The sequence below is a fragment of the Pseudomonas sp. TE21435 genome, from assembly GCF_056279265.1.
The window spans coordinates 1,867,998-1,977,843 of record NZ_JBWBQZ010000001.1 but is presented as its reverse complement, the minus strand read 5'-3'; the positions used below and the strand labels follow the sequence as shown (position 1 = coordinate 1,977,843).

Sequence of the window (109,846 nt, the reverse complement as noted above, 5' to 3'; positions counted from 1 at the left end):
CATATCCGTGCAGGTTGGTTATATATAATTGTTATTTACCGGCATTTTCGGAGATGGCCTCTGCGTTGTAAAACGCCTGGATCTATGACCTACTATTAGCTTCACTCATGCTCGGAAGGCGCCATGTCGGAACGGATTCAAGCCTTGCACGCCCTGCGGGCCTTCGAAGTGGCCTCGCGCTATGGCTCTTTCACCCGCGCAGCCCAGGAACTGGCCCTTACCCAAGGCGCGGTCAGCCATCACATCAAGACGCTTGAGGCCCTGTTTGGCTGCGACCTGTTCGAGCGTCGCGGGCCCAAGCTGCGCCTGACCGAGCACGGCCGTCTGCTGGCCCAGGAGCTCAAGGTCGGCTTCAAGATCATCGAGAATGCCTGTGCGCTGTTGCGCCAGGACCGCTATGGCGTGCGGCTCAAGGCGCCGTCCACGCTCACCGTGCGCTGGCTGCTGAGGGCCCTGGACGGCTTCAAGAAGGTCGACAACAGCTGTTCGGTGCAATTGTCGAGCGTGTGGATGGACATCGATGCGGTGGATTTCTATTCCGAGCCCTATGACTGCGCCATCCTGTTGGGTAACGGGCGCTTTGCCGCGGATGTGGAGAGCCTCAAGCTGTTCGATGAATGGCTGATCCCGGTATGCCACCCGAACTACCTCGAGCAGGCGCGGCCGGAACTCTCGGTGCTCTCCAGTTGCGAATTCCTCCACCCGTCGCCGGACCGCCGCGATTGGCGGCGCTGGCTGGCGCGCATGGACGCGCTGGACATCAGCATCGACCAGGGCCAGGTGTTCGACACTCTCGACCAAGGTATTTCAGCCGCCCAGCAGGGGCTGGGCATCTCGGTGGTCGACCTGGTGCTGGCCAGCGCCGACCTCGCCGCCGGTAACCTGGCCACGCCGTTTCCCCAGGCTGTGGCCACCGGCGACGGCTATTACATGACCTGGCTCAAGTCCAGCCCCAAGGCCCACCAGATGCACAAGTTGCGCGACTATCTGGTGGCGCAGGTGCCGCCGCTGTCGCACAAGGACATCAGCTACCTGTACGGCTGAGGTCGGTGGCTGGCAGCACTCGCTCGAGCATGAAGTCGATGAACACCCGCAGCTTGGGCGGCATCTGCCGGCCGGATGGCCACAGCAAATAGAAGCTGCCGCGCCGCTCCATGAAGGGGTCGAGCACGCTGACCAGGCTGCCGGCCGCCAGCTCCCGGCGCACGCTGAAGTCCGGCAGGCAGGTGATGCCACGGTGGTTGAGGGCGAAGCAGATGCGCGTCTCTACATGGTTGCAGACCATCGAGATGGGAATGGCGTAGTCCTGTTCGGGGTGCTCCCGGCGCAGCGGCCAGGTTTCCAGCTTGCCGCTGCTGGGGAAGCGGTAATGCAGGCAGCTGTGCCCGCCAAGCTCGCGGGGGTGCTGCGGCGTGCCGCGTTCGCGCAGGTACTCGGGGGACGCCACCAGGCGGTGCTGGAAGTGCCCGAGGAACTTGGCGTTCAGCCGTGAATCCAGCGGCTGGCCGCCGCGCATCACCACGTCGAAGCCTTCGCCGACGATATCCACCATGCGGTCGCTGAAGTCCAGGTCCAGTTCGATCTCCGGGTAGCGCGCCATGAACTCGGCCAGCGCCGGCATCACCAGCCCGGTCACCTGCGGCAGGCTCACCCGCAGGCGTCCGCGCGGCGCGCCGCTGGCCTGGGACAGCGCCTGCTCGGTGGCCTCGATCTCGGCCAGGATGCGCCGGCTGCGTTCAAGGAACAGCGTGCCCTCGGCGGTCAACGTTATGCTGCGCGTGCTGCGATGGAACAGACGCACTCCCAGTCGCTCCTCCAGCCGGGCCACACGCTTGCCCACGGCTGACGCACTGATCCCCAGCGATTGGCCGGCGGCGACGAAGCTGCGGGCTTCGGCGACCCGGATGAAGACCATGAAGCCACTGAGGCTGTCCATGCTGCACTCCGATTGCGGACCTTGGTGTCCTTACTGCGCGGAATTGTACCCGGCTTTTTCCGCAATACCCCAGCGGCGCAAGATGCCTGCCTGTTCGACAAACCGGAGACAATCATGCATTCACCTTCCCCGGCGGCGTGCGCCAGCGCATCTCCCGTCAGCGCCACGCGTCTGCCCCTGAGCGGCTTGCTGGCCCTAGCCCTGACCGGCTTCATCGCCATCCTCAGCGAAACCCTGCCGGCCGGCCTGCTCGACCAGATCGCCGACGGCATGCAGATCAGCCAGGCCATGGCCGGGCAATGGGTCACGGCCTACGCCTTGGGGTCTTTGCTTACGGCCGTCCCGTTGGTGACCCTGACCCAAGGCTGGTGGCGTCGCCGGGCACTGCTGCTGGCCATTGGCGGATTCATCCTGTTCAACGGGTTGACCGCGGTGTCGTCGGACAACACGCTCACCTTGCTCCTGCGTTTTTGCACCGGTGCCGCCGCCGGCCTGGCCTGGGGCCTGATCGCCGGTCATGCGCGGCGCATGGTGGCGCCGGCCCAGCAGGGCAAGGCCATGGCGGTGGCGATGCTGGGGCAGCCCATTGCCTTGTCGCTGGGCTTGCCCATCGGTACCTGGCTGGGGGCATTGATGGGATGGCGGGCCACCTTCGTGATGGTGACCCTGACCGCATTGCTGCTGGCCGCTTGGGTGGTGCGGGCGGTGCCGGACTTTCCCGGCCAGGCCACCGGCAAGCGCCCCGCGGCCCTGGCGGTGCTGCGCACCCCGGGCGTGGCGCGGGTGCTGCTGGTGATCCTGGCGTGGATCCTCGGGCATAACATTCTCTACACCTATGTCGTGCCGCTGCTGGCCGCAGCGGGCATGGCTGACGCGGTGGGTCAGGTGCTGATGACCTTCGGCCTGGCCTCGCTGGCCGGCATCGTCCTGGTCGGCCTGGGGGTCGATCGGCATCTGCGTGTGCTGGTGCTGTTGTGCCTGGCCGGCTTCGCCCTGGCGACCCTGGCCCTGGGGCAGGTGCAAGGCACACCCTGGCTGGTGCATGCCAGCGTGGCACTGTGGGGGCTGACCTACGGCGGCGCGCCGACGCTGCTGCAAACGGCCTGTGCCGATGCGGCAGGCGAGGGCGGCGACGTGGCGCAGTCGATGCTGGTGACCGTGTGGAATAGCGCCATCGCCCTGGGTGGCATCATCGGCGGTCTGTTGCTGGTGGGCGCCGGGGTAGGGGCGTTTGGCGCGGTGGTGCTGACACTGGTGGTGCTGGCATGGTTGCTGGTGCTGGGCGGACGCCGAGCCGGGTTCGCCGCCGGCGCCCGCTAGCCCGACGTCTGTATCCGCGAAGCAGCATTTCTGACGACAGGACAGTTACAATCAGCAGGTGCGAACAAAGCAGCGATTCGAGGTTCTCCCGCAGTGCAATTGCAACAAGGCTTCGTCCTGACCCGCCACTGGCATGACACGCCCGAAGGCACCTGCGTGGAGTTCTGGCTGGCCACCGACCAGGGGCCCCGGCGCGTGCGCCTGGCCCCGCAGCCCTCGGTGGCTTTCCTGCCCGCCGCCCAGGCCGAACACGCCCGCTTGCTGCTGGCAGATGAGCAGGGCGTCGAACTCAAGCCGTTGCAACTGCGCGACTTCGACCTGCGCCCGGTCATGGGCCTGTACTGCCGCCAGCACCGCCAGCTGATCGCCCTGGAAAAGCGCCTGCGCGGTGCCGGCATCGAGGTGTTCGAAGCTGATATCCGCCCGCCGGAGCGCTACCTGATGGAGCGCTTCATCACCGCGTCGGTGCGTTTCAATGGCCGCGCCGACGGCCAGGGCACCCTGCTCGATGCCCAGCTCAAGCCCGACCCCGGCTATCGCCCAGCCTTGCGCCTGGTGTCGCTGGATATCGAGACCAGCGAGCGTGGCGAGCTGTACAGCATCGCCCTGGAAGGCTGTGGCCAACGCCAGGTCTACATGCTGGGCCCGGCCAACGGCGACGCCGGCGAGGTGAATTTCGACCTGCATTACTGCCGCGACGGCGCCGAAATGATCACCTGCCTCAACCAGTGGCTGGCCCGCCACGACCCCGATGCGATCATCGGCTGGAATCTGGTGCAGTTCGACCTGCGCCTGCTGCACGAGCATGCCCAGCGCCTGAACGTGCCGCTGTGCCTGGGCCGTGACGGCGCACCGATGCACCTGCGCGAGCATGGCAGCCGCAGCCATTTTTTTGCCGAGGCGCCGGGTCGGTTGTTGATCGACGGTATCGAGGCCTTGCGTTCGGCGACCTGGAGCTTCCCCTCGTTCAGCCTGGAAAGCGTCGCGCAACAGTTGCTGGGCGAGGGCAAGGCAATCGACACGCCCTACCAGCGGATGGACGAGATCAACCGCCGCTTCGCCGAGGACAAGCCGGCCCTGGCCCGCTACAACCTCAAGGATTGCGAACTGGTCACGCGGATCTTCGCCCATACCCGGCTGCTGGAGTTTCTGCTCGAACGCTCATCGATCACCGGCCTTGCCGTGGACCGTAGTGGCGGTTCGGTGGCCGCGTTCTGCCACCTGTACATCCCGCACATGCACCGCCTTGGTTATGTCGCGCCCAACCTGGGCAGTGTCGAGGGCGAGGCCAGCCCGGGTGGCTTCGTCATGGATTCGCGGCCAGGCCTGTACGATTCGGTGCTGGTGCTCGACTACAAGAGCCTTTACCCCTCGATCATCCGCACCTTCCTCATCGACCCGGTGGGCCTGGTCGAAGGCCTGCGCCAGCCGGACGACACCTGCTCGGTGGAAGGTTTTCGCGGTGGGCGTTTCTCGCGCAGCCAGCATTGTCTGCCGGCGATCGTCGAACGTGTGTGGCAGGGCCGCGAGGCGGCCAAGCGTGATGGCAACGCGCCGCTATCGCAGGCCCTGAAGATCATCATGAACGCCTTCTACGGTGTGCTCGGCTCAAGCGGCTGTCGCTTCTTCGATCCGCGTCTGGCCTCGTCGATCACCCTGCGCGGGCACCAGATCATGCGCCAGACCCGGGCGCTGGTCGAGGCCCGTGGTTTCGATGTGATCTACGGGGATACCGATTCTACCTTCGTCTGGCTCAAGCACGCCCATGACGAACAGTCCGCAGCGCGCATCGGCCGGGAGCTGGTGGCCGAGGTCAACCAGTGGTGGCGCCAGCACCTGAGCGAAACGATGGGGTTGGAAAGCGCCTTGGAACTGCAGTTCGAAACCCATTACCGGCGTTTTTTGATGCCGACCATCCGCGGCACGGAAGAAGGCAGCAAGAAGCGTTATGCCGGCTTGGTGCAGCACGCCGACGGTGGTGACGAGATGGTGTTCAAGGGCCTGGAGTCGGTGCGTACCGATTGGTCGCCCCTGGCCCGGCAATTTCAGCAGGAGCTCTATGGGCGGGTGTTTCGCGGCCAGCCCTATCGCGACTACATACGCGATTATGTGTGGCGAACCCTGGCCGGCGAGCAAGATGAGCTGTTGATCTACCGCAAGCGCCTGCGTCGCCCCCTGGCCGACTACCAGCGCAATGTGCCGCCGCATGTGCGCGCGGCACGATTGGCTGACGAGTACAACACCCGGATGGGGCGACCACGTCAGTATCAGCGCGGCGGCTGGATCAGCTACGTGATCACCACAGCGGGCCCGCAGCCACTGGAGAATCTGCAGGCGCAGATCGACTACCAGCACTACCTCAGCCGTCAACTTCAGCCGGTTGCGGATGCCATCTTGCCGTTCGTCAACGATAATTTCAGGGGCTTGACCGACCGCCAGTTGCCATTGTTCTGAGCGGGTGTCAGATATCTAGGCATCGACGGTGCCTGGCGTTGGCTAGTTTGATGCCTCCACGCATTCTGGAGGCAATCATGAAGGAAAGTCCCCGTCAGCAGCCGAACGCTATCGACTCCATTGCCGTCGCGCAGGCATACCAGGACCAGGTAATCGCAAAGCGTCTGCCATCTTGGGTAATACGCTTGAGCGAGCTGGAGTTCGCCTTGCTGGGCGATGCCCTGCGCCAGCTTCTGAAGTGCAACCGGCGCTTGTCGAGCGCGTTTGCGAGGATTCGCAACATCGATGCCTTCGCCAGGCCTTTGTTGCAGCTGGCGCTCCAGCCTTATGGCCGCCCGGATGTCGGAGCCCTGTATTTTCGCCGCTGGTATGTCTACGACGCACATACTGTCAGCGTCTTTACCGGGCGTGTACCCGTTCCCGCCAGCGACTACTACGACGTGCCATTGCTTGAGGCGGCACTGCGCAATTTCACCGAGGAGGAGCGGTATCAGCAGCCGCGACGCAATGCCGTAGTCGACGGCAAGGGTATGGTTCAGACCGGATTGTCGGCGTTGTCCTTCGCTGCGGTGTGTCGCACGCTGGACCTGGGGCGCCAGTATCAGCAACACCTGGACTCGATTCTACTTGCCGACGCAGGGGGGCAAGGCATCAGGGCGTCGCTGGCGCAGTTCCTGCGCAGCAGCATGCTGGCCGATGCTCTGCGGGCCAAGGCGCAGGGAGTGCTCAGCGAGGTCGAGCTGCAATGGGTGATCGGGCTGTGTCGCGACAACCAGCCCGGCAGGCTTCAAGGCGCCCCGGTCCATGTTCGGCAACTCAAGGTCTTTGGTTGCCCCGTGCAGCGTATCGTCGTGCTGGATGTCATCGACGAGGGATTGATCTACAACTCGAGCAAACGGGTGCTGGTGTATATGCCGGGCGACCCCCAAGGGCCGTGGAGTGCCAATGACGATCTGGAGGACTATTCCCGCCGCGTGCTGGGCAAGCGGTTGCGCAAGAATGACTACCGCCGCTTCTTCAGTCGTTTTGTGCGCCGACGCGACAGCCGTCGTGTGTTCACTGCGATCAGCGAGCGCCTTGACGATGTGCCGGACTGGGCGACCCGCGATCTCGATGAGCAGACCACGGGCTATCCGCCGGCGCTGTTCGAGCATCTTGCCGATGCCTGGATTGCGCAGATCAAGGACGATGCGGCGATGATCGCGCCTCCCGTGGCCCAGCTGGATCGCGAGGTCCAGGCCGAGCACGACAAGTGTCTACGCGCCGAGGGCTGGGGGTTGCTTGCCGTGGCCGGGTTGTTCGTGCCGGTGCTGGGCGCCTTGTTGGCCGCGGTGATGGTCTATGAACTGCTCCAGGAAGCGTTCCAGGCCATCGGCGATTGGCGTGACGACGAGCGTGATGCCGCCTTGGAACACTGGTTGAATGTCGGCAAGCGCTCGCTGGCCGTGGCTGCGACCGCGGCCACCGTCGGCGTGGTACGCCGCGCCTGGTCCGAAGTGGATGCCTTGGTCACCGCGCGGCTGGACGACGGCAGTGAAAAATTGTGGAACGGCGATCTTCAGCCTTACCGCAGCGAGGTCCCGCCGGGCAGCGAGGTGATGGATGGGCAGGGCATCCGTCGACAGGGTGGGCGTTGCTGGATCGAGATGCAAGGGCATTGGTATCGAGTCACCCAGGAACACGCCGACGAACCGTTCCGGCTGCTGCCCTACCAGGGATATGGCCCGCAGTTGCGTCACAACGACGCGGGGGCGTGGCGGCTCTGGCACGAGCAACCGGCCGAGTGGAACGATTCGCACATGATGGTTCGCCGGCTGGGCAAACCTTTCAGCGACCTCGACGGGCATCAGATCGATCAGCTCATGACTATTCATGGTCTACAAGAGGACCATCTGCGGGAATGGCATGTCTATGGGAGGCGCGCCAACGCATTGGTAACCGACACGGCCAAGCGGATCCTGTTGGCGGGTCGCATCCAGGACCTGAGCGACCAACTGCGCGGTGGACTGCCGATCACCGACATGGCGCTGTTGCAGAGGGCGCAGGCCTTGCCCGGCGCTCAGGGCAAGGCTGGCCAGGCCATTGCCGAACGGGTTTTGGCTCAGCGTCGCGACCTGTTGCAGCAGATGTACGAAGCGGCCTTTCCCGATACTGACGCCAGCTCGATCCTGCGCCGGGATTTTGCCGGCCTGCACCGCCTGGCAGCGGATGAGGTCTGGCACACGGCCAGTGACGATGATCGTGCAGCCCTGCTGGATACGCGGCGGGTACCGCTATGCATGGCCGAGGCGGCCAGGGACCAGGTTCTGAGCATTCGCACGGTGCGCGTGCACGAGGCGCTGACATTCGATACGCCGCAAACGCTGGATCTTGCGCAGGTCGTCCTGAATCTGCTGGCGCGCTTGCCGGGGGCATCCTCCGGCCCGGCTTGGCGTTTGTTCGACGGCGATGCCAGCCAGCCGTTGCTGGCCACGCAGGGTGATGGAGCAGTTCTGGACCTGGTCCATCGCGACGGTGTATTCAGCCGTCGTGCACTCGAGGCGGCGCCTGCGGGTTCGGGCGAATTGTTCGACGTACTGAGCAGGGCCTTCAACGACGAGCAGCGTGCCGCGCTCGGCCTGGACGAGCCTTTGGCCCTGACCTTGCGGGCGAGACTCGCGACGCAGGCCATCGACCAGCGGAGCATGATTCTCGACTGGCTGGGCCGGGGCCGGCAAAGCGGCGCCTTCCTGGCCCCGCATCGGCTCGCGGATGGCCGGATCGGCTATCCCTTGAGCGGTGGCAGGTTCTGGGCCACGTTGGGTGTGCGTGCGCCGCGGGCTCTCGGGGCACGGCTGCGGGACCTGTATCCTGCGTTCAGCGACGAACAGGTGGGGCGTTGGCTTGAGGCAGCGGACGCGCAGGTGCGTCTGGATGCGCTGGAAGAGCAGTACAACGTGCTGCGCAACAACATGGACCGGTGGGTGCGGGGTGCATTCCCCTCGCTGGAATTGCTGGCCCGGCGTGCCTTTCGCAAGGACCTGATCGACTGTTGGCGTTGCCTGGTACCCGAGCTGGTCGGTGGCCTGCCGCAGATGGGTCGTTATATGCTGATTTTTGCTCATAGTCGTCTTCGGCATCTGCCGCGCATCCCTCCGTCCATCAGCTTTCCCCATATCTCGGTCCTCGAGCTGCGCAACATGCGCCTGGAAACGGTTGCGGATGACTTCCTTGGGGCGTTTCCCAATTTGCGCAGCCTGGAGATCACCAATTGTCGGCTCAGGCGTCTCCCCTTGCCGGAAACGCTCAGTGCGCATCTGCAGGTGCTCGACTTGTCAGGCAACCAGATTGCCCTGGATGAAGGCCAGGCTTTGGTCCTGGCCAGTTGTCGTTCGTTGGTGTACCTCAACCTTTCAGGTAACCCATTGCGCAGGAGCTTTTCGGTCTTTGGCATGCCGAGGCTCAATGCGCTGCACCTTCGAGGCTGTCAACTGGACAGCTTCCCCTATGGCATCATGGATAGCACGGAGCTGAACACGCTGGATCTCGCAGACAATGCCCTGCACGGGGTGCCCGAGGACTTTCACAGGTCGCAGGTGTGGAGGGGAGGGCGGGTAGACCTGCGTGGCAACCTGTTAGAGGCGTCATCGCAGTCGCTGAGTAGCTGGCATTGGCTGGAGGATAGCCGGGTCCCGTATCGCCTGCGTTGGATGGATGTCGCGCCAGATGACAGGCGTGAAGAGATGTCCGCCTTTTGGACGCGATTTGTAACGGATGAGGACGCCAAGGACTTGTTCGATACCCTGTCGTTACTGACAACCTCGGGCAATTTCAAGTCTGCGCCGCTGGCCAGGGATTTCGCGATCCGCCTGCTGGACATGTTCGAGCACATGGCCAAGGACCCAGTGCTCAAGCGCGAACTGTTCGATACCGCGGCCGTCACCGATTGCCAGGACAATGCAACCATTCGGTTTTCCGACCTTGAGCTGCGTGTACTGGTGTGGCGTGCACGGCACGGCGAGCTGGCGCGTCACCCTGAACGCGCCCTGCTGCATCTGGGCGGGCAGCTATGGCGGTTGAATGTACTGGACCAGGTGGCAGCGGAGCATGCCATCAGGCTAGGGGCAGGCAATGAGTCGATCGAGTTCGCCCTGGCCTATCGCATTGCGCTGCGCGGCGAGCTCGACCTGCCCATCCAGCAGGATGACATGCTGCATTTCGGGATTCCCGACCTCAGGCCTCAGGACATCCTACGGGCTAGGCATACGGTGCTTGCCGCGCAGTCAGCGACCAGCCTGGCCCAGTACCTGGCCAGACAACCGTTCTGGCAGGACTACCTGAGGGCAAATTACGCCCACCGGCTGAAGGTACCCCGAGAGATGCATGAAGCATTGCAACAGCTCATGGATCTGGGTGGCAGGGAGTCGGAAATCGAGCATCTGCATATCACCTATCAGCAGCGCGAGCATGAGCTGATGCTGCAATTGACCCGTGAGGCCATGGGCAGGGCGCGGACGATCACGCTGGACACCCCCTGAACCCTCGCGGCTTTGGGCTATGCTCTAACTGGGCTGCGATGTATCGGAAAATTTCGCAGCTCGGCCATGGTAATCGGAGGTTACCTTTGCACCGAGCACGGCTGGGGCAACTCGTTTAGGCTCCCGCGTCGGATCTTTCTCCCTGATCCATAGTCTTTAGGTTTATCGAGAAAACAAGGAGATGCGCATGCTCGTTCGGTCACTGACCCTCGCCACCTTGCTCGCCGTAGCCGGCCCTTTGTACGCCGCCGACAGCGATGCCCCGCTGGCCAAGGAACTGGGCAAGGCCAGGCCGTTGGTGGTCATTGCCCCGAGTTCAGCCGACCCGACCCTGCGTGGCCTGGAAGAGGCGCTGAAAGAGCCTGCGACCCAGGCCGGATTCAAGGAGCGTGGCCTGGTGCTGTACAGCGTCGCCAACATGATGGGCAAGCGTGAGGACAAGAACCTCGAGCAGCAGACCACCATGGCGTTGATCCGAGAGCTCAAGCTGGGGGCCAGCAAGGGCACCAAGGTGATCCTGGTTGGCAAGGACGGTGAGCGGCATGTGCTCAAGGACGACGACAGTGGCGATAAGCTCGACCCGCAGGTGATCTTCAAGGCGGTCGATGCGCTGCCGGCCAGCGAGCAGGCGGTGACCGCGCCGGAGCCCGTGGCGGCGGCGCCAGCCGAGCCCAAGGCCAAGGACAGCAAGGCCAAGCCGAGCAAGCCCGCCAAACCTGCCGCGCCGCCCAAGCCGCTGGAAGACTGACGCCTCTGCCACGGCCTTCTGCGAGGCAGAAGGCCGTCCGTGTATCTCTGTGTATCTGCGCCTCGCCCCGACCCACTGCCATACAAAACCCCGCCCGCACCGATACATCGGCGACACACCGCTGCGGCTCAATGGCTCCACTTTCCAACCACAGTGGAGCGACACCATGAAAACGACCCGTCAAACCCTCGGCCTGCTCGGCGCCACCCTGCTCGGCGGCATGGTCCTGGGCAACAGCGCTTTCGCAGTAGAACCGTTGGCCCAGGGCTATCAGCTGGCCGCTGCCAAGACCCCTGGCGAAGGCAAGTGCGGCGAGGGCAAATGCGGTGCCAGCGGCAAGGTCACGCAAAGCGAAGGCAAATGTGGCGAGGGCAAGTGTGGCGCCAGCGCCAAGGCCGGTGCCGAGGGCAAGTGCGGTGAGGGCAAGTGCGGCGACGCCTCGTTCGCCCGCACCGACAGCAACCATGATGGCAAGGTCTCGCGCGAGGAGTTCCTGGCCGTGGCCAAGGACCGGGCGGCCGACTTCGACAAGATCGACCGCAACCACGATGGCTTCATCTCCGAGCAGGAGGCCCACGATCACCTGGCGGCGATCTACAAGGCCAATGGCAAGGCGATGCCCGACGGGCTGTTCAGCCACCTGACCGGCGAGTCCTGACGCCTGTCGCGGGGCCAGTCCGCTGCCACCGGAATCTGCCCTGTGGGGGCGGGCGGCCCCGCGATGCCGATCCCTGCAATACGGAACCCTCCGATCATGCCCCAACACACCTTGCACACCGGTCTCGGCCTGCGCCGCGGCCTGCTGCCCGACCTTTTGACCATGGAGGCGGGTGCGGTGGACTTCCTCGAATGCGCCCCGGAGAACTGGATCGGTGTCGGCGGCGCCTTCGGGCAGGGCCTGGCGCGCCTGGCCGAACGCTTTGCCATCGCCTGCCACGGTCTGTCGTTGTCACTGGGCGGCACCGCGCCGTTGGACCTCGGCTTCCTCCAGCGCACCCGGCAGTTCCTCGACCACCACCAGGTGCGGATGTACAGCGAGCACCTGAGCTATTGCTGCGATGACGGTCACCTCTACGACCTGATGCCGATTCCGTTCACCGACGAGGCCGTCCACCATGTGGCCGCCCGCATCCGCCAGGCCCAGGACATCCTTGGCCGGCGTATCGCCGTGGAGAACATCAGCTACTACGCCGCGCCGTACCAGGCGATGGCCGAGCTGGATTTCGTCCGCGCCGTGCTCGACGAGGCCGACTGCGACCTGCTGCTGGACGTCAACAACGTCTTCGTCAACGCCTGCAACCACCGTTACGACGCCCGGGCCTTCCTCGCCGGCCTTCCCCGCGAGCGGGTGGTGGGCATGCATGTGGCCGGTCACTATGACGAAGCGCCGGACCTGAAGGTCGACACCCACGGCGCGCCGGTCAAGGAGGATGTCTGGGCCTTGTTCGCCGACGCCTGCGAGCGCTTCGGCGCGCAACCCACCGTGCTCGAGCGCGACTTCAACTACCCGCCGCTGGCCGACTTGCTGGCCGAGACGGCACGCATTCGCGATGTGCAGCGCGCCCATGGAGCGTAAGACCATGACCGAAACCCTGCGCAACCAGCAGTTCACCCTGGCCCGCCACCTGCGCGACCCGGTCGGCAACCCGCCGCCGCCCGGTATCGAGGCGCGGCGCCTGAAGGTCTACCGCGAATTGTTCTATGGCGCCATCGAAGGGCTGTTGGCCGGCAGTTTTCCGGTGATGCGCCGGACCCTAGGCGATGAGCACTGGCATGCGCGGGTGCGTGACTTCTACGCCCATTACCGTAGCCAGACGCCGCTGTTTACCGAAGTAGCCGAAGCCTTCATCGACTACCTGCAGGGCGTCGCGCCGGACGCTCCCTGGCAGCTGGAGCTGGCGCACTACGAATGGATCGAAGCGCAGCTGTACCTGAGCGACGCCGAGGATCCGCCGCACGACCCGGACGGCGACCTGCTGGCCGGCGAGCCGCTGCTGTCGTGCGTGGCCCGGGTGCTGGCCTACCGCTGGCCGGTGGAGCGCATCGGTCCCGAGTATCAACCCGACGAGGCGCCGGAGCAGCCCACCTTGTTGCTGGTGTACCGCGACGCCGACCTGCAGGTACGCTTCGCCCGGTTGGCGCCTTTGGCCTGGCAGCTGCTGGTGGGCTTGCCCGGTACCGGGCGCGAGCGCTTGCGGGCGCTGGGGGATCAGCACCTGCAGCAGGGGCTGCAGATGCTGCGACAGTTGCGTGAGCAGGGCATCATCGTCGGTATTCGAGATGCCCTGTAGGCGCGCGCAGATGTACCGTCAGGCCACCGGGATCAACGGATCGGCGGCCGCCAGCGCTGCCGCGCGGTCCGCTGCCGGCGGATAGATCCATACCGAATTGATCTGCTGCTTGAGCTGCTTGGCCTCGGCCTTGTCCGTCGGCGGCGAGACGGTGCGCTCCCAGCCTTCGGTGTACACCGCGCCCCAGGCGCCGAGGTCCAGGCAGGTGACGTATTTGGGCTGGCTGTAGGTCATCGGTGCCACGCCGATCAGCTCGGCGGCGGCATTGTTGCCGGCGTAGCGACCCAGCGGAATGGCATGCTGACAGGACATCACTGCGAAGTTGCCAACCTCGTCGCAGGCGGCGTAGGCCACATCGCCCGCGGCATACACCGACGAGTTACCGATGACCTTGAGGTGGCCGTCCACATGCAGGCGACCTTGTCGGTCGCGTTCACCGCTGATCTGCTCGGTCAGCGTGTTGGCCTTGAAGCCCACGGTCCAGATCACCGTGTTGGCGGCAATGCGTTCGCCGTTGTCGAGCAGCACGCCGTCGCCATCCACCGACGCCACCGTGGCGCCACAGACCCACTCGATCCCCAGCGCCGCCGATGCCTGTTCGATGGCCGGGCGGATGCCGTCGCCCAAGGCGGCGCCGATCTTCGCGCCGCGGTCGACCACGACGATGCGCGGCTTGACCTTGTCGCCAAGGATCGCCCGCAGCCGGCTGGGCAGCTCGGTGGCGGTCTCGATGCCGGTGAAGCCGCCACCGGCCACCACCACGGTGTTGCGCGCCGGGCTGTCTGGGCGGGCGGCCAGGGACTTGAGGTGTTCCTCCAGGCGGGTGGCCGAGTCGATCTTGTCGACATCGAAGGCGTGCTGGTCGAAGCCTGCCAGCGCCGGGCGGTTGAGCAGGCTGCCGCAGGCCATGATCAGGCGGTCGTAACCCAGCTTGGCCTCGATACCACCCGCTTGACGATAGGCCACCTCCTGGCTGGCCTGGTCGATGTGGTAGGCCGTGCCTTTGACGAAGCGCACGTTGACCGCGTCGAACACCGCCTGCAAGGGGGCGGCCATGGTGTGCACGTCCGGCTCGTAGAAGCGCGGGCGGATGTGTAGTTCAGCCTGGGGGGCGAGCACGGTGATCAGCACGTCGTCGCGTTTGTGCAGGTCGAGCAGGCGGGCGGCGCCGAGGGCGCTCCACAGCCCGGCGAAGCCTGCGCCAATGATCAGGATCTGTTTCATGAGGGGCTCCTGGATGCCGCGATTATCGATGTTGTCGCTGCGGCAGTGGAAAAAGGGTACGCCTTGTGGGTGAGCCTGGATTGCGGCCCGACAAGCGTGGTGCAGATGCTAAGCGCCCCCTCGGTTTGCCCCTAGGCCAAAGAACCCTGGATTTCGGCCAGCGGCACGCTGCGGGCGAAGCGCGCCCGATAGTCCCGCGGGGTCACCGCCAGGTGACGCTGGAACGCCAGGCGCATGCGCTCCTCGCTGCCGAACCCGCACTGGCGGGCGACCTGCTCGATATGCTGGTCGGAGTTTTCCAGCAAGCGGCGCGCCGCCTCCAGGCGGAACACCTCGATGGCCTTGGCCGGGGTGCGCCCGGTCTTGTGCTTGTACACCCGAGTGAAGTTGCGCAGGCTCATGCGCGCCTGTTCGGCCAGCCGCTCGACCGTCAGGCGCGGGTCGCCCAGGTGCTCGCTGAGCCATAGGTGCAGGGTCTCGAAGGCGTCGCTGTCCTCGCCCTGGGCCTTGAGCAGTTCGCTGAACTGCGCCTGGCCGCCGGGGCGCTTGAGGAATACCACCAATTCACGGGCCACCTGCATGGCCACCTCGCGGCCGCAGTCGGCCTCGACCAGGGCCAGCGCCAGGTCGATGCCGGCGCTGACGCCAGCCGAAGTCCACACCTGATCCTGCTGCACGAAGATCGATTCGGCATCCACCTCGATGGCCGGGAAGCGTCGGTGCAGGGCATCGCACATCGCCCAGTGGGTGGCGGCCCGGCGGCCATCGAGCAGGCCGGCGGCGGCCAGCAGGAAGGTGCCGCTGCATACCGAAGCGGTACGTCGGGCGCGTTGGGCGGCCTTGGCCAGCCAAGCGACCAGTTCGGCGTGATCAGGGAGGGTGCGGACGATCTCCGGGGCTCCGGGCACGACCAGCGTGTCGAAGGGCTCGTGCAGCCAGGGCGCCAGTGGCTCGGTGGCGACGGCCAGGCCTTCAGCGGTGGGGACCAGGCCCCCTTCGAGGCTGGCGGTGACCACCCGGTAGCCGGGTAGGCCGCGCGCAGCACGGGCCTTGGTCGCGGCCCAGAACACCGTCTGCGCGCCGCTGAGGTCGAGCAGGCCCATCTGCGGGTAGGCGAGGAACAGCAAGGTGCGCGGCTGGTCAAGCGCGTGCACGGGCGCTGCGGGAATCTGCGGGATGTCGGTCATGGCGCGCTGCTTGTGGACGGGGCGTAGGCCCTAGTCGAGCAGTTGGCGCGATGATGTTCAAGCACGACGCGATGGCCGTCAGACCTGGGCTCTTGTGGGAGCGGGGCAAGCCCGCTCTCACGCTGTTACCTGGCCGATCTAGAAGCTGTAGTCCACCGTGGCGAAATACGAGCGCGGCGCGCCCAGCAGCCACTGTTCGCCGCTGTAGCTCGACTGGGCGTACTCGCGATCGAACAGGTTGTTCACCTGCAGGCCCAGGCGCACGTCGGGCAGCACCTGCCAGCCGATGTTGGCATCGACCACGGTGTAGCCCGGCACGCGTTGGTCATTGGCGGCGCTGGTATAGCGGGCGTCTACGTAGCGCAGGCCAATACCGGTGTCGACGCTTTGCCCGAAGCCTTTGCTCAGCCACAGGTTGGCGGTTCGACGTGGGACGTCCTGCGGGTGGTTGCCAGACCGGTCGTAGGAAACGCCTCGGCTGAGTTGAGTGAAATCATCGTACTTGGCGCGCACCAAGGCTGCGTTGCCCGACAGTTGCCATTGATTGCCCAGAGCCAGCTCCAGGCTTGCCTCCAGGCCATCGGAGGTCTGTTGGCCTGCCTGCTGGCTGCGCTTGGAGACCACGTCGTACACCGGCAGCTTCTTCTTGACGATGTGGTAGGCCGCCAACGTCCATTCGCCGCGTCCGTCCCAGAACCGTTGCTTGAGGCCGAATTCGGTCTGCTTGGCTTCGGTCAGTTCAAGGCGTTGCTCCGGGCGCAGGGTCAGCAGGTCACCGACACCATCCTCGCTGGTGGAGTACTGGCCGTACACCGACAGATCGTCAGTCAGCGCGTACACCAGGCCGGCGCGCCAGTTGCCGCCACGCAGGCTCTGGTCTTCGCGAGTGTCCTTCACCAGGTCGTTGCGGTCGATGTGGTTCTGGTCGCGGCGTATGCCGGTGACCAGCGACAGGCGCTCGGTCAGTTGCGTGCGGTTTTCGGCGAACAGCGAGAAGGTGCTGGTTTTCGACAGCGTCTGCGGGCGCGTCGGATCGGCACTGTGGAACCCGCCGGGTGCCGGCCGCCAAGGGTCGAGCGAGTCGGTGTAGCCATCTTCGTAGGGCGAGTTGCTGTCAATGTTGAAGCGGATCTTGTTGTACTCGGCGCCCACCACGGTCTTGCTGGCCAGGCCGAACAGCGAGTGATCGAAGGTGAAGCTCTGGCGGTCGCCGATCTGCTCCTGGTTGTGCTTGATCTCCAGGAAACTGCCGCGCTGGATCACACCGGCATCCCAGGCGTATTCCTCGGCATTGCGCCAGTGGCGACGGCTCTTGATGTAGTACAGCTGGTTGCTGGCGCTGATGCTGTCGCTGATGTTCCAGTCGCTGGTCAGCCGTGTCCACTCATCGTGGTAGCGCTGTTCGTCATTGCTGACGTTGTAGTTCTTGTTGCGCACGCTGCTGCGCAGATGGCCGTCGATCAGCGACGTGCCGTAGTAGTTGGCAGGTTGCGCGTCGCCGCGTTCGTGGGACAAGGTGAAACTCAGGTCGTCACTGGCATCGAAGCGCAGCGCGCCGGAAAACGCCAGGCTGCGCGAATCGGTGCGGTCGACCCAGCCGTTGCCCGCCTGCTGGTTCAGGGTGGCGCGGTAGCTCAGGCGCTCGCTCAGGCTGCCGCCGCTGTCCAGCCCCAGTTGCTGGCGGTCCCAGGAGCCATAGCCCAGGCGCAGGTGGTTGCGGATATCACCGCTGAAGGGCTTTTTCGGAATCACGTTGACCGTTGCCCCGGTGGCGCCTTCGCCATACAGCACCGAGGCAGGCCCACGGATCACATCGATACGCTCGACCATCCAGGGATCGACCGGGTAGGTGAGGGTGCCGGCACCGGCGTACAGGCGCGACCCGTCGAACAGGGTCATCACCGAACTCTGGCCCGTGAAACCGCGCGCCGACAAGCCGGTGCCGCCATCGCCAGGGGTACCGATGAAGGTGATGCCCGGCGAGCGGGTCACGGCATCCTGCACCGTGGTGTTGTTGCGCTGCTGAATCTGCGCGGCGGTGATGCTGCTGGTGCTCGCCGGGGTTTCCAGGGCACTGAGGTTCAGGCGTGAACCGGCCTGGGTGGGGGTGGCCAGGTCGACGGTCTGCGGGTCGCGGCTGTCGGTGATCGCCGTGGAGGGCAGGGTGAGCGCAGGGCTGGGCTGCTCGTCGGCCAGCGCCGGCAGGGACACGGCCAGGCAGGCCGCCAGGGTGTGAAGCTTGTTGATACGGGACATGTCGTTCCACTGCTGCAGGAAAGAATGGATCCCGGTGGAAAACACGCAACGGCGAAGCGCGCGCAGGCGCGCACGCGAATACCGGCCTGCGCCCGCCCACCGCGGGTTGCCAAGTGAAGCCTCAGGCCGGTCTCCGGGCTTGCGAGGGGCATGAAACCTTCACCTTCCCATGCGTGTGCACAGTGGTCTGTCGAAGGGTTCGCTCGCTTACCGTTGCGGGGGCAGCGCCGGACTTGTCGTGGTATCGACTCACCGGCTTCCCGTTTCACCTTGCGCGCGGCGGCGCAGGGCACCTGAAACTGGCGCGCATCTGACCACCGAACGGGCAGGGAGTCAATCGTCTGGATGGGTGGGCTGAGTGTGGCTGAATCGCGGTTCAGAGCGGTTACCGTCAGGCCAGCGTTGTCTGCGGGCAGGCCTCGTGCATTGGCGCAGGCCGCGCAGGGCGCTACCATCGGTAGCCAGCCTCCTTATCCAACACCAACAAGCCAAGGACGCGTATGACCGAGCAAGCCCTGTCCCTGCAACAACTCGCCGCCCCCGAAGGCATCTGCTACGGCTGCGGCTGTTCCCACCCCAGCGGCCTGCATGTGCAGAGCCACTGGGACGCCGACGGCATCCACCTGTGGTGCCGGCATACCCCCGACCCGACCTTCACCGGCTGGCCCGGCCTGGTCTACGGTGGCCTGCTGGCCATGCTGGTCGACTGCCACTCCAACTGGACCGCCATGGCCTGTCACTACCGTGCCGAAGGCCGCGAACCTGGCAGCCTGCCGCGTATCGACTGCGTCACCGGCCAGCTTGGCCTGACCTACCTCAAGCCCACGCCCATGGGCGTCGAACTGCTGCTCAAGGCCCGGGTCGAGGGTGAGCTGGGGCGCAAGACCCGGGTGATCTGCGAGGTCTGGGCCAGGGATGTACTGACGGTCACCGCCGATTCGGTATTTGTGCGGGTCGACACCGAGAAGCTCAAGCGCCAGGCGCACCAGCAAGGTTGATCAGGTATGGGCTGCGACATCGAAGTCCCAGCTTTCGATGTCGAAACCAGCATTATCCAGTTCTACGGGGAACTCGAACCGGCCGGTCAACGAACGTTTTTCATAGTCAATCGTATGAAGTTCGAATGTTCCGGCCTCGATTGCCTTGATCGTATGGCCGAAGTAGCCAAACTCGATGAGGATGTGAGGCTTTTCATCCTGATCTTCATTACTGAGAAGATAGTCGCCAGGTTGGGGGCACCAGTAGCCGGTCAGCTTCAGCCAAAGTTGCGCTTGGTCTGGTTTTACGTCGCTGACTGCTTCGATAGCAAAACCAAATCCTTCATCGAACCAATCTTGTCGATACACTTTCAGAGCGTTGGCCGAGGTGCTGTTCTGGCCATAGATTGTGATGCCGATTTCCTGAGCTGCTTCGGTGGTCATGTTCATACTCCAATAGGGTGCGAGAGTGACAACTGAAGATGGAATTCCAGCGCAGGAGTGTCTACTGGCAAAAATGCCAGTTCAGGGCCAAGCGGTTTCACTTTTGAGGCTGATGGACAGGGGAGGGTAAGGCTGGCATTGTCAAACGTGACCCGGCTGCCCGACAGGATGTTGCCATGCCCTACCAGATTCGCCCGGCCCGTGACGAAGACTGCGTGGCCCTGAGCCTTGTCGGCCAGGCGACCTTCGCCCTGGCCAGCCCGCCCGATAGCGCGGTCAGCGCCCAGCAACACTACATCGCCTACCATCTCCAGCCCGAACATTTCCAGGCGCACCTGGAGCACCCGCACAAGCGGTTGCTGGTGGTCGAACGGGATGGCCAGGTGCTGGGCTACAGCATGCTCGACCTGGCGCCCGGCAAGCTGGGTATTGCCGAGGCCGATCAACTGGCGGAAATCTCCCGTTGCTATGTACTACCCTGCGCCCATGGCACCGGCGCCGCGCAATTGTTGCTCGCCACCACCCTGGCCCAGGTCGATGGCCAGGCGCGTCTGACAGTCAATGAGCTGAACGCTCGGGCGATCGGTTTCTATCAGCGCAACGGCTTTCGCAAGGTGGGCGAGGCGATCTTCCCTTGCGGCGACGAGCGGCACCGCGACTGGGTGATGGTCAGGATGGCCGAAGATCATCTAGATTGAAGGCTCCCAACGCGAAGGCACCCCCATGACCGAACTTTCCGCATTCCCCATCACCGGCAAATGGCCGGCGCGACACCCCGAGCGTCTGCAACTGTACTCGCTGGCCACGCCCAACGGGGTCAAGGTCTCGATCATGCTCGAGGAAATCGGCCTGCCCTACGAGGTGCACAAGGTCAGCTTCGAAACCGAGGATCAGTTGAGCCCCGCGTTCATCTCCCTGAGCGCCAACAACAAGATCCCGGCGATTCTTGACCCCGATGGGCCGGGGGGCCAACCGTTGCCCTTGTTCGAGTCGGGGGCGATCCTGCAGTACCTGGCCGAGAAGAGCGGCCAGTTGCTGAGCCAGGACCCGGCCCAGCGCTACCAGACCCTGCAGTGGCTGATGTTCCAGATGGGCGGCATCGGGCCGATGTTCGGCCAGGTGGGGTTCTTCCATTTCTTCGCGGGCAAGGAGTACGAGGACAAGCGTCCGCGAGACCGCTACGTCAATGAGTCCAAGCGCCTGCTGGCGGTGCTCGACCGCCACCTGCAAGGGCGGGAGTGGATGGTCGATGCATACAGCATCGCCGATATCGCCATCTTCCCCTGGGTGCGCAACCTGGTGGAGCGCTACAACGCGCGGGAGTTGGTGGAGTTCGACAGGTTCAAGGACGTGCAGCGGGTGCTGGCGCGGTTCCTCGAGCGCCCGGCCGTGCAGCGTGGCCTGAAAATTCCCGCTTGATCGCGCCTCACCTCTGTAGGAGCGGCTTTAGCCGCGATGCAGGCAACGCGGAGTCTGGCACCCGCTTTGCGGGTGATCGCGGCTGAAGCCGCTCCTACAGGATCAGAAGAGCTGGTTGAGTAGCCAGTACAGACACCCCGCCAGCACCATCGCCGCCGGCAATGTCAGCACCCAGGCCATCAGCAGGTTGACCAGCGTCTTGCGTTGAATCCCCGAGCCGTTGGCCACCATGGTCCCGGCCACCCCCGAGCTCAGCACATGGGTGGTCGATACCGGCAGGCCGAACATATCCGCCGCGCCGATGGTGCACATCGCCACCACTTCGGCCGAGGCGCCCTGGGCATAGCTCAGGTGGGTCTTGCCGATCTTCTCGCCCACTGTCACCACGATGCGCCGCCAGCCGACCATGGTGCCCAGGCCCAGGGCGATGGCCACCGCCACCTTGACCCACAGCGGGATATAGCGGGTGGCGTCGTCCAGCTGGCGCTTGAACAGTTGCACATGGCGGGCGGTGTCGGCGTCGTAGCGGGCCAGCTGGTGCTTGTCGATCTGGCGGATGGCTTCGCTGGCCAGGTACATGTCGTTGCGCACGTTGGCCATGGCCTCGGCCGGCACGCGCTTGAGCGAGCCATAGCCCTTGACCTCCTCGCCGATCATGCCGCTCAGCGCGGCCAGCGCCGGCAGCAGCTCGGGGCTGGCCGCAGGGGTGGCGACGAACGCGGTTAGCACCTGGCGCGGATCGGCCGGGGCGGGCGCGGGGGCGGCCCGTACCAGCGCCTGGCGGGTGACCTCGGCGACGGCCGAGAACTGCAGGGCCTGCTCGTTGGGCATGGTCTTGTTCAGGGCATAGGCCATTGGCAGGGTGCCGACCAGGATCAGCATGATCAGGCCCATGCCTTTCTGCCCGTCATTGGAGCCGTGGGCGAAGGATACGCCGGTACAGGTGAGGATCAGCACGCCGCGGATCCACCAGGGAGGCGGCGTCTGGCTTTCTGGTGCCTGGTACAGCTCGCGGCGCTTGACCAGCGCACGCAGGGCGAGCAGCAACAAGGCGGCGCAGGCGAAGCCGATCAAGGGCGAGAAAAGCAGGGCGTAGCCAACCTTGCTGGCCTGGGCCCAGTCAACGCCGCTGGTGCCATCGCGCCCGTGCATCAGCGCGTTGGCCACCCCCACGCCGATGATCGAGCCGATCAGGGTATGCGAGGACGAGGCCGGCAGCCCCAGCCACCAGGTGCCGAGGTTCCAGATGATCGCCGCCAGCAGCAGGGCGAAGACCATGGCGAAACCGGCCGACGAGCCGACCTGCAGGATCAGCTCCACCGGCAGCAGGGCGATGATGCCGAAGGCCACCGCGCCGCTGGACAGCAGCACCCCGAGGAAATTGCACAACCCAGACCACACCACCGCAACCGGTGCCGGCAGCGAATGGGTGTAGATCACCGTGGCCACGGCGTTGGCGGTGTCGTGGAAGCCATTGACGAACTCGAAGCCCAGGGCGATCAGCAGGGCCAGGCCCAGCAACAGGAAAGGGGTGATGGTGGTGACGACGGTGCCGCTGGCGCTGACGTCCTGCTTGAGGCTCCAGAAGGTGTAGGCCAGGCCCGCCAGCAGCAGGCCGAAGAACAAGGTGAGGGTGGCGCGTCCGGGTTTGTGGGCAAGGGGTGGGCCTGGGGTGCGCAGGCTCAGGTCGGGCTGGCTGGCCAGTGACGGGGTTGCCATGAGGGCTCCGGTTGGCGTCGGGCGGTGGTGCCGAAGGTATACAGTATAGAAACAATTCGTTACCGGGCCGTGACCTCGATCAATGAAGGCCCTAGGCTGGTAGGGGAATGATGTCGCAGGAGTACCTGATGATCCGCTGCAAACGCGTCTATGAAAGCGTCGAGGTGCAGGATGGCCAGCGCGTGCTGGTCGATCGCCTGTGGCCCCGCAATAAGCGCAAGGAAGACCTGCATGGGCAGTGGTTGCGCGAAGTCGCGCCCTCCGATGCACTGCGCAAGGCATTTCACGCCGGTGAATTGGACTTTGCAGCCTTTGTCCAGCGCTATCAGCAGGAACTGGCCGCCCACCCCGAGCACTGGTATCCGTTGCTGGACCTGGCCGGTAAAGGCGATTTGACCTTGCTCTACGCTGGCAAGGATACCGAGCACAACAATGCCCAGGTCCTGGCCCGGTGGCTGGAGGATGAGCTGGAGCGCCGTGGCCCGGCCAGTTCACCGGTGTGCTATGCCCCTTGAACTGATTCCCGCCAGCGATGACTACCTGACGTTTGCCCGCGACCTTACCCGCCGCGCCATGCTGCCGTACTACCGCGAGTTCGACCTGCTGTGGATCGAGGAAGCCTTCGACGAGGCCTGGGGCTGGCGCGAACAGTGGTTGGTGGTCGAGGACGATCAGGTACTGGGGTTCTGCAGCCTCAGTCAGGATCGCCAGGCGTTGTTCATTCGCGAGTTGCACCTGTTGCCCGAATATCGAGGCCGCGGCGTGGGCGGCTGGGTGCTGGAGGAACTGGCCGCCTGGGCGGCGCAACGCCGGCTGCCATGGCTGCGGCTGATGGTGTTCGCCAGCAACCCGGCGCGGCGCCTGTACCAGCGCCGGGGCTTCGTTGAAGTGGGCATGGACGAGTGTTTCGTGCGGATGCAGCGCCCGGTCGCCTGAGCTACTACTGACGCAGCCGCACCATCCGCCCCTGGACCAGCGTCGCCTCCAGCACTTGTCCCTGCAGCGCCAGCAGGTCACCGGCCAGCAGGTTCTGCAGCAGCGCCTTGCCGTCGAAGGTATTGTTCCCCAACTCGACCTCCCGCAGTCCCTCGACCCGCACCACCGCCTTGCCCACCTGTCCCAGGCGATTGCCACTGAGCAGCAGCGGGCCCGGCAGGGGCGTGGCATTGCGCAGGCTGACGGCGTACTCCGGGGTGTTGCCGATGCGATTGCCGACCAGGGCCAGGGCCGCCACCTCGCTGGCGTCCAGCGCGCTGCCCTGGCTGCTGGCCAGCAGGTTGTCGTCGATCAGCAGCGGCGCCTCGGGCGTGGGCGCCAGGTTGCGCAGCTGGATGCCGTTGCCCCGGCTGTCGCCGATACGGTTGCCCGCCAGCCACACGGCGCCGCGCTGGTCGCTGATTTCGATGGCGGCCTTGGCGGCGCCAAGGATCAGATTGCCCTCGACCAGCGCCCGGGTCTGGCCGCGCAAGCGCACGCCGCTGTTGTTGTCGATGCCCCGCACCTGATTGTCATGCAGGTGCAACTGGCTGTCGCGGGCGTCGATGGCGTATTGCTGCGAGCCTTCGAAGCGGCTGCCGGCGATGGTCGCCTGGCTGTGTTGCAGCTCCACCGCGCTGGACAATTCGCTGAACTGACTGCTTTCGACCAGCAGCGTGGCGGGGCGCGTACCGGCGGGTTGCTGGGTACTCAGCGCGGTGCTCAGGCCCCGGGACAGGTTGGCGTTGTAGCCCAGGCGCCGGAGCGTCGAGCCGATCACCTGGGTGTGGCTGCCGGCCCAGGCCACCACGAAGGGGCGCCAGGCGCGATCGGTGTTGCCCGGTTTGTCGCCGGCCACGCTCTCCAGTGTCGAACGCTCCAGCCCCAACCAGCCCTGGTTGATCAGCGCGGTGCCGGAAAAACTGTACAGGTAGAGATGGGCGCCCTCGAGCAGCAGCCCGGCATCGGCGCCGATCATCAGCGGGTAGCTGAGCAGGTAGCCATCCTTGTAGGGCCTGAGCACCCGCGGATCGCGCAGCGCGTCATGCAGCTGCGCCAGGGTGATGCTGCCACCGCGCAGTATCACGGCCTGCGGGTGGTGCGCCTGGTAGCCGGCGATGGCGCGGAACAGGCCATTGTTGACGAATGGCTCGAACGGCCAGCTGCCGGCCTGGGACGAGAACATCGGTTGCAGGCTCACGCTGGCGCGGCCTGCGGGAGGCGCTCGACGGGCCTGTTCGAAGCTTACGGCCTGGCGGACCTGGCGGCGCAGTTGGTCCAGCTGTTGCTGGTGCTGCGCCTGGGGCAGGGTGTCCATTACCGGCGCGGCCTGGGCGGTCGTCGCCAGCAGCAGGGCGGCCAGGCAGGAGAGGGAAAAACGGCTGAACGGTGCCATGGAAACGTCCTTGATCAAGGCAGGGTGGGATAGGCCGGCTTGAGCAGGCCACCGATCTGGCTGTAGTTGTCCACCTCGCCGTCCTCGCTGTCGTACAGCTGGCGGGCGAGGGCGTGCCCGGGCCGGCGGGCGAGGAACGGGATCAGCCAGGCCAGCTTGTACGGCGCGACTTCGGTCTGGCGCTGCCCTTTGAGCTCGGGCAGGGTGTCCGGGGCGAGCACGCTGCTTGCGGCGAAACTGGCCAGTTGGTCGAGGGTGCGCTGGTCGTCGTCGCTCCAGGCCAGGCCATTGGCGCGCGCCGATTCGCTCAGCAGCACCAGCGGCACCAGGGCGTACTGGCTGTAGTTGGCAGCCAGCCTGCTGCGCGCCACCTCCAGCGGCAGGTAGGCCTGGTCGCCCCTGCGCACGGCCTGGGCCAGGCCCCGGCGCAGGTTGCCGTCGGCCCAGCGGATGAAGTCGTCGCGGCCCACCAGCATGCCGGCGGCGGCCACCGCCCAGGCGGCCCAGTAGTCGTGGTTGTTGAAGTACACGGTGGTGGACTGGCGGCGCGGGCTGTACTCGCGCATCACCTGTTCGCCAAGCTGGCTGAACCAACGGTGCTGCACGGGAGTGAGGCGGACCTTGCCGTCGGCCGCCGCCTGGGTCAGCAGCACCGCGCCGGCCATGGCCGCCAGCGCCCACTTGCGCGCCGCCATGCCGGTGTTGCTGGCATCCGGATCGAGCAGGGCACCGGCTTGCGCCCAATGCTCCAGCCACTGCTCCTGGCAGGCCAGGGCCATGTTGGCCTCCTGGGGCTTCTTCGCCTTCTGGAAGCGCTTGCCGGCCTGGATCACGCCTGCGATGAACTGTTTGACCTGCCGGGCAATGCGCTCGCTGTCGGCGTCGGGCGCGGCGCGCAAGGTCGACTTGCTGGCGTCGCGTTGATCGTACTTGCTCTGCAGGTGCAGGCTGCCGGTATAGGGTGGTGGCGGTTGCTTGCTGCAGGTCAGGCTGTGGTAGTCCGCGATCAGGGCCGACTGCTCGGTGGCGCGGGCGGGCCAGATGGTTTGCGCAGCATGGCCGGGGAGGGGCAGCAGGACGATTGCAAGTAGCAGGAGCAACCCTGGGGCCGCTTTGCGGCCCATCGCCGGCAAGCCGGCTCCCACAAGTGCCGCGCATTCCCCTGTGGGAGCCGGCTTGCCGGCGATGGGCTGCGCAGCAGCCCCTATTATCGATTTCACAGGCACAGGCGCGTCTCCACATCGGTGGCGGCGGTGCCGGCCTTGGTTGGCTCGAGGAATACCGAGAGCAGGTTGGCGCCGGCGAACTCGGGCGCCCGGCTCAGCTCCAGGTAGTACTGGCCGCCACCGACCGCCGCCTCGCGACGGAACCACACCTTGTCGCGGGCGCCATTGTCGTAATAGACGATGATGTAGAAGTCCTTGACGTTCCTGTCGCTCAGGCGGATGTCGAGAAAGCCCTTGGACACCGCCTGCCGGGCACTTCCGGCATTGCTCAGCAGTTCGATGCGCTCGCCGACCTGCAGTGCCGGACGCTGCAGTTTCGTGCCCAGTAGCTCTTTGGACGTCTTGCAGCCACCGTGTATCGCGGGCACCAACTGGCGATACATCAAGGGCGAGTCCAGCCGGTAGTTGGCCGGCAGTTCCCAGACGATCAACTTGGGCGGCGCCTCGGGCTTGTAGTCGGCGGACAGCAGATATTCCAGGAGCGAGCCGTCCTCGCCCACGCCGGGCAGTGCATAGTTGAGCACATCCGTCTGCAGGTACTGTTTCAGGTAGCCGTCGAAGTTGAACTGCTTGCTCTCGTCCTCACGAGCCGCGGCATTGCTGTCGCCGACCAGGATCACCTCGGGGTCGGGCGCTTCGTCGAACAGGGCATCGCTGCTATCGGCCACAGGCACGGTCTGGTAGCCGCGTACGTACTGGAACCCGTAGTTGTTGCCGCAGATGTAGCTCAGGGCCAGGTTCAGCGTGCCGTCCTTGGGTACCATTACGCCGGGCTCGGTGCTGTAGCGTTTCTTGCTCAAGCCACTGTAGAACGGCTGGCGGCGGATCTCCTCGGCCATCAACCTGGCCGTGGCCTCGGCGCCGGCCGGCGTCCAGTGGTGGTCGCGGCGGAAGAAGTATTCGCCCTGAGGCGGCTGGCGCACCAGCTGCATCATCGGCGCCACCACCGCGCCGCCCTGGCGCAGTTGCCCCAGGTAGGTGTCGAGGTTGCGGCTGGCGCGTTCGAAGTCGAAGCCATGCAACTGGTCGGCGTAGAGCTTGTCGCGGTGCATCAGGCCGCGGGTCGGCTGGACCGCCATGGCCACCTGGATACCCTGGCGGTGGAATGCGTCCATCAGCCGGGCGAACTCCGGGCGCATGGGCGCGGGAATGCCGAAGTCGTTGGTCAGGTCGACCATCGAGCGGAACAGCCAGCGCTCCTTGCCGGGGACGATCTGGCGCATCAGCTTCATGCGCCCTTCGGCATAGTGCTGCGGTTCGGCCAGGGCTGGGCAGACCATGCACTGCAGGTTCTCGCAGCCGGGCCGGGCGGGCTCGGCGGCCTGGCCGGGCAGGGCCGTCAGCGCCAGGGTGGCCGCCAGGCCAAGGGGGAGGAAGGTGTTCATGGGCCAGTCATCCTTGCGGCGGTGTGTCACTCGGTCGGGTCGATGCTGTTGGCCAGGCTCAGGCTGCGATTGCCAGGCAGCAGCACGTAGCTGTAGGAGCGGCCTTTCTTGAGAAACAACTCGTCGAAGCTGGCCACTTCCTGACCGCCGACATAGGCGGCGAAGTCGATCTTGATTTCGTTGACCATGCGCGCGCCAGTCTGGCCCTTGCTCAGGGCCTTGACCACCTCGTGCTTGCCGTCGGCGGTGCGCAGCGTGGCCTGGGCCGGGGTCAGGTTGTAGAAGGCCACCTGGGCCTTCTTCGGCTCGTTCACATACTGGTCGGCAATGAGCTGCAGTTGCTTGCCGTCGTACACCACGGTGCTGGCGGCGTTGGCCGCCAGGGTCGGCTCGATGGCCGTGGCGCCGATGCCGATCCGGTGTACCCCGGCCGGCACGAAACGGTAGCCGCTGAGCTGCCCCGGGGCGACCTTCTGCGCATTGAGCTTGCCGCTAAGGGCCACGTCGATGCTGTTATCGGACAGGTTGAGCACGCGCACGAAGGCCGAGTCGGCCGGGGCCACGGCGTCGTACAGGTCGGCATTGCCTTCGGCGGCCAGGGCGATGTGGCTGGCGGCGCTCAGGGCCAGGGCGGTGAACAGGGGCGAAAGCTTCATCAGGTTCTCCTTGGGACGTCAGAAATGCGCGGGCTGGGCGTCGCGGGCAAGCGCGCCTGGGCGATGGGCAAGCAGGGTGCGCAGGGGAAACTCCCAGATCACGGTGTCGATCTGCGGGTTGTGCAACTGGTCGCTGGTGAGGAACTGGTTCATCGCCTCGAACGGCCCACGGGCCTCTACGGCGACGGACAACAGGTCACGGTTGAGCGCTTCCTTGAGGAAGCCGACGAAGTTCCAATCGTCGATCTTGCTGTAGCTGGTGCCCACCAGCAGCAGGCTCTGCGCCTGTTCGGCGAACAGCTCGTCACTGCCCTGTGCGGCCTTGAGGGTTTCGTACAGTTCGATCGGATTGCCGCCGAACTGTGGCGCCAGGCGGGCATGGTCGAACTGCAGGTAGTTCATCAGGTCGCCCTTGACCGTCTTGTCGCCGGCCTTGTGCGAGACATACACCTGGTCACCGAGCAGGCGCGGGCGCTGGCGTGCCAGTTCATAGGCTGACAGCCGCGCGCCGTCCGGGCTCCAGTGGGTGTCGGACTTGAGGAACAGGCGCGGACCGGCCAGGTTGCGCAGGTAGGCGTCACGCAGCGGCACCACATCCAGGCGGCGCAGTTGCAGGTCGGCGACGAAGCGGTCGTAGAGGCTGGCCACCCGTGGGTCGAAGGCGCGCTCGGCATGGCTGGCATAGATATCCAGCTTCATCGGCAAGGGCAGCAGCACCAGGTGCTTGCCGTGCTCGGCCAGTTGCTGCTCGACCTTGGCGATCTGCGCCAGCTGGCTCGCCAGGTTGGCGTCCAGGTCGTTGGGCACGCGGTACTCCTGGCTGGTGTAGAGCCAACCGTCCTTGCCCAGCACCACGCCCTGGGTGCCCTCGCCGAACAGCTGGAAGCGTGCGTCGGCCCACAGCTGCACCGAGGGTTCGCGCAGGAAGAATCGCTTGTCGTAGACCTGCTCGAACTTGCGCAACAGCTTGCCGTCGACGAACAGGTTCCAGCTGTCGGTCTGGGCGCGGGCGAAGCTCAGCACTGGCGGCAGCGAGTAGACGAACATCGCCGCCAACGCCATGGCGAAGGTCACACCGTTGGCCTTGCTGGCCGTCTTCATCACCGGATACACGGCACTCTCCTAGAACTGGAAATACAGAAACGGCGAAAACGAACTGGCCGCCAGGCTGCTCAGCGCCAGCAGAAAGCCCGCCCACAGCAGCAGGCTGTGCAGCACCCCGACATGACGCATGAAGTAGCCGTCCTGGTTGCCGGCGTAGAAGCGCACGTTGTTGATCCCGGCCAGGATCAGCCAGGCGACTGCCACCAGGGCGAAGGCCATGGCCATCTTCGAGGCGCCGAGCACGTACAGCTCCAGCGAGCCGAAGCCGTTCAGGCCCAGCAGCGCCCGGTAGATGTCGAGGCTGTGGCGCAGGTCCATGGTGAAGAACAGCGGCATGCTCAGGATGATCAGCAGCGCGGTGCGCAGGTTGCGGCCCAGGCGGTACGGCGTGCTGACCTTGGTGGCCAGGCCGAACTTGCGCTCCAGCACCATGCCGATGCCGAAGAACAGCCCCCAGCAGATGAAGGCGAAGCTCGCCCCGTGCCACAGGCCCGACAGCAGCATGGTCCACACCAGCGCCGGCAGGGCGCCGGCCACGCGCTTGCGCACCAGGGGCATGTAGACGTAGTCGCGCAGGAAATGCGCCAGGGTCATGTGCCAGCGCGACCAGAACTCGGTGATGCTTTGCGACACATAAGGCTGGTTGAAGTTTTCCGGGAAGCGGAACCCCATCATCAGCGCGAGGCCCAGGGCCATATGGCTGTAGCCGGCGAAGTCGAAATACAGCTGCAGCGTCGACACCACCAGGCCGAACCAGGCATCGCTGAACTGCAGGCTGCCTTCGCCGATGAACAGCACGTTGATCGGCGCCAGGCGGTCGGCAACCAGCACCTTCATGATGAAACCGAGCATGAACCGGCACACGCCCAGCGAGAACAGCTCCAGCGAGTGGCTGCGCTGGCGCAACTGCGGGGCCAGCTGGCTGTAGCGCAGGATCGGTCCCGCCACCAGGTGTGGGAACAGCGCGACGAAGGCGGCGAAGTCAATGAAGCTGCGGGTCGGCGTGGCGTCCTTGCGGTAGATGTCGACGATGTAGCTTAGGGCATGGAACACATAGAACGAGATGCCCAGCGGCAGGAAGATGTTCTCCAGGGTCCAGGTGTCGATGCCCAGCGGCGCCAGCAGCAGGGCCAGCATCTCGGCGCCGAAGTTGGCGTACTTGAAGTAGCCCAGCGTCGCCAGGTTGCCGGCCACGCCCAACCACAGCAGGCGCAGGGCCCAAGGCTTGTCCGCGGCGTCCAGGCGTGCCTTGATGCCCAGGCCGAACGCGTAGTTCCAGGCGGTGATGGCGACGAACAGCAGCAGGAAGTCCGGGCGCCACCAGGCGTAGAACACGTAGCTGGCGGCAACGATCACCAGCGAGCGCCACCGCGGCCGGGCCAGGTAGTAGATAGCCAGGAACAGCGGCAGGTAGAGGAACAGGAATACGTTGGAGGCGAAGATCATGCTGGCCCGTCCTTAGTAGCTGATCACCACGCCGACACTCAGCTGGTAGTCGTCACCGCTGTCCAGCGCGCTGCCTGCGTTGAGGTAGCTGGCGCTGACCAGGGTGTTGACGTCCAGGTGCTTGCCGTCGAGGGCTACCGGGAACATCTTCCAGTAGTAGTTGAGGTCGATCATCTGGCCGACGTTGTCGCCCTTGCCGTGCAGCCCGGCGTTCAGTTCGTTCTGGCGCCGGGCGCGGGCATCGGCGGCCATGCGGATCGGCAGCGCGCCGCCCTCGTCGCGCAGGTTGAGCTGGGTCACCCGCAGGTCCAGGGCGCTGCGCGCGGTGGGGCGGGTCTCCAGGGCGAAGCCGTAGTAACTCAGGTTGCGCAGGTCGAGGGCGACGAACGCACTGGTCAGGCGCGTGCTGTACGAGCCCTGGCGGGTGATGCGGTCGGACTGGATCGGGTTGAGCCGGAAGCCGTCGTTGTCGTCGTCCGGCTTGTCGGTCAGGCCGCCGCGCAACGCCAGGCGCGGGGTCCAGGGCAGCGTCTCGAAGCGCTTGCCGACCTCGCCCAGCGCCGCCCAGCCTTTGCTGGTGTGGCCGGTGCGGGTGACGCCGTTGCCGGCGGTGTTGTCCATCTTGCCGTCCAGGGCCGCCAGTTCCAGGTGGTAGTCGGTGGCCAGGGGCAGGTTGTCGCCCTTGAAGAACAGTCCGTAGCGCCAGCCCTTGAAGTCGTAGCGATCGTCGACGTCGTGGTCGCTGCGGTCGTTCTCCTGCATCAGGCGCACCCCGACCTGGTTGTTCGGGCTCCAGCGATAGGCGTACTGGCCCATCAGGTACAGCGTGCGCTCTTCGCTCGCGGCCAGCGAATTGACGTCGGTGTTGTAGTTGTGGAATTTCTGCCCGAGCGCGACGAATGCGTCGGAGAAGGTGTCCTGATAGTCGAAGCGCACCGACTCCAGGCTGTCGTCCCACCAGATGCCGTAGTCGTCGGCGAAACGTTGGCGGCCGAACGACAGCGAGAAGCGCGGGTCGTCGCCGATCAGGTTGCGCTTGACGTACAGCTCGCGCAGTTCGGCGTACCAGCCCTCGGGTTGTTCGCGGGCATTGTTGTTGGTCGACTCGTTGGCCAGGTTGCTCGACTGGCTGGAGTCGTAGTTCAGCCACAAGCGGCCATAGACCATCCACCTGGCCCAGCGCTTTTCCGGCGAGTACCAGGCGAACGACGGCTCGTAGCGCAGGCTGTAGAAACTCTCGCGGTCGCGGCCGACCTGGGAGTCCTGCGGCCCGTAGCCGGTCTGCAGGGTGAGCTTGTTGAAGAACTCCGAGGTGATCACCGGCTCGCTGCCGTCAACGGTCGCGACGCGTATCGGCGCGCTGCTGTCGGCCTCGGGGCCGGTGACTTCCTCGGCTGCCAGCACCGTCAGCGGCGCCAGGGCGAGCAGGGCGCCGAGCAGGGGTGGGTGCGCTTTCACAGGGTGGGCTCCTTCAACAGATCGTTGCGCACGGCCAGGGCGCGCTCGATGTCATCCTTGGGCAAGGTCTTGTCCAGCCGTTTGATCAGGCCACGGGCGCGGGTCTCGCCGAGGTCGAGGGCGATGCGGGCGTAGGTGTAGGCCTTGACCGGGTCGTGGCAGATCGCCCGGCCGCGCAGGTGCACGGTGGCCATGCGGTACCAGGCGGCGGTCGAACCCTGCTCTGCCTGTTGCCGCCAGATGGCCAGGGCGCGCTCCTGGTCGGGCTGGTCGAGGCCGCCCTTGCTGTAAAGGTCACCCAGGAGCAGGTGGGCGTCCGGGTAGTGGGCGACGATCAGCTCGTTGATCAGTACATGGGCCTTGTACGGGTCCAGGGTCAGCCAGTTATTGACCATGTAGAACTGGGCATCCAATGCCTTGGCGCGGGTCGGGTCCTTGGCCCTTACCTGGGTGATCAGCGCCTGGGCCTGCTCGGCGTTGTGCTCGGTGGGGTTGGAGATCATGAAGTTGGCCTTGGCCACCAGCGCCGGCAGGTAGCCACGGGCGACGGCGTTGTCCAGCCAGCGCTGGGCCTCGGCGATGCCGTCGGCGCGCAGCTGGTCGTCGGCCTTGTCGCGGGCCAGTTGCTCGGCCGTCGGCTCGATCTTGGCGCCCATGGCGCGGCCCTGGCGCTGTTCGCGTTCGGCGTCCAGTTCGGCGCGGGTGGTGCCATGGATGCTGTCCAGCAGCGCGCCGATGCGCTGCACCACCTCCACCGGCAGGCTGGCCATCTCCGGCTCCAGGCTGCGGGCGAAGGCGAGGAAGGCCGGGTCCTGGCGCTCGCCGAGGAAGCGGTAGTAGCGCTCGATGCCGCGCGGGTCAATGCGTGCCGCCTGCTGGTACCAGCGCTCGGCCGCGGCGCGGTCGCCCCGGCGCTCGGCGACCACGGCGTGGTACAGCTCCGGGCGGCAGTTGAGCAGGCAGCTCTGTTCGTACAGCGCCAGCAATTCGGCGGCGCGCTCGCCGGGGAACAGCTGCGGATAGACCAGGAACACCTCCAGGCTGGTGCTGGTGCTGCGTGGGTCACGGTCGTTGGGGTAGCGGGCCAGGGCCTGGCGTACCCATCCTTCGTGACTGCGTTGCAGGCGCGGCGTGCGGTCGAGCAGGCGCGCCAGCGAGGCCAGCGCCGGGATCTGACCGTGACCGTCGGCGAAGGCCTCCTGGTACAGGCTCACGATGTCCTGGCGGTTGGCACTGTCGCTGTTGGCCAGCACATCGCCGAGCAACTGCTTGGAGGCCAGGTCGCCACGCTCGGCGAGGGCGCGCAGGTCGCTCGTGACGTCGGCGCCCGGGTCCTTGTACAGCGCGTAGCGGATCTGCTCCAGGCTCTGCCCGGCCCAGCCGCTGCCGGCGCAGACCAGGCCGAGGCCGGCCAGCAACAGGCGCGGGGCATTCTTGGCGTTCATGACCGGCCCTCAGTTGGCGCTGCCGAACGGCAGGCCCAGGTACAGGTCGACCGCCACGGCCTTCTGGTAGGCCGCCGCCGGCAGCGGGCTGTCCGGCTGGATGGTCAGCGCCAGGTTGTGGTTCAGCTCGTCGGAGCGGGCGTCCACCACCTTGCCGCTGAAGTGCTGGTCGAGGCCGAACACCTGCATGTCCACCGAGCGCACGCGGCTGACATCGGCGAGCTTGTCGAACGGCACGTTGGCGCGCACGAACATGGCCTCGCCCTTGGGCAGCAGGTGCATCATCGGCGCGGCCTTGTAGCCGTAACCATCCAGCGGTTGCGATGGGTACCAGACCTGGCAGTCGCACGGGCTGTTGATCACCGTCTCGACGCTGGCGCGGCCCAACAACGCCTGCAGGTCGCCCGGGGCGAGGTCGGCCAGGGCTTTCATGTCCGCCGGGCTGGTGAAGCTGGTGGCCAGCTGGGTGGAGATGTTCGCCAGTGGCTGGCCGGCCTGCACTTCGCTCGCACCGGCGGGCAGCAGGTACTTCACGTAGCCGTTGTCCGGCATGCTGATGACCTGGGCGTTGCTCGCCACCGTGGCCTGCAGTGCCGGGATGCGGAAGAACAGCAGGTAGCCCTTGTAGCCGACGAAGCCCAGCGCGGCCAGGCCGGCGGCGGTGTACAGCGCGGTGCCGGCGATGGCCTTGAGGCGCTCGCCCGGCGTGCGCGCGCGGGCTTGCTGGTGCTTGCGCGCCTTGATGTAGTTTTCCCGCTGCATCACGTTGAACAGGCCGTTGATGTCGGCAACCTCGCCCGACAGGTAGGCGCTGATCAGGTAGCGCAGGATGTCGCGCTTTTGTGCGTCGAGGTCGACGAATTGCGCGCCGACCTCCTTGCCGCGCTGGGAGACGATGCGCACCTTGCCTTCGATCGCCAGGTCGACCTGGTTCAGACGCAGCTGGATCGACGCGTCGTACAGCGCGCCGATGGTCAACGGCGTTTCGTGCAGCAGGCCGATGCCGCCGAGCGAGATGTCGGCAAGGTCCGCTTCGAATGGCTCGCCCACGGCGCCGCGCAGGCGTACACGGGCGTTCATGCGGGTGCGCACGTACTGACGCTCGTCGATGGCTTCGTGGACAATGTTGGCCGGGGCCGCGGGGGTATTGGAAGTACTCATGTGCAGGCGCCTTTCCTTAACGTTGCGTGAGTTCTAGAAGCACGGTGATGACCCCGAAGAAGATGGCGATCGAGGAGCACAGCATCGCCTTCGAGGACCAGCGGTTGAGGCTGGCGTCGAAGTCGACGCTGCCGGTGGCCAGGGTGGTCTTCTGCCGCGTCCAGCGTTGCTGGTCCATGTGGAACATCGCGTAGACCTTCATCAGCGAGCCGACGATCTGGTTGTAATAGAGAACGAAGGGGTACATCGGGCTGACCGGGTGCCCGGCGAAGATGAACAGCACGGTCACCAGGCTGCGCGAGAGCAGCACCCAGAACAGGTACACCAGCAGGTACTGGATACCGAACACCAGGCCCGCCACCACCGAGGCGGTCAGGCCCATCAGGCAGGTCCACATCGACACCCGCTGGTCGAGCAGCACGTACAGCGTGAACAGCCCCAGGCGCGCGCGGCCGAGCAGGGCAGTGGCGCGGAAGTTCTGCCGCAGCGAGTTGCCGTACCAGCGGAACATCAACTGGCGGGTGGCGACCCAGAAGCTGTCACTGGGTGGGTGCTCGACGGTCAGGGTGTGGCTGTCGGGTACGTAGAAGGTGTCCCAACCGGCGCGCATCAGGCTCAGCCAGCTGGACTTGTCGTCGCCGGTGAGGAACTGGAAGCGTCCCAGGCGCCAGTGCTCGAGAAAGTCCGCCTCGACGTCGCGGATGAAGGCCGGGTCGGTCATCACCCCGGCGCGGAAGAACGACAGCCGCCCGGTCAGGGTCAGCACCCGGTGCGACAGGGCCATCGAGCACATGTTGATGTGCCGCTGCACGAAACGCATCGAATGCCACTGGCGCATCCAGCGGCTGCCCTCGACTTCGCAAAACTCGTTGGTGGTCAGGCCGCCCACCTCGGGCAGCACGGCGAACAGCTTGACCGCCCGCTCGACGCAGCCGGGCAGCATCATGGTGTCGCCGTCGACCACGCCGACTACCGCATCTTCCAGCGGCATCTGCCGCGACAGGGCACGGAAGGCGTGGGCCAGGCCATCGCGCTTGCCGGTGCCGCGGGCGCGGACGATGACCAGGCGGATGTCGTCGCGGCCCTGCACCTCGTCGCGCATCATGTCCTTGATGAACTGCTCGTCACCTTTCTCGACGATCGAGGCGATCACCGTGCACGGCACCTTGAGTCGTTGCACCTCCTGGAACACCGACTGGTACACCTTGAAGGTGGTGTGGGTGGGGATGCGAAAGCTCGTTACCACCATGAACATGTGCGCTGGCAATGCCGCGTCGCCCAGGCGCTCGACCTGGCGGCGCAGGCGCGGGAAGCGCCAGTGCAGGAAATACATGCCGCGCAGGTAATGAACGATGGCGTTGCCGTAGCGCCACATGCCCAAGGTGCCGATGATGAAGATGAACTGGTGGTGGCCAGGGTCCAGGTACTGCGGCGCGACCATCTGTGCGGCCAGTGTGATCAGTCCGGCGAGCAGCGCCCAGGCGCAGAAGGCGGCGGCCGCGCGCAGGTAGCCCGGGGCCGCGTAGGGCCGCTGTTGCTGTCGTTCCATGGCGCTGTAGCTCCTTGGGGTCGGGGCCCGCCGCGACGGCGGGCGTCGGCGTGCCTTACCAGCAGATGCCGTGGTGTCGGGCGTCGCTGCCGCCGGCCATGAAGCCGACCAGGTCGATCACCGGCTTGCCGGCGTCGAGCGCCTGCACGAAGCGCTCGTCGTTGTTGCCCAGCACGATCAACTCGGCTTCGTCGATCACCTGTTGCAGGTCGCTGCGCAGCAGGGCGCTAACGTGGGGGATCTGCTGTTCGATGTACTGGCGGTTGGCGCCGAACTGCCGGGCATGGTCGACGTTGGCGTCGAAGATGCGCAGGTCATAGCCCTTTCCGATCAGTTGCTCGGCCAATGTCACCAGCGGGCTTTCGCGCAGGTCGTCGCTGTTGGCTTTGAACGCGAGCCCCAGCAGGGCGATGCGGCGCTTGCCGGCCCGGGTCACCAGGTCGAAGGCGTGTCGCACCTGGCTGCGGTTGCTGGCCATGATCGAGCCGAGTAGCGGGTGCGCCACGTCAAGCTGGCTGGCGCGGTAGGTGAGGGCGCGCACGTCCTTGGGCAGGCACGAACCGCCAAAGGCGAAGCCCGGGCGCAGGTAGTAGCGCGACAGGTTGAGCTTGTAGTCCTGGCAGACCACGTCCATCACTTCGCGGCCATCGACCCCGGAGGCCTTGGCGATGTTGCCGATCTCGTTGGCGAAGCTGACCTTGGTGGCGTGCCAGACGTTGCAGGTGTACTTGATCAGTTCGGCGACCTCGATCGGCTTGCGGATCACCGGGGCGTCCAGGCCCTGGTACAGCGAGGCGAGCAGGTCGCCGGAACGGCTGTCGAGTTCGCCGATCACGGTCATGGCCGGGAAGTCGTAGTCCTGGATCGCCGTGCTCTCGCGTAGGAACTCCGGGTTGACCGCCACGCCGAAGTCGCGGCCGGCCTGCTTGCCCGAGGCCTGCTCGAGCAGCGGGATGACCACGTTCTTCACCGTGCCCGGCAGTACCGTGCTGCGCACCACCACGGTGTGGCGGCTGGCCTTGTCGCGCAGGGCCGCGCCGATCTCGCGGCACACCGCCTCCATGTACACCAGGTCGAGGTCGCCATTGGCCTTGCTCGGGGTACCGACGCATAGCAGCGACAGCTCGGTGGCCAGGATCGCCGCCTGCACATCGGTGGTGCCGCGCAGGCGCCCCTGGCGCACACCGTCGAGCAGCAGTTGCTCCAGGCCCGGCTCGACGATGGGCGAGCGACCCTGGTTGATCATGTCGATCTTTGCCTGGGCGACGTCCACCCCCAGCACCTGGTGTCCGCGTGCCGACAGGCAACCGGCGCAAACCGCCCCCACATAGCCAAGTCCGAAGATACTGATGTTCATAGATCCCTCTCCCCAGGCGCGGCGCAAGGCCGGCCGAGATACTCAGTTCAAGAAGTTACGCAAATGCCAGACGCGCAGAATCAAGCCGCGCTAGATAGGTAGCGGTACAGGCTGTTTCGTGGTGGTCTTTTTACATCCTAAGGAGTTTTCTGAAAGTTCGGCAAGCTTTATTACTTCCTGTGTTGTTTTTAGTAATTTTTCTTTGAGTGAAAGTTAAAAATTACTTTTAAATCAATAAGTTAAAGTTTGATATAAGTTGGGCGTCAAAAAATTTACACCCCTGTTTGTGTCGATAAAATGACGCCAAAATGGTGATTTTCGTCATGTTGAACTGATCTGAAAGGTTTTCTCGCAGGTGCTTGTTCGACTCTTTGTTCATCTGCTCGATAGTTAAATATGGCTTGGTTTTCCTTTGCGCCATCGTGGGCAACCCTGCTCTACGACGTATTTACGCGTCACGTTGCGAGCCCGGGGTTGTCCCCCCTCAATCCGGCCCATGGCGCAATGATGGCTTGCAACGATTGGATCCAATTGGCATAGTGCCGGTCGATTGTGCAGACATTCACTCGGGTGCGGGATGCACCTTTCTTCCATTCATGCAAAGGAGGCAAGCAGATGAACGGATTTGGTCCGCGACTCAGAGAAGAGCGCGAACGCCTGGGGCTGACCCAGCGCATATTTGGCGATATCGGCGGTGTCGAGCCCAACGCCCAGGGCAAGTACGAAAGCGGCGAACGCACGCCGCGCATGGACTACCTCGCGGCGGTGGCCAGCCGGGGGGTGGATGCGCTGTATGTGCTGAGCGGCGTGCACACCCCTGCGCCCCTGGACAGCCTCACCTCGGATGAGAACCGCCTGCTAGGCGCCTTTCGCCGCCTGCCGTCGGCCGACCAGGCTGCGGTGTGGCACCTGCTCAACCGCCTCGCGGGTGAAGAAGGTGGCCATGAAGGGCTGCGCATGCGCCGGCCTGACCGGCAGGCATATTTCCATGACGCTTTGCGCTAGGTTCGTTGTGAAAAATTTTGTTAAGGTGGCGGGATCCAATCGCCCCACTGACGAGGTGTCTGCTTGATTAGGGTCCTGGTGGTCGACGATCACGATCTGGTGCGTACCGGCATCACACGCATGTTGGCCGACATCGACGGGCTGCAGGTGGTGGGGGAGGCGGACTCTGGTGAGTCCGCCCTCAAACTGGCCCGCGAGCTCAAGCCGGACGTGGTGCTGATGGACGTGAAGATGCCAGGGATCGGTGGCCTGGAGGCAACGCGCAAACTGCTGCGCAGTCATCCGGACACCAAAGTGGTCGCGGTGACCGTGTGCGAGGAAGATCCGTTTCCCACCCGCCTGTTGCAGGCGGGTGCCGCGGGCTACCTGACCAAGGGCGCCGGGCTCGATGAAATGGTCCAGGCCATCCGCCTGGCCTTCGCCGGCCAGCGCTACATCAGCCCGCAGATTGCCCAGCAGCTGGCACTCAAGTCATTTCAGCCCCAGGGGTCGCCGTTCGATGCGTTGTCCGAACGGGAAATACAGATTGCGCTGATGATCGTCGGTTGTCAGAAGGTGCAGATCATCTCTGACAAGTTGTGTCTGTCACCCAAGACCGTCAATACTTACCGTTATCGAATCTTCGAAAAACTCTCGGTCACCAGTGACGTCGAACTGACGTTGCTGGCCGTCCGCCACGGTATGGTCGACGCAAGTCTGTAAAGCACACCTCATGTCACAAACCTTTGATGCAAGCGCGTTCCTGGCGACCTGCAGTGGTCGCCCGGGCGTGTACCGGATGTTCGACGGCGACGCACGCCTGCTGTACGTGGGCAAGGCCAAGAACCTCAAGAAACGCCTGGCCAGCTATTTCCGCAAGACGGGGCTGGCGCCGAAGACGGCTGCCCTGGTGGGGCGCATCGCCCAGGTCGAGACCACCATCACCGCCAACGAAACCGAGGCGCTGCTGCTCGAGCAGACGCTGATCAAGGAGTGGCGGCCGCCCTACAACATTCTGCTGCGCGACGATAAGTCCTACCCCTACGTGTTCTTGTCCGACGGGGAGTTCCCACGCCTGGGTATCCACCGCGGCGCGAAGAAAGCCAAAGGCCGCTACTTCGGTCCGTACCCCAGCGCCGGCGCCATCCGCGAGAGCCTGAGCCTGCTGCAAAAGGCGTTCTCGGTTCGCCAGTGCGAGGACAGCTACTACGCCAACCGCACCCGCCCGTGCCTGCAATACCAGATCAAGCGCTGCAAGGGGCCGTGCGTGGGGCTGGTCTTGCCCGAAACGTACGCCGAGGACGTGCGCCACTCGGTGATGTTCCTCGAGGGCCGCAGCCAGCAGCTGGGCAATGAGCTCAACGCCGAGATGGAAAAGGCCGCCATGGCCCTGAATTTCGAGAAGGCCGCCGAGCTGCGCGACCAGATCGCCCTGTTGCGCCGGGTCCAGGACCAGCAGTACATGGAAGGCGGCTCCGGTGATGTCGACGTGGTGGCGGCTTTCGTAAACCCGGGCGGCGCCTGCGTGCACCTGATCAGCGTGCGTGGCGGCCGGGTGCTGGGCAGCAAGAACTTCTTCCCCCAGGTGGGCATCGAGGAGGAGGTGGCCGAGGTCATGGCCGCGTTCCTTTCCCAGTACTACCTCGGCAACGCCGAACGCGAACTGCCGGGCGAGCTGATCGTCAACGTGGTGCATGACGACTTCGCCGCCATCACCGAGGCGGTACAGACCTTGCGTGGTCGCGAACTGAACATCAGCCACCGTGTGCGCGGCACTCGGGCGCGCTGGCAGCAACTGGCGGTGACCAACGCCGAGCAGGCGCTCAACGCCCGCCTGGCCAACCGCCAGCACATGGCCGCCCGCTTCGAGGCGCTGGCCCTGGTGCTGGGCCTGGACGAAGTGCCGCAGCGCCTGGAGTGCTACGACATCAGCCACTCCAGCGGTGAGGCCACCGTGGCCAGTTGCGTGGTGTTCGGCCCGGAAGGCCCGCTCAAATCCGACTACCGCCGCTTCAACATCGAAGGCGTGACCGCCGGCGACGACTACGCCGCCATGCACCAGGCGCTGATGCGCCGTTACGGGCGGATCAAGGACGGCGAGGGCAAGCTGCCCGACGTGCTGCTGGTGGACGGCGGCAAGGGCCAGCTGAACATGGCCCGCGAAGTGATGCAGGAGCTCGGCCTTACCGATCTCACCCTGCTCGGCGTGGCCAAGGGCGTGACCCGCAAGGCCGGTTTCGAGACGCTCTACCTGAACGACGTGGCCCACGAGTTCACCCTCAAGGGTGACTCGCCAGCCCTGCACCTGATCCAGCAGATCCGCGACGAAGCCCACCGCTTCGCCATCACCGGCCACCGCGCCCGGCGCGGCAAGGCCCGGCGTACCTCGAGCCTGGAGGACGTCGCCGGGGTAGGGCCCAAGCGCCGCCGCGACCTGCTGAAACATTTCGGCGGCCTGCAGGAGCTCAACCGCGCCAGTGTCGACGAGATCGCCAAGGCCCCCGGCATCAGTAAAAAGCTTGCCGAGTCGATTTATGCCAGCCTGCATAGCGAGTAGAATGCCGGGTTCAACTCGCAGCCAGTCGTACCGATGAATATTCCAAACCTGCTCACCGTTCTACGCGTCCTGCTCATCCCGATCTTCATCCTGCTGTTCTATGTGCCCTATCACTGGAGCTACATGGCCGCCAGCACGGTGTTCGCCATCGCCGCCGCCACCGACTGGCTCGACGGCTACCTGGCGCGTCGGCTGCAGCAGAGCACCCCGTTCGGCGCCTTCCTCGACCCGGTGGCCGACAAATTGATGGTCGCCGTGGCCCTGGTGCTGCTGGTGCAGGTGCACGCCAACTTCTGGCTGACGCTGCCGGCGGCGGTGATCATTGGTCGCGAGATCGTGGTCTCGGCGCTGCGCGAGTGGATGGCCGAACTCGGCGCCCGCGCCCATGTGGCGGTGTCGAACCTGGGCAAGTGGAAGACCGCCGCGCAGATGCTGGCGCTGGTGATCCTGCTGGCCAATCCGCCGTTGCTGACCTTCTGGGTGGTGCTGGGCTACGGGTTGCTGCTGGTGGCGGCGGGGCTGACCCTGTTGTCGATGGTGCACTACCTGGTGGCCGCCTGGCCGCACCTGCGCGAAGGTTCGGAGCAGAAGTAAAAGTTTTTTTGAATCAAGGGGTTGACGCCGTTCTGTAAATCGCTAGAATGGCACCCATCACGACGCGGGAATAGCTCAGTTGGTAGAGCACGACCTTGCCAAGGTCGGGGTCGCGAGTTCGAGTCTCGTTTCCCGCTCCAATATTTAGCTCCATAGAGTTCCACTGAATTCCATGGAGAAAGAAAAAAGGACCTTAGGGTCCTTTTTTTGTTTGTGCTGTATTCCACCGACGTCTTCTGCTTTCCGGCAGCATCCAGTGATTTTCAGTCCATTTTTCTGTCTATTTTTCCGAATCCCTTAGCTCTTGTAGTGGTCAACTAATCCCGGACACTGCGTTAAGTTTTTCCTCAGCAACAGCGGGCGCCAGCCCGCTGTTGAACTGATGCGGTCGCTGCCAGTTGTAGCGTTGCATCAAAAAGCGACCGATATCCTGCTGTGCCAGCGAAGCGCTCATGTAGCCCGTGGTCGGTACCCATTCTGTTTTCAGGCTGCGAAAAAACCGCTCCGTTGGCGCATTATCGTGACAGTTTCCTCGGCGGCTCATGCTCTGCTTGAAGCGATAACGCCACAGACGCTGACGGAAGCTACGACTGCCATATTGACTGCCTGTCCGAATGAAATAGCACGTTCTGAGGGCGGCCGCGCTTCTCATAGGCCATGTCCAAAGCCTTGGTCACCAGGTCAGCATCGGGCTTCGATGAAAACGCCCAGCCTACTACTCGGCGTGCGAAAAGGTCGATCACGGCCGCCACATAATGCCAGCGACCTTGCGCCCAAACATACGTGATATCTCCGCACCAGTTGTTCGGGTTGCAAGCGCCGAGGGCAGCCACGCTCTATTCAAGCTCTAAGCCGTTACTGATATTTCTGCCAGTATCAACACTGGGTTGTTCATCGTATCGTTTCCGTGTAGTCGTTAGCAGAAGCGAATTCTGCGTGCACGGAGGCTAGCGAAATGAACTTGATCGCTCATTCGCTTGAAAACCCTGAGCACACGCTCATCGACATGACGCTGATGATGGAGAGGATCGCAGTGCAGCGGCCCTACTTTGCTTTTGAAAGGCTTTACCACACAGTTTATGACGACTGGGATATCTGCGGCGACTTCATACCTGAGCAGCCGTTGGGGCAAGAGCTTGGGCCCATTGCAATTGCTGAAGCGGGTAGGCACCTGGCTATTTTGGGCTCATGCGCCGCAGCGCTCACGCAACCGGCGGGGGAGCGTATTTATTACCTTGCAATACACGCAATTTGGTCAATGGGCGCCTGTCCAATAATCGCGCCTGAGACGACAATGCTCACGGCCCGTGCAAAAATAGTTGATCGTACGAAGAAGAGAGTTAAGGCAAAGACTGAATTGCTTTTTGACGGGCAAGTTGTGGGTGCGCTTCAGGTGGAGTACCAGATTTTGTCAGAGAAGCTCTTCTGTGCATTGTTTGGTGCGTTTTGGCAAGAAGAGCATAAAGAAGTAGTCGAATCGCCCTATAGCACCGCGCTTGACCTCAGGCTGTCTTCCATTAAACGTCATGCTGTCAAGGCGCAATGTGCGGGGGAAGCTGAGGGGCACTGTGCGGGTCACTTCCCCCACTATCCTATGTGGCCTGTGGCTGTGGTGATATACGGTTTGACTCAAGTGCTATCGTTTTTGTTGGAAAAACGACTGAAACGACCCTTCCGTTTCAAGGCGCTGGAAGCAGAAGTCCATGCTCTACAACTGGTAAGTGCCCACGAACCGCTCACCTTCTACGCGGGTGTCAAGTCGCTGTTGCGCACGAAGCGTACCTGCCGGATGAGATGCGTTGCCTCCTTGGGTGCGAAAACGGTCGCTGTACTAAAAACAACAGTTGCCATAGAAGACCCGCCGAATCGATAGCCAGGGGTGTTGATGCAGCGTCAGTGTTCTCGGAACTGAAAAGCTGCGGTGGCTGGTGTTTTCAATTTGTCCTTGCCAACACTCCCTGAGCTCCCCGAGGGGATCAGTTTCAGTCACCTCACCGAGTTGGCGTTATTCGAGCTGAGGCTGACTTTGTCGCCAGAGCGTTTTATACAGGCATTCCCAAATCTGCGAACATTAGAGCCACCCGATCATCCAGCAGCCGTTCAAAGATATCCGACTGCCACGCAGCTTGTTGCAACCAGCCATCCTCGAGGCACCCTGCCATATGAGAAAGGGCGCTACAGTCCGCAAGAAACGGAGAGCATCCCCCCGCACCGCACCCGATAGTACCCGCGCACCCTGCAAATCACCTTCAGGACGAGGTACAGATCATGCAACTGGCAGGCAAAGTGGCAATCATCACCGGTGCCAGCTCCGGCATCGGCCGTGCGGCGGCGAAATTGTTCGCCCGGCACGGCGCCAACCTGGTGCTTACAGCGCGGCGCCAGGACGAGCTCGAGCAGTTGGCGGCGGAGATCACGGCAGCCGGACACGGTCGGGTCTTTACGGTGGCCGGTGACATCACCGATGCGGCGCTGGCCAGGGAGCTGGTGGACACGGCGGTGTCGTGCTTCGGTGGCCTGGACATCGCCTTCAACAATGCAGGCACCCTTGGTGAGCTGGCTGCTGTTCCCGAGCTGACGCTGGACGCCTGGCAACATACCTTGCATACCAACCTGACCAGCGCTTTCCTCGGCGCCCAGGCGCAGATCCCGACGCTGCTGGCCCGTGGCGGTGGCTCGCTGATCTTCACCTCGACCTTCGTCGGCCACACGGTGGGCATGCCGGGCATGGCCGCTTACGCGGCCAGCAAGGCAGGCCTGGTCGGCCTGGTCCAGGTTATCGCGGCGGAGCAGGGCGCCCAGGGTATACGCGCCAACGCGTTGCTGCCGGGCGGTACCGACACGCCGATGGGCCGCAGTGTGATGAGCAGCCCCGAGGCCCAGTCCCATGTCGAAGGCTTGCACGCCCTCAAACGCCTGGCCAGGCCGGAGGAAATCGCCGAGGCGGCACTGTTCCTGGCCTCGGACGCATCAAGCTTCATGACCGGGTCGGCGATGGTGGTGGATGGCGGGGTATCGGTGGTGCGCGGCTGAGGCGGACGGTAGCGTGCCATGGCTGGATCATTACGTCACCGCGGCGATCAGGTCGATTTCCACGGGGGCATTCTTCGGCAGCCTGAGCACGCCGACCGAAGTTCGTGTATGAGCGCCGGCTTCGCCAAACACACTGTACAAGACCTGCGAAGCACCGTTGGCCACCTCGCTCTGCCGGGTGAACGCTTCGGCCGACTGCACGAACACGGTCATGCGCAGGATGGCGCGGATGTTATCCAGTGAGCCAACCCGTTCACGCACCAATGCCAGGCAGCGCAGGGCGCTGACCATGGCCGCGGTGCGTGCATCCTTCAGGCTGACTTCGCTCCCCACCCGGCCGGGGTGGATCACCTCTTCGTCAATGCGCGGGATCTGCCCGCTGACGTACACAACGCCTTCATGGCGCACGGTGGCGGCGTAGTCGCCACCGAGTTTCAACCCTGCTTCGAAGGTGTAACCCAGCTGATCAAGTATCGCGGCAAACTGTGCTTCACGGGACATAGGGCGCTTCTCGGTCTCTTCATGGCCTCGGGGCGGTATGCGCTAGGCGCAAGCCGGATGCCGATGCATAGTAGATAGGCGCTGGCCGCAGGGGCAGGGCAACTTCGGATGGAAACCTCTGAACTTTACTGCCGGGACGACCAGTACAATGCAGCGACAGCGCGCCGTGATCGCCGCGATCGAACTCCAGTCGGGGCAACCGCTGGTGCAGCAGATTGCCGAGGGTTTTACCGAAGCCATCGGAAATGGGGCTTTGGCCCCAGGGGTGCGGTTGCCGCCCATTCGTGAGTTGACCGAGCTGTTGGGCGTGAGCAAGTCCACGGTGGTCGAGGCCCTGGACCGACTGCGCGCCAGCGGGCTGGTGGTATCGCGCCAGGGCGCTGGCCACTATGTGGCACGCGATGCCCAGGCCATGGGCACGGAGGCTGTGCGCAATCTGCTGCCCCAGGACCCGGTGAGCGTGCTCCGTCACGCACTGCTGACGGACAACGGCATGCTGCGTCCCGGCTGCGGCTTCCTGCCGCCCTCATGGATGCCCGTGGATACCCTGCTCAAGGCCATGCGCGGGTGCCTGCGGGCCAGCGAATTGCGCATGGGAGAGTATGGCTCGGCGGCAGGCTACCTGCCGCTGCGTCAATGGCTGCGCCTCAAGCTCGGCACTTTGGGCATCGATGTTCCGGTCGAGCAGATCGTCACCACCGCCAACACCATGCAAGGCGTGGACATGCTGATGCGCCTGATCCTTCGCAGGGGGGACAGCGTCATGGTCGACGACCCGTGCTATTTCAACTTCCGCGCCAACCTGCATTACCACGGCGCCCGCCCGGTTTGCGTGGCGCGATCGGTGGAAGGCATCGATTTCGTGGCCTTCGAGCAACTGCTGATTGCCCATCGCCCGCGGGTCTACCTGACCAACAGTGCCTTGCACAATCCAACGGGGCATTCCTTTTCGGCAGCACAGGTCCACCGCCTGCTGGAGCTGTGCCAGCGCTATGGCGTGCACGTCATCGAAGATGATCTGTACTGCGATATCCAGCATAAACGAACGCCCCGGCTGGCGGGGGTGGGTGGGCTGGACAACGTCAGCTATGTCTGCGGCTACTCGAAGACCCTCACCGCCAATTGCCGCGTCAGTTACCTGGCCGTGGGCGCCGAATTGGCGGGGCAACTGACGCTGCTCAAGATGAAGTGCGGCGGCGTGACGTCCGAGCTGACCGAGCAGGTGATTCATCGCCTGCTGACCGAAGGGAGCTATGAGCGGCATACGCGCAGGGTCGTCGACCGGCTGCATGAGGCCAGCGGGCGGGTGGCTGGATGGTTGCGCGAGGCAGGGTGCGAGGTGGCGTCGTGCCAAGGGGAGGGGCTGTTCCTGTGGACCCGGCTACCCGCCGGTGTCGATGGCGAGGCTATTGCCATGAGCGGCTTGCAACATGGTTTGGTGCTGTCACCCGGCACCTTGCTGAGCGCCCAGGCCGATGCCCGGGCATTCATGCGTTTCAATGTCGGTCACAGTGACAATGTGAAGGTCCGCGACACCTTTCTGCGCCTGCTCGACAGCCACTGAGCTGTCGAGCAGGCGCGGGCCCCGGGGTTACTTCAATCGGCCTGCTTGGGCGCAAATCGCAGGATCAGGCAGGCAATCACTGCCGATAGCAGCGAGCCCAACAAGATGCCGATCTTGGCTGCATCGATCTTCTCGGCCTGGCCCGGGAAGGCCAGTTCGCCGATGAACAGGCTCATGGTGAAGCCGATACCACAGAGCATCGCCACGCCGTAGATCTGCAGCCAGCTGGCGCCTTGGGGTTTGCTGGCCAGGCCGGTCTTGACCGCCAGCAGTACACCACCGAACACGCCGAGCTGCTTGCCCAGCAGCAGGCCCAGGGCAATGGCCAGCGGCAGCGGGGCAAAGATGTCGCCAAGGCCCAGGTCGCCGAACGAGACGCCGGCGTTGGCAAAGCCGAAAGCAGGCACGATGAGGAAACCGACCCACGGCGCCAGGCCATGCTCCAGTCTGAGCAGCGGGCTGGCCTCGCGGGCCTCGCTGTTACCTGTGCTGTAGGGGATCAGCAGGGCACCGACCACGCCGGCGATGGTGGCGTGCACGCCCGACAGCAGGGTCACGTACCACAGCGCGGCCACGCCGATCAGGTAGGGCCACAGGCTGACCACGCGCAGGCGGTTGCAGGCCAGCAGGATGGCGATGATGCCGGCGGCAGCGGCCAGTGCCAGCAGGTTCAGCGACGAGGTGTAGAACACCGCGATGATCGCCACCGCGCCCATGTCGTCGATGATCGCCACCGACACCAGCATCACCTTGAGCGACAGCGGTGCATGCCGCCCGAGCAGGGCCAGGGCGCCGACCGCGAAGGCAATGTCGGTGGCGGCGGGGATCGCCCAGCCGTTGGACAGCCCGGGTTCACCGCCAGCCACCGCGAGGTAGATGAGCGCCGGCACGGCCATGCCCATCAGTGCCGGCAGTGCCGGCAGGCGGCGCTGTTCCCAGCTGGCAAGGCGGCCGTCGACCAGCTCGCGCTTGATCTCCAGGCCCACCAGCAGGAAGAAGATCGCCATCAAACCATCGTTGATCCACATGTGCACGGTCATCGGGCCGAGTTTGTCGGTCAGTACCGGGCCGACGGGCAGGTGCAGCAGGTGCTGGTAGGCACTGGCCCAGGGGCTGTTGGCGATGACGATGGCCAGCGCGGCGGTGAACATCAGCAATACGCCGCCGGCCGCTTCGGTGGCCAGCAGGTGACGCAGCATCGAGCGCGGCTTGACGGTTGGAAGGGATGCAGTCATGTAACGGTCCTCGTTCATGGCATCACCCTCGCAATGGCAGTGGCGCGGCGGGCAACGGGCACGGCGAGACGCTGGCTCCGGACTGTACGGGCCACTGCGGCGAAGGGCGAGAAGAAGGATGGGGAATGCGGCGCAGCAACCCACGCCGTGAAGGCACGGGGCAGGAAGGGCCATGGGGAATGGGGGCATGCGTGCAACATAGACGGATCTCACGGAAAACAAATGAATGTTCTCCGTATTCGGGAAGGCTCCCGGGCGCACGCAGCACACGCCAGGCGGCCATTCTAGCGATGTGGGCGAAGATGTGCGTCAACATTTTGCGTCCAAATGTTGCCAGGTCACGGTACGGCACCGCGGTATCGGCCATCACCAGATGACACTACTTTCTTGTACCACCGCTGTACGGATGATGCCTGTGCACCTGTCCATCGAAATCCTGTCAGCGCACCCGCTCACGGCTTTTCAGCGCGAGGTCGAGGGCCTTTCGCATGTCCAGCCGCGCCGACCGCCCGACATCCTTGTCACCGAGCTGATAGTTGCGCTCCGACGGCAGGATGGGCGCGGTGAGGTCCTCGGCATCCATCCGTTCGAAGTCGTGCTGGTCACCGATGCTCATGGCACTGCGGCGCAACAGCATGCGCACCTGTTCGGGCTGCAGGTTCGGGTTGATCGACAACATCGCCGCCACCAGGCCCGTGACCATCGGCGTGGCATAGGAGGTACCGCAATGCACTGCGCCGGGCTGCCCTGCTTCGAGGGTCGAGGCGTGGGTGCAGGCGGCTGCGGTGATGTCCACACGCATGTCCATGTTCGAGCTGCTGCGCCTGACGGCAAAGGCCGGGTCGTCCACGTCGCGCTCGACACCCTCGGCGCGCTGGTGGCCGCCGACCACCAGCAACTGCTCGGTGATGAACGAGGAGGGCAGGCGGTATTCGTCGGTGCCGGCAAAGGTCGAGCCATTGCCGGCGGAGTTCACCACCAGCACATCGGGGTGCGACTTGCGCAGCCAGAGGAAGAATTCTTCCAGCAATTCCTCATAGCCGCCCATGGCAAGGCCTGAGCGCAACAGGGAGTCGACTTCGTCACCCTCGGCGTTTCGAGTACCGACACGGTGGATGCCCCAGCTCCAGTTGAGCACGCGCACGCCGTCTTCGACGAGGTTGACCGAGGCCGCGATATTGGCGGTGATACCCGCATCGGAGTTGCGCTCGACGATGACCTCGAAACCGCCGCTGGCCGGTTCCAGGCCGCGCAGGAAACCGGTGTTGCCGCCATTGTCCCAGCCGGCGGCAAGAATGCCGGCGACCGTGCTGCCATGAGAGTCAGGTTGTTCGGCATCGCGGGCATACAGGCATGTGCGGGGAATGGCGCAGGCACCGAGGTAATCGACAAAGTCCGGGCTGTCGAAGTCGACATCGCGCTCGATCAGCCCAATGCGCAACGGCTGTGGCTGGAGGACAGTCTGCTGCCCAGGCAGGCGTCGGCGGTAGAAATCGACCGCGTCGAGGAAGCGGTTCGCCGCCCACTCGTCAGAGTCCCCGGGCGGGGCGTGCGTGCGTTCGTGTTCGGCCTGTTCCGGCGCCGACTCTTCGATCACCACCGCATCCACGCTGGCCTCGCTGCCCAGGCGCAACACCAAGGCATCGCGTTGCTCCAGATTGCGTGCCGGCAGGCGCAACTGATAGAGGTTCAGCGGCGCAATGCTGCCGACGACGCTGGCCCCGTATTTGCCCGCCAGGCGCTCGGCCTCCTGACGACCATCATGGTGCTCCTCGATCAACAGGCTCACCAGGTTCACATACGTGGTCAGACCGTCCATGTTCCTGGCCACCTCGTCTGGCCCTGCGGCCAGTATGTGACTGTTGCGCAGTGTCAGCCATACGGCGTTGCTGGTGCGCGTGCCATATTCAAGCCAGAGCGGACCGCTTTGCCGCTCGCTGCTGTCCAGCCGCAGGCGTAGCCGGTCGCCTTCGCGCGCCACCGCGCTGGAGGGGATCGCCTTGTTGCCGAGTTTCAGTGTCGGCAGCTGGGGGCTCAGCCCGTGGACGGTCAGGCACCAGTCCTGGCGCCGGGTGTCCAGCAGGTCACCGCAACGTTTCAGGCTTTCGATACGCAAGCCTTCCGACGCCTGTGCCATCGCGCCTGCGAGCAGCATGGACAGGGTGGTGAAGGCGGCGAGCGCTGCGGCCATGGGTGGTTTCCTTGTTGAGGGCCTCCAGTTCCGACTGCTGCGCAGGGCGCTTCGTTCAGCGGTCAGGGGTATGGCCCTGCCTTGAGGTCCACGCCACGGCGCACAGTGTCATGCCCGCCACGTTCAGCGAGACCGGGTTGAAGGCATCCACCAGCATCGACGGTTGCATCACCGCCACATCCACCAGCAGCCCAAGCAGAACGCCCGCGGCGACCAGCAACGGCCAGGCCAGGCTCGGCATCAACAGCAGTGCGGCGAGCACCAGTTCGGCTATGCCGGCAACTTGTGACAACCAGGCTGCATGCCCGAGTCCGTGCGCCTGCAGCAGCAGTTGCTCACCGGGGCTGAGGAGCAACAGCTTGGGCACCAGCCCGTGGTAGGCGAAGATGAACGCCAGGCTGGCGCGCGCCAGCCAGTGCACCTGGCACAGGCGGTTCATGGCTGGCCCTGGAGAAAGCGTCGCTGGTGGTCTGGGCTCGGCAGCAGGCATTGGTCATGCTTGCCGAACAGGCGATAGCGATTGAGTGCCACGCGATCGTACAGCCAGTCCCGTAGTCCCTGCGGGCAGATGCGCAGTACCCGCAACAGCGGCCAGGCGCCGGGCAGCTGCCGGACGATTTCGAAAAACGCCGCGGAGCGCACCCAGCAGTGCTGATCACGGATCACCGCCATGGTGTCGAACGCCGTTATCGGCAGGCCCGCCCAGGCGAGCAACGCCTGGCCTTGCGCTGACTGCACCGTGGCCAGGCGTATGTGTTGATGGCGATCATGGCGGATCACGAATTTCGCCCAGCCGTTGCACAGCTTGCATACGCCGTCGAACAGCAGGACGGTTTCCCCTGGCGCAAGCAGTGGCGCAGGGGTAGGGCGTTTCAGTGCAGCGGGCATGGCTTGATTCCGTTCAGGCGGTGGGCGGTATTGTATAGCGGTCAGGTAGGAGAAGGGACATACACGCGCGGTGGGTGGATCACCTGCAAAGGCCCTGGCCTACATCACGCAGGCCGAAGCCGGTATGATACGCGCCCGTCAGCGGAGTACCCCATGGCCAAAGACATCGACAATCCGTGCATCTCGCTTTGCCAGCTCAACAGCGAGCTGTGCGTCAGCTGTGGCCGGACCCGGGACGAGATCCGCAAATGGCGCGGCATGAAGCGCCCGGAGAAGATGGCGACCGTGCAGCGCGCGGCGGCGCGGATGAAGGCTATCGTCAAGAAGAACGCCAAGCGCCAGGTCATGGCGTCGTGAACGGGTAGTCCGAGGGTTCGAAGCGTTCGTGCGTGTCCATTTGGACGCCACGCAGATGCGCGGTTTCCTCAAATACGGCATACAGCGGGTCGGCGGCATAACCGATCAGCAGCGCGCGACGCGGTGCACCGCTGACGTTCAGGCTGCCAGCATGTACCAGGTCCACATCGAACACCAGGGCGTCGCCTGCTCGCCCGGCAAGCTGGACGCTGCGTGATTCATCACTGAAGTCGAAAGGTGGCGCGTGCGGGGCAGGTCGATGGCTGCCGGGGACGATACGGGTGGCACCGTTGTCCGGGCCGTAATCATCCAGGTAGACCATCACCCCCACCGTGTCGCCCGGGCGCTGCGCCGACAGGTCACGGTGCAGCCGCTGATGGCCACCCCCGGCAACGGGGGCGCGCCCCTCGACCTGGTAGAGGAAGAACCGTTCGCCGATCAACGCGCCAACCGCTGCCAGCACGTGCGGCAAGCGGCAAACGGCCTGGACCGCTGCTGCGCCATCCAGGTGCGCATGACGCCAGTCCTCGGCGCGGGGCACCGGCCAGTCCTCCGAGGGTTTCACCCCGGCCTCGAACACCCGACGCAGCTCGTCCAGCCATTGTGCCGGGATCGCTTGGCGGAGCAGGGCATAGCCCGCCTGGTGGAGCTGTTGGTGATGGGGCATGGCACTCCCGCTATCCCTGTCAGTCGTGTGTTGGCCAAGGGTAGTGAGCCTGGTCGGCTTTTGCGAGCGCCACGGTAGCGTGCACTTGGCCAATCACTTCTAGGGTCTGTACGAAATGTGTCTGCGCGAAGGCCAGACAAGGCGAAACGGGGGGAGGAACGGCCGGGGTCGCGCCCGACTGTACTGGAGTACATGAGCATTCCGAGCCCCGTTTCAACGCAGTATGGGCGAGTGCAGATACATTTCGTACAGAGCCTAGACTTGCGTACATCACCTGTATCCGTGGGAGAGGCCCATGCGCAGACTCTGGCAAAAGTACCTGGCACTGCTCGACGCCGACCTCAGTGCCAAGGTGTTCGACAACTTGAAGAACCTGCTGGTGTGCGCGCTGCTGTTCGCCGCAGGCACCGAGGCGATTCACGGTGACCAGCAGATCCTGCTGGGCTTGTGGGTGTCGAGTTTTACCGGCTGGGGGCTGATCCTGGTATCGGCACTGTTGTTGCTGCTGAACGTCAGCGATACCTTGCACCGGCTGGCCAAGCTGCCTTATCACACGGCGCTGCAGGTGATCCTGTGTTTGCTTTACCTGGTACTGGCTTCGCGGGTGGTCGAGATCGTGTGGAGCTTTCGGGCGGAGTAGGGGCTGGCGAAGCCATGAAAGAGGCCCGCGCGACCCGTTGCGGCTCGTCCGGCGGTATGCCAAGACATTCACCGGCGAATCCCGGATAATACCCGCCATTTTCCGCCCCGCTTCCTGGTACCCCCTCGCATGGAAATCAAGGTCAATTTTCTCGACAACCTCCGTCTCGAAGCCAAGTTCGACGACTTCACGGTGATCGCCGACCAGCCGATCCGCTACAAAGGCGACGGCTCGGCCCCGGGGCCGTTCGACTACTTCCTGGCCTCGTCGGCCCTGTGCGCGGCGTACTTCGTCAAGCTGTACTGCCAGACCCGCGATATTCCGACTGAGAATATCCGCCTGTCGCAGAACAACATCGTCGACCCCGAGAACCGCTACAACCAGATCTTCAAGATCCAGGTCGAGCTGCCCGAGGACATTTCCGAGAAGGACCGCCAGGGCATCCTGCGCTCCATCGACCGCTGCACCGTGAAGAAAGTGGTGCAGACCGGCCCCGATTTCATCATCGAGGAGGTCGACAACCTCGACGCCGACGCCCAGGCATTGCTGATGCCGGTGTCGGACACCACCACCTACATCCCCGGCAAGGACCTGCCGCTGGAGCAGACCATCGCCAACATGTCTGCCCTGCTGGCGGAGCTGGGGATGAAGATCGAGATTGCCTCGTGGCGCAACATCGTGCCCAACGTCTGGTCGCTGCACGTGCGCGACGCGCAGTCGCCGATGTGCTTCACCAACGGCAAGGGCGCGACCAAGGAAGCGGCGCTGGCCTCGGCTCTGGGTGAGTTCATCGAGCGCTTGAACTGCAACTTCTTCTACAACGACCAGTTCTGGGGCGAGGACATCGCCAACGCCGCGTTCGTGCACTACCCCAACGAGCAGTGGTTCAAGCCTGGGCCCAAGGACGCGCTGCCGGCCGAGATCCTCGATGATTACTGCCTTGAGATCTTCAACCCCGACGGCGAGCTGCGCGGCTCGCACCTGTACGACACCAATTCGGGCAACAAGGAGCGCGGTATCTGCTCGCTGCCGTTCGTGCGCCAGTCGGACGGCGAGACGGTGTACTTCCCGTCCAACCTGATCGAGAACCTGTACCTGAGCAATGGCATGAGCGCCGGCAACACCCTGGCCGAGGCGCAGGTGCAGTGCTTGTCGGAGATCTTCGAGCGGGCAGTCAAGCGCGAGATCCTCGAAGGCGAGCTGTGCCTGCCGGACGTGCCGCAGGAGGTACTGGCCAAGTACCCGGGCATCGTCGCCGGCATCCAGGGGCTGGAGGAGCAGGGCTTCCCGGTGCTGGTCAAGGACGCGTCGCTGGGCGGTGAGTTCCCGGTGATGTGCGTGACCCTGATGAACCCGCGCACCGGCGGCGTGTTCGCTTCGTTCGGTGCCCACCCCAGCTTCGAGGTGGCGCTGGAACGCAGCCTCACCGAACTGCTTCAGGGCCGCAGCTTCGAGGGCCTGAACGACCTGCCGCAGCCGACCTTCGACAGCCTCGCGCTGACCGAGCCGAACAACTTCGTCGAGCACTTCATCGACTCCAGCGGCGTGGTGTCGTGGCGCTTCTTCAGCGCCAAGGCCGACTTCGAGTTCGTCGAGTGGGACTTCTCGGGCCACGGCGAGGACTCCAACCAGCAGGAGGCGCAGAAGCTGTTCGGCATCCTCGAGGACCTGGGCAAGGAGGTGTACATGGCCGTGTACGACGACCTCGGCGCCACCGCCTGCCGCATCCTGGTGCCGGGCTATTCGGAGATCTACCCGGTCGAGGACCTGATCTGGGACAACACCAACCGGGCGCTGGGTTTCCGTGCCGACATCCTCAACCTGCACAAGCTGGACAACCGTTCGCTGAAGCTGCTGCTCAAGCGTCTGGACAATGCCGATGTGGACGACTACACCACCATCACCACACTGATCGGTGTCGAGTTCGACGACAACACGGTGTGGGGCCAGCTGACCATCCTCGAGCTGAAACTGCTGATTCACCTGGTGCTGCAGCGCTTCGAGGACGCCAAGGAACTGGTCGAGATGTTCCTGCAGTTCAACGACAACACCGTCGAGCGCGGGCTGTTCTACCAGGCGCTGAACGTGGTGCTGGAGGTGGTGCTGGACGATGAGCTGGAGATGGCCGACTACGAGGCCAACTTCCGTCGCATGTTCGGCAACGAGCGGATGGACGCGGTGCTGGGCTCGGTGGATGGCAGCGTGCGTTTCCATGGCTTGACCCCGACCAGCATGAAGCTCGAGGGGCTGGACCGCCACCTGCGCCTGGTCGAGAGCTACAAGAAGCTGCATGCCGCACGGGCGAGGGCGGCTGGGTTGTACAACTGATCACGTCTTGAATGTCAAGGGCCGCGTAAAGCGGCCCTTTCTTTTTCGGTCAGCGTCCTGCACGGTTCGCGTTTAATCCTTTGCGCTTTACCGACCTCCAGCTGCGACGATGCACCACAGTTGCGCACTGAACAGGGTTGGTCTTAGCTGTTGCGGGCCCGGCGAGCGGTTGTCGCCCGTCGGGGAAGGATTGTCAGGGATAGACCCAAGGAGGGTTGGATGAACAGGAAAATGCTGGCAGGCGCGATACTGCTGTGGATGTGCTCGATGACGGCGCAGGCCGATTGCGCGGTGCTGGGGCCGTGGGAGGACCCTTGTGCCGGCCCGGTGCTGGGCCCGACGACCTGCGTGTGCGAGCGCTGATCACCGCGAAGGTGCAGGGAAGAATCAATCATTGACCAGGAGTTTACCCATGAAGAAAGTCATGTTGGCTGTACTGCTGCTGTGGGGCTTTTCCGTGACGGCCCAGGCGTCGTGCCCGGTGTTCGGCCCGGGCGAAGATCCTTGCGCGGGACCTGTGTTCGGGCCTTCCACCTGCGAGTGCCCTTGATCCCATGGCCGTCTGAGACGACAGGCGCGAGCTTGCGCGACGGATAACGGGCGAAACCCAGGCCGGGCTGGTTGCGCAGCGATCACTACGTGTTCCAGGGGCTTGGAACATCTCGATGATCGTGCAGCCCGGCCAGTACCTCGGCGGCAGTGGTGACGTGGCCGAAATGGTGCTTCCACAGGTCGATGCCCAACTGCCCGGAGCGGTCCAGCGAAGAGCCCATGGTCAGGTCGGTGACCAGTGTCGGGGTAAGGCCTGCATCGAACAGGGCGAAACCTGCGGCCAGCACGCAGGTCTCGGTCTGCAGCCCGCAGACCAGCACCCGTTCGACGCCGAGGCTTTTGATGTGGTCGAGGGTCTCGGCGGTCTGGCTGTAACCATGCTTGACGAACACCTTGTCCGCCTCGACCAGGGCCACGTCCTTGCTGGCCGGGTGCCAACCGAGCTGGCGCTGGAAAGGCGTGACCTGCTCGTCGTGCAGCTCGACCGAGGCGATGGTGGGGATATGCGCCGACAGCACGCGGATGCCATCCACCAGTTTCTCGGAGGGGCTGAAGGTGGATTGCACATCGACGATGAGCAGGACTTGCTGCATGGCGGTTTTCCGGGCGAGGTTCGAAGGCTGGCGAGTATACCGCCGCACGCCGGTTTTTGCGGCAAGGGGCATTCTATGAACGTGTCGCGTTCACCGGACAAGCCGCTTCAGGGTCTCACCTGCAATTTCGCGGGTCAGTTTCTCTGCACCCAGGTGCCTTCCCAGGCGTAACGCCTGCCCGGCCCACAGGTTGCTGAAATCACTGTTGCCTTGCGGGTCGCTGATCGCGCGCAGCGGCATGAGCGCGCCGCCGGCCAACGGGAAGCGTGGGGCCAGGGCGCTCATCGGGCCTAGCTCGCGCATGAGGCGGTTGTTGATGCCGCGGGCCGGGCGGCCGGTGAACAGGTTGGTCAGCGCGGTATCGCTGGCGGAGGCGCTGTCCAGGGCGTGACGGTGGGCTGGGGACACCTTGGCCTCGGGGCAGAACAGGTAGGCGGTGCCGATCTGCACCGCCGAGGCGCCCAGGGCCAGGGCGGCAAGCAGGCCGCGGTGATCAGCCACGCCGCCTGCCGCGATCACCGGCAGGCTCACCGCGTCGACGATCTGCGGCACCAGGGCGAAGGTGCCGATCTGGCTGGTGATGTCGCTGCTGAGGAACATGCCGCGATGGCCGCCGGCTTCATAGCCCATGGCGATGATCGCGTCGCAGCCATGCTGTTCCAGCCAGATCGCTTCCTCCACCGTGGTGGCGCTGGACAGCACCTTGGCACCTGCCGCCTTGACCCGCTCCAGCAGCGCCGGCGCTGGCAGGCCGAAGTGGAAGCTGACCACTTCCGGGCGCAGTTCCTCCACCAGCTTGCAGCTTTGTTCGTCAAAGGGCGCGCGATTGGACACCGGCGTCGGCGCCTCGAAGTCCGCGCCGACTTCCTCGTAGAAGGGCTTTAGCGCCTGTTTCCAGCGAGCGTCTTGCTCGGGGTCTGGCGCCGGCGGTTGGTGGCAGAAGAAGTTCAGGTTGAGCGGACCCTGGCAGGCGCTGCGAAAGGCTTCGATCTCGCCACGCAGCTGCTCGCTGGAGAGCATGGCGCAGGGCAGGGCGCCCAGGCCTCCGGCATGACCGACGGCAATGGCCATGGCTGAGCCGGTGGCGCCGGCCATGGGCGCCTGGAGAATAGGCAGCTCGATGTTCAGCAGGTCGAGGATGCGGCGGTCTGGCCAGGTGCTCATGGGCGACTCCTTGAGTGCGGTGGGATCCAGAGTGGCTACAGGGCCTTGCTGACCTGGATGTCGCTGATCTTGTCGGCGTCGTCGCCATGGATCTTGCGCAGGGCTTCCTGCGCCTGCGCCATGGAGGCGTCGGTCATCAGGGCGAAATCCCAGCGGCGTTCGCCGTCGAGCTTGTACTTGATCACGTACTTGATGGTCTGGGTCATGCTGGTCTCATCCGAGTTTCGACGACGAGCGACGAATGATCTTGATCTTGTGGGTCAGGGTTGGCTTGCGCGTCACGGAGATCGGGCGGGTGGTCACGGTGTCGATGGTGATGTTCCAGAAACCGGTGCTGGGTACGGTGATCTTCGCCGGGAATTTCTCGAAGTGGCCGCCGTGGTAGGTATGCCGGCCGCCATTCTTGAAACTGCGGAAGTTGGCGTCGTTCATCAGGCGGATGTTGCAGCGCTGGGAACACTCGATGACGACGATGTCGTCCTCGTTCAGGTGTTCGCGCTGGTGTACGAATTTCATGGGGCGCTCCGCAAGGATTGTTTCTGCAAACGCGAAAGATATCACGATGTGAGGTTACACTTGCGCCCGGGCTGACCAAGCCAAGGAGATTTCCGCCAGACGTGGGAGCAAAAACGCCTGGACGTGGTCAGAGGATGACTTTGAAGTTGGAGAGTGTGTGCATGAAATGGGTAGTAGCGGCAGCGGTGCTGGCATTGGGAGGCTGTGTCAGCGTGACGGAACTCGAGCAGTCCCACGCCACCTTGGACGTGATCTCTGGCAAGACGCCACGTGAATACGCCGACTGCGTGAAGCGCAAGCTGGCTGAAACGCGCGATCCGTTGCAAGAGGAGGTGCGTGGTGAAAACCTGCGCCTGACCGTGCCGCAGAAGCTGACGGCTGGCGTGGGCCCGGCGGCGCTGCTCGATATCGACAAGCGCGGCAGCGGCAGCGCGATCAAGGTCTACGAGCGGTTGAACAACTTCCCGCTGCGCCTGGGCGATGTGCGCACGGCCGCCACCCAATGCATCTCTGGTTCTTGATCCAGCTCAGTTAATCGGCAATTAGCTGGCGTATTGCCATTTTCCTTCCCGGCGGCACGTTGTCGCAGGCCGGGGAATAGGCCTAGTATTTCTGGGCTTATATCGTTTGAGCCTAAGCTTATAACAAGGAAATGGAGCCTCCGTGATGAAACCCCTGAGCCATGTCGTGATCGGCAGCCTGCTGATCTTGGCCTGGCCCTCGGCGCACGCTGCCGACGGCCAGAAAATCTTCAACCAGGGCGGGCAGAATCCCGCCGCCATGGCCTGCCTTGGCTGCCATGGCGCGGACGGCAAAGGCATCGCCGCCGCCGGCTTTCCCCGCCTTGCCGGCCTGCCCGCCGGCTATCTGAGCAAGCAATTGCAGGACTTTCGCAGTGGCAGCCGCAAGCAGGCGGTGATGGAGCCGCTGGCCAAGGCCCTGGACGATACCGAAATCGAAGCGATCAGCGCCTATTTGGCCAAGCTGCCGGCCGATGCCGCACCTGACACGCGGCGTCAGCAGATCACCACCGATCCGGTGGCCCGCCTGGCCATCTACGGCGACTGGAGCCGCAAGATTCCCGGTTGCGTGCAGTGCCATGGCCCGGGTGGCAGCGGTGTCGGCGAGCACTTCCCGCCGTTGGCCGGGCAGCCGGCCAGCTACCTGGTGGCACAGCTCAACGCCTGGCGCGATGGTAGCCGCAGCAACGACCCCAACCAGCTGATGGTGGATGTCGCCAAAGCGATGACCGATGCCGAGGTCAAGGCAGTTGCCGACTACTTCGCACAGCCGGCAAGCCAGGAGGTCAAGCCATGAAGACCCTTATGCCAACCCTGTTGCTGCTGGCCATGGGCACTGCCCAGGCCGCCCCTATTGCCATGGAAGACCAGTCCCAGCTCAAGGTGCCGGGCGTGCAGGCCGCCCCGCAATTCGTGCCGCCCGCGGAAAGCGCCATCCCGGACAACGCCTTCGGCAAGATGGTCCGCGAAGGGCATGCGCTGTTCGTCGATACCCGCAGGCTGATGCCCGAAGCCGTCGGCAATGGCCTGAACTGCAGCAACTGCCACCTCGACCAGGGCCGCCTGTTCCATTCCGCGCCGCTTTGGGGCGCCTATCCGATGTACCCCGCGTACCGCAAGAAAAACGACAAGGTCAACACCTTCGCCGAACGCATCCAGGGCTGTTTCAGCTTCAGCATGAACGGCAAGCCGCCGGCGGCCGACAGCCCGCAGATGACCGCGCTGAGTGTGTATGCCTACTGGTTGTCGACCCAGGCGCCGACGGGGGTGGAGATCGCCGGTCGCGGCTATCCGGAAGTGCCGAAGCCCAAGGATGGCTACGACTTCAAGCGCGGCAAGCAGGTGTATGACGAACAATGCGCGATCTGCCACGGCGGCAACGGCGAAGGGCAGAAGGTGGCCGGGGAGTACGTGATGCCGCCGCTGTGGGGCAAGGACTCGTACAACTGGGGCGCCGGCATGCACCGGATCAACACGGCGGCGTCGTTCATCAAGTACAACATGCCGTTGGGCAAGCCCGGCAGCCTCAGTGACCAGCAGGCCTGGGACGTGGCAGCCTGGATCAATCGCCATGAGCGGCCGCAGGATCCGCGCCTGGTCGAAGGCTCGATCGAGAAGACCCGGCTGAAGTTCCATGCCAATGACGGGGTCAACCTGTATGGGCAGAAAGTCGATGGCGTGTTGATCGGGCAGGGGATCGGCGGTTGAGCTGAAACCCTCGCGGGGCAAGCCCGTTCCCACGCCCGGCAAGGGATGATCGTGGGCGCGGGCCCGTCCCGCCATGACGCCGCCAGGCGCTTAAAATTCACGGCCTTCAGGAACTATCTACACTGGAATATCTCTATGATGGCATCGGCCAGCGCGGGGGGCATTGTAAGGTGACCGCCGCCTGATTAGACTGCGCCGAATTTCGTACGCAAAGCCCTTGTTAAGGACGTATATGATCAAGAAATGCTTGTTCCCGGCAGCCGGTTACGGCACCCGCTTCCTGCCCGCTACCAAAGCCATGCCCAAGGAAATGCTGCCGGTGGTCAACAAGCCACTGATCCAGTATGGCGTTGAAGAAGCGCTGGACGCTGGCCTCAGCGAGATCTCCATCGTCACCGGCCGTGGCAAGCGCGCCCTGGAAGACCACTTCGACATCAGCTACGAGCTGGAAAACCAGATCAAGGGCACCGACAAGGAGAAGTACCTGGTCGGCATCCGTCGCCTGCTCGACGAGTGCTCGTTCTCCTACACCCGCCAGACCGAAATGAAAGGCCTGGGCCACGCGATCCTGACCGGCCGCCCGCTGATCGGCGACGAGCCATTCGCCGTGGTGCTGGCCGACGACCTGTGCGTCAACCCGGAAGGTGACGGCGTATTGACCCAGATGGTCAAGCTGTTCAAGCAGTACCGCTGCTCGATCGTTGCCATCCAGGAAGTCGACCCGCAGGAAACCAACAAGTACGGTGTGATCGCCGGCGAAATGATCCGTGACGACATCTACCGCGTGACCAACATGGTCGAGAAGCCGAAGCCGGAAGACGCACCGTCGAACCTGGCGATCATCGGTCGCTACATCCTGACTCCGGACATCTTCGACATCATCGCCAACACCGAACCTGGCAAGGGCGGCGAGATCCAGATCACCGACGCCCTGCTGCAACAGGCCAAGGATGGCTGCGTGATCGCCTACAAGTTCAAGGGCAAGCGTTTCGACTGCGGTGGCGCCGAGGGTTACATCGACGCGACCAACTTCTGCTTCGAGAACTACTACAAGACTGGCAAGGCGTACTGAGTTCGCCCGGCAGGTCCAGAAGCCACCCCTCGGGGTAATACTTGTTAGTTAGCGTCACTGGGGCTGCTTTGCAGCCCATCGCCGGCAAGCCGGCTCCCACAGGGACCGCGCAATTCTTGAGTACTGCGCAGCAATTGTGGGAGCCGGCTTGCCGGCGATGGGCCGCAAAGCGGCCCCTAACGCTTAACTGACTGGCATTGCCCCTCGGGGTGGCTTTTTTGTCTGTGGCAGGTAACGGCGCTATGCTGGGCGCCTGCCTAGGAGACTGAATGCATGGCCTACGATTTTGATCTGTTCGTGATTGGCGCCGGTTCCGGCGGTGTGCGCGCGGCGCGATTCGCCGCGGGCTTCGGTGCCAAGGTGGCGGTGGCCGAGAGCCGTTACCTGGGGGGCACCTGCGTCAATGTCGGCTGCGTGCCGAAGAAACTGCTGGTGTACGGCGCCCATGTGGCCGACGAGCTGGAACAGGCCGCCGGCTTCGGTTGGACCCTCGAGGAGGGGCATTTCGACTGGGGTACGTTGATCGCCAACAAGAACCGCGAGATCGAGCGCCTCAACGGCATCTATCGCAACTTGCTGGTCAACAGTGGCGTCACCCTGCTGCAGGGACATGCCCGGATCACCGGCGCCAATGAAGTGGAGGTCGAGGGCCAGCGCTACACGGCGGCCACCATTCTGATCGCCACCGGTGGCTGGCCACAGGTGCCCGACATCCCCGGCAAGGAGCTGGCGATCACCTCCAACGAAGCCTTCTACCTCAAGGCATTGCCACGTCGCGTGCTGGTAGTGGGTGGCGGCTATATCGCCGTTGAGTTCGCCGGTATCTTCCAGGGTCTGGGCGCTGCTACCACGCTGCTGTATCGCGGCGACCTGTTCCTGCGCGGTTTCGACGGCTCGGTGCGCACGCACCTGAAGGAAGAGCTGGAAAAGCGCGGCATGGATCTTCAGTTCAACGCCGATATCCAGCGCATCGACAAACTCGACGACGGCAGCCTCAAGGCTACCCTCAAGGATGGTCGCGAGCTGGTGGCCGATTGCATCTTCTACGCCACCGGGCGGCGGCCGATGCTGGACAACCTGGGCCTGGAAAACACCGGGGTGGAGCTGGATCCGCGTGGTTTCATCCGTGTCGATGAGCAGTTCCAGACCACCGAGCCATCGATCCTTGCCATCGGTGATGTGATCGGCCGGGTGCAGCTGACACCGGTGGCCCTGGCCGAAGGCATGGCCGTGGCCCGACGTCTGTTCAAGCCTGAGCAGTACCGCCCTGTCGATTACCAGAACATCCCGACAGCAGTGTTCAGCCAGCCGCCGATCGGTACTGTGGGCCTGACCGAGGAGCAGGCGCTGGCCGCCGGGCACAAGGTGCAGATCTTCGAGAGCCGCTTCCGGGCGATGAAGCTGACCCTCACCGACATCCAGGAGAAGACCTTGATGAAGCTGGTGGTCGATGCCGAGACCGACAAGGTGCTGGGCTGCCACATGGTCGGCCCGGATGCCGGTGAAATCATCCAGGGGCTGGGGATCGCCCTGAAGGCCGGCGCGACCAAGCAGCAGTTCGACGAGACCATCGGCGTGCACCCAACCGCCGCCGAAGAGTTCGTGACCATGCGTACCGTCACTCGCTGATACGTCTTATCGCGGGGCAAAGCCCGCTCCCACGCCAGTTATCGCCGGGCGTGGGAGCGGGCTTGCCCCGCGATGCTTTTGACCCCGCGCAATCCTTTGCTCAGCCCAATCCCTTCTATTAATAATCGCGCCTTATAGCCAAAACCAATCGCGAGCATGAGCTTTGCCAATGAGCCTTTAACGGGACCAACGGTTAGGATTCTCTCCGTCAACTGATTTCAACCCATTGAAATTCAATCCATGAAGGAGCGTCTCTCATGCCTATCATCAACAGCCAGGTCAAACCGTTCAACGCCACCGCCTACCACAACGGCGAGTTCGTCCAGGTCAGCGAAGCCGACCTGAAAGGCAAGTGGTCCGTCGTATTCTTCTACCCGGCCGACTTCACCTTCGTCTGCCCGACCGAACTGGGCGACCTGGCCGACAACTACGCCGAGTTCCAGAAACTGGGCGTGGAAATCTACGGCGTGTCCACCGACACCCACTTCACCCACAAAGCCTGGCACGACACCTCGGACACCATCGGCAAGATCAAGTACCCGCTGATCGGTGACCCGACCCACGTCATCTCGCGCAACTTCGACGTGCTGATCGAGGAAGCCGGCCTGGCCGATCGCGGTACCTTCGTGATCAACCCGGAAGGCCAGATCAAGATCGTCGAACTGAACGACGGTGGTGTAGGCCGCGATGCTGCCGAGCTGCTGCGTAAAGTCAAAGCTGCCCAGTATGTCGCCGCGCACCCAGGCGAAGTCTGCCCGGCCAAGTGGAAAGAAGGCGAAGCTACTCTGGCACCGTCCCTGGACCTGGTCGGCAAGATCTAAAGCGAAGCCTTTGATCATGCGCCAATCGCGGGCGGTAGGCAGCCGCCAAAGCTGAAGCAGTTACCGCCCCGTAAAAACGCCCGGGCGATCTCGCCTGGGCGTTTTTGTATCCGAGTTTTGAAAAAGGAATCGCCCGTATGTTGGACGCCACGCTTAAATCGCAACTGAAAACCTACCTGGAGCGGGTCACCCAGCCGATCGAGATCGTTGCTTCCCTCGACGACGGCGCGAAGTCCCGCGAATTGCACGACCTGCTGGTGGAAATCGCCGGCCTGTCGAACCTGATTACCTTCGCCGCGGACGGCACCGACGCCCGTCGGCCTTCGTTCTCGCTGAACCGCCCGGGCGCCGACATCAGCCTGCGCTTTGCCGGCATCCCCATGGGCCACGAATTCACTTCCCTGGTGCTGGCGCTGCTGCAAGTCGGTGGCCACCCCTCCAAGGCCAGTGCCGAAGTGATCGAGCAGATCCAGGCGCTTGAAGGTGAGTTCACCTTCGAAACCTACTTCTCGCTGTCGTGCCAGAACTGCCCGGACGTAGTCCAGGCGCTGAACCTGATGGCGGTGCTCAACCCCAACGTGCGCCATGTGGCCATCGATGGTGCGCTGTTCCAGGATGAAGTGGAAAGCCGCAAGATCATGGCGGTGCCGAGCGTCTACCTGAACGGCGAAGTGTTCGGCCAGGGGCGTATGGGCCTGGAAGAGATCCTCGGCAAGATCGACACCAATGCCGGTGCCCGCCAGGCCGAGAAGATCAATGCCAAGGACGCCTTCGACGTGCTGGTGGTCGGCGGTGGCCCGGCCGGTGCTGCCGCGGCCATCTACGCTGCGCGCAAGGGCATCCGTACCGGTGTTGCTGCCGAGCGTTTCGGTGGGCAGGTGCTCGACACCCTGGCCATCGAGAACTTCATCTCGGTGCAGGAGACCGAAGGGCCGAAGCTGGCCACGGCCCTGGAAGAGCACGTCAAGCAGTACGATGTCGACATCATGAACCTGCAGCGCGGCGAAGCGTTGATCCCGGCCACCGACGGCGGCCTGCACGAAGTGCGCCTGGCCGGCGGCGCCTCGCTCAAGGCCAAGACGGTGATCCTGGCTACCGGTGCCCGCTGGCGTGAGATGAACGTGCCGGGCGAGCAGCAATACCGCGCTCGCGGCGTGGCCTACTGCCCGCACTGCGATGGCCCGCTGTTCAAGGGCAAGCGCGTGGCGGTGATCGGTGGCGGCAACTCCGGCGTGGAAGCGGCCATCGACCTGGCCGGTGTCGTTGCCCAGGTGACCCTGATCGAGTTCGACAGCCAGCTGCGTGCCGATGCCGTGCTGCAGCGCAAGCTGCACAGCCTGCCGAACGTCAAGGTGATCACCAGCGCGCTGACCACCGAAGTGCTCGGCGATGGCGAGAAGGTCACCGGCCTGCGTTACAAGGACCGCGCCACCGATGCGTTGCACGACCTGGCACTGGAAGGCATCTTCGTGCAGATCGGCTTGCTGCCGAACACCGACTGGCTCAAGGGCACCGTGGAGCTGTCGCCGCGCGGCGAGATCATCGTCGACGCCAAGGGCCAGACCAGCATCCCGGGTGTGTTCGCTGCCGGTGACGTGACCACGGTGCCGTACAAGCAGATCGTCATCGCAGTGGGCGAGGGCGCCAAGGCGTCGCTGGCCGCCTTCGATCACCTGATCCGCACTTCGGCCCCGGCCTGACCGCCTGCGGGTGCAACGCAAAAACGCCGCCATCCCTCGGGGATGGCGGCGTTTTAGTGGGTGTCGCCTGTCTCAGGCCGGTTTGCCCAAGACCGCGTCGGTGGCCTTGCCACGCCCGCCCAGCCACACCAGCAGCAACCCGGCCGCCGCCAGCAGGCCGCCGGCCATCGGCACCGCCGCGTAGCCCAGATCCAGGCTGATCACCGCGCCGCCCAGGGCCGCGCCCACGGCATTGCCCAGGTTGAACGCGCCGACGTTGATCGACGACGCCAGCCCCGGCGCTTCGGCTGCGGCGATCATCACCCGCATCTGCAGCGGCGGAACCACGGCGAAGGTGAACATCCCCCAGACCAACAGCGCCAGCGCAGCGCCGACAGGGCTGCCCAGCACCAGCGGCATCAGCAACATGATAGCTGCCAGTGCACCGAGGAATATCTTGGCGGCGCCGTCCAGCGACCAGTCAGCCAGCTTGCCGCCCAGGCTGTTGCCCAGGGTAAAGCCGACGCCGATCAGCACCAGGCCGAGGGTGACGAAGCTGGCGGAGGCGCCGGTCAGTTCGGCGAGCACCGGGGCGACATAGGTGTACAGGGTGAACATGGCGCCTGCGCCGAGCACGGTGGTGGCCATGGCCAGCAGCACGTTGGGACGGGCGATCACTGCCAGCTCCTTGCGGACATGGGGCACGTTGCCGCGCTCGCCCTTGGGCAGCGCATACCACAGTGCGGCGATGGCCAGCAGGCCGAGCACCGCGGTGCCGGCAAAGGCCATGCGCCAGCCGACCTGTTGGCCGAGCCAGGTGGCGGCCGGCACGCCGCCGATGTTGGCGATGGTCAGGCCCATGAACATGGTGGCCACGGCGCTGGCCTGCTTGTCCCGGGGCACCACGCTGGCGGCCACCACCGCGCCCAGGCCGAAGAAGGCGCCATGGTTGAGGCTGGTGATCAGGCGCGAGACAAGCAGGGTGTAGTAGTCCGGCGACAGTGCCGACAGCAGGTTGCCGAGGGTGAAGATGCCCATCAGCATCATCAGCGCGGCACGCTTGCCGAAGCGGCTGAACAGCAAGGTCATGATCGGCGCGCCGACCATGACGCCGATGGCATAGGCGGTGATCAGCATGCCCGCGCTGGGAATGCTGGCGCCGACGCCATCGGCGATCACCGGCAGCAGGCCCATGGGGGTGAACTCGGTGGTGCCGATGCCGAAGGCGCCGATGGCCAGGGCGAACAGCACCCGTTTGGGGGAAAGCGTGCTCATTGGGAGCTCCGAAAAAGCGTTTGAAATCAGGGAGGTGGGCCTATATGCCCGAAGGATATCAGTCCCAGGCCGGCGCCAGGCCGTCTGGGCTGACTTCACGGCCGTCACGCTCCAGGGTGGCGATGCGCGCCATGTCGTCGGCGTCCAGGCGCAGGCTCTGGGCGAGCAGGTTGCTGGCCAGGTTCTCGCGCTTGGTTGATGAAGGGATCACCGCGTAGCCCAGTTGCAATGCCCAGGCCAAGGCCACCTGGGCCACGGTAGCCTTGTGCTTGGCGGCGATTTGCGCCAGCAGCGGATCCTTCAGGACCTTGCCATAGGCCAGGGTCATGTAGGAGGTTGTGGCGATGCCTTGTTCCGCGAGGAAGCCGGTGAGCTTACGGTTTTGCAGATACGGGCTGAGCTCGATCTGGTTGGTGGCGATCTCCCCCTGGCCGACCACGGCGATGGCCTGGCGGGTCAGCTCGATATTGAAGTTGGAGATGCCGATCTGGCGGGTCAGGCCCTGGCGCTTGGCCTCGGCCAGGGCCTGCATGTATTCGGGCAGTTCGACGCCGTTGCCGGGCGCCGGCCAGTGGATCAGCAGCAGGTCGACATGCTCGGTGCGCAGTTTGGTCAGGCTCTCGCGCAGGCTGGGGATCAGTTTGTCGGCGGCGTAGTTGTCGACCCAGATCTTGGTGGTGATGAACAGCTCGTCGCGCGGCACGCCGCTTGCGGCGATAGCCTGGCCGACCTCGGCCTCGTTCTTGTAGATCTGCGCGGTGTCGATGGCGCGGTAGCCCAGCTCCAGCGCCGCACTGACCGAGTCGATGACGGCCTGGCCGGTGAGGCGGAATGTGCCAAGGCCAAAGGATGGAATGCTCATGAATGTGCTCCTGTCGAGTGAATGAGTGCAGTGTGCAGGGTTCGGCGGAATTGATTAAGGCCTCGACAAACCAAGGTCCTTTGAGCTGGAGTCATGAATGGAGGGTTGGGTTGTGATCGGTGCGTGACAATAATGGCGCTCACCCGCGGAGGGATACGCTGGATAAGACCGGCCGGGCCGATAATCGCAGTCAGGCCAGCGTTACCGGAGGATGTTGTGATTGAGCAAGTGCGGCTAGGCGTGGCCATGGCTGGATCGACGAAGCTGTGGCCTGCCGTATTTCCAGGAGCAGCCTGATTTGTCAGTCAATGCCCTTTACCAGCAACGGTTCGAGACCGTACTGGCCTATATCGAGGACAACCTCGAAGGTGACCTCTCGGTGGAAACCTTGAGCGCCGTGGCTCATTTTTCGGCGTTTCATTTTCACCGCCAGTTCAGTGCCTATGTGGGCGTCCCGGTTGCCCGTTATGTGCAGCTGATGCGCCTGCGCCGTGCCGCGCATCGGTTGGTCGGGCAGCCCGAACACTCGGTGCTGGACGCGGCGCTGGCGGCGGGCTTCGAAAGTCCGGAAGCGTTCAGCCGGGCGTTTCGACGGGCCTTCGGGCGTGCGCCCAGCGCGTTTCGCCGGCGGCCGGACTGGCAGGTATGGAATACGGTGTTTGCCATTCCTCATTTTTCCAGGAGCATCACCATGCAGGTACGAATCGTCGATTTCGCCGCCGTGCGCCTTGCCGCGCTCGAACATCGGGGGCCGCCGAGCCAGGTCAGCGAAACCGTGCGCCGGTTCATCGACTGGCGCATGAGCAGCGGGCAGTCGCCCGTGGCCAGCAGCCGCAGCTTCGGCATTCCCTACAACAATCCGGACACTACCGCGCCGGAAGACTTCCGCTTTGCCATCTGCGGGGAAATCCATGAGGCCGTGGCGCCGAACGCTCAAGGCGTCTGTGAGTCGAGCCTGCCCGCGGGGCGCTGCGCAGTGGTGCGCCATGTCGGCTCTCCGGACCACATCGGCGAGACGATCTACCCGATCTACCGCGACTGGCTACCCGGCAGTGGCGAGGAGCTGCGCGATCATCCGCTGTTCTTCCACTACCTGAGCATCTATCCGCAGACGCCGCTGGAACAATGGCAGACGGATATCTACGTGCCATTACGCTGAGCGCCAAGGCCGCGCGCAGATGAGCCCGCTTCCGCAGTCCTTGCAGGGGGGGCTTATCTGCGCGGCGGCGCCTTGGTCAGTCGCGGATCTTCGCCGGGTCGGTTTGCAACTGCCACAGCCCGGCATGGGCCGCCAGTTGCGCGTCGAGGTCGTACTGGCTGCCGTTGCGCCGGGCCTTCTCATCGGTCTTGAACAGATCGTCGAGCAGGTTCAGCAGGTTGCGCGAGCGGCTCACCGACTCGGGCGTGCTGACATCGGACTCAAGCTTGCCGCCCTCGTAGGTCAGCACGCGCTTGGTGCTGGTGGCCTCCTGGGTGGCCTTGGCTTCCTTGAGCACATTGTCGACGAACGACAGTTCGGTGGTGCTGCTCGCCGTTTCGCTGAGTGTGTGGTAACGGTAGTTCTTTTCGTCGAACGGATCCGCTTCGGTGAGCTTGGCAGCAGACGACAGGCTCGAATGCCAGGCGGCATCCAGCTTGGCCTCCTGGCGTTGCTGACGGGCGATGGTGGTGCCTTGGCCACTGGTCGAGGTCGATTGCGACACCTGGTAGGCGAAGCGGTCTTCCTCATCCAGGCGTCGCGCGTTCGGGCGGCTGGACGGTTGCACGATCGAGGCCTTGAAGTCGGCCAGGCCGCTGAGCAACGCGCGGCTGTAGGAGTTCACCGCGTCGTTATGGCCCGCCGGGCGCGGGCTGTTGTCGTCGATGCTGTTCAGTTGGCTGAAGGCATCCTTGAGCAGCGAGGTCAGTTGAGCATCGCCCTTGCCGCGCTTCTGCGCCTCGTCGAACTGGGTCAGGTAGTTGTCCAGGGCGGCCTGGCGCTGGGCCTTGCCGCCGAGCAGCGCGCCGCCCTGGGAGTCGAGGTCCAGCTGTACCTGGCCACTCGGGCCATCGAGTTTCAGGCTGCGGGTGGAGCCGTCCAGGCGCAGGTCGAAGGTCTGTTGCCCACCACTGGGCAAGTCCAGCTTGGCATTCATTTGCAGGCCGCTGAACAGGCTCGGATCGAGCTTGACCAGCGAGCCGAGCTGCAGGCTCGGCGGTTGCCGGGTCAAGCCATTGATCGCCGACTGGAAACCGTCGGCCAGGGCAGCCAGGCCCTTGAGCTCGCCGGCGTTGAGCTCGCCGCCCTGGACTTCGGCGTCGACCGCCAGGCCCCGCTCACCGTTGAACAAAGCCAGTTTCACCGTGGCGCCGGAGGCGGTGGTGAGGCTGAGGGTGACGGTATTGCTGGCGAACTCGCGCAGGCGTGTCTGCTGCAGGCTCAGCGGGGTGGTGTCGGTCTCGTTGACCTGCAAGGCCGACTGGGAGACGCGCTGGCCACCGCTGGCCGCCAGCTGCTCCACCAGGGCGCTGCCCAGGCCCTGGAAGCGGGCGGCGGTGGAGGACGACTTGACCGCGCTGAACATGTACATGCTCAGCTTGTCCAGCCCGTCCTGTTCCCAGGTGTAGCTGGGCTGCGCGCTGTCCAGCGTGCCTCGCGAGGTGTAGGTCTCACTGTCGGGAATGCGGGTGTCCTGGCCCAGGATGACCTGGGTGCCTGGGGCGCTGGCGACGCTCGTGGGCTGGCGAACGATCAGGTTCGGCGCGGGAGCGGGTGGAGTTTGGATCGGCGTGAATCGCAGTGCCGAGGTGATTGGGCTCATCTTCGCTTTCCTTGCGGAGTGAAAAGGATATGCCCTGATATCGGCATGCCATCAGCAAACCTGAGTGAATGTTCGGATTTTCCCTCGGCCTATCCGGACTGGTCGTCTTGCCGGCGCAGAAATGAATCGGCCCGCCATAAGGCGGGCCGGGAGTGCTGCAAGCGACGATCAGCGGCGGCGGAACAGCGGCAGCGGTTCGTCGGTGGCGCCCTGGTAGGTCACCGAGAAGTCCTTCAGGCTCTGCAGGGCGTCTTCCGGGTCCTTGTCGGCGCGGATGGCGAACGCGTCGAAACCGCAGCGGGCCATGTAGAACAGCTGGTCACGCAGTACGTCGCCAATGGCGCGCAGCTCGCCCTTGAACTTGTAGCGGTCACGCAGCAGGCGCGCGTTGGAATAGCTGCGCCCGTCGGTGAAGGCCGGGAAGTTCAGGGCGATCACCTGGAAGTGCTCGACGTGCTCGCCGATTTCCTCGGCTTCTTCGTCGCTGTCCAGCCAGATGCCCAGGCCGCCGTCGCGGGCCTTGAGCAGGCTCGGATGGTCGCGCCACAGCTGCAGCGGCACGATGTAGTCGTCGCAGTTGGTCAGTTCGTCGATCGAGACGTCCTTGGGCAGCAGGTGCCAGGTTTCGTCGACGATCTGGTTGTTCTTAATGATTCGCTGCATAGACGCGTTCCTTGAAGGGGTCGATGCCGATCCGCTGGTAGGTGTCGATGAAGCGCTCGTCTTCAGTGCGCCGCTCGACGTACACATTGATCAGCTTCTCGATCACGTCGGCCATGTCGTCCTGGGCGAAGGAGGGGCCGAGGATCTTGCCCAGGCTGGCGTCGCGCGCGGCATTGCCGCCCAGCGAGACCTGGTAGAACTCCTCGCCCTTCTTGTCCACGCCAAGGATGCCGATGTGGCCGACGTGGTGGTGGCCGCAGGCGTTCATGCAGCCGGAGATGTTCAGGTCGAGCTCACCGATGTCGAACAGGTAGTCCAGGTCGTCGAAGCGGCGCTGGATGGACTCGGCGATCGGGATCGACTTGGCGTTGGCCAGCGAGCAGAAATCACCGCCCGGGCAGCAGATGATGTCGGTCAGCAGGCCGATGTTCGGGGTGGCGAAGCCTTGCTCGCGCAGCTCCAGCCACAGCGCGTGCAGCTGACGCTGCTCGACGTCGGCGAGGATGATGTTCTGCTCGTGGGAGGTGCGCAGGTAGCCGAAGCTGTAGCGCTCGGCCAGGTCGGCGACCGCGTCGAGCTGCTTGTCGGTCAGGTCGCCCGGGGCGACGCCGGTGGGCTTGAGCGACAGGGTCACGGCGACATAGCCCGGCTTCTTGTGCGCACGGGTGTTGCGCGAGCGCCAGCGGGCGAAGCCCGGGTGCTCGGCGTCCAGCGCGCTGAAGTCGGTGTTGTCCAGTGCCAGGTATTCAGGGTCGACGAAGTGGCGGGCGACGCGCTGTACTTCGGCCTCGGTCAAGGTGGTGTTGCCGCCACGCAGGTGGACCATCTCGGCCTCGACCTTCTCGGCGAACACTTCCGGGGTGAGGGCCTTGACCAGGATCTTGATCCGCGCCTTGTACTTGTTGTCACGACGACCGTAACGGTTGTACACGCGCAGGATGGCGTCCAGGTAGCTGAGCAGGTCCTGCCAGGGCAGGAACTCGTTGATGAACGCGCCGATCACCGGGGTACGGCCCAGGCCGCCTCCGACCAAGACGCGGAAGCCCAGTTCGCCTGCGGTGTTGCGCACCGGCTCCAGGCCGATGTCGTGCACTTCGATGGCGGCGCGGTCGTCGCTCGAACCGTTGACGGCGATCTTGAACTTGCGTGGCAGGTAGGCGAATTCAGGGTGGAAGGTGGTCCACTGGCGGACGATCTCGCACCACGGGCGCGGGTCGACCAGCTCGTCGGCGGCGACACCGGCGAACTGGTCGGTGGTGACGTTGCGCAGGCAGTTGCCGCTGGTCTGGATCGCGTGCATCTGCACGGTGGCCAGCTCTGCGAGAATTTCAGGGATGTCTTCCAGCGCCGGCCAGTTGTACTGCACGTTCTGGCGCGTGCTGATATGCGCATAGCCCTTGTCGTAGTCGCGGGCGATCTTCGCCAGCATGCGGGTCTGACGTGCGTTCAGCTGGCCATAGGGCACGGCGACTCGCAACATCGGCGCGAAACGTTGGATATACAGGCCGTTCTGCAGGCGCAGAGGGCGGAATTCTTCTTCGCTCAGCTCACCGGCCAGGTAGCGGCGGGTCTGATCACGGAACTGCTTGACGCGGTCCTCGATGATCCGCTGATCGTACTCGTCGTATACGTACATATAAGTCCTGTCTCAGGCTGCATGCAGCTAATCGCGCGCACGGCCGCGCACTCCGGGGCGGAGCGGAGGAACGATAGCAGAGTGGGTTTATGCGCTAAAGTGATGTTTTTGCATATGAAAAGAACCATTTGGACTAAGTGAGACTGACTGGCATTTGTCCGCTGCGGTACATCGCAGGGCTATAATCCGGGGTTTGCTTCGCAGGGAAGTAACAGCATGCTCAAGGCCTTGTGCCAGAGCCTGTGCCTGAGCCTGCCACTGGCAGCGAGCGCGCAGGCCGCTTCGGTGGTATTTATCAACCCGGGCTACTCCGATGAAACGTTCTGGGTCGACTACTCACGTTTCATGCAGGCCGCCGCCAGCGACCTGGGCATGACCTTGCGCGTGCAGTACAGCGAGCGTCGTGCCGACCTTGCGCTGAACCAGGCTCGCGAGGTACTACAAGGGCCGCAGCGCCCGGATTACCTGGTGCTGGTCAACGAGCTGTACGTCGCGCCGGAGATCATCCGCTTGTCGCGGGGCACCGGGGTCAAACTGTTCCTGGTCAACAACGGCCTCACCGACAGCCAGGCACACAGTGTCCAGGCGCAGCCGGACAAATATCCTGAAGTACTCGGCACGTTGGTCAGCAACGACGAGGAGGCGGGCTACCAGATGCTCAAGGCGCTGGTGGCGCAACTGCCTGCCGAAGCCGGGCCGGTCGACCTGCTGGCCTTTGCCGGGGTCAAGACCACGCCGGCTTCGCAGCTGCGCGTGCAGGGCATGCGCCGGGCACTGGCCGAGTTCCCCCGGGTGCGCCTGCGCCAGGTGGTATACGGCGGCTGGAGCCGCGAGCGCGCCTTCGAACAGGCGCAGATGCTGCTCGAGCGCTACCCCGACACCCGCCTGGTGTGGGCGGCCAACGACCAGATGGCGTTCGGTGCCATGCAGGCCTTCGAAGCGTTGGGCAAGGTACCGGGGCGCGACACCCTGTTCAGTGCGGTCAATAGCTCGCCCGAGGCACTGCGCGCGCGAATCGAAGGGCGTTTGAGCGTGCTCATGGGCGGGCACTTCACCCTGGGTGGCTGGGCCATGGTCATGTTGCACGACGACGCACAAGGGCTTGCAGTGGATCGCGACGGCCAGCGTGAGCACAGCGCGCCCGCCCTGCAACTGATCGACCCGGCCAAGGCGCGGCGCTGGCTCAAGCTGCTGGAGCAGGATGACCACGGCATCGACTTCCACCGTTTCAGTGCCGAAGGGCGGCCGGCGGATTTCCGCTACCCGTTTCTGACGTCACCCGTCGAGTATTGAAAGACCCTGCTTGAGCGAAGGGCATTGCTGGACTTAACTGCTGCTTGTGAAGTGCATTCCCATAACCACTACAAGAGGCAATGCAATGGGAAACTCTACCAAGGTCCGCAAAGCTGACAGCAGTGTCGATGCCTGGGCGATCCTGTGTCTGATCGTACTGGTGGTGGTCACCGCGGTGTACTGGGTCAGCCATCAATAGCGGATAACTGCTCAAGACCGTGAGATACACCTGAACCGCCCGCGGAAGGGATATCCGCGGGCGGATTGCGTTTAGCCAAGCAGTATTGCCCGGCGCGACTAGCGCGCCGTCAGGTGCATCGCCAGCTGCACCAGGCCGATCAGCGCGAAGATGAAGATCAGCGTGAACACCGTCCCCATCACGATGAAATGGCTGGCCTTGCCATAGGTGAAGTCGCGGGCGCGGTTCTTGCCGCTTTGCACGCCAAACGCCGCGGCAAGGATGCTTTGCAGCATTTGCCAGAATGTCGGTGGCTTGCCATGTTGGCTGTCGTCCATGAGTGGCTCCTGGGTTCAGAGGCAATCACCGACAGTGTAGGCGACTCAGGCCGATGCGATTGCCGGGCTTGCCTGTTCCTGCTCATCCTGGGCCACCACCCGCTCGCACAGCTCGATAATCTGCTCGCGCATCCAGCGGTTTGCTGGGTCCTGATCGGTGCTTTCGTGCCAGTACAGGTGAGTCTCCAGCGCCGGTACCTCCACCGGCAAGGGCTGGTGGCGCAACTGGTGGCGGCGGGCGAAACGCTCGGGCACGGTCATGACCATGTCGGTCTGCTGCAGTACCTGGGAGGCCATCAGGTAGTGCTGCGAACGCAGGGCGACACGGCGTTGCACGCCCATCTTGCCCAGGGCCAGGTCCACGTAGCCCAGGCCGTTACGGCGGCTGGAGATATGGATGTGGGTCATGGCCAGGTAGTTGTCCAGGCTCAGCTTGCTGTCGGCGTGTGGGTGGCCGGGGCGCATGGCGCAGACATAACGGTCTTGCATGAGCTTGACGTGACGCACCTGAGGGTCGGTGTTCAGCGGCGCGTCGACGGCGAAGTCCAGGCGCCCGGCGGCCAGTTCCTTGGTGGTCTCGCGGCGCTTGCACAGGAAACTCTCGATCACCAGCGCCGGGGCGAGCCGCCGCAGGCGCTGGAACAGCGGCGGCAGGATCACCGCCTCGGTGAGGTCGGTCATGCTGATGCGGAAGGTCTTGCTCGCCTGCAGCGGGGTGAAGATGCGGCTTTCCTGTACCGAGGTGCGCAGCAGCGACAGCGCGTTGCGCACCGGGCCGATGATGTTCTGCGCCATGGGCGTGGGCACCATGCCCTGGGCGGTGCGCACGAACAGCGGGTCGTTGAACGTCTCGCGCAGGCGTGACAGGGCGTTGGACACTGCTGGCTGGGTGATGCCGACGATTTGCCCGGCGCGTGTCAGGTTGGCTTCGGTGTAGATCGCGTCGAAAACGATGAACAGGTTGAGGTCGACCTTGCTGAGGTTCATGGGCGCCGCTCTTTGTTGGAGTTATGGATCGATCATATATTGGTTATGAATGTTTATACACGAAGAAAATAGACTAGGTGGATGAAGGGTGGCTGTTCTAGGCTCAGGTCCATGTTCTTCATTGACGGAAGGTAGCCCCCGATGGATTTCGCCTATTCGCCCAAGGTCCAGGCACTGCGCGAGCGCGTCAGCGCATTCATGGATGCATACGTCTACCCGGCCGAGCCGGTGTTCGAGCGCCAGGTCGCCGAGGGCGACCGCTGGCAGCCTACCGCGATCATGGAGGAGCTCAAGGCCAAGGCCCGCGAGGAAGGGCTGTGGAACCTGTTCCTGCCCGAATCCGAATATGGCGCAGGGCTGAGCAACCTTGAGTACGCGCCGTTGGCCGAGATCATGGGCCGCTCGCTGCTGGGGCCCGAGCCGTTCAACTGCTCGGCGCCGGACACCGGCAACATGGAAGTGCTGGTGCGCTACGGCAGTGAGGCGCAGAAGCGCCAGTGGCTCGAGCCGCTGCTGCGCGGCGAGATCCGCTCGGCGTTCGCCATGACCGAGCCGGACGTGGCCTCTTCGGATGCCACCAACATGGCCGCCACCGCCGTGCGCGACGGTGACGAGTGGGTGATCAACGGCCGCAAGTGGTGGACCTCCGGCGCCTGCGACCCGCGCTGCAAGGTGATGATCTTCATGGGCCTGTCCAACCCCGACGGCCAGCGTCATCAACAGCACTCGATGATCCTGGTGCCCACCGACGCAGCCGGCGTGAAAATCGTCCGCCCACTGCCGGTGTTCGGCTACGACGACGCGCCCCACGGCCATGCCGAAGTGTTGTTCGAGAACGTGCGAGTGCCTTACGAGAACGTGCTCCTCGGCGAGGGCCGTGGCTTCGAGATCGCCCAGGGCCGCCTCGGGCCTGGGCGCATCCACCATTGCATGCGTTCGATCGGCATGGCCGAGCGCGCCCTGGAGCTGATGTGCAAGCGCTCGGTCGAACGCACTGCCTTCGGCCGGCCGCTGGCACGGCTGGGTGGCAACGTCGACAAGATCGCCGACTCGCGGATGGAGATCGACATGGCCCGGCTGCTGACCCTGAAGGCCGCGTACATGATGGACACCGTCGGCAACAAGGTGGCGCGCAGCGAGATCGCCCAGATCAAGGTGGTGGCGCCGAACGTGGCGTTGAAGGTGATCGACCGGGCGATCCAGATCCATGGCGGGGCAGGGGTGAGCGGTGATTTCCCGCTGGCCTACATGTACGCGATGCAGCGCACCCTGCGCCTGGCCGACGGGCCGGATGAGGTGCACCGGGCGGCGATTGGCAAGTATGAGATTGGCAAGTATGTGCCGAAGGAAATGCTCCGTAGCGAGCGCTAGGGTTTGCCGCCTGAGTCGTGGTGGCTGGCATTGACGACAGAAGACCCGCCTAGGCGGGTCTTCTGATCGGCATTCGGCCTGGCAGGATCAAACCCCCGCCGCCAGCTTTGCACCCATCTGCCGACGGCGATACGCACTGTCGCGGCTGGCCAGCCACCAGTACAGCGGCGAGGTGATCGCCAGCCCCACCAGCCACGACAGGTCGGCGCCGTTGATGTGCTCGGACACCGGCCCGACGTACAGCGGCGTGTTCATGAACGGGATCTGCACCACGATACCCACCGCATAGGCGATCAGTGCCTGGGGGTTGTAGCGGCCGTAGATGCCGCCGTCGACCTTGAAGATCGAGTCGATGTCGTAGTCGCCCTTGTGGATGACATAGAAGTCGATCAGGTTGATCGCCGTCCACGGCACCAGCACCACCAACAACACCAGCACCATATCGACGAAGTGGCCGATGAAGTCCGCCGAGGCGAACACCGCCACCACGCAGCAGGCCGCCAGGACGAGCAGCGACAGCACGGCGCGGCTCTTGGCAGTGGGGATCCAGCGGTAGGCGAAGGTCTGCACCAGGGTGATGATCGACAGCACCGCGCCGTACAGGTTGAGGGCGTTGTGGCTGATCACGCTGAGCAGGAACAGCACCAGCATCAGCGGGCCGAGAGTGCCGGTGGCAAGCTTGACCGCGTCCATGGTGTCCATCCCGGCAGGGATCGCCAGCACCGCCACCGCGCCGAAGATGAACGACAGGCTCGAGCCCAGGGCCGAGCCCAGGTAGGTGGTCCAGAAGGTCGCGGAAACCTTCACGTCGGCCGGCAGGTAGCGCGAGTAGTCCGACACGTAGGGCGCGAAGGCGATCTGCCACAGCGCCGCCAGGGACACGGTGGCCAGCCAGCCGGCCAGGTTGAAGCCGCCACGGGTGAGGAAGTCGTCGCTCTGCACATGGCTGAAGATGTAGCCGAAGCCGACCACGATGCCAACACCCAGTACCCAGGTACCGATGCGGTTGAGCACGTGGATGAAGCGGTAGCCGATGATGCCGATGATGCCGGAGCCCAATGCGCCGATGACGATGCCCACGGACACCGGCACCGTCTCGACCACGCCATGCAGCGACTTGCCGGCCAGGACGATATTGGAGGCGAAGAAGCCGATGTACATCACCCCGGCGATCACCACCACCAGCAGGGCGCCGAGCGAACCGAACTGGGCGCGGCTCTGGATCATCTGCGGGATGCCCATCTGCGGGCCCTGCGCTGAATGCAGGGCCATGAGCACGCCGCCGAGCAGATGGCCGACCAGGATGGCGACGACGCCCCACACCAGGTTGAGGTGGAACAACTGCACGCCCAGCGCGCCGGTGACGATGGGCAGCGGCGCGATGTTGCCGCCGAACCACAGTGTGAACAGATCCCTTACCTTTCCATGGCGGTCTTGCGGCGGCACGTAGCCGATCGTGTGTTTCTCGATGAGGGGTGCCGAATTGGCTGCACTGGTCATGACTGACTCCAAGGCAAGGTGGGCATCGGGTGCTGCCCGGGTGCGTGCCGGCAAGGGGCGACGCGTTCTTGTTGGCGCGATGATGCGGCGCGGGCGGGGATCGAGAAATTAGTAAATTTGTGCTCATGGGCCTTAAAAAACCTAAGGCTGGCAAAAGCTTGGGCGGCGGAGGCACAAGCCCGCCGCCATGATGCGCAGGCGTGAACACGCCTGTGGTGCAGCGGCTATGCTGTCTAGTGCGCGGGTTGAGTGGGGGGAGCGCCTCATGGCGACGCTGGAGCGGGCCATCGCGATGGCCATCAAGGCACACGAAGGGCAGTTCGACAAAGGCGGGGCGGCTTACATCCTTCACCCGCTGCGGGTGATGGGGCGGGTGATCACCCCCGAGCAGCGCATCGTCGCGGTGTTGCACGATGTGCTGGAAGACACGCCGCTGACCCTGGCCGACCTCGCCCGTGAAGGCTTCCCGCTGAAAATCCTCGCCGCGCTGCTGGCGCTGAGCCGGCGCGAGGGCGAAAGCTACGAGGCGTTCGTCATTCGCCTGGGTGTGGACCCTTTGGCGCGCCAGGTGAAGCTGGCGGACCTGGCCGACAACAGCGACCTTTCGCGCATCCCCTGCCCAGGCCCGGCAGATGTGGCCCGGCTCTGCCGTTACCAGCAGGCTAGCGCCTACCTGCAGACGCTGGCCTGAAGGCCTTCAGCCGCAGGCCTTGAGGTTGACCGGGCCGACGAAGGCGTTGCCGCGCCCCATCACGCATGCCACTTGCTGGTTGCGCTGCAGTTCCCAGGCCTGCGGCGGGTAGGTCTTGTTCCAGGCCTCGAACAACTGGCGGTCCTGTTTGGACAGGCGCAGGTCGTACTGTTTGCTCATGTAGAAGTAGGTGCGCGCGATCATTCCGCGGATCGACGGGCGTGGCATGACCTTCTTGGCCTTGAAGTCGACCTGGGTCAGGCAACTGCCGTACTGGCCATGCTGCTCGGGCAACCAGCCGAAGCTGAAGTTGCTGCGGTCGCCGTTGACCTCGCCGATGCTCGGCACCAGGTTGTGCAGGTCGGCCTCGGCCCGCTGGTAGACCTTGTCGTTGCGCGAGCAGTTCTTGCGCCCACCATCCTGCCAGCACTGGCGCTGATGGCCGATCTGCCAGGCCGGGACAATGTGCTCCCACTCGATGCGCGAGGCACGGTTGAGGTTCTTGCGCGGCGCATAGCCGCAGGACGCCAGGTCGACCTTGTTGCCCTGGTACTTGCAGCCGCAATAGAACTCGGTGGACTGCGGCGCGTACAGCTTCCAGGCGACCTTCTTGGCTTCCTGGAAGGTGCGCGGGGCGTCGGCGTGGGCGAGGGGTGTAAGCAGCAGCAGGCAGGCAGCGAAAAGCGAAACTCTCATGTGCAATCAGTCTTCCTTCGGCACGGTCCAGAACACCTGCACGCCGCCATCGTCGCGGTGGGCGAGGGTGACGTTGTCGTTCTCGGCGATTTCCTCGAGCAGCGTGGCCCAGTCGTCGGGCGATTCTTGCTCCAGGCGGAAGATCAGGGCGGCGCGGCTGCGCTGGGCGGTGGGGCTGTTGATGATCTTCTGGATGCGCTGACCCAGTAGTTCATAACTGCTTGGCGACGCTGGGGCGGTTTTGGCCACGGGGCTGTTCCTTGTTTTGCTGTATGTGCATACAGTATTTCACTGTAAGTCATTTCGCAACAGCAGGTAGGATGAAAGCCGTATAAGACCGTGGTAGAGGGATTGGTTCCATCGAAGGTATTGCGGGGCCAGCCCGCTCCCACAAAGTCGCCGCAGACCTGTGGGAGCGGGCTGGCCCCGCGATGGGCCGGTATGTTCAACACACCAGCCCGAGGTGCATGCCGATCAGTATTCCCAGAAGATCCGCTGCAGCTCTTTGCTGTCCTGGGTCTTGGTCATCGCCACCATTGCCAGGATCCGCGCCTTCTGCGGGTTCAGGTCATGGGCCACGACCCAGTCGTTCTTGTCGTCAGGCTGTTCGGCATTGCGCAGCACGAAGCCGCCCTGGTTGACGTGGGACGAACGGATGATCTGCACGCCTTCCTTGCGCAGCTCCTGCAGCGCCGGCACCACGCGCGACGACACCGAGCCATTACCGGTACCGGCGTGGATGATCGCCTTCGCGCCACCCTGGGCCAGCGCCTTGTAGGCGGTGTCGGTCACGTTGCCGTAGCCGTAGGCGATATCCACGGCCGGCAGCTTGCTGATGGTCTTGATGTCGAACTCGGAGTTGACCGTGTGGCGCTTGGCCGGCAGGCGGAAGAAGTACGACTTGCCTTCGACCACCATGCCCAGCGGGCCCCACTGGCTCTTGAAGGCTTCGGTCTTGATATTGACCGCCTTGCTCACGTCACGGCCGGACTGGATCTCGTCGTTCATGGTCACCAGCACGCCCTTGCCACGGGCGTCCTTGCTGCTGGCCACGGCCACGGCGTTGTACAGGTTGAGCATGCCGTCGGCGGACATCGCGGTGCCCGGACGCATCGAGCCGACCACGATGATCGGCTTGTCGGTCTTCTCCACCAGGTTGAGGAAGTAGGCGGTTTCTTCCAGGGTGTCGGTGCCGTGGGTGATGACGATGCCATCGACGTCCTTGCTGTCGGCCAGTTCGGCGACGCGCTTGCCCAGCTTGAGCAGGTCGTCGTTGCCGATGCTTTCCGAGGCGACCTGCATCACCTGCTCGCCGCGCACGTTGGCCAGGTCCTTCAGCTCTGGCACGCCGGCGATCAGCTTGTCGATGCCTACCTTGGCGGCCTGGTAGGTGGCGCTGTTGGCGGCGCTGGCGCCAGCGCCGGCGATGGTGCCGCCGGTGGCGAGGATGACCACGTTGGCGAGTTTCTGTTGTTGCGCGGCTTCCTTGGCGGAAACGCCGGTCGGCAGTACCAACAGCAGCGCCAGGGCGCTCGGTGCGAAGGTCTTGATAGCGGATTTCATCATTACTGCTTCTCTCTTCCTGGGTGAGATGTGCGTTATGTCGCACTGGGTAAAGGCAGATTTCGTACCAGCAACTACCGTTCGTCGAATTTCATCTGGAAACCCCTGTTGCGACTGGGGGTACTCGAAGCGACCATGGGGTCAAGCCGATCCGTGGTGTTCGGCTGGCCGAACAAGCGAAGGAAATGTGTTCGGTTTTTCGGACAAATTGCGGATAATCCGACCGGCGTAGCCGTGGCTGCCTACGCAATGGATTTGACAAAAGCGGGGCCTGTTTACATAGTTAGTCACCGCAAACGTTTGCGATCCGATAAAAACCACAAGATTCGGAGTCATTTCCATGAAGCTGCCGTTTTCCGGCCGTCCGCTGGCCCTTGCCGTTCTGTCGTCGCTGATCTTTTCCCTGCCTACCGCCCACGCCGACGAGGCGCCCAAGGTCGCCCTGGTGATGAAATCCCTGGCCAACGAGTTCTTCCGCACCATGGAAGATGGCGCCAAGGATTATCAGAAGACCCACGCCAGCGAATTCCAGCTGGTCGCCAACGGCATCAAGAACGAGACCGACACCGGCGAGCAGATCCGTATCGTCGAGCAGATGGTCAACGCGGGCGCGAAGGCGCTGGTCATTGCCCCGGCCGACTCCAAGGCGCTGGTATCGGCGGTGAAGAAGGCGATGGACAAAGGCGTGATCGTGATCAACATCGATAATCGCCTCGATCCCGAAACCCTCAAGAGCAAGGGCATCAGCGTGCCGTTCGTAGGCCCGGACAACCGCAAGGGCGCGCGGCTGGTCGGCGACTACCTGGCCCAGCAAAAGCTCAAGGCCGGTGACCAGGTCGGCATCATCGAAGGCGTGCCGACCACCACCAATGCCCAGCAGCGCACCGCCGGTTTCAAGGACGCCATGGAAGCCGCGCAGATGAAGATCGTCTCGGTGCAATCCGGCAACTGGGAGATCGACAAGGGCAACGCCGTTGCCGCCTCGATGCTCAACGAGTATCCCGATTTGAAGGCGCTGCTGGCCGGCAACGACAGCATGGCCCTGGGTGCTGTCTCGGCCGTGCGCGCCGCCGGCAAGACCGGCCAGGTGCAGGTGGTCGGCTACGACAACATCAAGGCCATCGAGCCGATGCTCAAGGATGGCCGTGTGCTCGCCACCCTCGACCAGGCGGCCAGCCAGCAGGCGGTGTATGGCATCCAGGCGGCGCTGAAGATGCTCAAGGGCGAGCAGCCCGGCGTGGATGCCGACAATGTCATCCAGACCCCGGTCAAGCTGATTACCAAGTGACAAAGTGATCTCTGTAGGAGCGGCTTCAGCCGCGATGCAGGCACTGCGGTGCCTGGCACCCGCTTCGCGGGTGATCGCGGCTGAAGCCGCTCCTACAGGGGGGTATGTCTATTTAGGAGAATGGCCATGTCAGTACCGGCCAATGAAACCGTGCTAGCCGTCAGCGGCCTGGGCAAGACCTACGCCCAGCCCGTGCTCGGCGATGTCACCCTCGAGCTGCGCGGCGGCGAGGTGCTGGCCCTGACCGGCGAGAACGGCGCGGGCAAGTCGACCCTGTCCAAGCTGATCAGCGGTTTGGAGATCCCCACCACCGGGCAGATGCTCTACCGCGGCCAGCCCTACGCCCCCGGCAGCCGCGCCGAGGCCGAACGCCTCGGCGTGCGCATGGTGATGCAGGAACTCAACCTGCTGCCGACGCTGACCGTGGCCGAGAACCTGTTCCTTGACAACCTGCCCAGCCGCCTCGGCTGGATCAGCCAGAAGCGCCTGCGCCAGCTGGCCACCGCAGCCATGGCTCAGGTCGGCCTGGATGCCATCGACCCGGACACCCCTGTCGGCGAGCTGGGCATCGGCCACCAGCAGATGGTCGAGATCGCCCGCAACCTGATCGGCGACTGCCATGTGCTGATCTTCGACGAACCCACGGCCATGCTCACCGCCCGCGAGGTGGATCTGCTGTTCACCCAGATCGAACGCCTGCGCCAGCGCGGCGTGGCCATCGTGTATATCTCCCACCGCCTCGAAGAGCTGCAGCAAGTGGCCCAGCGTATCGCCGTGCTGCGCGATGGCAAGCTGGTGTGCGCCGAGCCGATCCAGCGCTACAACAGTGAGCAACTGGTCAACCTGATGGTCGGCCGCGAGCTGGGCGAGCATATCGACCTGGGCCAGCGCACGATCGGTGCGCCGCTGCTCAAGGTCGACGGGCTCAGCCGCGGCGACAAGGTACGCGAGGTGTCGTTCGAGGTCAGGGCAGGGGAGATCTTCGGTATCTCCGGCCTGATCGGTGCCGGGCGTACCGAGCTGCTGCGCCTGATCTACGGCGCCGACCGCGCCGACAGCGGCCAGGTCGCCCTCGGCCAGCCGCCAGTGCCGGTGACCATCGACTCGCCCAAGGCCGCGGTCAAGGCTGGCATTGCACTGATTACCGAGGACCGCAAGGGCGAAGGCCTGCTGCTGAGCCAGTCGATCAGTGCCAATATTGCCCTGGGCAACCTCGGCGCGGTGTCCCGTGCCGGCGTGCTCGACGCGGACGCCGAGCGTGAGCTGGCCGAGCGCCAGATCGGCGCCATGCGTATCCGCAGCGCCAGCCCCGCCCAGGCCGTGGGCGAGCTGTCCGGCGGCAACCAACAGAAGGTGGTGATTGGCCGCTGGCTGGAGCGCGATTGCCAGGTACTGCTGTTCGATGAGCCGACCCGCGGCATCGATGTCGGCGCCAAGTTCGACATCTACGGCCTGCTTGCCGAGCTCGCCCGCCAGGGCAAGGCCCTGGTGGTGGTGTCCAGCGACCTGCGCGAACTGATGCTGATCTGCGACCGCATCGCCGTGCTCTCGGCGGGCCGCCTGATCGACACCTTCGACCGTGACCACTGGACCCAGGACCAACTCCTCGCCGCCGCCTTCGCCGGCTACCAGAAACGTGACGCCCTGCTGCACGACGCAGCTCCCAGGATGGATGCATGAAAACCACAACAAACACCTCGGACGCCGCGCCAGTGCGCCGCAGCGGCACCTATTTCGGCCTGGGCACCTACCTGGGGCTGGCCGGGGCCTTGCTGGCGATGATCGTGCTGTTCTCGTTGCTGAGCAGCCATTTCCTGTCCTACGCCACCTTCAGCACCCTGGCCAACCAGATCCCCGACCTGATGGTGCTGGCGGTGGGCATGACCTTCGTGCTGATCATCGGCGGCATCGATCTGTCGGTCGGCTCGGTACTGGCCCTGGCGGCTTCGACCGTCAGCGTGGCGATCCTCGGCTGGGGCTGGAGCGTGCTGCCCGCCGCCTTGCTCGGCATGGCCGTGGCGGCCTTGGCCGGCACCGTCACCGGCAGCATCACCGTGGCCTGGCGCATCCCTTCGTTCATCGTCTCGCTGGGCGTGCTGGAGATGGCCCGTGGCCTGGCCTACCAGTTCACCGATTCGCGCACCGCGTACATCGGCGATGCCTTCGCCTGGTTCTCCAACCCGATCGCCTTCGGTATTTCCCCGGCTTTCATCATCGCCTTGCTGGTGATCGTGCTGGCCCAACTGGTGCTGACCCGTACCGTGTTCGGTCGCTACCTGATCGGTATCGGCACCAACGAAGAGGCTGTGCGCCTGGCCGGCATCGACCCACGCCCCTTCAAGATCCTGGTGTTCGCCCTGATGGGCGTGCTCGCGGGCCCTCGCCGCGCTGTTCCAGATCTCGCGCCTGGAGGCCGCCGACCCCAATGCCGGCTCGGGCATGGAGCTGCAGGTGATCGCCGCCGTGGTGATCGGCGGCACCAGCCTGATGGGTGGGCGCGGCTCGGTCATCAGCACCTTCTTCGGTGTGCTGATCATCTCGGTGCTGGCCGCCGGGCTGGCCCAGATCGGCGCCTCGGAACCGACCAAACGCATCATCACCGGGGCGGTCATCGTCATCGCCGTGGTACTCGACACTTACCGCAGCCGGCGTGCGAGCCGGCGGAACTGAAACCATGGCAACCATCAAAGATGTCGCGGCACTGGCGGGTATTTCCTACACCACCGTGTCTCATGTACTGAACAAGACCCGTCCGGTCAGCGAGCACGTGCGGCTGAAGGTCGAGGCGGCGATCGCCGAACTCGACTACGTGCCCAGCGCCGTGGCCCGTTCGCTGAAGGCGCGCAGCACCGCCACCATCGGCCTGCTGGTGCCCAATAGCGTCAACCCCTACTTTGCCGAGTTGGCCCGGGGTATCGAGGATGCCTGCGAGCGCAACGGCTATTGCGTAATCCTGTGCAACTCCGATGACAACCCGCAGAAACAGCGCAGCTACCTGCGCGTGCTGCTGGAAAAGCGCATCGACGGCCTGATCGTCGCCTCGGTGGGCGAGGATCAGGACCTGCTCGACAGCCTCAGCGGCGTGCGCACGCCGATGGTCATCGTCGACCGGGCCCTGGAAGGCGTCGAGGCCGACCTGGTGCGGATCGACCACGAGCAGGGCGCCTACCTGGCCACCCGCCATCTGCTTGAACTCGGGCACCGCGAGATCGCCACCATCGGCGGGCCGGTGGACACTGGGGTCAGCCAGCTGCGCCTGGCCGGGTTCCGCCGGGCAATGGCCGAGGGCGGCGTGCGCGTTGCCCCGGGCCATGTGCTGCACAGCGATTTCACCAGCCTCGGCGGGCATGCCGCCGCGGCGCGCCTGCTCGATGGCGAGCGGCCCACGGCGATCTTCGCCGGCAACGACATGATCGGTTTCGGCGTGCTGCGTGCCGCCGCCGAACGCAATATCGACGTGCCGGGCGAGCTGTCGGTGATCGGCTTCGACGACATCGAACTGAGCCGCTATGTGTACCCGGCGCTGACCACGGTCGGCCAGTCGATCCGCGAGCTGGGTGAGAGCGCCGCCGGGCTGTTGCTGTCGCGCATCGTCACGCCACGCCGCGACGGCGCCGCCGAACAGCGCATCGTCGCCCCGCGCATCGTGCTGCGCGAATCCACCGGGCCACGCCCGGACCTGTTCAACGATTACCGTTAAGGAATACCCATGGATGCCAAGGTGGTAGTGGTCGGCAGCCTCAACATGGACCTGGTGGCCCGCGCCCAGCGCCTGCCCCGGGGAGGCGAGACCCTGACCGGCGACAGTTTCTTCACCGCGCCTGGCGGCAAGGGCGCCAACCAGGCCGTGGCTGTGGCCCGGCTGGGCGCCAGCGTGGCGATGGTCGGCAACGTCGGCGACGACGCCTATGGTCAGCAACTGCGCCAGGCGCTGCTCACCGAGGGCATCGATTGCCGGGGGGTGAGCGTGTGCCCGGGCGTGTCCAGCGGCGTGGCGCTGATCGTGGTGGATGCCGCCAGCCAGAACGCCATCGTCGTGATCCCCGGCGGCAATGGCCTGCTCAGCCCCGAGTCGGTAAGCCGTTTCGATGCACTGCTGCAGCGCGCCGAAGTGATCATCTGTCAGTTGGAGGTGCCCACGGCCACCGTGGCCTGGACCCTGGCCCGCGGCCGCGAGCTGGGCCGCACGGTGATCCTCAACCCAGCGCCGGCCAGCGGGCCACTGCCAGCGGAGTGGTACGCCTACATCGATTACCTGATCCCCAACGAGAGCGAAGCCGAGGCCCTGGCCGGGGTGCGGGTCAATGATCAGGAAAGTGCCCGCCGCGCGGCCGAGCGGCTACGCCAGTTGGGGGCAGGGAAGGTGATCGTCACCCTTGGCGGCGATGGTGCCTTGCTGGTCGACGCCACCGGCAGCCGGCACTTCCCGGCCCCACGGGTGCAGCCGGTGGATACCACGGCGGCCGGCGATACCTTTGTTGGCGGTTTTGCCGCCGGCCTGGCGCGGGGGTTGTCGGAAGATGAGGCGATCGGCTTCGGCCAGTGCGCCGCCGCATTGTCGGTAACCCGGGTCGGCGCGCAGCCGTCCATTCCCCTGTTGAAGGAGTTGGCGCCATGAAGAAGACGCCACTGCTGAACATCGCCCTGTCGCGGACCATTGCCGGGCTCGGCCATGGCGACATCCTGGTGATCGGCGACGCCGGCCTGCCGGTGCCGCCGGGGGTGGAGCTGATCGACCTGGCGCTGACGCCGGGTATCCCGGATTTTGCCAGCGTGTTGCGCGTGGTACTGAGCGAGATGCAGGTGGAGCGGCATGTGCTGGCTGATGAAGTGTTCCAGGCCCTGCCTCCGGGGTTGGCCGAGGTCGAGCGTTTGCATGCGGGCGGTGAGCTGGGCCAGCGCCAGGTGCTGGGCCATGCCGACTTCAAGACCCTGTGTCGCCAGGCCCGGGCCGTGGTGCGCACGGGGGAGTGCAAGCCCTACAGCAATATTGCCCTGGTGGCTGGCGTGACTTTCTAGACCGAATGCGAGGGCTTGCGCCCTCGATCGCCGGCAAGCCGGCTCCCACAGGTTGGGCGCAACCTCGGGCTGCCCCTGTGAATCCATCCCCCTAGCAACAAGGAGTGCTGAATGTCCCTCAAGAACCTGCTCCAAGGAGCCGTCCTCATGTCCGCGCTGGCCGCGACTTCCCTCATGGCCGCGCCCCGCGACCTGATCATCGATACCGACCCCGGCGCCGACGACGTCGTGGCCCTGCTGCTGGCCATGGCCTCGCCCGAGGAGCTGAAGATCCGTGCCATCACCACCGTGGCCGGCAACGTGCGCCTGGAGAAGACCTCGCGCAACGCCCGCCTGGCCCGTGAGTGGGCTGGCCGCGAAGAGATCCCGGTATACGCCGGGGCAGGGCGGCCGATGGTGCGTACGCCGATCTACGCCGCCAACGTTCACGGCGAGGAAGGCCTGACCGGCGTCCAGGTGCACGAGCCGAAAAAGCCGCTGGCCCAGGGCAACGCGGTGCAGTACCTGATCGACACCCTGAGCGCCGCCGAGCCTCACAGCATCACTGTCGCCATGCTCGGTCCGCAGACCAACCTGGCCCTGGCGCTGATCCAGAAGCCGGAGATCGTCAACGGCATCAAGGAAGTGGTGGTGATGGGCGGTGCCCATTTCAACGGCGGCAACATCACGCCGGCGGCGGAATTCAACCTGTTCGCCGACCCGCACGCCGCCGAGGTGGTGCTGGCCAGTGGCGTGAAGCTCACCTACCTGCCGCTGGACGTCACCCACAAGGTGCTCACCAGCGACGCGCGCCTCAAGCAGCTCGCCGCGGTCAACAACAATGCCAGCAAGCTGGTGGTGGACATCCTTAACGCCTACATCAAGTTCGACATGGACAACTACGGCATGCCAGGCGGCCCGGTGCACGACGCCAGCGTCATCGCCTACCTGCTCAAGCCTGAGCTGTTCAAGGGCCGTCAGGTGCACATGGTGGTCGACAGTCGCGAAGGCCCGACCTTCGGCCAGACCGTCGCCGACTGGTACGGCGTGCTCAAGCAGCCGGCCAATGTGATGTGGATCGAGGAGGGCGATGCCCAGGGCTTCTTCGACCTGCTCAGCGCCCGCCTGGCCCGATTGAAATAGTGTCGTGGTGCGCGTAGCGTTCGAACACCTGGTCGATGAAGCTGCGCGCGGCCTCGCTGCCACGATCGCGTACCAGCAGGTCGATGGCGATCAGCAATAGCTCTTCGGGGGTTCCCGGGCTGTAGGCGCTCTGGCCCTCGTCCCACTTGACCTTGATATCGGCGTCGATGCTGTGGCTGCTCATGGGGCGGTTCTCGCTTGGGCCTGGGTGATAGGTCGAATACCGCGTCCTGGCGTTCGAAGGGGAGGTGTTTCATGCTCCACTTCTTGTAGTAAATCATGCCTTTGCGCAACGGGATCTGCGACTTAGGCATAAGCCTTGCGTTTGGCCGAACCTGCGGTTCGGTGCAAAATTCGGTGACGATTGCGTTTCGCATCCCCTGGCCGAGTCAGGCAGAATCTTGCGGTTTTGCAACAAACCGTTGGTGGAACTGTCGCATAAGGCAGTTCCCGGATCGATTTAGGAGGATTCATGTTCCGTACCCGCGCTTCCCTGGCGACCCTGCTGGTGGCTACCGTCCTGGCAGGTTGCAGCACCGGTGGCTCTTCGGGCGCCAGCGCCCCTGCCGCCCCGGCCGGCAATGACGGCCGCTGCGAAGCCAGTGGCGCCGATTTCACCGTCGGCAAGCCGGCCAGCGCCGAGCTGCTCGAGCAGGCGCGCAAGGCCAGCGGCTCGCAGATGGCACGCATCCTCAAGCCGCACGATGTGATCACCCTGGAATACCGCTCCGAGCGGTTGAACCTGAATGTCGATGACAAGGGTGTGGTGACCCGCGTCAACTGCGGCTGATTGCCCGCACGCGGTCACCTGGCGCGGGCTGGCCCGCGCCTTCCTGTGTTCACGCCACGGTCGCCGGTTCGCGCCGTCCTTCGCTGGCGAACATCCTCTCTCCCAATGCGCGGGCGGTTCGCAGATGCCGTGCCGGATCCTGTCCTTCGCTGTCGTCCAGCAACGTCGAACTCAACACCCGAGCGCCGCAATAATCGAAGATGCCGTGCTCGATCTGCACGCGCATGGCCTCGCCGTAGCCGTGCCGCTCGAAAGTGCCGGCATCGGCCCCGGCAACGCCAATCAGGTGCGCAGTCAAACCGTGCAGGCGCTTTGTGGTACTACCGTCCGCAGCCTGGTAGAAGGCCCAGCCATTGCTGAACACACGCTCGACCCAGCCCTTGAGCAGGGCCGGGAGCGACCACCAGTAGATGGGATAGACCAGCACCACGGTGTCGGCGCGTTCGATGCGCGCCTGCTCGGCCAGCACATCGGCCGGCGGCGGCCCCAGGCGGCGGTGCACGGCGTGGTCGGCCAGGGTGAAACGGGGGTCGAATCCTTCACGGGCCAGGTCGGCGAACTCGCTGGTGTGGCCCGCCGTGCGCAGCCCATCGGCGAGCTGCTCAGCAAGGGTATGAGTGAGGGAGGCGGGGTCGTGGTGACCGATGACGATCAGGGCATGCATGGCAGAATCTCCAGAATCAGGATGCGAGGGTCTCGAGAGCGTTATATACTCTCAGTAAGTTACGCTTAGTAAGTTACTTTTGGTAGGTAGTCGATGTCAAGCGAGGAAAAGAGCGCGCCGCGCAAACGCCTGTCCCGCGAGGAGCGTCGCCGGCAGCTGCTGGATGTGGCCTGGCAGCTGGTGCGCGAAGAAGGCACCGATGCCCTGAGCCTGGGGCGTCTGGCCGAGCAGGCCGGGGTGACCAAGCCGGTGGTGTATGACCATTTCGAAACCCGCAACGGATTGCTGTTGGCGCTGTACCAGGAGTACGACGCACGCCAGACGGCGATGCTCGACACGGCCCTGGCCGGTTGTCCGGCGGACCTGCCGGGGCGGGCCTGGGTAATCGCCGAGGCCTATGTGGATTGCGTGGCGACCCAAGGGCGCGAGATCCCCGGTGTCAGTGCGGCATTGGCCGGCTCGCCGGAGCTCGAGGCGCTCAAGCGCGGCTATGAAGGGCCCTTCATGGACAAATGCCGGGAAGCCTTGGCGCCCTTCGCGGCGGGCGGCGATATCGGCGTGGCCGGCCTGTGGGTGCTGGTGGGGGCGGCGGATGCGCTGTCCCTGGCGGCGGCGGCCGGCGAGTTGGCCGCCGAGGCCGCCAAGCGCGAGTTGCAGGCGACCATCGTGGCGATGGTCCTGCGTCAGTAGCTGGCAGTGCGAGGCGGACCAGCGATCAAGCCGGCAGGCTCTGGTACGTCTGCTCCTCGCCGGGGCTGCGGGCGAACTGGCGCTTGTACTCGCGGCTGAACTGCGAGGTGCTCTGGTAGCCTACCCGATGCGCCACCTGGGCCACGCCCAGGCCTTCGCCGATCAGCATCTGTTGCGCCTTGAGCAGGCGCAGGCGCTTGAGGTACTGCATCGGCGCCAGGTCGGTGCAGCGCTTGAAGTGCTCATGGAAGGTCGACACGCTCATGTTCGCCCGGCCGGCCAGTTCATCCACCCCCAGCGGCTCGGCGTAGTGCTCGCGCAGGTAGGCCAGGGCCGAGGCGATCCGGGCAAAATGCCCCTGTTGTTCGACAAGTGCCCGCAGCACCCCGGCCTGAGGGCCGCGCAGCGCGGTGTAGAGCACCTCGCGCACCCGCGCCGGCCCCAGCACCCTGGCGTCCAGCGGGTTCTGCAGGCACCGCAGCAGGCGCTCGACACTCTCGCGCATGGCCGTGTCCAGCGCCGCCGAGGTCATCGACTGCGGGGTCTGTACCTGAACCGCGGCATCCGGCCCCAGGTTCATGCTTTGCACCAGCTCGCCGAGCATGGCGCGATCGATGTCCACCGCCACACCCAGCAGCGGCGCCTCGGGTGTGGCGAAGGTCTCGCAGAGGAACGGCACCGACAGCGCCTGCACCAGATAATGCCCGGCGCCGTACTCCAGGGTGCGGGGGCCCAGGCGCGCAAGCTTGCTGCCCTGGGCGACGATGATCAGGCTGGGTTCGTAGATCTGCGGGCTGCTGGCCACGTAGTGGTCCCAGGTCAGGACCTGGACCTGGGGCAGGGCAGTGGGCACGAACCCCGGGCGCGTGGCGAGGGTGCGGATCAGTGAGCAGAGCGTGGCATTGGCATCCACGTGGCAAGTCAGGTGCATGGCGAAACCGGGCAGAGAATCGGACACTGTCATCTTCGCAGATTCGATGGCTTGCGCCAGAGGGTAGCAGGCAGGTCCGGAGAATCAGGCATGCATGCCGGAGAATCGGCCGTGGCCGGGGCGGGACAGGCTGCGCACAATGCGCCGCCTGAACCGTTTCACCTGAGAGAGGTCCGCATGTACACCGCCATCGGCTACGCCGCCCAGTCCCCCACCAGCGCCCTGGCGCCCATGACCTTCCAGCGTCGCAGCCCACGGGCCGACGATGTCGCCATCGAGATCCTCTACTGTGGCGTGTGTCACTCCGATATCCATCAGGCCCGCAACGAGTGGGGCATCGCCGTCTACCCGCTGATGCCGGGCCACGAGATCGTCGGTCGGGTCACCGCGGTTGGTGCGCAGGTCAGCCGCTACCAGGTGGGCGATCTGGTCGGGGTCGGCTGCATGGTCGATGCCTGCCGTCACTGCGAAGCCTGCCGCCAGGGCGTGGAGCAATACTGCCTGGAAGGCCCGACCATGACCTACGCCACCCCCGACCGGGTCGATGGCAGCAATACCATGGGTGGCTACTCCAGCAGCATCGTGGTCAGCGAGCATTTCGTCCTGCGCATTCCCCAAGGCCTCGACCTGGCCAGCGCGGCGCCGATCCTCTGCGCCGGCATCACCACCTACTCGCCGCTCAAGCACCATGGTGTTGGCCCGGGGCACAAGGTCGGCGTGCTGGGCATGGGCGGGCTGGGCCACATGGGCATCAAGCTCGCCAAGGCGCTGGGGGCGCATGTCACGCTGTTCACTCGTTCCGCGGCCAAGGCCGAGGAGGCGCGGCGCCAGGGGGCTGATGAAGTGATCGTGTCCACCGACGCCGAACAGATGCGCGCCGCGGCCGGCCGTTTCGACTTCCTGCTCGACACCATCCCGGTCCAGCACGACCTCAACCCCTACCTCGAAACCCTGAAGTTCGATGGCGTGCATATCCTGGTCGGCTTGATCGAGCCGGTCGACCCGCCGCTGCATGCGGCCAATCTGGTGATGAAGCGTCGGGTGCTGGCCGGCTCGCTGATCGGTGGTGTCGCAGAAACCCAGGAGGTGCTCGACTTCTGCGCCGAGCACGGGATCAGCTGCGATATCGAGATGCTCGACATCCGCAACATCAACCAGGCCTACGAGCGGATGATCGCGGGCGATGTGAAATACCGTTTCGTCATCGACATGGCCACGTTGAAGGCCTGAGTCGACGCGGCACGCTATCTGAGAGGCGCCGCATACGCCTGGCGCAGGTCGACGCCCCAACCATCGAGCACGGCCTTGACGTTGTCGGCCGTCATCACCTGGCGGTCGTTCTCCAGTGGCACGCCAGTGCCTGCGAGCATCGCCTCGCCCACCACTCGCCCGCTTGTGCCGGCTTCGAACGACAGTTCGGTGGCGATTTCGCTGTCCCGGTCGCGCATCCCCACGGCACTGCTTACTCCAGCCGCGACCAGGGTGATCGGCAGCCACTCGTAGTACCGCAGGCTTTGTGCGTCGGCGCTGATGCGGGTAATGGCCGGTCGGACCACCAGCGTGTTCGGGCCAGGGCTATCCACTACCTTCATCACCTTGCCTATTTCCTTGCGCAGTACCGCGTCGTAGTAGTGGCTGATCGAGGCGAGGGCAGCCTGGGGAATACGCGGGCTCGGTTCGGGAGTCGGGTAGAAGCGGCTGGGCGCCAGGTAGACCTCGATATAGCGCCCCCGTGGCCACTTCGGGTCGGCCCAGCTCAGTACGGTACCGCCAGACGGCGCCTGGTGCGGGGTGAGCAGGCCGTAATCCTTGAGAAACCCGGCCGGTGCCGGCTTGTTGCTGCTGCATGCCGAGAGGCTCAGGGTGCTGGTCAGCATGACCGTCAGCAGATGCCGCCGGCTCATGGGCGGCGCTCCTCTTGCGCGGCGGCCTGCCAGGCTTGAGTCGGGGGCGCGTCCTGCGAGGCCTGGATCTGCAACTTGCCATGCGCCATCAACCAGTGGACCAGTTCACGGATGGGCACGGTATGGCTGTATTCGACCCATTCGCCACAGCCTGGATCGTAGTGCTCGAAGTAGCGCCGCAGGGTGATGTAGCCCAGGTCGTCCGCCAGGCCCAGGCTCTCCTGCTGCACGATCAGGGAGCCCGTCTGGCCGCGGCTGGTGTGGCGCTGGCTGAGGATCAGGGGGGCGCAACCTTCTTGAACATCAGTGTTGTTGCGGCTGTCGGCTATCTTCATGGGGAGCCCTCGACGAATGGAAGGCCCGCAGGGTGCAGGGTAATGTTTGCCAGGTGATGTCCGAATCGTGTCACTCGTGACGAAATGTTGCCCGATTGAAATAAATGACCCGGGCGGCGCAATGGTTTTAGATACGCCTTTTTTCCGGACCTGTACCACCGTGAGCAGACTGCTGATCGTCGATGACGATGTGGAAATCCTCGCCCTGCTGAAGCAGTTCTTCGTCCAGCAGGGTTACGAGGTGGACCTGGCCGCCGAAGGCCAGGCAATGTGGGCGGCCATCGAGCGCCAGCGCCCGGAGGCGATCATCCTTGACCTGATGCTGCCGGGCGAGGGCGGCCTGAGCCTGTGCCAGAAGCTGCGTGCGCAGGTCGGGGTGCCGATCATCATGCTCACCGCCATGGCCGAGCTGAGCGACCGCATCATCGGCCTGGAGCTGGGCGCCGACGACTACCTGACCAAACCTTTCGACCCGCGCGAACTGCTGGCCCGCCTGCGCGCCGTGCAGCGCCGTGCCGGCGAGCAGGCTCCGCGCGGCGAGGCGGCCAGGCCGGTGATCGGCTTCGCTGGTTGGCACCTGGATGTCACTTGCCGCGAGCTGCGCTCGCCCAAGCAGGTGATGATCCCGCTGTCTGGCGCAGAGTTCGACCTGCTTGTGGTGTTCCTTGAACACCCGCAGCGCATCCTCACCCGTGAACAACTGATCGATCTGACCCGTGGCCATGGTCACGACGCCTACGACCGCAGCATCGATGTGCAGGTCAGCCGGCTGCGGCGCAAGATAGAGCCCGACAGCAAGCGCCCGGACCTCATCCGCACCGTGCGCAATGGCGGCTACCTGTTCAGCGCCAAGGTGACCCGCTCGTGATCCGTCGTCTGCTGGGCCGCGACACCCTGCGCAAGCGGATTGCCCTGACCATCTTCGTCGCGTTGCTGGCCTCGCTGGCGTTCAACGCCTTGTTCGTCCAGCTTGCCGGCAGCTGGGCGCGTCCGCCCATCGAGCGCACCGGCCTGCTCGATCAGATCGCCGTGACCGCCCACATGATCGAGACCGCGCCGCCAGCGTTGCGGGGGCAACTGGCCGAGGCGGCGAGCACGCCGACGTTGCGGGTAAGGTGGAGCACACGACGCGCAGACTTCGGCTTGCCGGGCCCGGGCGTGCCGCTCAATTCCGGGCAGGTGCCGGCGATGGCGCAACTGCTGGGCCCTTCACGCCCGATCGAGGTATACAACCCGGGCGACTGGCCTGATGGCAGCGCCGATGCGCACTATGTGGCGCTGGTCGGGCTGGATGATGACAGTTGGCTGCTGTTCGTGCCCCCGGAGCGCAGTTGGGGCATGAGCGCTCCGGCGCGGTTGGCGGTGGTCATCGGGCTGGGGCTGGTGGCGACCCTGCTGGTGGCCTGGCTTGCCACCCGTCAGCTGGCCGCGCCGCTGCAACGCTTCGCGAATGCGGCGCGGCGCTTCGGCGGCGATCTGCAGGCGCCGCCCATCGCCATCGAAGGCCCCGAGGAAATCCGCCAGGCGATCATCGCCTTCAACACCATGCAGGCGCAGATCCAGCACTTCATTCGCGAGCGTACCCATATGCTGGCGGCCATCTCCCACGACCTGCGCGCCCCGTTGACACGCATGCGCCTGCGCAGCGAGTTCATGGAAGACCTGGACCACAAGCACAAGTTGATCCGCGATGTGGAGGAGATGCAGAGCATGATCAACGAGGCCCTGGCGTTCTTTCGCGAAGGCACGCAGCTTGAGCAGCGCACGGCCTACGACCTGTCGGAGCTTTTGCAGACCCTGGTCGACGACTACCGCGACCAGCAGCTTGCCGTCGCCTTCAAGGGCCCGGCGCACCTGGTGCATGACGGCCGTCCACTGGCGACCAAACGGGTGATCGTCAACCTGTTGGAAAACGCCATGAAGTATGCCCGCGAGCCGCAGATCATCCTGAGTCACGCCGGGCACCTGATCGTCATCGAAGTAGGCGACCGCGGGCCGGGCATCCCCGAAGAGGCCTTGCAGCGGGTGTTCGACCCGTTCTACCGGCTGGAAGGCTCGCGCAACCGCGACACCGGCGGCGTGGGCCTGGGGCTTTCGGCGGCCCGTGCCAGCGTGCGCGAGCAAGGCGGTGAGCTGACCCTGCGCAACCGCAGCGGCGGCGGGCTGGTGGCCCGGGTCGAACTGCCCGATGGGCGCTGAGCGGGTCAGTACACCCAGACTTCGACGCGACGATTGCGCAGGCGCCCCTGTTGCAGATCGTTACCGGCTACCGGCAGTTCGTCGCCCATCCCCGTCACGTCCCTGGCCTGGACCCCGGTCCGGGCCAATTCGCGACGTACCGCCATGGCCCTCAGCCGCGACAGCAGGGCGGCGCGTCCTGGTGTCTCCTTGGGGTCGCCGAAACCCACCAGCACCACCTTGCCCTGCAGCTTGCCAGCCTGGCGCAGGTAGTCGCTGACCCGTTGCACATCGCGCAGGGCCTTGTTGTCGAGGCTGGCGCTGCCTTCCTGGAAGCGGAAGTTGACGCTCAGGCGTTGCGCTTCGCTGGCCAGTGCCCGGTAGCGCGGCGGCATGTCGGCCTGGGCCGGTACCGGCTGTGACTTGATCTGCTGGGAGACGAACCCCTGGTCGGCGACGATCGCCTGTCCGGCGGGGCTTTGGGCGAACTCTGCCAGGGCCCTGGCCTGGGGCGTGGCGTGGGCGGGCAGGTAAAAGAACAGGCGCCGCGACAGCGGGTAGTCTTCGCTGGCCACCAAGGCGCGGCTGGGGAGCAGGGCAGGCGCGTCACCCTCGGCCACCGCCAGCACCTTGGCCTGGTGGACCGTGCCCAGGCCGCTGAAGCCGATGGCCTGGCGGTCGGCCATGACCTGGGCGGCCAGCGCATCGGCGGATTCGAAGCGACGCGCCTGGGTGGCCAGCGCCTGGTTGTGCGGGGCAAGCACCAGGGCCTTGAAGGTCTCGAAGGTGCCGGAGTGGTCGTCGCGGGCATACAGGTGGATCGCCCCGCCGGGCACGCCCAGCTGCTCCCAGCGCTGCAACCGCCCGGAAAACACCTGCGCCAATTGCCCGGTGGTCAGTTGCGCGAGGGGGTTGTCCGGGTGGGTGATCACCGCCACGCCATCCAGGGCGATGACCTGCTCCGAGCCCGCGCCGCGCAGGTTGCCCAGGGCCTGCAACTGTTGCACCTCGCTGTCACTGATCGGTCGCGAGGCTGCGGCCAGGTCCGCTTCGCCGCGGGCCAGTGCGGCGAAGCCCGTGCTGGTGCCGTGGGCGGCGATGTCGACACGCAGGGGCAGGCCGTTGCGATCGACAGCGTGAAGCGTGGTCTCGTTGGCGGAGGCACCAGGCTGGCGCTCGATGGCGCTCGCGCCTTGCGCTTGCAACAGGCCCCGCACCAAGGCTGGGCCAAGCGTGGCGCCGATGGTGTTGGAGCCCTGGATGCGCAGTTGCGCCGGCGCGGCGCAGGCCAGGCCGGCAAGCAGGCACAGCAATAGGGGGAGCAGGCGAGGCATGCCGAAGACCTGTGGCACAGAGTTGCACCGCAGATTACGACAGTTGTTTGACCGAAAAATGACAGATCTGGCTCCCGCAGCAGCCAAGCGCGCTGCTGCGGGATCTGTACCCGCGACCAGGCTCAGCGTGCTTCAGGCACGATGATGCTCGCCGGCGCCTCGGCCGCCCGACGGCGCGCCACGCAGTAGTACAGCACGCTGGGCACCACCAGGCCGATCAGCCACGACACGTCCACGCCGCCCAGGTGCGCGACCATGGGTCCGGTGTACAGCTTGGTGTCGATGAACGGCATCTGCACCAGCACGCCGAAGGTGTACACGCCGATGCCTGGCCAGTTCCAGCGCCCGTAGCGGCCATCCGGGTCGGCCAGTGCCGGAATGTCATAGCGCTCCTTGGTGATGAAGTAGTAGTCCACCAGGTTCACCGCGCTCCAGGGCACGAAGAAGGTCAGCAGGAACAGGATGAACGACTTGAACGCGCTGAGGAACGAATGTTGCCCGAGCAGTGCCACCAGGGTCGCCGCGCCGACGATGCCGAGCACGAACACCAGGCGCTGCACGCGGCTGATCTGCAGGTGGCCACGGAACCCGCTGATGATCGTGGCGATGCACATGAAGCTGCCGTAGCTGTTGAGGGTCGAGATGGTCACCTTGCCGAAGGCGATGCTGAAGTACAGCAGCGCCGCCGTGGTGCCGGCACCACCCAGGCCGACGATATAGGCCACCTCGCGGCCGGAGAACTGGCCACCGGCGATGGCCGCGGCGAACACGCCGAGGATCATCGAGGCCTGGGCGCCGAGCACCGAGCCCAGGCCGGCGGCGAGGAAGGTCTTGAGCGGCGAAGTGTGGCTGGGCAGGTAGCGCGAATAGTCGGCCACGTAAGGGCCGAAGGCGATCTGCCAGGAGGCGGCCAGCGACACCGCGAGCAGGAAGCTGGCCCAGCTGAAGTGGCGGTTGTCGAGCAACTGGCCGATATCGGCCAGCATCAGGATGCGGCTGAACAGGTAGACGAAGGCGATGATCCCCAGCACGCTGGCCACCCGGCCGATCCAGTGGATCACCCGGTAGCCGGCCAGGGTTGCCAGCACGATCACCCCGGCGAAGATGAGGATGCCGGCGCTGTCGCTGATGCTCAGCAACTGGCCGATGGCCTGGCCGGACAGCACCGTGCCGGTGGCGGTAAAGCCCAGGTACATCAGGCACACCAGGGCCATGGGGATGGCCGCGCCGTACACGCCGAACTGCACGCGGCTGGAAATCATCTGTGGCAGCCCCAGGCGCGGACCCTGGGCGGCATGCAGGGCCATCACCGCGCCGCCGACCAGTTGCCCGAGCAAAAGGCCGATCAACGACCAGAACACGTCGCCGCCCAGCACCACGGCCAGGGCGCCGGTGACGATCGCGGTAATCTGCAGGTTGGCTCCCAGCCACAGGGTGAATTGGCTGTAGACGCGTCCATGGCGCTCAGACTCGGGGATGTAGTCGATCGAGCGGCGCTCGATCACGGGTTTGCTGGACATCGGGGAGGCTCCGCTTCGTTGTTTTTGTGAAAGGCGGCGGCTATCGGCGGGACGCAGGGCGGATGGCCGAAGCCCGATATGAGCATGTATATACAAGTCTGGTCAAGTGAAGCTTGCCAAGGTACGCCTAGGCTTTTGCCGGCCATCACAGCCGACTGTTACACAAGGCTGGTACGCAACTGTGCTGGTCCGCGGCGGCGTGATGCCCGTATGCTGTAACCAAATATGTCTACAACAAGCCTGAAGAAGGAATGCCTGCAATGCCACTCAAGGACCTGCTGATCGCCCTGGTGGTGATCATCGCCTGGGGCGTCAACTTCGTGGTCATCAAGGTGGGGCTCGACGGCCTGCCGCCGATGCTGCTCGGGGCGCTGCGTTTCCTGCTGGTGGCCTTCCCGGCGGTGTTCCTGATCAAGCGCCCGAACCTGCCGTGGCGCTGGCTGATCGCCTATGGCGCGACCATTTCCCTGGGCCAGTTCGCCTTCCTCTTCCAGGCCATGGCCAGTGGCATGCCGCCTGGGCTGGCCTCGCTGGTGCTGCAGTCCCAGGCGTTCTTCACCCTGGGCTTCGCCGCCATGTTTCTCGGCGAGCGGCTGCGCCTGGCCAGCGTGCTCGGCCTGCTGGTGGCTGCCAGCGGCCTGGCGGTGATCGGCAGCGAGGACAGCGGCCACGTGCCGCTGGTCGCGCTGCTGCTGACCCTGTGCGGCGGCGCCATGTGGGGCATGGGCAACATCATCACCCGGCGTTTCGGCCAGGTGGACCTGGTCGCCCTGGTGATCTGGGGCGGGCTGATTCCGCCGCTGCCGTTTCTGCTGCTGTCGTGGTGGCTGGAAGGCCCCGAGCGCATTGGCCATGCCCTGGCCAACATCGGCTGGAGTTCGGTGCTGGCCCTGGCGTACCTGGCGTTCGTCGCCACCATGGTCGGCTACAGCCTGTGGAGCAAACTGTTGTCGCGCCACCCGGCAGGCAAGGTGGCGCCGTTCTCGCTGCTGGTGCCGGTGGTGGGCCTGAGCTCCGCGGCGCTGCTGCTGGGCGAGCGCTTGAGCGAGGCACAAGGCTGGGGGGCGCTGCTGGTGATGCTGGGCCTGTTGATCAACGTGTTCGGGCCGCGCCTGGGAATGCGCCTGCGCACCGCCAGCCCCGGGCGCACCTGAGCGGCGCTCATACCAGCAAGGCCGACCAGGCCGACACCAGCAGCAACCCCGCCAGACCCTGGTTGAACAGGCGCAAGGCCCGCGACGAGCGCAACCAGCGTGCGCTGCCGATGCCCATCAAAGCCCAGGCGGTCATGCTGGGCAGGGCGACCAGCAGGAACACCAGGGCCAGCCAGCCCATCGGCAGTGCTGGGGTGGCGAACAGGCCGACCATCGCCACCGCCGTCACCCATACCTTGGGGTTGACCACCTGCAGGGTCGCCGCGCTCAATGGGCCAAGGCCGCCGTCGCTACCCGCCAGCAAGGGGGCGCCGGCACTGCGCAGCATCTTCCAGGCCAGCCAGCTCAGCCACAGGGCGCCGGCCCAGCTCATGGCCATCTGCGCCAGGGGGTAGCGCAGCAGCAACGCGCCCAGCCCCATTCCCACCAGCCACACCACCGCCGCCGCCGCGCAGCAGGCCGCCACGATCGGTGCCAGGCTGGCGCGTAGCCCGCGCCGGGCACCGTGGGCGAGGATCAACAGGTTGGTCGGCCCGGGGCTGATGCTGGCGGCCAGGGCAAACAGGATGAAAGGCAACAGCGAGTGCGACATGGTCAGGGCTCCGTGTGATCGAAGCACCATGGTCGCGTCCTGCGCGGCTTCAGTCTGGAAGGTTTGAGCAGCGCTTGCGGTAGTCCGCCGGGGTCAGCCGGTAGGCGCGGCGGAACCAGCGGCCCAGGTGGCTCTGGTCGGCAAAGCCCAGGGCAGTGGCGACGCTGGCTGGCGTTTCGCCCAAGGCTAGCAGCCGCCGCGCGCGGGCCAGGCGCAGCTGGATCAGGTAGGCATGCGGCGCCAGGCCGAAGGCTGCCTTGAACGCGCGGGTCAGGCGGAAGCGGTCGATGCCGCAGACCTTTGCCAGCTCGACCAGTCCGATGTCCTGGTCGAGGTGCGCGTGCAGATAATCGCGGGCGACGTGGGCGCACAGCGGCAGGCGTGGATCGGGGTCCAGGCGTTTGCGCCAGTGCAGGTGGCCGGTGAGGCCGCTCAGCAGATCGTCCAGGGCGGTCTGGCGGACAATGCGCAGGTCGTTGTAGTGCACCGTCTCGAAGGCCCGGGCGGTGGCGCCGGCAAGGCGCGGATCCTGGTGCAGCAGGGTGCCGAAGCTGGGCAGGGCGCCTGAGGGCGCGTGCTCGAACAGGGCGCGCAGCTCGGTTTCCAGCCAGTTGGCGTCCAGGTACAGGGTCGAATAGGTGAAGCCTTCCACGGTCGGTGCATGGCCGTCGTGCAGGTCGCCAGGCTCAAGCACGAACACCTGGCCGGGCGTGCTGCAATGGCGCTCGCGGCGGCAGTTGAACTGCTGCACGCCCTGTTCGGTCACCCCGACCAGGAAGCTGTCGTGCCAGTGCGGGTCGTAGGCGTGGCCGGTGAAATGGGCGCGGACCGACTCGATGCCGGTGTCGGCGTCCTGTCTGAGGTCGATCCAGTTGCTCATGGGGCGGGCCGTGTGGGTGGTCGATGGATGACCTTAACGCACAAACGACCCGGGTGTTTAGAACGATTGTGCAGCCTTCAGCGCTGCGCCAGTGCCAGGTTGAGGCCTAGCCCGGCGAATGAGGCGGCGAAGCCGCGGCGCAACCAGGCTTGCACTCTCGGCGAGTCGATCACGGCGCGGCGGAACAGGTGGGCGAGCAGGCCATAGATCACGAAGACGATGAAGGTCATGGCCATGAACACCGCGCTGAGGCTGAGCATCTGCACGGTCGCGGAGCCGGCCTGCGGGGTGATGAACTGTGGCAGGAAGGCGAGGAAGAACAGCGTCAGCTTGGGGTTGAGGATATTCAGCAGGCAGGCTTTGATCACCAGTTGGCTGGCGGCGGCGGGGGTGGCGTGCGCGTCCACGGCGAAGGCCGCACGGTCGCGCCAGGTGGCATAGGCCAGGTACAGCAGGTAGGCGACGCCGGCGAACTTGAGGCCCTGGAAGGCCAGGGCACTGGTGTGCAGCAAGGCGGAGAGGCCCAGTACCGACGCCAGCAGGTGCGGGACGATGCCCAGGGTGCAACCGGTGGCGGTCCACAGGCAGGCCCGTCGCCCGGCCACCAGGGCGCTCGACACGGTGAGGATGACCCCGCTGCCGGGGATCAGCACGATGATCAGCGCGGTGACGAGAAATTCCAGGCTCGGCATGAATGACAGCTCCTTGCGGTCGGGGGTGGATGCACTATACGCCCGGCGACAACGGCTGCAACATGTCGTCCGGGCGCAGCGCGGCGAAACGCTCGCGCAGCCAAAGGTGCAACTGGGCCACGGCGGGGGTGAGCTGCTTGCGGTGCGGGCACACCAGGGTCACCGGGGTCAGCTCGCCGGGGTACTCGGGCAGCAGCAGCTCCAGCTCGCCGGCGGCGACATCGGCGCTGACATCCAGCCACGACTTGTAGACGATACCTTCACCTTCCAGCGCCCAGCGCCGCACCACGTCGGCATCGTCACTGAACAGCGGCCCGCGCACCTGCACGGTGCGGTTGCCCAGGCGCCATTTGTCGTACACCCGGCTTTGCTGCAGGTACAGCAGGCAGTCGTGTTGCTGCAGGTCCTCGGGGGTCAGCGGGCGGCCATGGCGCGTCAGGTAGTCCGGAGAGGCCGCCAGCACCCGGCGGTTCCACGGCGCCAGGGGCAGGGCGATGTAGTTGGCGTCCTCGTTCTGGCCGTAGCGGATGGCGACATCCACCGGGTCGCGGTACAGGTCGGCCAACTGGTCGGAGAGGAAGAAGCGCAGGCCCAACCCCGGATGCTCGCGGCGAAATGCACTGAGCCAGGGCCGCAGCAGGTTGCGGCCCATGTCCGAGGGCGCCGCCACCTGCAACACGCCGCGCAGGCAGCTGTGGCTGCCATGCAGGTCCTCGCGGCCCTGGCGCAGGGCATCGATCACGCGCTGGGCGGTGGGCAGGTACAGCTCGCCTTCGGCGGTCAGGCGCAGGCTGCGGGTGGTGCGGGCGAATAGGCGCACATCGAGCTCGCGCTCCAGGCGCTTGATCGCCGCGGCCACCTGGCCGGGCAGCAGGTCGGCCTCGTGGGCTGCGGCGGTGAAGCTGCCCAGGGCGCTGGCACGGGCGAACAGTTCGAGATCATTGATGCGCAGCATTTTCACTCCAGGGATGAAAGTGTTGCTGCATTGTGCTGGTTTTTCTTTGCGGTCGGGAAGATAAGATGCCATTCATTCACGAACCCTTGAGGAATTGCCGTAGATGGACACCGTTGCCCTCGCCAAACGCCGTTACACCACCAAGGCCTACGACGCCAACCGCAAAATCCCCCAGGCCACCATCGACGCGCTGCTCGAGCAGTTGCGCCACAGCCCGTCCTCGGTCAATTCGCAGCCCTGGCACTTCGTCGTGGCCGACAGCGCCGAAGGCAAGGCGCGCCTGGCCAAGGCCACCGATGCGCGATTCGTCTACAACAGCCCGAAAATCCGTGACGCCTCGCATGTGATCGTGTTCGCCGCCCGCACCAACATGACCGAAGCCCACCTGCAGGCCGTGCTGGGGCAGGAAGCCGCCGATGGCCGCTTCCGCAACGAACAGGCCCGCGAAGTCCAGGACCAGACCCGCCGCGGTTATGTCGACCTGCACCGCCATGACTTCAAGGACCTGCAGCACTGGATGGAGAAGCAGGTCTACCTGGCCCTGGGCACCGCGCTACTGGGCGCTGCCGCCCACGGCCTGGACGCCACGCCGATCGAAGGCTTCGACGCCAAAGCTTTGGATGCCGAACTTGGCCTGCGCGAGCAGGGCTACACCAGCGTGGTGCTGCTCAGCCTGGGCTATCGCAGCGAGGAGGATTTCAATGCCGGGCTGAGCAAGTCGCGCTTGGCGGCGGGGCAGGTATTTACCTTCCTGTGAGTATCGGCAGTGGCGCTTGACTTGGGTCAGCCCTGGATCAGCGGCCCCAGGCGCTCGGCCAGGGCCTGGACCATCGCGCTGACCTTGGGCAGGTGCCCGCGGTTGCGGCGCCAGGCCAGGTTGATCGGCAATCCTTCCATGGCGTACGCCGGCAATACTTGCTGCAACGTCCCAGCATCCAGCTGACGCTGGACCAGCCAGGTTGGCAACTGGGCGATGCCGTGCCCGGCGCTGACAGCCAGCGCCTGGCCTTCGGCATCGCCGATGGCCAGGCGCCCGGGCATGCCGCGCAGCTGCGTCAGGCCCGGGCGGGCGCCGGCAAAGTGCAGGGCCGGCGTGCTGCCGTCTGCGCAGGCATAGAGCACGCAGCCCTGGGCCTGCAGTTGCTGCAGGTCGCGGGGTGTGCCGTGGCGGGCCAGGTAGGCGGGGGCGGCGCAAAACACCAGGCGCTGGCTGCCCAGGTAACGGTGCTCGATGCCTGGCTGCCAGGTCTGCGGTCCGCCGATGCGCACGACGATGTCGATGGCGTCCTCGATCAGGTCGACGAACCGATCGGAGAGGGTGATGTGCGGTTGCAGCCGTGGATGCCGCGCGGCGAAGTCCAGTACGGCGGGGAGGCCGTGCAGACGGCCGAAGGTGGCTGGCAGGTCGATGCGCAGCTTGCCGCAGGGCGTCTGGTGTTCATCGTTGAGGGCCAGCTCGGCTTCCTCGATGTCCGCCAGCACGCGCGTGCAGGCGCGGTAGTAGTCGGCGCCGCTGTCGGTCAGGGCCAGGCGCCGGGTGGTGCGTTCGAACAGGCGCACCTGCAGGCGTTTCTCCAGGCGCGCGACGCCCTTGCTCACGGCGGAACTGGTGAGGCTCATGCGTTCGGCGGCGGCGATGAAGCTGCCAGCGTTGGCCACGCTGACGAAGAAGTCGATGTCCTTGAGGCGTTCCGAGGCAGACATGGCGAGGCCTTTTATTAATGAATCTGATTCACTTGATAAAGGAATAACTACCAGTAATCGGAACATACTTCCAGATTAAGCTGGCCTGCCATTCACCAAGGATCGCAGCCGATGCCCACTTCCAGCCTGACCCACGCCACCCTCACGCGCCCAGGGCCGCGTACGGGGTTGTCCATCGGCCTGTTCGCCATCGGCGGCTTTGCGGTATTGACCACCGAATTTCTGATCCTCGGCCTCCTGCCGGCGCTGGCCCGTGACCTTGGCCTGTCGGTGGCGGGCGCGGGCCAGTTGGTCACGCTGTTCGCCGTGACCGTGATGCTGTTCGGGCCGCCGCTTACCGCCTGGCTGTCGGCAATGCCGCGCAAGGGACTGTTCATCGCCATCCTGCTGGTGTTCGCTGCGTCCAACGCGCTGTCGGCGCTGGCGCCAAACATCTGGGTGCTGGCATTGGCACGCTTCATCGCCGCGTTGGCCTTGCCGGTGTATTGGGGCACCGCCAGCGAAAGCGCCGGGCAATTGGCCGGGGCGGGGCGGGAGGGCTGGGCGGTGTCACGGGTGTACCTGGGCATCACTGCGGCATTTGTCTTCGGCATTCCATTGGGCACGCTGGCCGCCGGGCTGGTCGGCTGGCGTGGCAGTTTCGCGTTGCTCGCCGGACTGTGCCTGCTGGTGGCGCTGTTGATGTGGGCGTGGCTGCCGAGCGTGCCGGCGGCACCCGCCCGTGCGCCGGGGGAGCGGCAGACGGTGATCCTCAAGGACCGCCGCTTCATCGCCCATGTGCTGCTCTCGGCGCTGGTGTTCACCGCCATGTTCACTGCCTACACCTACCTGGCCGAGACCCTCGAACAGCTGGCCGCCGTGCCGGCCGGCGAAGTGGGCTGGTGGCTGATGGGCTTCGGCGTGGTCGGCATGCTCGGCAACGGCCTGGCCGGGCGCATCGTCGATCGCAGCCCGTTGCGGGCGACCCTGCTGCTGTTGGCGATGCTGGCGTTGGGCATGGGCGCGGTCACCCCGTTGCTCGGCACTGCATGGCTGCTGGGAGGCGCGCTGGTGCTATGGGGCATCGCCTACACGGCGCTGTTCCCGGTCTGTCAGGTGCGGGTGATGCAGGCCGGCGCCAAGGCCCAGGCCCTGGCCGGGACCTTGAACGTGTCGGCGGCCAATGCCGGTATCGCCGCCGGTGCGGCGTTGGGCGGCGCGGTGATCCAGGTCCTGGGCCTGAGCGCCCTGGGCTACGTGGCGTGTGGGTTCGCTGCACTGGCGATGATCGCCACCCTGGCCATGCTGGCGAGCGAGTGAGGCCTACACCGCCCGGGTGTTGAGCAGACGCACGCCCAGGCCGATGAACAGCGCGCCGCTGGCGCGCTTGAACCAGGCCGCCAGGGGCGAAGCCTTCAGGCGCAGGCCGAAGCGCCAGGCCGTGAAGCAGTAGAAGGAGTGCACCAGGCAGACGATCAGCGAGCCGCTCAGGTACATGGCCGCGAACTGGCCGAAGATTGGCCGCCCAGGCTCGAGGAACTGCGGCAGGAAGGCGCAGAAAAATACCAGAGTCTTGGGGTTGCTCGCCGAGACCAGGAAGGCTTCCACGGCGATCCGCCATTGCGTCTGGGGCGGCGTCGCGACCACCTGCGCCGTCGACGCGGTGGGGGCGCCTTTACCCAGCAACTGGCGCAGGCCGAGGTAGATCAGGTAAGCGGCGCCGGCCAGCTTCAGCACCAGGAACGCCGTGGGCAACGAGATCAGCAGGGCACCCACGCCCATGGCCACGGCGGTGATCGTCAGCAGTTGCGCGGTGAGGTTGCCGAACAGGGTCATGCTCATGCCGGAAGGGCCATAGCGCAAGGCATTGCGCACGGTGAGCAGGACATTCGGGCCGGGCAGCAGCGAGGTGAGCAGGTAGGCGAAGGAGAACGTCAACCAGAGGTGCAGGGCCATGGAGCGCGTCCTTTGCGCTGGTAAAGACACACAATGCCAGTAATCGGCGCGGACCGCCATTGGGCTTGCGAACACATGAACTGTCGATCTGCAGGGGACAACGTGGGAGCGGGTTGCTCCGCGAACACCCGCGTAGCGGGTGCCAGGCATTGCGCAACCTTCATCGCGGGGCAAGCCCGCTCCCACGCCTCACTCCACGCCCTGGAGCAGGTGTCAGCGCGCCAGGCGCCCGCTGACGAAGTGGGCGACATCGTTGAAACCGGGCGTCGAGGCATGGCCGGGCGTCACCAGCGAATCGATGAAGGCCTCGTCCTCCGCCGTGACCTTGACCTCCAGCGCACCGGCATAGGTGTCCCACTGCGCCTCGGTGCGCGGCCCGACGATGGCCGAGCTGACCAGGCGGTTGTTCAGCACCCAGGCGATGGCGAATTCGACGATGCCCACGCCCTTGGCCTCGGTATAGGCATGGATCTTCTGGGCGATAGCCAGCGATTCCTGGCGCCATTCCACTTCCATGATGCGCTTGTCCTGGCGGCCGGCACGGCTGCCTTCGTCGGGAGTGGAGCCTGGCGCGTACTTGCCGCTGAGCACGCCACGGGCCAGCGGGCTGAACGGCACCACACCCAGGCCATGGTAGGCGGCGGCGGTGAGTTGTTCGGGCTCGGCCTGGCGGTTGACGATGTTGTACAGCGGCTGGCTGACCACCGGCTTGGCCACGCCGAGCCTTTGCGCCACGTTGCAGATCTCGGCGATGCGCCAGCCGCGGAAGTTGGACACGCCCCAGTAGCGGATCTTGCCTTGCGCCAGCAGGTCGCCGATGGCGCGCACGGTTTCTTCCAGCGGTACCGAATGGTCCTCGCGGTGCAGGTAGTAGATGTCCAGGTAGTCGGTGCCCATGCGCGTGAGGGTGGCCTCGATGGCATTGAACAGGTGTTTGCGCGACAGGCCGCTGCGGTTCGGCAGGCCATCGACCGGGCCATAGCCGGCCTTGGAGGCGATGATCCACTCGTGACGGTTGCGCGCCACCGCCTCGCCGACGATTTCCTCGGAGCGGCCGCCATTGTAGACATCGGCGGTGTCGACGAAGTTGATGCCCTGGTCCCAGGCCTTGTCGATGATGCGCAGCGAGTCTTCGGTGCTGGTCTGTTCGCCGAACATCATGCTGCCGAGGGTGAGGGCCGAGACTTGCAGGCCAGAATGGCCGAGAGGGCGGTAGATCATTACAGATAATCCTTTTCTGATGCCACGAGAGGGGTTTCCCTCTTTTACACAGTTCCTCCCTGCATTGAAAGCGCAGGCCAGGCACCGTTTCAAGGCGCTGGCGCGAGGCTCATCCTTCCGCCCAGGCATCGATCAACTCACGCGCCTCGCGGCTCGACAGCGGCCGCTTCAGGCGCTGCGACAGCACCGCCATGGCCCGTGAATAGCCCTTGGCAATCACTGCCTCGACCTGGTCGTCCAGGCATTGCAGGGCAACGAAGTCGCCTTGCTCCGGCGTGCCGACGTACTCGATCCGGTTCCAACCCGCGGCATGCCCGAGCACCTCGTAGGTGCGCCCGTGCTGGTAGGTCCAGAAAAACGGCACGTCGTCGTAGCGGCGCCGTTCGCCGAGCATGTTGGCGGCGGCGATCACGCCATGCTGCTGGGCCAGGCGCCAGTGCTCGATGCGCACCGGGCGGCCAGCCAGGGGGAAAGTGGCGATATCGCCCGCCGCCCACAGGCCGTCGGCGGCCTGCAGGTGCGCGTCCACCGTGAGCGAATGGTCTTCGGCCAGGGGCAGGCCCTGGACGAAGCGGGTGGCCGGGGTGACGCCGGTACCCAGCAGCACCAGCGCGGTCTCCAGGCGCTCGCCATTGGCCAGCAGCACGGCCTCGACGCGCTCGCGGCCCTCGAAGCCGATCACCTCGGTCGGCCCGTGGAACTGCACACCCTTGCGCTCATGCAGCTCGCGCAGGGTCTGGCCGACGCGCTCGCCCAACTGCCGGGCCAGCGGGATGGCGTGACGCGTGACCACATGCACCTGCAGGCCGTACTTGCACAGGGCGCTGGCGGCCTCCAGGCCGATGAAACCGTCGCCGATGATCACCACCGGCTGGCCCGGCTCGGCCAGGTCGAGCAGCTGCGCGGCATCGGTGCGCGAGCGCAGTACGCAGATGCCGGGCAGTTGCACGCCGGGGAGCTGGGGGCGGTAGGGCTTGCCGCCGGTGGCCAGCAGGGCGGCGTCGTACTTCAACTGCTGGCCGTCGGCCAGGCTGATCACGCGCTTGCCGGCATCCAGCGCGCGTACCTTGCCGTGCATGCGCCGCAGCTGGCCTCGGCGCAGGTCGACTGGGGCGAGCAATGAGGCTACTTCGTCCACCGGCATCTGCCCGGCGATGACGAACTTGCTCAGCGCGGTGCGATCGTAGGCGTTCGGCTGTTCCTGGTCGATCCACAGCAGGCGCCCGGCAAAGCCATGGTCGAGCAAGGTGGCGATGGCGGCCGCCCCGGCGGCGCCGGCACCCACCACGACGAAGGTGCGCGTGTCGCGGTGGCGCGGCGCTTCGGCCTCGGGCAGTGGCTGGTCGTCCACCCATAGCTGGCCGTTCCTGACCTGCACGGCATGACGGCGCAGACCGGCCAGCGCCGGGGGCTCGCACACCGCGCCCTCATCCACGGCGAAGGCGGCCTTGTGCCATGGGCAGATCAGCAACCCCCCACAGACCGCGCCTTGTTCCAGTGGCGCGCCCTCATGCGGGCAGTTGGCCTGGTAGGCACGCACCCGCTCGCCCTGGCGCACCAGGACGATGTCTTCGGTGCCGGCCTGGACGCGCAGGGGACGGTGTTCTTCGAGCAGGTCGAGGCTGGCCACGGCATGGAAGG

The 109,846-nt window shown here is 65.1% G+C and carries 103 protein-coding genes, 1 tRNA gene, 2 pseudogenes and 1 riboswitch (1 of these 107 running past the window's edge); of the genes and pseudogenes, 52 read left to right on the top strand and 54 right to left on the bottom strand.

Features of this window, described 5'->3' with window-relative positions; all coding sequences use genetic code 11:
• Nucleotides 1-123 precede the first annotated feature (123 nt).
• Nucleotides 124-1,044: a LysR substrate-binding domain-containing protein gene (locus tag ACZ9C1_RS08785; protein ID WP_102684104.1), complete on the top strand. Its 921-nt coding sequence runs from the start codon at nucleotides 124-126 to the stop codon at nucleotides 1,042-1,044.
• Here the strand turns inward: ACZ9C1_RS08785 and ACZ9C1_RS08780 are convergent.
• Complete coding sequence (locus ACZ9C1_RS08780) at nucleotides 1,025-1,936, bottom strand: LysR family transcriptional regulator (protein ID WP_139670071.1); 912 nt, start codon at nucleotides 1,934-1,936, stop codon at nucleotides 1,025-1,027. The genes ACZ9C1_RS08785 and ACZ9C1_RS08780 overlap by 20 nt on opposite strands.
• A 114-nt stretch (nucleotides 1,937-2,050) precedes the next feature.
• On the opposite strand from ACZ9C1_RS08780, the gene ACZ9C1_RS08775 reads away from it, so the two are divergent.
• From ACZ9C1_RS08775 to ACZ9C1_RS08745, 7 genes are all read left to right on the top strand, one after another.
• Nucleotides 2,051-3,256: an MFS transporter gene (locus ACZ9C1_RS08775; RefSeq protein WP_476253886.1), complete on the top strand. Its 1,206-nt coding sequence runs from the start codon at nucleotides 2,051-2,053 to the stop codon at nucleotides 3,254-3,256.
• 93 nt (nucleotides 3,257-3,349) lie between these two features.
• Complete coding sequence (locus ACZ9C1_RS08770) at nucleotides 3,350-5,710, top strand: DNA polymerase II (RefSeq protein WP_258701474.1); 2,361 nt, start codon at nucleotides 3,350-3,352, stop codon at nucleotides 5,708-5,710.
• A gap of 77 nt (nucleotides 5,711-5,787) precedes the next feature.
• Nucleotides 5,788-10,227, top strand: coding sequence for an NEL-type E3 ubiquitin ligase domain-containing protein (locus ACZ9C1_RS08765; protein WP_476253885.1), 4,440 nt, complete (start codon nucleotides 5,788-5,790; stop codon nucleotides 10,225-10,227).
• Nucleotides 10,228-10,414: 187 nt separating this feature from the next.
• On the top strand, nucleotides 10,415-10,975 hold the full coding sequence (locus ACZ9C1_RS08760) for a DUF4174 domain-containing protein (RefSeq protein WP_139670079.1): 561 nt from the start codon (nucleotides 10,415-10,417) through the stop codon (nucleotides 10,973-10,975).
• A 166-nt stretch (nucleotides 10,976-11,141) separates the two neighbouring features.
• Nucleotides 11,142-11,633, top strand: a complete 492-nt coding sequence (locus ACZ9C1_RS08755) for an HvfA family oxazolone/thioamide-modified RiPP metallophore (protein WP_102684110.1) — start codon at nucleotides 11,142-11,144, stop codon at nucleotides 11,631-11,633.
• A gap of 96 nt (nucleotides 11,634-11,729) precedes the next feature.
• On the top strand, nucleotides 11,730-12,551 hold the full coding sequence (locus ACZ9C1_RS08750; protein ID WP_476253884.1) for an HvfB family MNIO-type RiPP peptide maturase: 822 nt from the start codon (nucleotides 11,730-11,732) through the stop codon (nucleotides 12,549-12,551).
• Between the two features lie 4 nt (nucleotides 12,552-12,555).
• The gene (locus ACZ9C1_RS08745; RefSeq protein WP_476253883.1) at nucleotides 12,556-13,266 is read left to right on the top strand and encodes an HvfC family RiPP maturation protein; all 711 of its coding nucleotides are present in this window, start codon (nucleotides 12,556-12,558) and stop codon (nucleotides 13,264-13,266) included.
• An 18-nt stretch (nucleotides 13,267-13,284) separates the two neighbouring features.
• Here ACZ9C1_RS08745 and ACZ9C1_RS08740 read toward each other — a convergent pair whose 3' ends face one another.
• The 3 genes from ACZ9C1_RS08740 to ACZ9C1_RS08730 form a co-directional block, all read right to left on the bottom strand.
• On the bottom strand, nucleotides 13,285-14,490 hold the full coding sequence (locus tag ACZ9C1_RS08740) for an NAD(P)/FAD-dependent oxidoreductase (RefSeq protein ID WP_139670087.1): 1,206 nt from the start codon (nucleotides 14,488-14,490) through the stop codon (nucleotides 13,285-13,287).
• A gap of 131 nt (nucleotides 14,491-14,621) precedes the next feature.
• Nucleotides 14,622-15,677, bottom strand: coding sequence for a GlxA family transcriptional regulator (locus ACZ9C1_RS08735; protein ID WP_430944704.1), 1,056 nt, complete (start codon nucleotides 15,675-15,677; stop codon nucleotides 14,622-14,624).
• A gap of 138 nt (nucleotides 15,678-15,815) precedes the next feature.
• Nucleotides 15,816-17,933: a TonB-dependent receptor gene (locus tag ACZ9C1_RS08730; RefSeq protein WP_476253882.1), complete on the bottom strand. Its 2,118-nt coding sequence runs from the start codon at nucleotides 17,931-17,933 to the stop codon at nucleotides 15,816-15,818.
• Between the two features lie 107 nt (nucleotides 17,934-18,040).
• Nucleotides 18,041-18,245: riboswitch (cobalamin riboswitch) on the bottom strand.
• A 188-nt stretch (nucleotides 18,246-18,433) separates the two neighbouring features.
• On the opposite strand from ACZ9C1_RS08730, the gene ACZ9C1_RS08725 reads away from it, so the two are divergent.
• A complete protein-coding gene (locus ACZ9C1_RS08725) occupies nucleotides 18,434-18,931 on the top strand; it encodes a PaaI family thioesterase (RefSeq protein ID WP_476253881.1) in 498 nt (165 codons plus the stop codon).
• Here ACZ9C1_RS08725 and ACZ9C1_RS08720 read toward each other — a convergent pair whose 3' ends face one another.
• Nucleotides 18,932-19,354, bottom strand: a complete 423-nt coding sequence (locus ACZ9C1_RS08720) for a hypothetical protein (protein ID WP_198753984.1) — start codon at nucleotides 19,352-19,354, stop codon at nucleotides 18,932-18,934.
• A gap of 176 nt (nucleotides 19,355-19,530) precedes the next feature.
• Here ACZ9C1_RS08720 and ACZ9C1_RS08715 point away from each other — a divergent pair, with 176 nt between their 5' ends.
• Entirely contained in the window at nucleotides 19,531-20,052 is a 522-nt protein-coding gene (locus tag ACZ9C1_RS08715) for an N-acetyltransferase family protein (protein WP_476253880.1), read from the top strand.
• A 25-nt stretch (nucleotides 20,053-20,077) separates the two neighbouring features.
• The gene (locus ACZ9C1_RS08710) at nucleotides 20,078-20,773 is read left to right on the top strand and encodes a glutathione S-transferase N-terminal domain-containing protein (protein WP_277504858.1); all 696 of its coding nucleotides are present in this window, start codon (nucleotides 20,078-20,080) and stop codon (nucleotides 20,771-20,773) included.
• A gap of 102 nt (nucleotides 20,774-20,875) precedes the next feature.
• Here ACZ9C1_RS08710 and ACZ9C1_RS08705 read toward each other — a convergent pair whose 3' ends face one another.
• Nucleotides 20,876-22,492: an inorganic phosphate transporter gene (locus tag ACZ9C1_RS08705; RefSeq protein ID WP_476253879.1), complete on the bottom strand. Its 1,617-nt coding sequence runs from the start codon at nucleotides 22,490-22,492 to the stop codon at nucleotides 20,876-20,878.
• A 128-nt stretch (nucleotides 22,493-22,620) separates the two neighbouring features.
• Here ACZ9C1_RS08705 and ACZ9C1_RS08700 point away from each other — a divergent pair, with 128 nt between their 5' ends.
• Nucleotides 22,621-23,007, top strand: coding sequence for a DUF488 domain-containing protein (locus ACZ9C1_RS08700; RefSeq protein ID WP_111532316.1), 387 nt, complete (start codon nucleotides 22,621-22,623; stop codon nucleotides 23,005-23,007).
• Entirely contained in the window at nucleotides 22,997-23,428 is a 432-nt protein-coding gene (locus ACZ9C1_RS08695; protein ID WP_102684119.1) for a GNAT family N-acetyltransferase, read from the top strand. Before ACZ9C1_RS08700 ends, ACZ9C1_RS08695 begins: the two co-directional genes overlap by 11 nt.
• Before the next feature lie 4 nt (nucleotides 23,429-23,432).
• On the opposite strand, the gene ACZ9C1_RS08690 is transcribed toward ACZ9C1_RS08695, so the two are convergent.
• From ACZ9C1_RS08690 to ACZ9C1_RS08640, 11 genes are all read right to left on the bottom strand, one after another.
• Complete coding sequence (locus tag ACZ9C1_RS08690) at nucleotides 23,433-24,863, bottom strand: right-handed parallel beta-helix repeat-containing protein (protein WP_476253878.1); 1,431 nt, start codon at nucleotides 24,861-24,863, stop codon at nucleotides 23,433-23,435.
• Nucleotides 24,864-24,877: 14 nt separating this feature from the next.
• A complete protein-coding gene (locus ACZ9C1_RS08685; RefSeq protein ID WP_476253877.1) occupies nucleotides 24,878-25,987 on the bottom strand; it encodes a polysaccharide lyase in 1,110 nt (369 codons plus the stop codon).
• Nucleotides 25,988-26,079: 92 nt separating this feature from the next.
• Nucleotides 26,080-27,474: an alginate O-acetyltransferase AlgX-related protein gene (locus ACZ9C1_RS08680; protein WP_110700700.1), complete on the bottom strand. Its 1,395-nt coding sequence runs from the start codon at nucleotides 27,472-27,474 to the stop codon at nucleotides 26,080-26,082.
• Between the two features lie 26 nt (nucleotides 27,475-27,500).
• A complete protein-coding gene (locus tag ACZ9C1_RS08675; RefSeq protein ID WP_110700697.1) occupies nucleotides 27,501-28,130 on the bottom strand; it encodes an alginate O-acetyltransferase AlgF in 630 nt (209 codons plus the stop codon).
• An 18-nt stretch (nucleotides 28,131-28,148) separates the two neighbouring features.
• Entirely contained in the window at nucleotides 28,149-29,243 is a 1,095-nt protein-coding gene (locus ACZ9C1_RS08670; RefSeq protein ID WP_476253876.1) for an alginate O-acetyltransferase, read from the bottom strand.
• A gap of 9 nt (nucleotides 29,244-29,252) precedes the next feature.
• Nucleotides 29,253-30,680 (bottom strand): MBOAT family O-acyltransferase, encoded by a 1,428-nt coding sequence (locus tag ACZ9C1_RS08665; protein ID WP_277504846.1) that lies wholly within the window; start codon nucleotides 30,678-30,680, stop codon nucleotides 29,253-29,255.
• A gap of 12 nt (nucleotides 30,681-30,692) precedes the next feature.
• Nucleotides 30,693-32,138, bottom strand: a complete 1,446-nt coding sequence (locus ACZ9C1_RS08660; protein ID WP_476253875.1) for an alginate export family protein — start codon at nucleotides 32,136-32,138, stop codon at nucleotides 30,693-30,695.
• A complete protein-coding gene (locus ACZ9C1_RS08655; protein ID WP_476253874.1) occupies nucleotides 32,135-33,583 on the bottom strand; it encodes a tetratricopeptide repeat protein in 1,449 nt (482 codons plus the stop codon). The genes ACZ9C1_RS08660 and ACZ9C1_RS08655 overlap by 4 nt, the downstream gene beginning before the upstream one ends.
• A gap of 9 nt (nucleotides 33,584-33,592) precedes the next feature.
• The gene (locus ACZ9C1_RS08650) at nucleotides 33,593-34,744 is read right to left on the bottom strand and encodes a PilZ domain-containing protein (protein WP_277504841.1); all 1,152 of its coding nucleotides are present in this window, start codon (nucleotides 34,742-34,744) and stop codon (nucleotides 33,593-33,595) included.
• A gap of 16 nt (nucleotides 34,745-34,760) precedes the next feature.
• Nucleotides 34,761-36,293, bottom strand: a complete 1,533-nt coding sequence (locus tag ACZ9C1_RS08645) for a glycosyltransferase (protein ID WP_476253873.1) — start codon at nucleotides 36,291-36,293, stop codon at nucleotides 34,761-34,763.
• A 55-nt stretch (nucleotides 36,294-36,348) separates the two neighbouring features.
• The gene (locus tag ACZ9C1_RS08640; protein ID WP_277504839.1) at nucleotides 36,349-37,650 is read right to left on the bottom strand and encodes a nucleotide sugar dehydrogenase; all 1,302 of its coding nucleotides are present in this window, start codon (nucleotides 37,648-37,650) and stop codon (nucleotides 36,349-36,351) included.
• Nucleotides 37,651-38,265: 615 nt separating this feature from the next.
• Here ACZ9C1_RS08640 and ACZ9C1_RS08635 point away from each other — a divergent pair.
• From ACZ9C1_RS08635 to ACZ9C1_RS08615, 5 genes are all read left to right on the top strand, one after another.
• Nucleotides 38,266-38,655, top strand: coding sequence for a helix-turn-helix domain-containing protein (locus ACZ9C1_RS08635; RefSeq protein WP_046855102.1), 390 nt, complete (start codon nucleotides 38,266-38,268; stop codon nucleotides 38,653-38,655).
• A gap of 63 nt (nucleotides 38,656-38,718) precedes the next feature.
• Nucleotides 38,719-39,357, top strand: a complete 639-nt coding sequence (gacA, locus tag ACZ9C1_RS08630; RefSeq protein ID WP_023631421.1) for a response regulator transcription factor GacA — start codon at nucleotides 38,719-38,721, stop codon at nucleotides 39,355-39,357.
• A gap of 10 nt (nucleotides 39,358-39,367) precedes the next feature.
• Nucleotides 39,368-41,191, top strand: coding sequence for an excinuclease ABC subunit UvrC (gene uvrC, locus ACZ9C1_RS08625; protein WP_476253872.1), 1,824 nt, complete (start codon nucleotides 39,368-39,370; stop codon nucleotides 41,189-41,191).
• 33 nt (nucleotides 41,192-41,224) lie between these two features.
• Entirely contained in the window at nucleotides 41,225-41,785 is a 561-nt protein-coding gene (gene pgsA / locus ACZ9C1_RS08620) for a CDP-diacylglycerol--glycerol-3-phosphate 3-phosphatidyltransferase (RefSeq protein WP_198755769.1), read from the top strand.
• A gap of 64 nt (nucleotides 41,786-41,849) precedes the next feature.
• Nucleotides 41,850-41,925 (top strand) — tRNA-Gly (locus tag ACZ9C1_RS08615).
• Between the two features lie 173 nt (nucleotides 41,926-42,098).
• Here ACZ9C1_RS08615 and ACZ9C1_RS08610 read toward each other — a convergent pair.
• A pseudogene (locus ACZ9C1_RS08610) lies at nucleotides 42,099-42,594 on the bottom strand (IS3 family transposase); the annotation flags it as partial.
• 146 nt (nucleotides 42,595-42,740) lie between these two features.
• Between ACZ9C1_RS08610 and ACZ9C1_RS08605 the strand changes: the two are divergent.
• Together ACZ9C1_RS08605 and ACZ9C1_RS08600 are read left to right on the top strand one after the other, a co-directional pair.
• Entirely contained in the window at nucleotides 42,741-43,658 is a 918-nt protein-coding gene (locus tag ACZ9C1_RS08605) for a hypothetical protein (RefSeq protein ID WP_476253871.1), read from the top strand.
• A 395-nt stretch (nucleotides 43,659-44,053) separates the two neighbouring features.
• Nucleotides 44,054-44,818 (top strand): SDR family oxidoreductase, encoded by a 765-nt coding sequence (locus ACZ9C1_RS08600; RefSeq protein ID WP_476253870.1) that lies wholly within the window; start codon nucleotides 44,054-44,056, stop codon nucleotides 44,816-44,818.
• 30 nt (nucleotides 44,819-44,848) lie between these two features.
• Here ACZ9C1_RS08600 and ACZ9C1_RS08595 read toward each other — a convergent pair whose 3' ends face one another.
• Nucleotides 44,849-45,319, bottom strand: a complete 471-nt coding sequence (locus ACZ9C1_RS08595) for a RidA family protein (RefSeq protein ID WP_102682888.1) — start codon at nucleotides 45,317-45,319, stop codon at nucleotides 44,849-44,851.
• A 148-nt stretch (nucleotides 45,320-45,467) separates the two neighbouring features.
• Between ACZ9C1_RS08595 and ACZ9C1_RS08590 the strand changes: the two genes are divergently transcribed.
• Complete coding sequence (locus ACZ9C1_RS08590; protein WP_102682887.1) at nucleotides 45,468-46,883, top strand: aminotransferase-like domain-containing protein; 1,416 nt, start codon at nucleotides 45,468-45,470, stop codon at nucleotides 46,881-46,883.
• Nucleotides 46,884-46,915: 32 nt separating this feature from the next.
• Here the strand turns inward: ACZ9C1_RS08590 and nhaA are convergent, their stop codons facing one another.
• The 4 genes from nhaA to ACZ9C1_RS08570 all read right to left on the bottom strand — a co-directional run bounded on the left by nhaA (nucleotide 46,916) and on the right by ACZ9C1_RS08570 (nucleotide 51,197).
• On the bottom strand, nucleotides 46,916-48,118 hold the full coding sequence (nhaA, locus tag ACZ9C1_RS08585) for a Na+/H+ antiporter NhaA (protein WP_139670262.1): 1,203 nt from the start codon (nucleotides 48,116-48,118) through the stop codon (nucleotides 46,916-46,918).
• Nucleotides 48,119-48,557: 439 nt separating this feature from the next.
• Nucleotides 48,558-50,273, bottom strand: a complete 1,716-nt coding sequence (locus ACZ9C1_RS08580; protein ID WP_476254568.1) for a S8/S53 family peptidase — start codon at nucleotides 50,271-50,273, stop codon at nucleotides 48,558-48,560.
• Nucleotides 50,274-50,364: 91 nt separating this feature from the next.
• A complete protein-coding gene (locus tag ACZ9C1_RS08575; protein WP_102682885.1) occupies nucleotides 50,365-50,748 on the bottom strand; it encodes a DoxX-like family protein in 384 nt (127 codons plus the stop codon).
• Entirely contained in the window at nucleotides 50,745-51,197 is a 453-nt protein-coding gene (locus ACZ9C1_RS08570; RefSeq protein WP_139670265.1) for a thiol-disulfide oxidoreductase DCC family protein, read from the bottom strand. Before ACZ9C1_RS08570 ends, ACZ9C1_RS08575 begins: the two co-directional genes overlap by 4 nt.
• A gap of 153 nt (nucleotides 51,198-51,350) precedes the next feature.
• Between ACZ9C1_RS08570 and ACZ9C1_RS08565 the strand changes: the two genes are divergently transcribed.
• Entirely contained in the window at nucleotides 51,351-51,554 is a 204-nt protein-coding gene (locus tag ACZ9C1_RS08565) for a DUF1289 domain-containing protein (RefSeq protein ID WP_023631435.1), read from the top strand.
• On the opposite strand, the gene ACZ9C1_RS08560 is transcribed toward ACZ9C1_RS08565, so the two are convergent.
• Nucleotides 51,541-52,221, bottom strand: a complete 681-nt coding sequence (locus ACZ9C1_RS08560) for a phytanoyl-CoA dioxygenase family protein (RefSeq protein WP_198755517.1) — start codon at nucleotides 52,219-52,221, stop codon at nucleotides 51,541-51,543. The two genes, ACZ9C1_RS08565 and ACZ9C1_RS08560, sit on opposite strands and share 14 nt — an antisense overlap.
• 295 nt (nucleotides 52,222-52,516) lie before the next feature.
• On the opposite strand from ACZ9C1_RS08560, the gene ACZ9C1_RS08555 reads away from it, so the two are divergent.
• From ACZ9C1_RS08555 to ACZ9C1_RS08540, 4 genes are all read left to right on the top strand, one after another.
• Nucleotides 52,517-52,861 carry a hypothetical protein gene (locus ACZ9C1_RS08555; RefSeq protein WP_023630028.1) on the top strand — a complete coding sequence of 115 codons (345 nt, stop codon included), beginning with the start codon at nucleotides 52,517-52,519 and terminating at the stop codon, nucleotides 52,859-52,861.
• 129 nt (nucleotides 52,862-52,990) lie between these two features.
• The gene (locus ACZ9C1_RS08550; protein ID WP_476253869.1) at nucleotides 52,991-55,189 is read left to right on the top strand and encodes an OsmC domain/YcaO domain-containing protein; all 2,199 of its coding nucleotides are present in this window, start codon (nucleotides 52,991-52,993) and stop codon (nucleotides 55,187-55,189) included.
• A gap of 219 nt (nucleotides 55,190-55,408) precedes the next feature.
• On the top strand, nucleotides 55,409-55,552 hold the full coding sequence (locus ACZ9C1_RS08545) for a PA0050 family protein (protein ID WP_023630030.1): 144 nt from the start codon (nucleotides 55,409-55,411) through the stop codon (nucleotides 55,550-55,552).
• Between the two features lie 49 nt (nucleotides 55,553-55,601).
• A complete protein-coding gene (locus ACZ9C1_RS08540; protein WP_102682880.1) occupies nucleotides 55,602-55,739 on the top strand; it encodes a PA0050 family protein in 138 nt (45 codons plus the stop codon).
• An 85-nt stretch (nucleotides 55,740-55,824) separates the two neighbouring features.
• On the opposite strand, the gene ACZ9C1_RS08535 is transcribed toward ACZ9C1_RS08540, so the two are convergent.
• From ACZ9C1_RS08535 to ACZ9C1_RS08520, 4 genes are all read right to left on the bottom strand, one after another.
• The gene (locus tag ACZ9C1_RS08535) at nucleotides 55,825-56,334 is read right to left on the bottom strand and encodes a cysteine hydrolase family protein (RefSeq protein ID WP_476253868.1); all 510 of its coding nucleotides are present in this window, start codon (nucleotides 56,332-56,334) and stop codon (nucleotides 55,825-55,827) included.
• A 90-nt stretch (nucleotides 56,335-56,424) separates the two neighbouring features.
• Nucleotides 56,425-57,498, bottom strand: a complete 1,074-nt coding sequence (locus tag ACZ9C1_RS08530) for an NAD(P)H-dependent flavin oxidoreductase (protein ID WP_102682878.1) — start codon at nucleotides 57,496-57,498, stop codon at nucleotides 56,425-56,427.
• 35 nt (nucleotides 57,499-57,533) lie between these two features.
• Nucleotides 57,534-57,704: a hypothetical protein gene (locus ACZ9C1_RS08525; RefSeq protein WP_173862430.1), complete on the bottom strand. Its 171-nt coding sequence runs from the start codon at nucleotides 57,702-57,704 to the stop codon at nucleotides 57,534-57,536.
• A gap of 7 nt (nucleotides 57,705-57,711) precedes the next feature.
• On the bottom strand, nucleotides 57,712-58,014 hold the full coding sequence (locus ACZ9C1_RS08520; protein ID WP_046855131.1) for a DUF1883 domain-containing protein: 303 nt from the start codon (nucleotides 58,012-58,014) through the stop codon (nucleotides 57,712-57,714).
• Between the two features lie 161 nt (nucleotides 58,015-58,175).
• Between ACZ9C1_RS08520 and ACZ9C1_RS08515 the strand changes: the two genes are divergently transcribed.
• The 7 genes from ACZ9C1_RS08515 (at nucleotide 58,176) to ahpF (ending at nucleotide 65,464) form a co-directional block, all read left to right on the top strand.
• Nucleotides 58,176-58,535 carry a hypothetical protein gene (locus tag ACZ9C1_RS08515; RefSeq protein ID WP_023631137.1) on the top strand — a complete coding sequence of 120 codons (360 nt, stop codon included), beginning with the start codon at nucleotides 58,176-58,178 and terminating at the stop codon, nucleotides 58,533-58,535.
• A 145-nt stretch (nucleotides 58,536-58,680) separates the two neighbouring features.
• Nucleotides 58,681-59,331, top strand: coding sequence for a c-type cytochrome (locus tag ACZ9C1_RS08510; RefSeq protein ID WP_102682877.1), 651 nt, complete (start codon nucleotides 58,681-58,683; stop codon nucleotides 59,329-59,331).
• On the top strand, nucleotides 59,328-60,242 hold the full coding sequence (locus ACZ9C1_RS08505; RefSeq protein ID WP_139670275.1) for a c-type cytochrome: 915 nt from the start codon (nucleotides 59,328-59,330) through the stop codon (nucleotides 60,240-60,242). The genes ACZ9C1_RS08510 and ACZ9C1_RS08505 overlap by 4 nt, the downstream gene beginning before the upstream one ends.
• A gap of 232 nt (nucleotides 60,243-60,474) precedes the next feature.
• A complete protein-coding gene (gene galU / locus ACZ9C1_RS08500; protein WP_023631140.1) occupies nucleotides 60,475-61,314 on the top strand; it encodes a UTP--glucose-1-phosphate uridylyltransferase GalU in 840 nt (279 codons plus the stop codon).
• A 273-nt stretch (nucleotides 61,315-61,587) separates the two neighbouring features.
• On the top strand, nucleotides 61,588-62,943 hold the full coding sequence (gene gorA, locus ACZ9C1_RS08495) for a glutathione-disulfide reductase (protein ID WP_102682875.1): 1,356 nt from the start codon (nucleotides 61,588-61,590) through the stop codon (nucleotides 62,941-62,943).
• 257 nt (nucleotides 62,944-63,200) lie between these two features.
• Nucleotides 63,201-63,764, top strand: coding sequence for an alkyl hydroperoxide reductase subunit C (ahpC, locus tag ACZ9C1_RS08490; RefSeq protein WP_023631141.1), 564 nt, complete (start codon nucleotides 63,201-63,203; stop codon nucleotides 63,762-63,764).
• Nucleotides 63,765-63,901: 137 nt separating this feature from the next.
• On the top strand, nucleotides 63,902-65,464 hold the full coding sequence (ahpF, locus tag ACZ9C1_RS08485; RefSeq protein WP_457377830.1) for an alkyl hydroperoxide reductase subunit F: 1,563 nt from the start codon (nucleotides 63,902-63,904) through the stop codon (nucleotides 65,462-65,464).
• 72 nt (nucleotides 65,465-65,536) lie between these two features.
• On the opposite strand, the gene ACZ9C1_RS08480 is transcribed toward ahpF, so the two are convergent.
• Complete coding sequence (locus ACZ9C1_RS08480; protein WP_457377831.1) at nucleotides 65,537-66,718, bottom strand: MFS transporter; 1,182 nt, start codon at nucleotides 66,716-66,718, stop codon at nucleotides 65,537-65,539.
• Nucleotides 66,719-66,776: 58 nt separating this feature from the next.
• Nucleotides 66,777-67,580: a 2,5-didehydrogluconate reductase DkgB gene (dkgB, locus tag ACZ9C1_RS08475; protein WP_277504810.1), complete on the bottom strand. Its 804-nt coding sequence runs from the start codon at nucleotides 67,578-67,580 to the stop codon at nucleotides 66,777-66,779.
• 298 nt (nucleotides 67,581-67,878) lie between these two features.
• Between dkgB and ACZ9C1_RS08470 the strand changes: the two genes are divergently transcribed.
• Nucleotides 67,879-68,739, top strand: coding sequence for an AraC family transcriptional regulator (locus tag ACZ9C1_RS08470; RefSeq protein WP_457377832.1), 861 nt, complete (start codon nucleotides 67,879-67,881; stop codon nucleotides 68,737-68,739).
• A gap of 76 nt (nucleotides 68,740-68,815) precedes the next feature.
• Here the strand turns inward: ACZ9C1_RS08470 and ACZ9C1_RS08465 are convergent, their stop codons facing one another.
• From ACZ9C1_RS08465 to ACZ9C1_RS08455, 3 genes are all read right to left on the bottom strand, one after another.
• The gene (locus ACZ9C1_RS08465) at nucleotides 68,816-70,381 is read right to left on the bottom strand and encodes a hypothetical protein (protein ID WP_457377833.1); all 1,566 of its coding nucleotides are present in this window, start codon (nucleotides 70,379-70,381) and stop codon (nucleotides 68,816-68,818) included.
• Between the two features lie 168 nt (nucleotides 70,382-70,549).
• Complete coding sequence (locus ACZ9C1_RS08460) at nucleotides 70,550-71,044, bottom strand: DUF934 domain-containing protein (protein WP_023629994.1); 495 nt, start codon at nucleotides 71,042-71,044, stop codon at nucleotides 70,550-70,552.
• Nucleotides 71,028-72,680, bottom strand: coding sequence for a nitrite/sulfite reductase (locus ACZ9C1_RS08455; protein WP_277504805.1), 1,653 nt, complete (start codon nucleotides 72,678-72,680; stop codon nucleotides 71,028-71,030). Before ACZ9C1_RS08455 ends, ACZ9C1_RS08460 begins: the two co-directional genes overlap by 17 nt.
• A gap of 216 nt (nucleotides 72,681-72,896) precedes the next feature.
• On the opposite strand from ACZ9C1_RS08455, the gene ACZ9C1_RS08450 reads away from it, so the two are divergent.
• Entirely contained in the window at nucleotides 72,897-73,973 is a 1,077-nt protein-coding gene (locus tag ACZ9C1_RS08450) for an ABC transporter substrate-binding protein (RefSeq protein WP_277504804.1), read from the top strand.
• Nucleotides 73,974-74,270: 297 nt separating this feature from the next.
• On the opposite strand, the gene ACZ9C1_RS08445 is transcribed toward ACZ9C1_RS08450, so the two are convergent.
• Entirely contained in the window at nucleotides 74,271-74,489 is a 219-nt protein-coding gene (locus ACZ9C1_RS08445) for a DUF2970 domain-containing protein (RefSeq protein ID WP_277504802.1), read from the bottom strand.
• Nucleotides 74,490-74,534: 45 nt separating this feature from the next.
• The gene (locus ACZ9C1_RS08440; protein WP_102682867.1) at nucleotides 74,535-75,476 is read right to left on the bottom strand and encodes a LysR family transcriptional regulator; all 942 of its coding nucleotides are present in this window, start codon (nucleotides 75,474-75,476) and stop codon (nucleotides 74,535-74,537) included.
• Between the two features lie 141 nt (nucleotides 75,477-75,617).
• Between ACZ9C1_RS08440 and ACZ9C1_RS08435 the strand changes: the two genes are divergently transcribed.
• Nucleotides 75,618-76,847, top strand: a complete 1,230-nt coding sequence (locus ACZ9C1_RS08435; protein WP_102682866.1) for an acyl-CoA dehydrogenase — start codon at nucleotides 75,618-75,620, stop codon at nucleotides 76,845-76,847.
• An 87-nt stretch (nucleotides 76,848-76,934) separates the two neighbouring features.
• Here the strand turns inward: ACZ9C1_RS08435 and ACZ9C1_RS08430 are convergent, their stop codons facing one another.
• Nucleotides 76,935-78,347 (bottom strand): purine-cytosine permease family protein, encoded by a 1,413-nt coding sequence (locus ACZ9C1_RS08430; protein WP_277504798.1) that lies wholly within the window; start codon nucleotides 78,345-78,347, stop codon nucleotides 76,935-76,937.
• 265 nt (nucleotides 78,348-78,612) lie between these two features.
• Here ACZ9C1_RS08430 and ACZ9C1_RS08425 point away from each other — a divergent pair, with 265 nt between their 5' ends.
• Nucleotides 78,613-79,038: a bifunctional (p)ppGpp synthetase/guanosine-3',5'-bis(diphosphate) 3'-pyrophosphohydrolase gene (locus ACZ9C1_RS08425; RefSeq protein ID WP_023631215.1), complete on the top strand. Its 426-nt coding sequence runs from the start codon at nucleotides 78,613-78,615 to the stop codon at nucleotides 79,036-79,038.
• Nucleotides 79,039-79,044: 6 nt separating this feature from the next.
• Here the strand turns inward: ACZ9C1_RS08425 and ACZ9C1_RS08420 are convergent, their stop codons facing one another.
• The 3 genes from ACZ9C1_RS08420 to ACZ9C1_RS08410 form a co-directional block, all read right to left on the bottom strand.
• Entirely contained in the window at nucleotides 79,045-79,734 is a 690-nt protein-coding gene (locus ACZ9C1_RS08420) for an endonuclease (RefSeq protein ID WP_046855152.1), read from the bottom strand.
• A gap of 6 nt (nucleotides 79,735-79,740) precedes the next feature.
• Complete coding sequence (locus ACZ9C1_RS08415) at nucleotides 79,741-79,983, bottom strand: DUF1654 domain-containing protein (RefSeq protein ID WP_457377835.1); 243 nt, start codon at nucleotides 79,981-79,983, stop codon at nucleotides 79,741-79,743.
• A gap of 225 nt (nucleotides 79,984-80,208) precedes the next feature.
• Nucleotides 80,209-81,297 carry an asparaginase gene (locus tag ACZ9C1_RS08410; RefSeq protein WP_110704619.1) on the bottom strand — a complete coding sequence of 363 codons (1,089 nt, stop codon included), beginning with the start codon at nucleotides 81,295-81,297 and terminating at the stop codon, nucleotides 80,209-80,211.
• 340 nt (nucleotides 81,298-81,637) lie between these two features.
• On the opposite strand from ACZ9C1_RS08410, the gene ACZ9C1_RS08405 reads away from it, so the two are divergent.
• From ACZ9C1_RS08405 to ACZ9C1_RS08375, 7 genes and pseudogenes are all read left to right on the top strand, one after another.
• On the top strand, nucleotides 81,638-82,585 hold the full coding sequence (locus ACZ9C1_RS08405) for a sugar ABC transporter substrate-binding protein (RefSeq protein ID WP_139670302.1): 948 nt from the start codon (nucleotides 81,638-81,640) through the stop codon (nucleotides 82,583-82,585).
• Between the two features lie 126 nt (nucleotides 82,586-82,711).
• Nucleotides 82,712-84,265 (top strand): sugar ABC transporter ATP-binding protein, encoded by a 1,554-nt coding sequence (locus ACZ9C1_RS08400; RefSeq protein ID WP_198755697.1) that lies wholly within the window; start codon nucleotides 82,712-82,714, stop codon nucleotides 84,263-84,265.
• A pseudogene (locus ACZ9C1_RS08395) lies at nucleotides 84,262-85,255 on the top strand (ABC transporter permease). The gene ACZ9C1_RS08400 and the pseudogene ACZ9C1_RS08395 overlap by 4 nt, the downstream one beginning before the upstream one ends.
• A gap of 4 nt (nucleotides 85,256-85,259) precedes the next feature.
• A complete protein-coding gene (locus ACZ9C1_RS08390) occupies nucleotides 85,260-86,285 on the top strand; it encodes a LacI family DNA-binding transcriptional regulator (protein WP_102682860.1) in 1,026 nt (341 codons plus the stop codon).
• 9 nt (nucleotides 86,286-86,294) lie between these two features.
• A complete protein-coding gene (gene rbsK / locus ACZ9C1_RS08385) occupies nucleotides 86,295-87,203 on the top strand; it encodes a ribokinase (RefSeq protein WP_102682859.1) in 909 nt (302 codons plus the stop codon).
• Nucleotides 87,200-87,604, top strand: a complete 405-nt coding sequence (gene rbsD, locus ACZ9C1_RS08380; RefSeq protein WP_102682858.1) for a D-ribose pyranase — start codon at nucleotides 87,200-87,202, stop codon at nucleotides 87,602-87,604. The genes rbsK and rbsD overlap by 4 nt, the downstream gene beginning before the upstream one ends.
• Before the next feature lie 111 nt (nucleotides 87,605-87,715).
• On the top strand, nucleotides 87,716-88,726 hold the full coding sequence (locus tag ACZ9C1_RS08375; RefSeq protein WP_102682857.1) for a nucleoside hydrolase: 1,011 nt from the start codon (nucleotides 87,716-87,718) through the stop codon (nucleotides 88,724-88,726).
• Here ACZ9C1_RS08375 and ACZ9C1_RS08370 read toward each other — a convergent pair.
• Nucleotides 88,698-88,910, bottom strand: a complete 213-nt coding sequence (locus ACZ9C1_RS08370; protein ID WP_023632517.1) for a hypothetical protein — start codon at nucleotides 88,908-88,910, stop codon at nucleotides 88,698-88,700. The two genes, ACZ9C1_RS08375 and ACZ9C1_RS08370, sit on opposite strands and share 29 nt — an antisense overlap.
• A 288-nt stretch (nucleotides 88,911-89,198) precedes the next feature.
• Between ACZ9C1_RS08370 and ACZ9C1_RS08365 the strand changes: the two genes are divergently transcribed.
• Entirely contained in the window at nucleotides 89,199-89,516 is a 318-nt protein-coding gene (locus ACZ9C1_RS08365; RefSeq protein ID WP_046855162.1) for an I78 family peptidase inhibitor, read from the top strand.
• Nucleotides 89,517-89,565: 49 nt separating this feature from the next.
• On the opposite strand, the gene ACZ9C1_RS08360 is transcribed toward ACZ9C1_RS08365, so the two are convergent.
• On the bottom strand, nucleotides 89,566-90,180 hold the full coding sequence (locus tag ACZ9C1_RS08360) for an NAD(P)H-dependent oxidoreductase (RefSeq protein ID WP_476253867.1): 615 nt from the start codon (nucleotides 90,178-90,180) through the stop codon (nucleotides 89,566-89,568).
• Between the two features lie 93 nt (nucleotides 90,181-90,273).
• Here ACZ9C1_RS08360 and ACZ9C1_RS08355 point away from each other — a divergent pair, with 93 nt between their 5' ends.
• Nucleotides 90,274-90,870, top strand: a complete 597-nt coding sequence (locus tag ACZ9C1_RS08355; RefSeq protein ID WP_476253866.1) for a TetR/AcrR family transcriptional regulator — start codon at nucleotides 90,274-90,276, stop codon at nucleotides 90,868-90,870.
• Nucleotides 90,871-90,895: 25 nt separating this feature from the next.
• Here the strand turns inward: ACZ9C1_RS08355 and ACZ9C1_RS08350 are convergent, their stop codons facing one another.
• The gene (locus ACZ9C1_RS08350; protein ID WP_476254567.1) at nucleotides 90,896-91,801 is read right to left on the bottom strand and encodes an AraC family transcriptional regulator; all 906 of its coding nucleotides are present in this window, start codon (nucleotides 91,799-91,801) and stop codon (nucleotides 90,896-90,898) included.
• A gap of 177 nt (nucleotides 91,802-91,978) precedes the next feature.
• On the opposite strand from ACZ9C1_RS08350, the gene ACZ9C1_RS08345 reads away from it, so the two are divergent.
• The gene (locus tag ACZ9C1_RS08345; protein ID WP_476253865.1) at nucleotides 91,979-93,031 is read left to right on the top strand and encodes an NAD(P)-dependent alcohol dehydrogenase; all 1,053 of its coding nucleotides are present in this window, start codon (nucleotides 91,979-91,981) and stop codon (nucleotides 93,029-93,031) included.
• A gap of 14 nt (nucleotides 93,032-93,045) precedes the next feature.
• Here the strand turns inward: ACZ9C1_RS08345 and ACZ9C1_RS08340 are convergent, their stop codons facing one another.
• Together ACZ9C1_RS08340 and ACZ9C1_RS08335 are read right to left on the bottom strand one after the other, a co-directional pair.
• A complete protein-coding gene (locus ACZ9C1_RS08340) occupies nucleotides 93,046-93,705 on the bottom strand; it encodes a DUF3313 domain-containing protein (protein ID WP_476253864.1) in 660 nt (219 codons plus the stop codon).
• A complete protein-coding gene (locus ACZ9C1_RS08335; protein WP_102682851.1) occupies nucleotides 93,702-94,040 on the bottom strand; it encodes a hypothetical protein in 339 nt (112 codons plus the stop codon). Before ACZ9C1_RS08335 ends, ACZ9C1_RS08340 begins: the two co-directional genes overlap by 4 nt.
• 121 nt (nucleotides 94,041-94,161) lie before the next feature.
• Between ACZ9C1_RS08335 and ACZ9C1_RS08330 the strand changes: the two genes are divergently transcribed.
• Complete coding sequence (locus ACZ9C1_RS08330; protein WP_102682850.1) at nucleotides 94,162-94,908, top strand: response regulator; 747 nt, start codon at nucleotides 94,162-94,164, stop codon at nucleotides 94,906-94,908.
• A complete protein-coding gene (locus ACZ9C1_RS08325) occupies nucleotides 94,905-96,239 on the top strand; it encodes an ATP-binding protein (protein WP_102682849.1) in 1,335 nt (444 codons plus the stop codon). The genes ACZ9C1_RS08330 and ACZ9C1_RS08325 overlap by 4 nt, the downstream gene beginning before the upstream one ends.
• Nucleotides 96,240-96,244: 5 nt before the next feature.
• Here ACZ9C1_RS08325 and ACZ9C1_RS08320 read toward each other — a convergent pair whose 3' ends face one another.
• Nucleotides 96,245-97,552, bottom strand: a complete 1,308-nt coding sequence (locus ACZ9C1_RS08320) for a substrate-binding domain-containing protein (RefSeq protein WP_476253863.1) — start codon at nucleotides 97,550-97,552, stop codon at nucleotides 96,245-96,247.
• 122 nt (nucleotides 97,553-97,674) lie between these two features.
• Nucleotides 97,675-99,072: a purine-cytosine permease family protein gene (locus tag ACZ9C1_RS08315; RefSeq protein WP_457377839.1), complete on the bottom strand. Its 1,398-nt coding sequence runs from the start codon at nucleotides 99,070-99,072 to the stop codon at nucleotides 97,675-97,677.
• A 260-nt stretch (nucleotides 99,073-99,332) separates the two neighbouring features.
• On the opposite strand from ACZ9C1_RS08315, the gene ACZ9C1_RS08310 reads away from it, so the two are divergent.
• Entirely contained in the window at nucleotides 99,333-100,226 is an 894-nt protein-coding gene (locus ACZ9C1_RS08310) for an EamA family transporter (protein ID WP_139670325.1), read from the top strand.
• 7 nt (nucleotides 100,227-100,233) lie between these two features.
• Here the strand turns inward: ACZ9C1_RS08310 and ACZ9C1_RS08305 are convergent, their stop codons facing one another.
• The 4 genes from ACZ9C1_RS08305 to ACZ9C1_RS08290 form a co-directional block, all read right to left on the bottom strand.
• Complete coding sequence (locus ACZ9C1_RS08305) at nucleotides 100,234-100,818, bottom strand: LysE family translocator (protein ID WP_102682845.1); 585 nt, start codon at nucleotides 100,816-100,818, stop codon at nucleotides 100,234-100,236.
• A 49-nt stretch (nucleotides 100,819-100,867) separates the two neighbouring features.
• On the bottom strand, nucleotides 100,868-101,698 hold the full coding sequence (locus tag ACZ9C1_RS08300) for an AraC family transcriptional regulator (protein WP_102682844.1): 831 nt from the start codon (nucleotides 101,696-101,698) through the stop codon (nucleotides 100,868-100,870).
• Nucleotides 101,699-101,775: 77 nt separating this feature from the next.
• On the bottom strand, nucleotides 101,776-102,390 hold the full coding sequence (locus ACZ9C1_RS08295; protein WP_102682843.1) for a LysE family translocator: 615 nt from the start codon (nucleotides 102,388-102,390) through the stop codon (nucleotides 101,776-101,778).
• A 34-nt stretch (nucleotides 102,391-102,424) separates the two neighbouring features.
• Nucleotides 102,425-103,345, bottom strand: coding sequence for a LysR family transcriptional regulator (locus ACZ9C1_RS08290; RefSeq protein WP_430944338.1), 921 nt, complete (start codon nucleotides 103,343-103,345; stop codon nucleotides 102,425-102,427).
• A gap of 103 nt (nucleotides 103,346-103,448) precedes the next feature.
• Here ACZ9C1_RS08290 and nfsB point away from each other — a divergent pair, with 103 nt between their 5' ends.
• Complete coding sequence (gene nfsB, locus ACZ9C1_RS08285; RefSeq protein ID WP_476253862.1) at nucleotides 103,449-104,102, top strand: oxygen-insensitive NAD(P)H nitroreductase; 654 nt, start codon at nucleotides 103,449-103,451, stop codon at nucleotides 104,100-104,102.
• Between the two features lie 26 nt (nucleotides 104,103-104,128).
• Here nfsB and ACZ9C1_RS08280 read toward each other — a convergent pair whose 3' ends face one another.
• Nucleotides 104,129-105,049 (bottom strand): LysR family transcriptional regulator, encoded by a 921-nt coding sequence (locus ACZ9C1_RS08280; RefSeq protein ID WP_476253861.1) that lies wholly within the window; start codon nucleotides 105,047-105,049, stop codon nucleotides 104,129-104,131.
• 111 nt (nucleotides 105,050-105,160) lie between these two features.
• Here ACZ9C1_RS08280 and ACZ9C1_RS08275 point away from each other — a divergent pair, with 111 nt between their 5' ends.
• Complete coding sequence (locus tag ACZ9C1_RS08275) at nucleotides 105,161-106,348, top strand: MFS transporter (RefSeq protein WP_476253860.1); 1,188 nt, start codon at nucleotides 105,161-105,163, stop codon at nucleotides 106,346-106,348.
• 3 nt (nucleotides 106,349-106,351) lie between these two features.
• On the opposite strand, the gene ACZ9C1_RS08270 is transcribed toward ACZ9C1_RS08275, so the two are convergent.
• From ACZ9C1_RS08270 to ACZ9C1_RS08260, 3 genes are all read right to left on the bottom strand, one after another.
• Entirely contained in the window at nucleotides 106,352-106,984 is a 633-nt protein-coding gene (locus ACZ9C1_RS08270) for a LysE family translocator (protein WP_102682838.1), read from the bottom strand.
• 213 nt (nucleotides 106,985-107,197) lie between these two features.
• On the bottom strand, nucleotides 107,198-108,205 hold the full coding sequence (locus tag ACZ9C1_RS08265) for an aldo/keto reductase (protein ID WP_258600518.1): 1,008 nt from the start codon (nucleotides 108,203-108,205) through the stop codon (nucleotides 107,198-107,200).
• 109 nt (nucleotides 108,206-108,314) lie between these two features.
• Nucleotides 108,315-109,846, bottom strand: partial view of an FAD-dependent oxidoreductase gene (locus ACZ9C1_RS08260; RefSeq protein ID WP_476253859.1) — the 3' portion only. Its footprint extends 4 nt past the window's final position; 1,532 of the gene's 1,536 nt are visible here — the last part of the coding sequence; its start codon lies beyond the right edge, outside the window; its stop codon occupies nucleotides 108,315-108,317.

What these genes read in the sequence shown, in the direction of transcription:
- dkgB (WP_277504810.1), bottom strand. Translation starts at nt 67,580, where the DNA reads ATGAGCATTCCATCCTTTGGCCTTGGCACATTCCGCCTCACCGGCCAG.
- ACZ9C1_RS08510 (WP_102682877.1), top strand. Translation starts at nt 58,681, where the DNA reads ATGAAACCCCTGAGCCATGTCGTGATCGGCAGCCTGCTGATCTTGGCC.
- ACZ9C1_RS08700 (WP_111532316.1), top strand. Translation starts at nt 22,621, where the DNA reads ATGATCCGCTGCAAACGCGTCTATGAAAGCGTCGAGGTGCAGGATGGC.
- ACZ9C1_RS08355 (WP_476253866.1), top strand. Translation starts at nt 90,274, where the DNA reads ATGTCAAGCGAGGAAAAGAGCGCGCCGCGCAAACGCCTGTCCCGCGAG.
- ACZ9C1_RS08640 (WP_277504839.1), bottom strand. Translation starts at nt 37,650, where the DNA reads ATGAACATCAGTATCTTCGGACTTGGCTATGTGGGGGCGGTTTGCGCC.
- ACZ9C1_RS08350 (WP_476254567.1), bottom strand. Translation starts at nt 91,801, where the DNA reads ATGCACCTGACTTGCCACGTGGATGCCAATGCCACGCTCTGCTCACTG.
- ACZ9C1_RS08725 (WP_476253881.1), top strand. Translation starts at nt 18,434, where the DNA reads ATGACCGAGCAAGCCCTGTCCCTGCAACAACTCGCCGCCCCCGAAGGC.
- ACZ9C1_RS08665 (WP_277504846.1), bottom strand. Translation starts at nt 30,680, where the DNA reads ATGATCTTCGCCTCCAACGTATTCCTGTTCCTCTACCTGCCGCTGTTC.
- ACZ9C1_RS08730 (WP_476253882.1), bottom strand. Translation starts at nt 17,933, where the DNA reads ATGTCCCGTATCAACAAGCTTCACACCCTGGCGGCCTGCCTGGCCGTG.
- gorA (WP_102682875.1), top strand. Translation starts at nt 61,588, where the DNA reads ATGGCCTACGATTTTGATCTGTTCGTGATTGGCGCCGGTTCCGGCGGT.
- ACZ9C1_RS08400 (WP_198755697.1), top strand. Translation starts at nt 82,712, where the DNA reads ATGTCAGTACCGGCCAATGAAACCGTGCTAGCCGTCAGCGGCCTGGGC.
- ACZ9C1_RS08705 (WP_476253879.1), bottom strand. Translation starts at nt 22,492, where the DNA reads ATGGCAACCCCGTCACTGGCCAGCCAGCCCGACCTGAGCCTGCGCACC.
- ACZ9C1_RS08440 (WP_102682867.1), bottom strand. Translation starts at nt 75,476, where the DNA reads ATGAACCTCAGCAAGGTCGACCTCAACCTGTTCATCGTTTTCGACGCG.
- ACZ9C1_RS08545 (WP_023630030.1), top strand. Translation starts at nt 55,409, where the DNA reads ATGAACAGGAAAATGCTGGCAGGCGCGATACTGCTGTGGATGTGCTCG.
- ACZ9C1_RS08270 (WP_102682838.1), bottom strand. Translation starts at nt 106,984, where the DNA reads ATGGCCCTGCACCTCTGGTTGACGTTCTCCTTCGCCTACCTGCTCACC.
- ACZ9C1_RS08540 (WP_102682880.1), top strand. Translation starts at nt 55,602, where the DNA reads ATGAAGAAAGTCATGTTGGCTGTACTGCTGCTGTGGGGCTTTTCCGTG.
- ACZ9C1_RS08430 (WP_277504798.1), bottom strand. Translation starts at nt 78,347, where the DNA reads ATGACCAGTGCAGCCAATTCGGCACCCCTCATCGAGAAACACACGATC.
- ACZ9C1_RS08525 (WP_173862430.1), bottom strand. Translation starts at nt 57,704, where the DNA reads ATGACCCAGACCATCAAGTACGTGATCAAGTACAAGCTCGACGGCGAA.
- ACZ9C1_RS08680 (WP_110700700.1), bottom strand. Translation starts at nt 27,474, where the DNA reads ATGAACACCTTCCTCCCCCTTGGCCTGGCGGCCACCCTGGCGCTGACG.
- ACZ9C1_RS08715 (WP_476253880.1), top strand. Translation starts at nt 19,531, where the DNA reads ATGCCCTACCAGATTCGCCCGGCCCGTGACGAAGACTGCGTGGCCCTG.
- ACZ9C1_RS08550 (WP_476253869.1), top strand. Translation starts at nt 52,991, where the DNA reads ATGGAAATCAAGGTCAATTTTCTCGACAACCTCCGTCTCGAAGCCAAG.
- ACZ9C1_RS08650 (WP_277504841.1), bottom strand. Translation starts at nt 34,744, where the DNA reads ATGAGTACTTCCAATACCCCCGCGGCCCCGGCCAACATTGTCCACGAA.
- ACZ9C1_RS08675 (WP_110700697.1), bottom strand. Translation starts at nt 28,130, where the DNA reads ATGAAGCTTTCGCCCCTGTTCACCGCCCTGGCCCTGAGCGCCGCCAGC.
- ACZ9C1_RS08345 (WP_476253865.1), top strand. Translation starts at nt 91,979, where the DNA reads ATGTACACCGCCATCGGCTACGCCGCCCAGTCCCCCACCAGCGCCCTG.
- ACZ9C1_RS08460 (WP_023629994.1), bottom strand. Translation starts at nt 71,044, where the DNA reads ATGCAGCGAATCATTAAGAACAACCAGATCGTCGACGAAACCTGGCAC.
- ACZ9C1_RS08290 (WP_430944338.1), bottom strand. Translation starts at nt 103,345, where the DNA reads ATGCTGCGCATCAATGATCTCGAACTGTTCGCCCGTGCCAGCGCCCTG.
- ACZ9C1_RS08300 (WP_102682844.1), bottom strand. Translation starts at nt 101,698, where the DNA reads ATGAGCAACTGGATCGACCTCAGACAGGACGCCGACACCGGCATCGAG.
- nfsB (WP_476253862.1), top strand. Translation starts at nt 103,449, where the DNA reads ATGGACACCGTTGCCCTCGCCAAACGCCGTTACACCACCAAGGCCTAC.
- ACZ9C1_RS08425 (WP_023631215.1), top strand. Translation starts at nt 78,613, where the DNA reads ATGGCGACGCTGGAGCGGGCCATCGCGATGGCCATCAAGGCACACGAA.
- ACZ9C1_RS08685 (WP_476253877.1), bottom strand. Translation starts at nt 25,987, where the DNA reads ATGGGCCGCAAAGCGGCCCCAGGGTTGCTCCTGCTACTTGCAATCGTC.
- ACZ9C1_RS08605 (WP_476253871.1), top strand. Translation starts at nt 42,741, where the DNA reads ATGAACTTGATCGCTCATTCGCTTGAAAACCCTGAGCACACGCTCATC.
- ACZ9C1_RS08645 (WP_476253873.1), bottom strand. Translation starts at nt 36,293, where the DNA reads ATGGAACGACAGCAACAGCGGCCCTACGCGGCCCCGGGCTACCTGCGC.
- ACZ9C1_RS08570 (WP_139670265.1), bottom strand. Translation starts at nt 51,197, where the DNA reads ATGCCCGCTGCACTGAAACGCCCTACCCCTGCGCCACTGCTTGCGCCA.
- ACZ9C1_RS08360 (WP_476253867.1), bottom strand. Translation starts at nt 90,180, where the DNA reads ATGCATGCCCTGATCGTCATCGGTCACCACGACCCCGCCTCCCTCACT.
- ACZ9C1_RS08745 (WP_476253883.1), top strand. Translation starts at nt 12,556, where the DNA reads ATGACCGAAACCCTGCGCAACCAGCAGTTCACCCTGGCCCGCCACCTG.
- ACZ9C1_RS08580 (WP_476254568.1), bottom strand. Translation starts at nt 50,273, where the DNA reads ATGCTGCTCGCAGGCGCGATGGCACAGGCGTCGGAAGGCTTGCGTATC.
- ACZ9C1_RS08560 (WP_198755517.1), bottom strand. Translation starts at nt 52,221, where the DNA reads ATGCCCCATCACCAACAGCTCCACCAGGCGGGCTATGCCCTGCTCCGC.
- pgsA (WP_198755769.1), top strand. Translation starts at nt 41,225, where the DNA reads ATGAATATTCCAAACCTGCTCACCGTTCTACGCGTCCTGCTCATCCCG.
- ACZ9C1_RS08765 (WP_476253885.1), top strand. Translation starts at nt 5,788, where the DNA reads ATGAAGGAAAGTCCCCGTCAGCAGCCGAACGCTATCGACTCCATTGCC.
- ACZ9C1_RS08590 (WP_102682887.1), top strand. Translation starts at nt 45,468, where the DNA reads ATGCAGCGACAGCGCGCCGTGATCGCCGCGATCGAACTCCAGTCGGGG.
- ACZ9C1_RS08755 (WP_102684110.1), top strand. Translation starts at nt 11,142, where the DNA reads ATGAAAACGACCCGTCAAACCCTCGGCCTGCTCGGCGCCACCCTGCTC.
- ACZ9C1_RS08455 (WP_277504805.1), bottom strand. Translation starts at nt 72,680, where the DNA reads ATGTACGTATACGACGAGTACGATCAGCGGATCATCGAGGACCGCGTC.
- ACZ9C1_RS08720 (WP_198753984.1), bottom strand. Translation starts at nt 19,354, where the DNA reads ATGACCACCGAAGCAGCTCAGGAAATCGGCATCACAATCTATGGCCAG.
- ACZ9C1_RS08305 (WP_102682845.1), bottom strand. Translation starts at nt 100,818, where the DNA reads ATGTCGCACTCGCTGTTGCCTTTCATCCTGTTTGCCCTGGCCGCCAGC.
- ACZ9C1_RS08775 (WP_476253886.1), top strand. Translation starts at nt 2,051, where the DNA reads ATGCATTCACCTTCCCCGGCGGCGTGCGCCAGCGCATCTCCCGTCAGC.
- nhaA (WP_139670262.1), bottom strand. Translation starts at nt 48,118, where the DNA reads ATGACTGCATCCCTTCCAACCGTCAAGCCGCGCTCGATGCTGCGTCAC.
- rbsK (WP_102682859.1), top strand. Translation starts at nt 86,295, where the DNA reads ATGGATGCCAAGGTGGTAGTGGTCGGCAGCCTCAACATGGACCTGGTG.
- ACZ9C1_RS08420 (WP_046855152.1), bottom strand. Translation starts at nt 79,734, where the DNA reads ATGAGAGTTTCGCTTTTCGCTGCCTGCCTGCTGCTGCTTACACCCCTC.
- ACZ9C1_RS08690 (WP_476253878.1), bottom strand. Translation starts at nt 24,863, where the DNA reads ATGGCACCGTTCAGCCGTTTTTCCCTCTCCTGCCTGGCCGCCCTGCTG.
- ahpC (WP_023631141.1), top strand. Translation starts at nt 63,201, where the DNA reads ATGCCTATCATCAACAGCCAGGTCAAACCGTTCAACGCCACCGCCTAC.
- ACZ9C1_RS08780 (WP_139670071.1), bottom strand. Translation starts at nt 1,936, where the DNA reads ATGGACAGCCTCAGTGGCTTCATGGTCTTCATCCGGGTCGCCGAAGCC.
- ACZ9C1_RS08465 (WP_457377833.1), bottom strand. Translation starts at nt 70,381, where the DNA reads ATGAGCCCAATCACCTCGGCACTGCGATTCACGCCGATCCAAACTCCA.
- ACZ9C1_RS08405 (WP_139670302.1), top strand. Translation starts at nt 81,638, where the DNA reads ATGAAGCTGCCGTTTTCCGGCCGTCCGCTGGCCCTTGCCGTTCTGTCG.
- ACZ9C1_RS08315 (WP_457377839.1), bottom strand. Translation starts at nt 99,072, where the DNA reads ATGTCCAGCAAACCCGTGATCGAGCGCCGCTCGATCGACTACATCCCC.
- ACZ9C1_RS08735 (WP_430944704.1), bottom strand. Translation starts at nt 15,677, where the DNA reads ATGACCGACATCCCGCAGATTCCCGCAGCGCCCGTGCACGCGCTTGAC.
- ACZ9C1_RS08410 (WP_110704619.1), bottom strand. Translation starts at nt 81,297, where the DNA reads ATGAAATCCGCTATCAAGACCTTCGCACCGAGCGCCCTGGCGCTGCTG.
- ACZ9C1_RS08595 (WP_102682888.1), bottom strand. Translation starts at nt 45,319, where the DNA reads ATGTCCCGTGAAGCACAGTTTGCCGCGATACTTGATCAGCTGGGTTAC.
- ACZ9C1_RS08295 (WP_102682843.1), bottom strand. Translation starts at nt 102,390, where the DNA reads ATGCCGAGCCTGGAATTTCTCGTCACCGCGCTGATCATCGTGCTGATC.
- galU (WP_023631140.1), top strand. Translation starts at nt 60,475, where the DNA reads ATGATCAAGAAATGCTTGTTCCCGGCAGCCGGTTACGGCACCCGCTTC.
- ACZ9C1_RS08320 (WP_476253863.1), bottom strand. Translation starts at nt 97,552, where the DNA reads ATGCCTCGCCTGCTCCCCCTATTGCTGTGCCTGCTTGCCGGCCTGGCC.
- ACZ9C1_RS08265 (WP_258600518.1), bottom strand. Translation starts at nt 108,205, where the DNA reads ATGATCTACCGCCCTCTCGGCCATTCTGGCCTGCAAGTCTCGGCCCTC.
- ACZ9C1_RS08655 (WP_476253874.1), bottom strand. Translation starts at nt 33,583, where the DNA reads ATGAACGCCAAGAATGCCCCGCGCCTGTTGCTGGCCGGCCTCGGCCTG.
- ACZ9C1_RS08310 (WP_139670325.1), top strand. Translation starts at nt 99,333, where the DNA reads ATGCCACTCAAGGACCTGCTGATCGCCCTGGTGGTGATCATCGCCTGG.
- ACZ9C1_RS08280 (WP_476253861.1), bottom strand. Translation starts at nt 105,049, where the DNA reads ATGTCTGCCTCGGAACGCCTCAAGGACATCGACTTCTTCGTCAGCGTG.
- ACZ9C1_RS08750 (WP_476253884.1), top strand. Translation starts at nt 11,730, where the DNA reads ATGCCCCAACACACCTTGCACACCGGTCTCGGCCTGCGCCGCGGCCTG.
- ACZ9C1_RS08565 (WP_023631435.1), top strand. Translation starts at nt 51,351, where the DNA reads ATGGCCAAAGACATCGACAATCCGTGCATCTCGCTTTGCCAGCTCAAC.
- ACZ9C1_RS08600 (WP_476253870.1), top strand. Translation starts at nt 44,054, where the DNA reads ATGCAACTGGCAGGCAAAGTGGCAATCATCACCGGTGCCAGCTCCGGC.
- ACZ9C1_RS08375 (WP_102682857.1), top strand. Translation starts at nt 87,716, where the DNA reads ATGTCCCTCAAGAACCTGCTCCAAGGAGCCGTCCTCATGTCCGCGCTG.
- ACZ9C1_RS08335 (WP_102682851.1), bottom strand. Translation starts at nt 94,040, where the DNA reads ATGAAGATAGCCGACAGCCGCAACAACACTGATGTTCAAGAAGGTTGC.
- ACZ9C1_RS08530 (WP_102682878.1), bottom strand. Translation starts at nt 57,498, where the DNA reads ATGAGCACCTGGCCAGACCGCCGCATCCTCGACCTGCTGAACATCGAG.
- ACZ9C1_RS08450 (WP_277504804.1), top strand. Translation starts at nt 72,897, where the DNA reads ATGCTCAAGGCCTTGTGCCAGAGCCTGTGCCTGAGCCTGCCACTGGCA.
- rbsD (WP_102682858.1), top strand. Translation starts at nt 87,200, where the DNA reads ATGAAGAAGACGCCACTGCTGAACATCGCCCTGTCGCGGACCATTGCC.
- ACZ9C1_RS08370 (WP_023632517.1), bottom strand. Translation starts at nt 88,910, where the DNA reads ATGAGCAGCCACAGCATCGACGCCGATATCAAGGTCAAGTGGGACGAG.
- ACZ9C1_RS08785 (WP_102684104.1), top strand. Translation starts at nt 124, where the DNA reads ATGTCGGAACGGATTCAAGCCTTGCACGCCCTGCGGGCCTTCGAAGTG.
- ahpF (WP_457377830.1), top strand. Translation starts at nt 63,902, where the DNA reads ATGTTGGACGCCACGCTTAAATCGCAACTGAAAACCTACCTGGAGCGG.
- ACZ9C1_RS08635 (WP_046855102.1), top strand. Translation starts at nt 38,266, where the DNA reads ATGAACGGATTTGGTCCGCGACTCAGAGAAGAGCGCGAACGCCTGGGG.
- ACZ9C1_RS08435 (WP_102682866.1), top strand. Translation starts at nt 75,618, where the DNA reads ATGGATTTCGCCTATTCGCCCAAGGTCCAGGCACTGCGCGAGCGCGTC.
- ACZ9C1_RS08390 (WP_102682860.1), top strand. Translation starts at nt 85,260, where the DNA reads ATGGCAACCATCAAAGATGTCGCGGCACTGGCGGGTATTTCCTACACC.
- ACZ9C1_RS08710 (WP_277504858.1), top strand. Translation starts at nt 20,078, where the DNA reads ATGACCGAACTTTCCGCATTCCCCATCACCGGCAAATGGCCGGCGCGA.
- ACZ9C1_RS08365 (WP_046855162.1), top strand. Translation starts at nt 89,199, where the DNA reads ATGTTCCGTACCCGCGCTTCCCTGGCGACCCTGCTGGTGGCTACCGTC.
- ACZ9C1_RS08275 (WP_476253860.1), top strand. Translation starts at nt 105,161, where the DNA reads ATGCCCACTTCCAGCCTGACCCACGCCACCCTCACGCGCCCAGGGCCG.
- ACZ9C1_RS08520 (WP_046855131.1), bottom strand. Translation starts at nt 58,014, where the DNA reads ATGAAATTCGTACACCAGCGCGAACACCTGAACGAGGACGACATCGTC.
- ACZ9C1_RS08575 (WP_102682885.1), bottom strand. Translation starts at nt 50,748, where the DNA reads ATGAACCGCCTGTGCCAGGTGCACTGGCTGGCGCGCGCCAGCCTGGCG.
- ACZ9C1_RS08555 (WP_023630028.1), top strand. Translation starts at nt 52,517, where the DNA reads ATGCGCAGACTCTGGCAAAAGTACCTGGCACTGCTCGACGCCGACCTC.
- ACZ9C1_RS08480 (WP_457377831.1), bottom strand. Translation starts at nt 66,718, where the DNA reads ATGAGCACGCTTTCCCCCAAACGGGTGCTGTTCGCCCTGGCCATCGGC.
- ACZ9C1_RS08535 (WP_476253868.1), bottom strand. Translation starts at nt 56,334, where the DNA reads ATGCAGCAAGTCCTGCTCATCGTCGATGTGCAATCCACCTTCAGCCCC.
- ACZ9C1_RS08695 (WP_102684119.1), top strand. Translation starts at nt 22,997, where the DNA reads ATGCCCCTTGAACTGATTCCCGCCAGCGATGACTACCTGACGTTTGCC.
- ACZ9C1_RS08330 (WP_102682850.1), top strand. Translation starts at nt 94,162, where the DNA reads ATGGTTTTAGATACGCCTTTTTTCCGGACCTGTACCACCGTGAGCAGA.
- uvrC (WP_476253872.1), top strand. Translation starts at nt 39,368, where the DNA reads ATGTCACAAACCTTTGATGCAAGCGCGTTCCTGGCGACCTGCAGTGGT.
- ACZ9C1_RS08505 (WP_139670275.1), top strand. Translation starts at nt 59,328, where the DNA reads ATGAAGACCCTTATGCCAACCCTGTTGCTGCTGGCCATGGGCACTGCC.
- ACZ9C1_RS08340 (WP_476253864.1), bottom strand. Translation starts at nt 93,705, where the DNA reads ATGAGCCGGCGGCATCTGCTGACGGTCATGCTGACCAGCACCCTGAGC.
- ACZ9C1_RS08740 (WP_139670087.1), bottom strand. Translation starts at nt 14,490, where the DNA reads ATGAAACAGATCCTGATCATTGGCGCAGGCTTCGCCGGGCTGTGGAGC.
- ACZ9C1_RS08445 (WP_277504802.1), bottom strand. Translation starts at nt 74,489, where the DNA reads ATGGACGACAGCCAACATGGCAAGCCACCGACATTCTGGCAAATGCTG.
- ACZ9C1_RS08760 (WP_139670079.1), top strand. Translation starts at nt 10,415, where the DNA reads ATGCTCGTTCGGTCACTGACCCTCGCCACCTTGCTCGCCGTAGCCGGC.
- ACZ9C1_RS08515 (WP_023631137.1), top strand. Translation starts at nt 58,176, where the DNA reads ATGAAATGGGTAGTAGCGGCAGCGGTGCTGGCATTGGGAGGCTGTGTC.